Source organism: Serratia sp. J2 (genome assembly GCF_046269175.1).
Classification (GTDB): Bacteria; Pseudomonadota; Gammaproteobacteria; order Enterobacterales; family Enterobacteriaceae; genus Chania; species Chania fonticola_C.
This window is the reverse complement of the sequence record NZ_JBKABN010000017.1, coordinates 1-109,665: the sequence shown is the minus strand read 5'-3', so window position 1 is coordinate 109,665 and position 109,665 is coordinate 1. Positions and strand designations below refer to the sequence as shown.

The following is a 109,665-nucleotide window of genomic DNA, read 5'->3' as shown; positions in this document are numbered from 1 at the left end:
ACGCCGTCCACGCAGCTAAAAATACGCCAGCAGGCCAAAAGCTTTGCCGGGAAGCCCTACGACATGCAGTTTTCCTGGTCAGATGAGAGGTTATATTGCTCAGAGTTGGTGTGGAAGATTTACGATCGCGCACTAGGGATACAAATCGGCAAGCTGCAAAAAGTGCGTGAATTTAACTTTGGTGCTCCTGCCGTGCAGCAGAAACTGAAGGAGCGCTACGGAACGCAAATCCCGTGGGATGAGTCGGTTATTTCGCCGAAGGCGATGTTTGAATCACCGCTGTTGGTCACGGTGATCGCGAATTAATCTACGGTGACGTCCCCCATCCACATGGATGGGGGACAACATGTGCTACATATTAGCTCAGCACCAGACGCTAGCCCCCGCGTCCTTTGGGTACACAAAAAACAGGCTAGCTTGCGTCCTGCACCCGCAACTCCACCTCATGGGCTTCATCCGCCTGCGGGATCTCCAATTTACCCAGCATCCGCGCCATTGCCTCAGCAGGTACGCTGTATTCCCGCTCGGCATTCTGCCGCTGCCACTGGGCATACGGTACTTCCAGGTAAACAATCTTCACCCTTGCGCCATAGGCGGTAAACAACTCAACCAACTGGCTACGCAACTGCCTGGTAATATTGGTAGCATTCCAGACAAAAGGTTCACCCCGCCGTAGCAGCGTTTTTGCCTGCGACTTGGCCTGCTGCACGACCCAGCCGGTCGCGTTCTTGTCGGTAGGAGACAACCTGTGTTGCCGGCGGATGTTGTCCAGGCTGATAACCTCAAGCCCAGCCGCATGCTGCGCGATATAGCGATCTTTACCCATTCCTGGCAGCGCACACAGTAACGTCACCTCGCTCTGAAATTGCTCATAAGGAACAAAATCCACGCTAGCCTGCAGATGCGTCAAATAGTGGTAACGCTGGCTATCGCTAGCAAAAGGACGCGCTTGACCCCAGCATTGCTGCTCCTGACAAAACAGTTCGAACAGCTCGATGTTATCCAGCAGGCAGTTTTGGTCGTCACACTCGCGGCCCAGCACATCCGCCCGTGCCAACATCGCCAGCAACCGTGTATCCAACCTTAAAGCCGCTAATAACAGCGCCCGCTCTGGCGACGGCCGCCCCATGAGCCACAACGGCAAACCATGAAAACGTACCAAGGCGGCTACCTGTTCACGCAGTTGAAAAGGCGTAACGATATCCCGATAGAGGATCGAGCGCGTGGTCAGCTCACCGCGTTTAGCGTGATTGGGTGAGGTCACTGAACCATCGTCTGCAACCCGCGTGGTACTGCGCTTTTCAACATCGTGCAGCAGCGCGGCGGCCCAAACCAGCTCCTGCTGTTGTTCTGGCAACGCCAAAAACTGCGCCGACTCGGTCAGTGCCGCCAGCACACACTGGGTATGGATTGCCACATCCCCTTCCGCATGATGGCGGGGATCTTGTGGCACTTGATGCATGTCGGCCACCCAACGGAATTTATCCGCCAGCCTGCCCCACTGCTTGTCTTCACTTAAGCACCACATGGTTTATCCTCCTGCTGATACTCGTACGCCATACGCGCTCGTTGCCAATTCACTCTCCAGTGGCGATCGGTTTTCACATGGTTTTTACGCACGTACTTAAATACGTTATGGGAAAACTGCGCCACCGGGAATTCAGCCGCATTGCGGGTGACAATCCCTTCCATGGTGCATGGCAAGCCGGTATGTACGTCGTGCGGCGCAAAACTCCCCACGCCCCCCACTAGCTCCAGTATTGCCGAGCGGTATTCTTGTTCCGTCTGGCGCGGCATATCCTGTACCACTTCTGGCACACAGGCAAAATCAAATAATGCCGCGTAGAACTGCACTTCTTGCCAACTCAGCCACATGTCTTTACAGCGTACGGCGAATAGATAAAAGTCCTGTTGCAGGCCACGGTATTCGATTGAATGCGTGGCATACAGGTTCTCCCCAAACAGCTCGATATCGCCCAGGTCATTTTTAATCAGTTGCCAACGCTGGCGGATCTGGCGCGTCCAGGCAGAAACCGTCGGTGCCGCATGGGAGCGTGCAAATACGCCATACCGATTCAGGCAGTTATTCTCACCATCGAGCTTTTCCGTATGGATCAGTGAGGGAATTAACCGTATGTCTTGCCAATAATGTTTATTGATCCGATCGTCACTGGTGGTGCCCGGTGAGAATGGATAATGGTACGTCCGACCATATTTATGTGTTTCCATTTCTTTTCTTCTTATAGGGTTACCAGCCTGCCCCATCAGGCCGATATTGATTAAGCAAGCGGCGTAAAGCTGTCGCCTTTAAACACCCGAACCGGTGAACCGCGCACTATTTGATGGTGAAACATCCGTCGTTCAGCACGCTGTTCGTCCAGTTGCTGTTGCTCAAGCTGTTCCAAACGGTGAGCGATCAGTAAATACGCCAAACGTTTATTGGCATGTTGGCTGCGCTCGGTCTGCACTTTGACGCTAATGCCACTAGCGATATGGGTGGCGCGAATAGCCGATTCCGTTTTATTCACGTGCTGCCCACCTGGCCCGGAGGACTTCAACGTCTCAAAACGGATCTCACTCTCTTTTGGCACCGTTGCCGGAGAAAAACGCGCTGCACCAATAAACCAGTTCTTTCTGGAACGCCCAGTGCGCCACGGGCTTTCGCAAATCCACTGCAACGTCCCGCACCAGTTGGCGGCCAATGGCTCCGCCGCTTCGCCGTTAAGCGTCAATAGCACCGAACGCAATGTGCCGGGCAGGCGCCCCTCTTCCCGCTCAACCTCATGCAGTTCCACCTGCATGGCCTGAGCCTCTCTGTGGAACTGACGCAGTGCCAAACTCACCGCCAGGCAACATTCATCCGGCCCCTGGGCGGCAGAGATCTGTAATAAGATCATCACTGCCCCCCGCTGGTTTTGTAGGTCAACACTGGCTGCATACGCGCCACTAACGTGACCAATCCGGCCTGCTGCAAGGCTCCCACTACGCTATCAATCGGCTTGTAGGCTTCTGGCGCTTCCTGATAAATCAGTTGGCGATCGCGGCAAATCACTCGGCTGCCGAAGCGGGTTCTGGCCAACTGCTCGGTGCTGAAACGCGCTGATAAGCGATCTTTACACTCCGAGCGCATCCATTTGCGCCCCGCACCGTGCGCCAGCGAATACAAACTGCTGGCGGCAGGCAGCGGTTGGACGATATAGCTGTAATCACCGCGCGAACCGGGGATCACCACCAGACCGTCATCCGACGGCGTAGCCCCTTTACGGTGTAACCAGCCACTCACGCCCTCGATGGTGGCCGCCGCCAGCAGGTTATGATGGATATCCAGCAGGCAATCGCCAGCAGTGCGTAACCGCTGCAATATCCGCTGGGCAATGAGTTGACGGTTTAAGCCTGCAAAATCCAGCGCCTGTTGATGCTGTTGCAGATAATCGTTGGCCGCAACGGTATTTTCCAGTAGGCCATGATGCCCATGAGCACGCACATGCTGTTCCAGTATGAGCTGGCCCAAGCCACGCGAACCGCTGTGAACCAACAGCATCAGGCGTTTTTTATCGAGACCGGCCTGCGGCTGATATATTTCATCGATGCGTAACAGTTCAGCAAAATGATTACCGCCACCAATGGTGCCTAATGCACGAGAGTAATCGCGAAGCGCTGGCGGAATATCCCCCAACGCTTCTTCCTCTAGCGGGCCATCAATATTGCCCAGGTTTTTTTCCAGCTTATCCAGCGACTGTTTCATCGCCAGCAAATCTGTTTGCCATAGCGACATACCGCAACCGATATCATTACCGATTAACGCCGGGTAGAAGCGATGTTGTGAAAAGAAAGCGGCACCGACCGGGTAACCACGGCCGGGATGCAAATCTGGCATCCCGACCACGCGCACCATATCCGGCAGCTTGGCGGTAATTTCTAATTGTTGGATTGCATTTCCTTCAATCCAGGTGTGTTCCGACGCGATCAATGAAACTCGCGGCGTAACGGAGCCAATAGTATTGCTCATAACCAATCCTGATTAATATTTTATCTAATTTTTTGGATTTGGCGGGCGGTAGCCCTAGCAATACCTGGAGAACAGGAAATTATGCCTGAGGATACGACCCGCAAAGGGTAAACAGTGCTTGATAATTCATGATGTACCTCCTTTGCAAAGTGAATGAATGGGAAAACGCGGCGATAGTACATATAAACTCCAGCGTTAGCAATGCTTGTTAGCGTCAGCAACCAAAATTTAATTTTGGGCACTGAAAAGTTTGACCCAAGTCAACGTTGCATTTAATTGGCTGCTGGCCGGATAGACTCTACTGACGATTGTCAGTATATAAATGCAAATGGTAATCATTTTCAGTTAAACTATGACAGGTCTGAGTGGCTGCGCTTCCTTGCAGCCCTGTCTCCATCAGTTCTGCCCTATTGAAGGACCTTGAGTTGAAACATGACACTGAGCTGGATTTAACCCCGCATTTTGCACTGGCAGGCAATCAGCCTTTTACAGATCGTCGTGCCATGATGCCGCTGCGCGGCGCGATCCCCGTGGAAAAATCGCTGCTGGCACCCACCTGGCAAAACGTCATCGGCCAGTCCGCGCCTAGCCGCAAACGGCTGGTGTATCTACACATTCCGTTTTGTGCCACCCACTGCACCTTCTGCGGCTTTTACCAAAACCGTTTCGAGGAGGACAGGTGCACCCGCTACACCGATGCGCTGCTACGCGAGATCGAGATGGAAGCGGACAGCACACTTCATCAGTCTGCGCCAATCCATGCTGTCTATTTTGGCGGTGGAACGCCTTCGGCACTTGCCGCACAGGATCTGGCTAGCATCATCACCACACTACGCGAACGCCTGCCGCTGGCCCCAGACTGCGAAATCACCATCGAGGGCCGGGTGCTAAACTTTGACGATGAACGGATTGACGCCTGTCTGGATGCCGGAGCCAATCGCTTTTCGATTGGTATTCAGTCGTTTAATAGCAAAATCCGCAAAAAAATGGCCCGAACCTCCGACGGTGCAAGCGCCATTGCGTTTATGGAAGGGCTAGTTCGTCGCGACCGTGCTGCCGTAGTGTGCGATTTGCTATTTGGCTTACCCGGTCAGGATGCGAAACTTTGGGGCGAAGACCTGGCGATTGCCCGCGATATCGGCCTGGACGGTGTCGATCTCTACGCCCTTAATCTGCTGCCCAATACGCCTCTGGGTAAGGCTGTGGAAACTGGCCGCACCTCCGTTCCCTCACCTGCCGAGCGGCGCGATCTCTATTTGCAAGGCTGCGATTTCATGGATCAGGCAGGCTGGCGCTGTATCAGCAATAGCCACTGGGCGCGCACCACGCGAGAGCGCAATTTGTACAACCTGCTAATTAAGCAAGGTGCAGACTGTCTGGCCTTTGGCTCCGGCGCGGGGGGCTCGGTCAACGGCTATTCCTGGATGATTGAGCGCAACCTCACTAGCTGGCACGACGCTATCGCCGCGGGTCGCAAACCACTGATGATGATGATGCGTACCTCAGGTAACCGAAGCCAGTGGCGTCAACCGTTACAGGCTGGCGTGGAAAACGCGCGCATTCCGCTTGATGAACTGACGCCTCATGCGGAAAAGCTGAAGCCGCTGCTCGCACAGTGGCATCGGGCGGGATTAACCCGCGACGCCTCAACCTGCCTGCGCCTGACCAACGAAGGGCGCTTCTGGGCAAGCAATATTCTGCAGTCTCTTGATGAGCTGCTCCAACAACTGGATCTGCCGCGTATTACGGTAGCTACCCTCTAACAGGAGTGAACGATGAAACCATGGTTGATTTTTGGCGCTGGTGGCAAGGGGGTTGGCGCGCTAACCCTGGAACTTGCGCTGGCGGAACAGCATCCGGTGGTTGCGGTGGTACGTAATCCTGATGCCGCTGCTCGCCTGCGGGAGAAAGGCGTACAGGTTTATCTCGGTGACGCTTGTGATGCCATTGCGGTCACTCGCGCTTGCGAAGCTGCTGGTACCAGCGCAACGATCATCTCTTCAATGGGAGGCGCACAGGATTATCTGGCCCACCGGACAGTGATAGATACGGCGGAAAAGTGTGGGATATCGCGCATGATCCTCGTCACCTCGTTGGGCTGTGGCGACGGTTGGCCGTTTCTGTCACCACGCGCCAAAGCGGGGTTTGGCCAGGCGGTACGTGAAAAATCACTGGCGGAAAGTTGGTTACAGACCAGCGCGCTGGATCACGCCATCTTGCGCCCCGGCGGGCTGCTGAACGGCAATGCTACCGGCAAGGCAAAACGCTTTCAGGGGCAAGAAGTTCATGGATTTGTGATGCGGGCGGACGTTGCTGCACACGTCTATCAGTTGGCGAATAGCGCAACGCTCAACCAGCAGGTTTACAGCCTGGTCGAACCGGGTCTTAAACCGGCGTAATTCCTAACGCAAGTTGATGTCCCAGGGCATTAGGTGGCTAATTTTCCCCTCACCCCAACCCTCCCAAAGGGCGGGGGAGCTGGTACGGAGCCGTTTTCAGGTGCAAGAGTCGGCCTCTAGCCAAACTGATATTGAGGACGACTGCAATAGCCTTGATGTGACACGTTCAGTCCCCTCTCTTTTTGGGTGAGGGCAATAATTATAAATTGCTAACGCGCTTATCCTTTGGATATTTCACCGTATAAGACAGGGTGAACTTCTCGGACTGATTCGCAGGTAAATCCAGTGCCCACTGCACATTACCGGTGTCTTTATCGTAGCTGGCACCGTCGTACTTCAGCCCGTCGATAGTAATTGCCGAATCACGACTCAGCGGCATCTGTTCCATCACCACCAGCTTAATCGGCTCTTTACGGGTATTTTTCACGCTGGTGACAAAGGAGTACTGTTGGCTTACCGAATTGCCAAAAAACTCCGCCTTCGAGGTCAGCTGTTTGCCGTTTTCGCGGTTAACGATAACCTTTTTGTCCCGGCCTAATGAAAGATCCAGCGTCTCTTTGGCCTCGGCGATGTTGATATCCCCCTGGCCGACAAATGACCCCTCGAAGAAGATACTGGACTTGCCCGGTAACAAATTAAGCTGCTCCCAGTCTTTTAACTGTACCTGCAAGAAAGCATCCGGTTCGATTTTCGGCACCACCACGTAGCGATAGTCGCCCTGAACGTCCACATCCTTGATGGTGACCGAATGCCCTTTGCCATCGGAAGCAATGTTATAAGGCAGGGAAATGCTAAAGCGGATATTCACACCGCCAGCGTCGGTGACCACATAGTCAGAGAGGGAGCGTTTAGCTCTGGAGGCCATTGCGCCATCAAGCTCTTGAGCATTCGCGCCAGCGGCCATCTCCGCAACGGGAGCCGGTGCCGGTCTGGGTATCGACATTGCCATCTTGGAACTTGAGTAGTCCTGATAAAAATCGAGATACCAAGGTTGCAACTTCGGCGCCTGCGCCCCTTCGCTTGGGTTGCCGCTAGAAAGCGTCAGGTTGACCTTATCCCAATTGATGCCGCTGTTCTGAAACACATTGGCCTTGTAGCTCAGCTTGACCGGCTGGGTAATGCTGTTGACCCGCACATCGTAAGTCGGCACCCAGCCTGCATCCGGGATCACATAAGACAGCTTAACGTTGCTGGTCACCGCTTTCGCAGTGTAAAACTTCACCACCACCTGATTCACCGTTTGGCCTGTCTTCTGCTGAGCTTCGTCCAACTGGCTCTTCAGCTTTTCGATATTCTTGTCAATCGCGGCGATCTTCTCTTTAAGCTCGATATCCGCCAGCAGCACTTCACTCATGCGACGGCTGACCAGTTCAAGCATTTGATTAACCTGCTCAACGGAAGCGCCCTCTTTCTCCGAACCCAGCGCCCGGTTACTTTCCAGCACCGCCAACTGCGCCTGGATCACTTCCCGCTGCACGTTCAATTTGCTTTGCTCGCGTACCTCATCATCAATCTGCTTGGTTAATTGCTCCACTTCAGGTGACACATGCTCGGTAAGAAAATCGCGTTTTATGCTGAAAGATTGCACGACCACGCCGTTATCGGCATCAAGCATCAGGCTCTGTTCATTCAGCCCGCTGGCAATATTGGTAAAGACGACTTCGCTTTCCCCCGCTGGTAGCGTCACTTTGCTGCTGTTGAATAGCTCGGCACCACGAATAAAGACCGTCACATCGTTGAGCCTGACGTCTTGCGCCTGCGCCACACCGGAATAGGCTAACAGTACCGATGCCGCCAACAGCGTGGTTTTAAATCCTGGGAAAAGGGCCATCGTCATTTATCCTTAACAAAGAGGTTCCGTGCAGAATATCGACGAATTATAGCATGCAGCATGGTGGTAATATTTCCGAAAGATCATCACGTTCAAAGGCAAAGCCGCGATATTCGTTTCATTTAGAAACGTCGAGGGGAATTGATATTGAGAGAAAACCCATTCCACGCGGTTATCACGCAGAATGGGTTGTAGTGAGGTAATGGATAATTTACCGCAGGTTCGGCGCAGAACCACGGGCCGCGCGCTGTTGCTTTTCCAACTGCATGGCTTGCAGGTCTGCTGGCCGGATAAGGGTTAACGCCGCCGTTGGGCACACCTCAACACAGGCTGGCCCCGCTTCGCGCCCCTGACACAGATCGCATTTATTCGCCTGGGCCCGTTGGTACGCGACACCATTGCTGCCATAACCCTGATTGACCACCACCTCCATCGCGCCATAAGGGCAAGCCACCATGCAGGTCTTGCAGCCAATGCAGCGCGACTGGAGCACCTGCACGCTGCCATCCTGGTTATAGATGGCCTCGTTTGGGCAGGCGTTCAGGCAAGGGGCATTTTCACACTGGCGGCACAGCATCGGTACGCTGACGCTAAGCGTTTTCATCACCCGTAAGCGAGGATTGAAGTTTTCCGCCGTCATCGGCAACGGATTATCCCCCAGATGCGCCATCACGCAGGCAATCTCGCAGGTGCGGCAGCCAATGCACTGTTTCATATCGGCAATGACAAACTGATTCATACCGTCTCTCCTTGAGCTGCGCTATAGCACATTAAGGTAATAGCCGATGCTTTCCGCCGCCTTGCGCCCTTCGGCAATGGCGGTCACGATCAGATCGGCGCCGCGCACGATGTCACCACCGGCGAAAATCTTGCGGTTACTGGTTTGGTACGGATAACCCGCCACCGTTGGCGCCACCACGCGCCCTTGCCTATCCAGCATGACGTTATGTTCAGCCAACCAGCCCATACGATGCGGGCTAAAACCAAAGGCCATGATCACCGCATCCGCCGGTACGATATGCTCGGAACCCTCAACAGGTACCGCCTGCCGCCGGCCCTGGCTGTCTGGAGCCCCCATTTCGGTTCGCCGCATTTGAATGCCGCTGACCTTACCCTCCTCATCGATCACTATGCTTAGCGGTTGCAGGTTGAACATGAATTCTGCGCCCTCTTCCCGCGCATTTTTCACTTCCTTTTTCGAACCCGGCATACTCTTTTCATCACGCCGATAGGCACAAATCACCTGCTCAGCACCGTGACGTAATGAGGTTCGGACGCAGTCCATAGCGGTATCACCGCCCCCCAGTACGATCACCCGCTTGCCCGCCATATTGACGTAAGGGCTTTTCGGATTTTCGGCATAACCCATCAGCTGTTGGGTGTTGGCAATCAAGAATGGCAAGGCGTCATACACTCCCGGCGCACCTTCATTTTCCAGGCCGGAACGCATCGATTTATAGGTCCCCACGCCAAGGAACAGCGCGTCGTAATCATTGAGCAGGGTTTCCATCGAGATATCTTTGCCAATCTCGGTATTCAAGCGGAATTCCACCCCCATATCGCTGAAGATCTCACGCCTTCTGGCCATCACGTCCTTTTTCAGCTTGAACGCCGGAATGCCGAAGGTCAGCAACCCGCCAATTTCGGGATAGCGATCAAATACGACCGGTTTGATGCCATGGCGCACCAGGATATCGGCACAGCCCAGCCCAGCCGGACCCGCGCCAATAATGGCAACGCGCTTGCCGCTGTCTTTCACCGCCGACATATCGGGCCGCCAGCCCATCTCAAAGGCCGTTTCAGTGATGTAACGCTCAATGTTGCCGATGGTGACCGCTCCCCCGTGCTCATTGAGCGTACAGGATTGCTCGCACAGTCGGTCCTGTGGGCATACCCTGCCGCACACTTCCGGCAGGCTGCTGGTTTGGTGTGATAGCTCCGCCGCTTCCCAGATGCGCCCCTGGCTGGCCAGCTTGATCCACTGCGGGATCTGGTTATGCAGCGGGCAGGTCCAGGAGCAGATACTCTGCTTGCCGCAGCTCAGGCAGCGTTCGGCCTGCTGCTGGATCTGCTGCTCATTAAAGGGTTGGTAGATTTCGGCAAAGCTGGTTTTGCGCAGCTCTAGCGGGATTTTACTGGCTTCCAGACGAGGTGCCCGAGGCTGTTGCAGCAGATTACGGATCGGTGTTGATTTCTTCGGGGCTTTCGCTTCTGGGCTTTGATTAGCGGCACTGCCAAACAGTTGGCTATGGTGATCGCGCGCCGCAGCACGTAGCCGCTTTTCTCGCTGCTGGCCCAGCAACGTTTGGTTGTCCACCAGGCTTAGTGCATGAGTTGGGCAGGCGCGTATGCAAGCAGGCTCATGGTTCAGCTCGCTGCACAGGTCGCATTTCTGTGCCTCAACCTTCTGGTAGCTGTCTGCCAGGCGATGATTGGCGGGCTGCACCGTTTCGGTCACCACCGTCATCATGCCAAACGGACAAGCGACCGCGCAGGCTTTGCAGCCGATGCATTTCTCTTGGCTGACCTGAATGCTGCTATCACTCTGTTCAATGGCCCCGGTAGGACAAACATTGGCACAGGGCGCATCTTCACAATGGTGGCAGAACACGGCCGTATTACCGTGGGTGCCCTGAATGACCTTGACTCTTGGGGTAAAATATTCGCGCTTGCTTGGGTATGCCCCTTGATGATGCGCAGTCACGCAGGCGACCTCGCAACTCCGGCAGCCAATGCAGGCTTCTGATTCCGCAACGATAAATTGATTCATAGGTATCCTTTCCGAACAGGCTGACTGAAAAAACACGCTTTCGTTGACGTTATCTCCTTATCTTGGCTGGCGTAGGCAGGTGTCAGTAAGGTTATAACCATGTAAATATAGTGGTTATATTTGATCGGTTTCCATGACATTTCGCATAAAAATGGCGTAATGCGCCAATCCGCGATAAAGCCAGGCAGGACAACTCTGCGTTTTAATCACCCACTGTCGTATTGGATCACATTGACACAGCACCTTTGGTTGTTATTTCGCCATAAATACATTAATATTATTTATATATCTATGGATTTTTTGTTGTAATTGAATGGAATATATTCATGTAATAAATGAGGAAAGCGCGTGCTAGGGATGAGCAAGAAAGCCAGTGGACTGCGGTTTACGTTAAGTGTTGGCAAGCTGCCAGCAGACGCTTTTGTGGTGGTGGGATTTACGCTGCATGAGCAATTCTCCAGCCCGTTCACGCTAGAGCTTGAGGCGGCTAGCGCCAAGCCCAGCGTGGAGTTTCGCTCGCTCCTGGATAGTAATGCGACCCTGACGATTTGGCGTGAAACCGAGGTACAGCGAGTCGTCAATGGCATTGTCACCTCCATCGAACAAGGGGATGCCGGACTTCATCAAACGCGTTATCGATTTAGCATTCGTCCCTCGCTCTGGCGAGCCGGTTTGGGACACCGTTCACGTATTTTCCAGCAACAAAATTTTCTGGAAATCCTGGAAACCCTGTTAAAAGAAAGCAAGATCAGCGACTACGCCCACGCGTTGCGCTATCCCCATGCCGTACGTGAGTTTTGCGTCCAATATAATGAAAGCGATCTCGATTTTATTCATCGCCTGGCGGCAGAAGAAGGGATTTACTATTTCTTTGAGCACCAAAATGGCAAACATACGTTGGTGTTTTCCGATGATTGCGCCGCACTGCATGACGGGCCGATGCTCCCCTATTATCCCGACCAGTCATCTACCTCGTTGGATGAACCCTGCGTCACCACCTTTAAGCGCCGGGAAAGTTTACGCCTCTCCGAAGTGCTGTTGAAAGATTACACCTTTAAAGATCCCTTGTGGTTGGCAGAGTTCGGCGATGATGCCCGCGATACTGAGCATCAACCCGGTAGGTACTTTCATTACGATTTCCCAGGGCGCTTTAAAAGCACTGAGGTGGGTAAATCTTTTGCCCGCTGGCGCATCCAGGCGCTGCGTAACGATGCCCATCAGGGTGAAGGGGCAAGCAACTGCCCGACGCTGCAACCCGGCGTTCGCTTTACCTTGGAAAACCATCCTCTGGAGGCACTCAATACGCGTTGGCAAATCACCCAAGCCAACCATTCAGGGCAGCAACCCCAAGCGCTTGAAAGTAACACGGGTGGGACTGGAACTCTCGTGACCAGCCAGTTTGCGTTTATTCCCCACGATCAGACCTGGCGTCCTGCTTTACTGCCCAAGCCGCGGATTGATGGCGCACAAATCGCCATTGTCACGGGGCCAGCCACTGAAGAAATCTTTTGTGATGAGTTCGGCCGGGTGAAAGTCCGTTTTCTCTGGGATCGCTCGGGCAGAACCGACGACAGCAGTTCCTGTTGGATCCGGGTATCACACCCCTGGGCGGGACCACGTTGGGGCATGTCGGCCGTGCCGCGCGTTGGCCATGAGGTGATCGTCGAATTTTTGAATGGCGATCCCGATCAGCCCGTAATTATCGGCCGCACCTATCATGCCAGTAACCTGCCCCCGGGCAAGCTGCCGGGCACCAAAACCCAGATGTCGATCCGGTCGCAAACCCATAAGGGCGAAGGTTTTAATGAACTGCGTTTTGAAGATGAAAAAGGCCAGGAGGAGCTCTATCTGGATGCGCAAAAGAACATGACAGCCGAGGTGCTGCATGATAGTTCCACCCGTATCGATCACAACGAGCACCGGCGGATAGGCAACGATCGCAGACAACAAATTGTCCACAATGATTTTCTGCAGGTTAATGGCGAAAAGCGTGACCGGATAGAAAGCGATTATTCCCTGACCGTGAATAGCAATTTCCACATTAACGCCAGCAACGCCTTATTGACGGAGGTTGGGCAGGAAATTCACCTGAAGTCCGGCACTAAAATAGTGATAGAAACTGGCACGGAAATCACCTTAAAGGCCGGCTCCAGCTTTATAAAAATCGATCCCAGTGGCGTCACGATCGGCCCCACGCTCGATGTAGGTACCGGCAGCCCGGGCTCCGGCAGAGGATGGGGTGGCAGAATGCCCGATGTTATTCCCATCCCAACCAGCATCCCTGCCTTTGCGCTAAATCCTGCACAGGTTAGTGCGTTTAAACAACCGCGAGCATTTTGCGAAGAGTGTGAGCGATGTAAACAACAGGGTTGCGCGATTTAATCGGGACAGCTTGCCGGAGGAAACGAAGATATGGAGAGTCAACTACAGCAATGGCTGGCCAATTGCGCATCAGGACAACGGTTGTATGCGGTGTTGTCCAGCGTCAGCGATGCGCAGCCATTGAAACACTACTATCAACTGGATGGCTCCCGTGTTGCAGAAGGGATTTATCACTATACGGCCTACAAAGATTGGCACGAAGTGATGCCCTATTTGGTGGAGCTGTCGGTTAATAGCCCGTTTTTAGCGTGGGTGAGTCAAGCAGCCTCATCTGACTGGGGATGGCTGGCAGTCAGTGAACAGCCGCGTCAGCGCATTCTCGACCATTTACGGGGCCTGACGCAGATTCATTTGCCGGATGGGAAGACGGTATTTTTCCGCTATTGGGACGCCCAATTTCTACCGTTAATCCTGGCGGCCTCCACCGAGTCCCAGCAAAATCAGCTGATGGGGGTGTTCAGCTCGCTTTGGGTCCGGCAACAGATGATTGAATTACCTGCCCAGGCAGCTCCAATTCTGACAGGGATAGTAACGCTGGAAGAAGCGCAACTCGCCAAGTTAAAGCAGCAAAACCAGACCGAACAGGTTAACCAGCTACAGCGCTACTTTACCGATAAATATCCGAAGCGCGCCCGTCTGCTGGGCGATGAACAGGTCCAGCGGTTCATTACGCTTATCGCGGAAAAATGCCAAACGCACCGGCTGGAGCGTTTTAACGATCGTTGCCAATTCCTTGATTTAGCCTGCAGTTTAGGCTGTCATTTTGATACCGATCTCCAGCTTGAGCATATCGTCGCGCCCTATTTGACAACCGCAGCAGAGGAGCCAGGGCAGTTAGCCGTGTTAAATCAGCAGTTGGGGTTGGTTTTTATACGAAGCATGGGCGAGCGGTTAGAGAACTACCTGGCAGCGCTGGAAAGGCTAAAAACCCTGCAACTTAACCAGTTACCCTATATGTATGAAGAGCAGCACGTGGTGGATTATGTACGCTCACTTTACCCTGAGCGTGCGCAGTACGTTCCCATACATCAGATGTTTGGCCTATTAGCTCAGGATCAAAATTGGTTTCAGGAGCATGGGATCACCACGTTGCACGGACAGGCGGTTATCCTGGCATTACAGTTCTTCCTGGGCCATAAAGTCTTTGATGACCCACTCTACCCTTGGGTTAAGGCTCATTTTGCTGATAACCACATTAATCAGGAAGACGAACGGCTCGCTGAGTTGGTGGCCTACACTCAGCGACGCATCAGAAAGGAACTGTTGATGTTACGTAAGCATTTGGAGGCAAGATAATGTGCGCATCAGATGGAATTATTTTTCCGGGTTTTGATTATAAATACAAGAATAACGACCCGAGTGACTACATTATCTTACCTAGCGTAAAGGAGCAGCAAGGTAAGATCACCACCAATTGTTTAAAGACGTTGGTGGTGTTTGTTGGCGGCGCGATGGACGCAAGTTTTCAACCTTTGTTAAAGTTTGTTTTTGCTCCTTATGAGAAGAAAAATGGTAGAGATACCAAGGATAACACTCGCAAACAGGATGTGGCCTACTCCGAACATGGTGGTGGGAAAGTCGCACCGCTAATGAAAGAGTGGCATGCTGCCGGGCAGAAGATCGTGCTGGTCGGTCATAGCTGGGGTGGGGACCGGGCGATTTTATTGGCGAAGGAAAACCCCGATATTCCGATTGAACTATTGGTAACGCTTGATCCGGTATCCAGGAAAGGCAAAAGCCCCAAACCCGCCAATGTCAAACGCTGGGATAATATCTACATTGATTATTCGATTGCAGATGGAAGTTCCGCCAATCTAATCGCTCGAACGGGTGGCCCTTGGGAGAGTTGTCCAGGTGCGGATTATAATCAGGCACTAAATATGTTACCTCGTATGTCCTATACCGGACATGCTAACGCCGAAGAAATGTTTAAGCTGGAGTCAAATAAAGTTGAAAAAATATAACTACATGCTTTTTTTATTACTTTTCACCTCTGGGTGCAAAAGTAACTACATCTCTTATTTATATATTGACAATCTAACCGAAATGTCAAAAGCTTATTGTGAGAGTAACAAATTATCTGGGTGCGATAAATACCGTCTATGCATGAGTGAGCAATATGACACTGTTAAATCCAGAGCACCTTTAAACCTCGCCATGGGCAAGTCTATTATTGTTAGAGAAGTCTTAAATATCGGTTCAGAAGATGTTTTTACACACTTAATTCCAGAAAGCTATAGCCTTTTAGACCCCAAAACGCCCGATCTTAATGATTTAGGCCTAAGTGTTGGCGTAAGCTATTTTATTTACGCCCATAACGCCTGCGCCAGCATCACCGGGGATAAAACTTATAACATCGATAGCTACATGCCACTACTGAGGGAGAGGCTTGGTGTTAAGTAACAGCCTCAACGGTTCCAGGAACAACGTGCGCGCAACAAAAGTGCTGTCTTTGTCGCCGTTGTTTCATAAAGCTTTATTTTTTAATAACGCATTGGTTTATTTGGCTACGAAACAAAAAATTTCACTTTAAAATCAAACCAATAACTTATTGTGCATCCAATCAGATAATTCCCTGCTTGGTCTATAATTTAAAAAAGCTAAAAATTGGCATCCAAGGGTGGGCACCATGGCAGGAAAGATAACAGGTTTGAGAAGCCGCTATCCGCTGCATATCCAGATTGCCGCGCTGTTTACCTTGCTGATTGTCTCCATCGGCAGCGTGATCGTATTTTTCAGCCACAGCCAACTCACCAAACTGACCGAGGCCAGCACCAACCGGCAGTATCAAAAAACTGGCGAAGCCATTGCTGCGGAGCTGGACTCTGTCACCCGCAGCATGAAAATGTCGGTGAATATGCTGGCACGCATGCCAATAATAGAAGCCACCACGCTCGAACAACGCATGGCGTTTATCGGCCCGCTGGTCGAGATACTCAAGCAAAACGATTATGCCAACGCGGTATACAGCGCTTATCCCAACGGCGATTTCTTTATACTGCGTCGCCTCTCCCCTGCCAACCGAGCTTTATTTAATGCGCCGGAAGATGCCGAATGGCTAGCGCAAAGCTACCGCTTTTTAGAGACCTCACCCCAGGTTCAGAGTATCTTTTTGGACGGCAAACAGCAGGTTATGGCGATTAAAACCGTGCCGTATAACAATTATGATCCCCGGGAGCGTGCCTGGTATCAGTTGGCGATAAAAACTCAGCAACTGGCTTGGATGGCAAAGGCTATCCTTACCAGTTAACCCGCCAGCAGATGAGCATTCCGGTGCGCATGATGGCGATCGCCGACGTGTTTGAAGCCCTGACGGCGGCCGATCGGCCTTATAAACCGGGCAAGCTGTTATCTGAAGCACTCAATATCCTGGTCAGCATGGCGAATGAAAATCATCTGGACCGTGAGTTGATGATCCTGTTCCTGGAGTCTGGTATTTGGCATGACTATGCGCTGAGCTATCTGCAAGCCGATAAAATAGACACCGTCGATATTCCCGCGCTGTTACGCAAACTCGAAATACCCGATTGCCAACCGACGAACTGATACCCAGCAGTTTCACAACATAGGGGCGCAGCGGCGCCCCCACCGTCAAACATCTAGCTATTTTTTCTGCCGTTGCGCCTCAAACCACACGCCGCATTGGGAGAAGATCAGCGTATTACGATCTTTCACCAACACGTTATCACCGGGGACGCCTTCAGTCCCCTGATCGGTGATCCCCGGTACGGTGACATCCTGATGCTGAATGATGACTCGCTGCACCGAAGGCGTACTGATACCCAAAATCGGGAAATCGACGTACGAATTATCTCCCGAGTTGTCTTCCACAAACTCTTGCGCCTCTACCGTGGTGGTAGTCGCCCCCTGATTGCTCAGTTTCTGCTCATGCCAGGTAAAACCGTCTGCTTTATAGTTGATACTATTACCGACCAACTGCTGTGCCTGCTTTTCATCCCAGCAGCCCACGGTCTGGGTGGGAATGACCTTGGTCACGCTCCAGTTGCCGATTAACGCCGATGGGATCGGGGCTGGGGCGTTTTGTGCTGCCCAAGCTGTGGGCAACGACAGCACCAGCAGCGCAGCCAATGGCACGATTCTTTTACTCAGGGCGGGGAATTGCATGGTACGGCTCCTTAGAGTGCTGCAAGTCTATCAATTACAGTGACCAATCTGGCTATGACTTTACCTAAGCCATTGGCCTTTCAGCAAGCGGTGTTAACGCGGAATTAGCGGCCACCAGCGTTGTTCATCATCCCGCTGCTGCCACTGCGTCTCTCCACTGAGTGCCAAACGCCGATCGTCCAGGTAACGATATTCGCGGCGAGCCGCTTCCAACAGGCTAAAATCCAGCTCTGCCTGCACTATTCCTGGCTCACGTCCCAGACTGGCCACCTCGCGCCCCAGGGGGTCAACAACCAGGCTTTCACCAGCAAACTGCATCCCACATCCATGCCCGGCGCGGTTGGCCATCGCCACAAACATCTGATTATCCTGAGCGCGAGCCAGCAAAGCGTTACGATGCACGTGACCATAGGGATCCATATTGCCATCGGTAACCAGCAACAAATCACACCCCATCAGGGCCAACGCTCTTGATGCCTCTGGGAATTCGATGTCATAGCAGATCAGTAAACCAATACGCCGCCCACGCCACAGCCCGCAGACCAGGCGATCGCCCGCTTGCGCTTCAACGCGTTCGTTGGTCCATAAATGGCTTTTGCGATAATGCAGATAGACGCCCTGCTCCGGCGTGATCAACACCGAACTGTTGAACAACTGCGCGCCATCCTGCTCAAGAAAACCCACGGCGACGGCAATCCCCGTACGCTGGCTTGCCGCCACCACTTGCGCGAGCTCCGGGCCTTGCAGTTGCAGCGCATAGTCCGTATTACCGTCAGGATGGGTAAAGCCGGTAAGCTGCGTTTCTGGCAACACCAACAGGTCGGTTTGGCCGCTGCAACGTTCAATCTGCGCCAGCACGGCGGCCAGGTTATGGGCAATGTCCCCTTCACGGCAGGTAAATTGGGCCAAGGTTATCCGCATTGATTACTCCTTTTATGTCGAACAGTGTTTTTACCTGTTATCGCCACTGGCTGGCAAGCCACTGTTAACGGAGATCATCAATAAACGGCAGCATTATTCCTCCGGATGATAGCCATTGAAGTAAAGATTCAGCAGCACCGCCGCCACTGAAGAGAGCAAAATGCCGCTATGCAGCAATGGTTGCAGGCTCGCTGGCATCTGGGTAAAGAAATCAGCCGCTACAATCGGGATCATGCCAAGCCCCAGGCTGATGGCGACAATATAGGCGTTATAGCGATTGGTATTGAAGTTGACCCTGGTCAGGATCTTGATGCCGGTAGACAGCACCATGCCAAACATCACGATACCCGCGCCCCCCAAGACAAACTGCGGGATCGAGGCTACCAGAATAGACATTTTGGGGATCAGGCCGAACAGCACCAGGATCAAACCTGCCATCACGCACACCCAGCGGCTGGACACCTGAGTAACGCTGACCAAGCCAATATTCTGGGAGAACGAGGTATGCGGGAACGTATTGAAAATACCGCCGATAATGGTTCCCAGGCCATCAACCCGCAACCCACGGACCACATCTTGCTTGGTGGTTGGGCGACCGACAATTTCCCCCAGCGCCATAAACATGCCCATCGATTCAATAAATACGATCAGCATGACGATCGTCAGGGTGATAATCGAAGCCGGATCAAAGGTCGGCCAACCGAAGGCAAAGGGGCGCACGATGGCAAACCAGGCAGCATCATCCAGGCCAGAAAAGCTGACCTCTCCCATCAGCAGTGCCACCACAAAACCGAAGCCAATCCCCAACAGCACGGAAATATTGGAGATAAAGCCTTTACTAAACCGGGTGATTAGCAAAATAAAAATCAGCACCAGCAGCGAGACGCCAATATAGGCCGGATTACCGTAGTTGGCATTACCCCTGCCCCCGGCGGCCCAATCTATCCCGACCCGCACAATGCTAAGGCCGATAGAGGTGATCACAATCCCCGTCACCAGGGTTGGGAACAGCGGCATCAAACGGCCTACCAACGGCACCAGCAACGTGGTGATAACTCCAGCCGCAATAGTGGCACCAAAGATACCGGTCAGGCCGATTTCGGGGTTGGCTCCGATGGCCAGCATCGGCGTGACGGCTGCGAAGGTGACAGACATGATGACGGGCAACCGAATACCCGCAAAGCGGCCAATCCCGATGCATTGCAATAGTGTCACCACGCCACAGCAAAACAGATCGGAGCTGATCAGATAGGCAATCTGCAGCTTATCCAGCCCCAGGCTGCCACCGATCATCAATGGCACGGCAACCGCCCCCGCATACATCACCAGGACATGCTGAAGCCCCAGGGTAAAAAGATGGGCTATGGGCAATATCTCTTCAACTTTATCAATTGGTTTTTCAGTCGTCTGCGCCTTTTCGCCGGGCAAAATAGTATTCAAATTGGTCATGGAACCTCACTCCTGTACGGCCTTGATCAGATTGTCACTCCTGATGGCTACGATTCGAGGGCACAGCCTGATAACCCCCCTGATAATGGATGTACGGCACGAGGTCGGGGCATGCATATTGTGTGCAGAGTGGGCCGTTCGCGGGTGGTATTGTGCAGGGGATAGTTTTAAATGCGAAAACCATCACAGATGAGGCTTAATTTGTTTTGATTTAATTAACATTAAATTAGATAAAAAATAACATTCACCACCGACGAAAATGGCGCGATTGATAAAATTACCAATATGATTCGTCTCAATTTGAGATCCCACTACCATCCCCAGCCGATAAACCGACAGCAGCAACATGTTGTAATTTTGGTTGGCAAAATCTGCCACCGGTAACTAATCCCTTGATTGCCCGTCATTCCTGGGTTTCCACAGCCAACCAGAGGCACGCTATCAAAAGTAACAAGCCGATAACCGCATAGTTACGGTTAATAATTAGCCTGATTTTGGTTTATTTTTGAGCAACAACTGTGTATATTACCATCATTCACAGGGAATGAGTCAGGCGATCCGGCCACTCCATTACAGGGATAGACGTTCAGTTGCTCTTTCAGAAATCTTTTATGCTTAAATTTTTTGCCGTATTTCTCACTTGCTCAGCTTTTTGCATGAGCTTTTCCGCTTCAGCCAGTTCCGGCCACAATAATACTCAGGAGCTAAAAAAAATCCTGTCGCATTATGACCGATGGGAAGGAGTTCGATACAAATTCGGGGGTAACTCGCGCAAAGGCATCGACTGTTCAGCCTATATGCAGCGCGTGTTTCAAGATGAGTTTGCCGTCAGTTTGCCACGCAGCACCGGTGAACAAATGAAGCTGGGCTCGCGAGTAGCTAAAAGTGAATTAAACACTGGCGATTTGGTGTTTTTCAAAACCTCATCCCGTCAGCGCCACGTCGGCGTTTATATCGGAGAGGGTGAGTTTGTTCACGCCTCTACCAGTATGGGCGTCACCGTTTCCAGCCTGGATAACCAATATTGGGGCGAGCGTTACGAACTGGCCCGGCGTATCAATGGCAGCGATGCATAAACCTGCCCACCTGGCCAAACCGCCGGTCACCACACCGGCGGCCAAGGCGAGGATCACAGCTTCTTGCGGTTACGGCGCATATCGATAGCCACGGCGGCCACGATGATCATGCCTTTGATAATGTCCTGAATGTAGGAATCTACGCCAATAAAGGTAAAGCCACTTTTGATCAGGCCGAGGATCACCGCGCCGATCAGTGTGCCGGTAATGCGCCCCACGCCGCCCATCAGGCTGCTGCCACCGATGACCGCTGCAGCAATGGCGTCCAACTCATAAGACACCCCCATGCTCGACTGCCCGCTACTGACTCGTGCCGCCAGTACCACGCCCGCTAATCCTGCCAACCCACCCGCAATGGTGTAGACCGTCACCAGGTATTTATTGACGTTGATCCCTGAGACCCTGGCCGAGGTCATGTTGCCGCCGATGGCATACACGTATTTGCCATAACGGGTGTGTTTCAGGGCGATATGGAAAATCACCGCCACCACCAGGAAGATAATCACCGGCATGGCACCTTGGCCAATCGAGGTGAAGCCATCCGACAGGAAACTGACCGGGTTACCTTTGGTGTAATACTGTGCCAAACCACGGGCAGAAACCATCATCCCCAAGGTGGCGATAAACGGTGGAATACCGGTGCGGGTGATCAAGAACCCGTTGATAAACCCGCAAATAATACCCACCCCAATCCCAGCCCCGATGGGGATCGCAGCAGGCAAATCCAGCAGGCCCGGATACATGGGCGAAATGCTTTCGGAGGTTTGCGCCAGGCTGGCCGCCACCACCGCCGTCAGGGCAATCAACGAGCCAGAAGAGAGATCGATACCGGTGGTAATGATGACCTGGGTGACGCCAACGGCGATGATGCCGATGATTGCCACCTGCAAGACGATCAGCAGCAGGCGGTTCGGGTTAAGCAGGAACGACTGATCGCGCACGTACCAGCCCAGCATTTCAAAAATCAGCGCAATGCCAATCATGACAATAAAGATGCCGGTATCTTTCGGCAGCTTGCCGCTGAAACCGGCAAACAGCGAGGCTTTGACCGGCTGAGTTTCCACTTTGACGTTATTCATTGTGTTTTACCTTTGCGTTATTCCGAGGCCAACGCCATGATTTTTTCCTGGTCTGCTTCATCTTTATCCAGGATCCCCGTAATGCGTCCGGCGTGCATCACCATGACGCGATCGCTCATGCCGAGTATTTCCGGCAGTTCAGACGAAACCAAAATAATGGCGACGCCACGGTGCGCCAATTCGCTGATCAGGCGATAAATTTCCGCCTTGGCACCCACGTCGATACCGCGCGTGGGTTCATCCAGGATCAGGATCTTCGGCTGCGCCAATAGCCAGCGGGCAATCAAGACCTTCTGCTGATTGCCGCCGCTGAGGTTATTGATAATCTGATCCATCGTCGGGGTTTTAATATTGAGCTTGCTAATTTGCTCCATGCAGTCTTTCGCCATTTGCGTCTGGCTGACAAACCCGTTTTTGCTGGTATAGGCGGAAAGGTTGACGATGCTCATGTTCTCCACCACCGACAGCACCAGAAACAGCCCAGACTTTTTACGGTCTTCGGTCAGGAATGCCAGCCCCTGCTCGATGGCTTTGGAGGGGGAGTCTATTTTTACCGGCAAGCCTTCGATATAAATCTCGCCCCCCTCGGCCGGGTGCATACCAAACAGGCTCTCCATCACTTCGCTGCGCCCTGCGCCCACCAACCCGGCAACTCCGAGGATTTCTCCGCGCTTAACCGCAAAGGAGATATCGTGAAACCAGCCGCTGCGCCGCAACCCAGCCACACGCAACACCTCTTCACCGATGTTGTTATTGAATTTGGGGAACATCTGGGTCAGCTCGCGGCCCACCATCATGGTGATCAGCGACTGTTTGGTCAGGTTCTCGGTTTTATCACTGGCGATCGAGGTGCCATCGCGGAAGATGCTGACCTCGTCGGTGATGGCAAAGATCTCATCCATTTTGTGGCTGATATAGATAATGCCTTTGCCCTGCTGCTTCAGTTCACGAATGATCGCAAACAGATGTACCACTTCTCCTTCCGTTAATGCCGAAGTGGGCTCATCCATGATCAATACGTCGGCGTTATAAGATACCGCCTTGGCAATCTCAACCATCTGTTGGTTGGCGATGCTCAGCGTGCCTAGTTGAGTTTCCGGGTCTAATTTAATCTTGAGATGCGCCAACAGTTCGCGGGTTTTACGGTTCAATTCCTCGTGATTCACAAAACCCAGCTTGGCGGGTTCACGCCCCAGCCAGATATTTTCTGCCACCGTCATATGCGGCACCAGGTTCAGTTCCTGGTGGATCATGGAGATGCCCGAGTGCAAGGCTGCCAGCGTATCGTTAAACGTCACCGGTTGCCCTTTGACCTTGATAGTGCCTGCATCGGGACGATAAATACCGATTAAGCACTTCATCAGCGTTGATTTACCGGCTCCGTTTTCCCCCATTAACGCATGCACGCTGCCCGGTTTGATCTTGAGCGACACGTTATCCAACGCCTTAACGCCCGGGAACTGTTTGCTGATGCCTTCCGCCTCCAGCACATAAGGATACATACTGATAACCTCCGCCGTTATCCTGCCGATCGCTGTGAACGATGTCCCTCACCGTTTGGAAAGGGGCCGGTTGGTAATTACTTTTTATTCTTGTCGGCAAAGTCTTGGTAATTGGCTTTGGTGATCAGTTGGTAAGGGATCATGACGCTGCTTTCAACCTTCTCACCCTTAACCAGTTGAATGGCGGTTTGTACTGCGCCTTCCCCCTGGCCTTTGGCATCCTGGAAGATACTGAGGCTCAAATCCCCCTTCTTGATAAACTCCAGGGCATCTGGCGTGCCGTCGACACCCGCTACCAGCACACCGGTTTTCTTCGCCTGTTTCAGCGCCAGAATGGCACCGATCGCCATCTCATCGTTGTTGGAAGCGATAGCATCAATCTGCTGACCGGAGAGGATCCAGTCGGTCGTCACGTCAACCGCCTCTTTGCGGAAAAACTTGGCGGTTTGCTTATCGATGATATGAATATTCGGATATTGGGCCACCACTTCCTCAACGCCGCGGGTCCGGTCACGGGTGGCTTCACTGGAAAGCTCACCGAGCAGGATCATCACGTTACCCTTGCCGTTCATCAGCTTGGCCAGTTCCTCCATCTGCAGCTTGCCCGCCAGTTTGGAATCTGAACCTACGTAGGCCATACCGGCTGGCAGCGTGGCTTCTGGCCGACGGTTGACGAACACCAGTGGAATACGGGCGTTCTCCGCCAGCTTGATCATTGGCTTGACGCCCTGGGTATCCACCGGGTTAAGGATGATGGCATCGACCCCTTGGCTGACGAAGTTCTCTATCTGCTGGATCTGCTGTGCGATATCGCCTTTGGCATCTTCAAACTGGCCGCTGACGTTACCTTCCTGCTTCATTTTGTTCTGCATGGACTGGCGCAGGATGGTCAGGAAGTTGTCATCAAAGTAGGCCATCGACACGCCGATCTTGATATCTTTGGCTAACACCGAGGCTGGCAGCATGCACATCAGTAGCGAGGTGACGATCAATTTATTCAGCTTCATGTTCTGTACCCTTTAATCGTTAGAGTGAAGAGGCCTGTTGATTTGACGGCTAATGAAAAATATTTTTTACATTCAAACAACAACCCGCTCGTTATTATCGCCTTAAAGCCCTGTTCCACGCGGTATTTCATCAGTTAATACTGGTTGCGAGATACTTGGAGGTAATTAAAAAAAACATTTAAAACAATGTATTGAAATGAGTTCTTGATGTAATTGTTAAACACCTCATTCACTTGTCAAACGTTTGTTTCAAAATTGAGACTAATGAAATTTTTTAACCCAAACAAGCGAAACGTGCGTTTTGGAATGAGCAAATAACAAAAACATGACAGGGATCTAACAAATGGACGCAAAGTGACCGTCGGTCCGTCTGGTTTAGCGGCCTTTGCTCGAAGGGATTACGGCTGGGGTTAGCGGGGCGGGCGCAGCATGTGGCGCCCTACATGAGGAATTAGCGAACCGCTGGAAGCTTTTGCCGGAGCTAGTTTTGTTCTGAGACCAGCACGGCCAGCGTATCCGGCTCCAGGGCGCGGAAGATATGCGGCCGGTCGGCTGGGTAGCAAATATAATCCCCGGCATTCAGCTCAGCGGGCTCCTCCACCAGCCCGACCAAGGCGCGCCCCTGGGTGATGACGATGTGTTCCACCGAGCCTAACGGATGTGGATGAGAAAGGCGGTCTGCTCCCGGCTGGGTCGTCAGCAGATAGATATCCCGCCGTGCGCCAGGCGGGCAGGTTGCCAACAGCACTGCCGTATAGTTAGCCACTTCCGACACCACCGCAGCCCCTTCCCCACGCCGGATCACCTGCGTTTTACTCTGCTGCGGCTCCATCAAACGCGCAAAGGGGATATCCAGCGCGACGCAGAGTGCCCACAGCGTTTCCAGGCTCGGATTGCCATTCCCCGCTTCGAGTTGTGACAGCGTGGATTTGGCAATTCCTGCCCGGCGGGCAATTTCTGCCAGTGAGAGGCCCGTGCGCTGGCGTTCGCGCACCAAGGCTTCAGCAATGATATTGATGGGTTGTTTCATAGGCCGCGTAACTCACCTTATAACGAACGATCGTTCGACTTGTAAATCGAGATTGAAGTGTTCATTATAATAGAACAACCGTTCGTTTTGAGAAAGGCAGTGAGAAAAATAGTATGGCTAAAAACTTTTTCCCCTCGATCGATAAAGGGGTGATCAAAGGGATCGCGCTGGTCTGCCTGGCAGACGGCATCGTAGGGATCTCCTATGGTTCGCTGGCGACCGGCCTGGGTTTCGAGCTGTGGGTCCCGCTGATGCTGTCGTTACTGGTGTTGGCGGGTGCCTCTGAATTTCTGTTTATCGGCATCGTAGCCAGCGGTGGTAGCCCCTTTGCGGCAGCGGCAGCCGGGCTACTGGTGAATGCACGCCACCTGCCGTTCGGTATGGCAGTGAAAGAGGTGATCGAACGCAGCCGCTTTAAGTTATTGGGTTGCCATATCATGAACGATGAAAGCGTGGTGTTCGGCATTTCGCAACCAACGTTGACCAAAAAACGGGCAGCCTACTGGCTCTGTGGGCTGGGGATCGCCGCCTGCTGGCCGTTGGGCGTGTTGATTGGCGGCACCATTGGCAGCTTTATTCCCGATATCAATGCCATCGGGCTGGACGCCGTGTTCCCCACCATTTTGCTGGCCTTGATTGTTGGTTCGTTGAAAAATCTGCGCACCAGTATTTCCGCCTGCTCCGGCACCCTGATTGCCCTGGCTAGCGTACCCTTGGTACCGATTGGCATGCCGGTGCTGTTTTCACTGTTGGGTTTACTGATCAGAAAGCGAGAAAAATAATGGATAACCAAACACTCATCATTGGCATTCTGATCCTGGCCAGCGGTACCTTTGCGTTTCGCTTTGCCGGTTTCCTGCTGGGCCGCAGCCTGAGCTTTTCTGACCGGGTTCAGGCCTTGCTCGCCGACTCCGCCACCACGTTGCTACTGGCCGTAGCGGTGATCGCGACGTTGTTCGAAGGGCAACACTTTGCCGGTTATGCTCGCTTGGGTGGCGTGGCCGTGGGAGCATTATTAGCCTGGAGGAAAACGCCGTTAATCGTGGTATTGCTGGCTGCAGCGGCAGTGACGGCGCTGTTGCGGGTAGCCGGTGTGGCATAACTCACCGCTGGCCGGGTATGATGGCAGCCGGCAGGTATGCTGCCTCACCGGAGATGGGATAGAAATGGAGAAGCTCGCCACGTTAGCCGTAGTTGGAATAGTGCTGCTTGCGCCTTGGACAGCGCTACAGGCTGTGACGCCAGTGGGCCCAGGTTTTACCCCCGAGCGGCCAGCTTCGCTGTTTGACTGCCAGACCCCGTTGGTCAAGCTGTTAGCCAGCAGCAATCAGGCGTTGATCCGGGCGGAGAAAGTGCCAGCGGACAAGCTGGAAATTAATATTGAACCACGAGCTAACGGCATACAGGCCATTGAGTTGTTCGATCGCCGCAGGCCAGCCTCACCTGATTCGCCAGGGGCCGGACATCTTGGTTGGGTCATGTACGATCCGCAAACCGGACAGCTACTGGATAACAGTGCCGACGAACAGCATCCGCTGCAACTCACCTTTAATCCACAGTACGGCAAACAATATCAGCAATGCCTACAGAAGGAGCAGCGCTGTGCGACCATTTTGGACCAGATGAAATTAGGCCCAATCATTGCCGATTCCCCTAAATATGTGGTGCGTGGTAAAGGCCGGGCTTATTTTCACGCCGCCCCCACTGAGCAGTGCGTCAATGAATCTCAATTTGTGATCCCGAATGACAAGGTGCAAGTGGTGGGTTATGCCGCGCTTGAGCCCGTCGAAGGTGAGAAAAATGGCTATCTGTTAGTCGGTTATGGCAATGCCTCCGGCTGGATAAACGTTGACCGCCTGGCCCCGCTCGACGAGATTTGCCAAGATGCCCAGGCCGGCGCCGAAGCTGCAATAAGCAAGGCGGCCTCACCTACGGCGAAGTATCTGGTGAAGAGCAAAAAACTCTATTTTTACGACTCGCCGGATAAGCTCTGCCAAGATGAAGGCGGGAAGTTTGTCGTCAATGGCGATAGCGTTACCGCCACGCACGGGCAGCCTTATAAGGACTTTTTGTTTGTAAGCTATATTCACCCCAAAGCCGGCGATAAAACCACGGGCTGGGTGAAGGCTGATGGTTTGGCTGGGCAATAAATCCAGGCCCGAGTGGCTCCCTCGCCCTTTGAGAGAGGGGAAGCACTCTAAAACCCACCGAGCGGTGGGTTAAATAGCGTGATTGATCAATCAGGCCGCCAGCTCAAATAAGTAGAGCGTGTAATCAACCTTGCTCGCCACATTACCCGGCGTTGCGCGGCCGGTACTGCAGAAGTTTGCGGCGAAGGAGGCATAAACCTCACCATTCATCACCGGGAAAAACGCCGAACTCACCATCTGAGCATTACTGCCCGCCTGCACAATATTGTTTTGCTGGTCACGCAGCTGAATTTGTACGTTACCTGCCTCCGCCATATTAATCAGGCCGCCGGTGACAGCATCAACCGTGGCGCCCCCCTCAAAAAACACCAAGGCGTGAGTATATTGCTCCGGGATACCTGCAACGCAGATGTCGAAGCGGGTTGCCTGTGCCTGGGCACCTGAGTTTGCCAGCTGTACTTCGCTTACTGCCCCAAGCTGCACATAGCCATTTTGGGTTTCGCTGCCGTTAACGCTGACGGTGAGGCCAGCACTGCGTGGCCGCTGTACAATAATGCCACCCTCTTCAATCCCCATGGTTTGGGCAACGATTTGTCCAGCAAAATTGATGGTTCCATTGACGGTATTATTCATTGTAAATATCCTTATTCTAATAAGAGAGCACAGTGAAACTGATGTTCCACCCGATTTAATTCGCAGTGTTTGTTCTGCTTAACTAAATATTACCCACTTAATGATAAGGGTTCCTTTTGTTACCGTTGTGCTGTCAATGGCAGGACGGGGATAGTGTCAACCACCGCGAATAGTGCCACGCCATATAAAATCGGCATGATACATCCGCATTTCTCCTGGACTATCCAGCCCCTGCTCAGACTCCAGGTTTTCTTCCTTCTCTTCCTCTGCCATCAGCCATGCCACCGCATCCTGGGCAAACTGTTCCACTGGCTGGGTAAACGTGGTGAGGTTGTAGGAGGACCATGCCGCCTGCGGAATATCATCGAAGCCAGCAACACAAAGATCCTCTGGAATGCGTAGAGCAAAGCGATAGCGCGCCTCATCCATAAAGCCACAGGCCAGCAGATCGGTCACACAGAACACCGCATCAGGACGTTCCCGCCGGGTTAACAAGCGGTGCGCCAGGATCTGCCCACTCTCATAGGAGGTGGTGCCAAAACGTTCGACGGTGACCGCCAGCCCCGCCGCTTGCGCCGCCTGGATAAAACCACGTTCACGCGCCATCAGGCTTGGCGTGCCCGCCAAAGAGTTGGCAAACGCGATCCGCTGGCAACCCGCACGGGCAAACGCCATCACGATCCGCCCCGCCGCCTCTTCGTTATCCTGGTTGATACTGAGTGAACCCGGCAACGCGTCGTTACGGTTAATCAACACCAGCCGCTGGCCGTGCTTGTGGCACAGGCGAGCGATCGCACTGTCCGGCATGCCGGACAGGACAAAAGAGGCATCCGCACGGAAGTTAATGGCCTGCTGCAACGCCTGCGATACGCTGTCATCGGGACGATCGGTGTTGATCAGCATGGTAATTTTCCCCGCTTCCTGCAAATGCTGGGTCAGTAATCTTACCAGGCTGGCCCGATAAGGCGTCGCCAGTTCTGACACGATCAGGCACACAATGCCGCTGCGATTACGCACCAACCCCCGCGCCAGATGATTAACGTGATAGCCCAGCTCTTCAGCGGCCCGCATCACCCTTGCACGGGTTACCGCCGACACGCTGGCACCGGGCGTATAGGTGCGAGAAACTGCCGAACGGGAGACCCCCGCCAGCTCCGCCACGTCTTTCGCACTGATCATCATTTTGTCTACCGCCATCTTTACACCCATCCATCGCGCGTTGGTGAAAATTTTGCCGCACTTTGCAAAGCTGTGCAAATTTTTATTGGCATGATTGTTCCATTTTTGTGACGAAGAGGTTGAATTATTTCGCAGCGCAATTGACAGTGCGATTTTTATCCTCTAGTTATTTGCACACACGTGCAAAGAAATGGCGACAACGTATCGCCACCCTACACCAACCAGGAGAACACCATGCATCGAGTCAATCTGATGGCGGCCATCGTCGCTGGCACCGCGCTCTCAGCCTTCTCTGTCCACGCTGCCGAGCAGTTGAATATGATCTGTTCCGCTGACGTCGTGGTCTGTGAGCAAATGACCAACTTGTTTGAGCAACAGCATCCGGATATCAAAGTCAGTATGGTGCGCCTCTCCGCCGGGGAAGCCTATGCCCGTATTCGCACCGAAGCTCGCAACCCGCGCACCGATATCTGGTGGGCAGGCACTGGCGATCCGCATATGCAAGCGGCCAATGAAGGGTTAACCCAGGCCTACCAGTCACCGCTACTGGATCAACAGCAAGATTGGGCGCGTAAGCAGGCAGAAAGCGCCAACTACCGCACCGTGGGTATCTACGCCGGGGCGCTGGGCTGGGGTTACAACACCCAGCTACTGGAGCAGAAAAAAATCAAAGCCCCGACCTGCTGGAGCGATCTGCTAGACACGGCTTACAAGGGCGAGATCCAGATGGCTAACCCGAACTCTTCCGGCACCGCTTACAACACACTCGCCACTCTGGTTCAACTGATGGGCGAGGAGAAAGCCTTCGACTACCTGAAAAAACTCAACGCCAATATCTCGCAGTACACCAAGTCGGGTTCAGCACCGGTTAAAGCGGCGGCGCGCGGTGAAACCACCATCGGCATCGTCTTTATGCATGATGCCGTCGCCATGCAGGTGGATGGCTTCCCGGTCAAGGCCGTTGCCCCCTGTGAAGGCACCGGATTTGAAATTGGCTCCATGTCGATTGTCAAAGGTGCTCGTAACCTCGCTAGCGCCAAGGTGTGGTACGACTGGGCGCTGAGTGCCGAGGCTCAGTCACACATGAAAGACGCCAAATCTTACCAACTGCCGTCAAACCGTAACGCAGCGATCTCCGAATACTCTCCGCGCTTCGAAAACATCAAGCTGATTGATTACGACTTTAAAACCTATGGCGATACGGCAAAACGTAAAGAGTTGCTCAGCCGCTGGGATAAAGAGATCGGTGCCAGCGCTCAATAATCATCACGTCATCCTCCTCCGCGCCGATGCGTTTGCTAAGGCGCTAACAGGAATCATGCATGTTTGAGGTCACAATGAATGCTCAAAACCGCCGATTGGATGGGGCTTTGGTGCTGGGAGCGCTGGCAGTGTTGCTGCTGCCCTGGTATAGCCAGGAAGCCGGATTCTTCGGCTTTGGCTGGCTGAATACGCTCTGGCAGGATCGGCAGAATGCCCCGGCCTTATGGCAGATACTGGCGTTTCAACGCCCCTGGCTGGCGATTGCCCTGTTACTGCTGTTAACGGGTGCGCTAGGTCGGCTGCTACAGGTGGGCCGGTTACGCTCCCAATTACTGATATATGCCAGTGCCGTGGGCATTTTGTTCCTGCTGTTTGAAGGCCATGCCATCGGCTACAACGGTTGGAACTGGCAATGGAGCGAACAGCTGTTTGGTGCGCTCGGTGACGGCCAACCCGCTTTTGGGGCTGGCGCGATCCTGCTTCTCACCACCTTTTTGCTGTTGTTCTCTTTTGGGCTTGCCGAACGTGGCGTGCTGAAGGGCGATGCCTTTGTCGTCAGCTCGATTGTACTGCTAGTGGCGCTGGTCAGCACCTTCGTGCTCTATCCCGTACTGAGCATGTTCGTCGCCTCGGTACAGGACGTGGATGGCTCGTTTAAGCCAGATGGCCTGCTCACCAATATGCGCGATCCGGCGATCTGGAGCCTCAGTTGTTTAAGCGGTGGCACTTGCGGCACCGCCTGGCGCACTCTGTGGCTGGCACTGATGACCGCCAGCGGTTCTACGCTGCTTGGCCTGGCCTTTGCGCTGGCCGCCACCCGCACGCCGCTGCCATTCAAGAAAGGGTTGCGCATGCTGTCCGTGCTGCCGATCATCACGCCGCCCTTCGTGATTGGCCTGGCGTTGATGCTGCTGTTTGGCCGTTCTGGTGTGGTGACCGAACTATTATTCACCCTGTTCGGCATTGAGCCTGGCCGCTGGCTGTATGGTTTGACCGGGATCTGGATCGCTCAGGTGCTCTCCTTCACGCCGATCGCTTTTCTGGTGTTGATTGGCGTGGTGGAAGGCGTTAGCCCTTCGCTGGAGGAAGCCTCGCAAACCATGCGCGCCAATCGCTGGCGTACCTTCCGCTATGTTTCATTGCCGTTGATGGCACCTGGGCTGGCGAATGCCTTTCTGATCGGTTTTATCGAAAGCATGGCGGATTTCGGTAACCCAATGGTGCTTGGCGGCAGCCACGGGGTACTGTCGACCGAGATCTTCTTCTCGGTGGTCGGGGCGCAGAACGATCCGAGCCGCGCGGCGGTGCTGGCGATCATCCTGCTGTGCTTTACGCTCAGCGCCTTTGTTTTGCAGCGTCTGTGGCTGGCAGGGAAGAGCTTTGCCACCGTCACCGGCAAAGGGGATGCAGGTACGCACTGCGGGCTACCGCGCGGGTTGCGCTATGGCGTGTATCTGCTGGTGATCCCTTGGGGCCTGTTCACGCTGGTCGTCTACGGCATGATCCTGATCGGCGGGTTTGTCCAGTCCTGGGGACTAGACAGCAGTCTGACGTTAGCTCATTACGCCCGTGCCTTCGGTTTTCACTGGAACGATGGCCAGATCGTCTGGACCGGCGTGGCTTGGAACTCGTTCTGGACCACCATGGAGATCTCGCTGATTGCCGCACCGCTCACGGCCATCGTCGGCATGCTGACCGCCTGGCTGATCGTGCGGCAAAAGTTTGTTGGCCGCCAGGCCTTCGAGTTTATGTTGATGCTCAGCTTTGCCATCCCCGGCACGGTGATCGGCGTCAGTTACATCATGGCCTATAACCTGCCACCGTTAGAGATCACCGGTACGGCTCTGATCCTCGTTGCCTGCTTTGTGTTCCGCAATATGCCGGTTGGCGTACGCGGTGGCATCGCCGCCATGAGTCAGTTGGATCGCAGTCTGGACGAGGCTTCGCTCACGCTACGCGCCAGCAGTTTCCGCACCCTGCGCAAGGTGATCCTGCCACTGTTGAAACCTGCTATCAGCGCGGCCCTGGTCTATGCCTTTGTGCGGGCGATCACTTCCATCAGCGCGGTGATCTTCCTCGTCAGTGCCCAGTACAACATGGCCACCTCCTACATCGTTGGGTTGGTTGAAAACGGAGAATACGGCGTGGCTATCGCCTACTCCTCAGTGCTGATCGTGGTGATGATGGCCGTGATCCTGACCTTCCAACTGCTGGTCGGCGAACGCCGCCTGCGCCGCGTATCCCGCATTGCCACACCGCCGGCGATCCCTCCGGCAACCTTACAACAGGAGAATGCCGTATGACTGCCATTCGTTCCGGTTCGGTGGTGTTTGAAAACGTCACCAAACAGTTTGCCGATTTTGTCGCCCTGCCCGGCCTTTCTCTTACCGTCGAGCCAGGGACGCTAGTGACGCTGCTCGGTCCTTCCGGCTGCGGAAAGACCACCACGCTGCGTCTGCTGGCTGGCTTGGAGCACCCAACTTCGGGGCGCATCCTAATTGGCGGCAAAGACGTAACACATCTGCCCGCCAACGAGCGTGACATCGCGATGGTTTTCCAATCCTACGCCCTGTTCCCGCATATGAACGCGTTGGACAACGTGATGTACGGCCTGCTCGCCAGCAAGCTATCGCGTAAAGAGGCGCAGGATCGGGCACGTGAGGTGCTGAAGTTGGTTGGCCTGGAAAGCATGGGCCAACGTCTGCCCTCCGAGCTGTCTGGTGGACAGCAGCAGCGCATCGCCGTGGCGCGTGCGCTGGTGTTAGAACCGCAGGTGTTGTTGCTCGACGAACCCCTCTCCAACCTTGACGAACGCCTGCGCCGCCGCGTGCGTACCGAGATCCGCGATTTGCAACAGCGCCTCGGCTTTACGGCGGTGTACGTCACCCACGATCAGGAAGAAGCGTTGGCGGTTTCCGATAAGATTATTGTCATGAAAGACGGGCATATTGCCCAACAAGGGGCACCGCAGGAACTCTATCACTCCCCCGCTTCGGTGTTTATCGCCGACTTTATGGGCGAGGCGAATATCCTGCCCTGCGCGATTGAACGGGTGGAGGGGAATGAGGCGCTGATCAGCCTGGGCAACCGTCAATATCGGATACCGGGAGCCAAAGCCCGCCCCGGTGCCGCCCAACTTTCGGTACGCCCGCAGTTTATTACCCTGCATGCGGACCAGGCTGGCGCGTTGAACGGAGAAGTGACCCACAGCATCTGGCTCGGCGACCACATCGAATATGAAGTGAAAACCGACCTCGGCGCACTGTTTATCGTCGACGTGCAGATGGAGCGCCAACTGACGCCGATGACCCGCGTGGCCATTGATTTTAAACCTCAGGGGCTGGCACTGATTGCCCAGTGAGCCCAAATTTAAGGACTTGATATGAATGAGCAGATTTCCCAACGCCTGGCGTTGGCCGAGCAGGTCGCACGTGAGGCGGGAACCAGGGCGCTGGACTATTTCAACCGCCGCGAAAGCCTGGTGATTGAAACCAAGCGTGATGCGCAGGACGTGGTTTCCATCGCCGATCGCGAAGTTGAATTGTTGATCCGCGAGCGTATTGCACAGCAGTTCCCAGACGACGGTTTTCTCGGTGAAGAGTTTGGCCTGCAATCCGGCAGTTCGGGCTACACCTGGGTGGTCGATCCGATCGACGGCACCAGCCCCTTCGTCAACGGCATGCCGAACTGGTGCGTTTCCGTTGCCGTCATTCACCATGGCGATCCGGTGATTGGCGTGATTATGGCGCCTTGCCAGCAGGAGTGTTTTGTCGCGGCACGTGGCGCAGGCGCAACGCTTAATGGCAAGCCGCTACACGTCGATCCGGCGCGCACGCTGCAAAATCACATCACCGGCTTTGGTGCCAACAGCTATGTGGCCCCCGAACGCGTTGGTGAGATCGTCGCTGAGATCACGGCGGTTGGCGGCAATTTTTTCCGCAACGGTTCCGGGGCCATGATGTTGGCCTGGGTTGCCGCAGGCCGGCTGGTCGGTTACTACGAACCTTATATGCACGCCTGGGATTGTCTGGCGGGTTACTGCCTGGTGAACGAGGCTGGTGGCTGGACGCATCCATTTAATACTGGGGAAAACCACCTGCTGCACGGCGGGCCGGTGCTGGCCGTTGCCCCCGGAGCCAAGGATGAGCTGTTACGGATCGCACGGCTGTAACCCGTGTTCTCTCTGTTTGGGGCCGGACCATTGTCGACCCCGACGGATTAACAGGTTGAGCTTGTTTACTCAACCTGTTGTTCTTCAATATCATATTTTACCACCACATCGTTCAGATATAGCCGTTCGGACTGTAATACCACCGAGTCCTGCCCTTTGGTGGAGATATCACGCCAGATTTCATTCTGCCGGTAAATGCGCTGTTGCCGACGGATAAATCGGTGGGATTTCTGGTAGACATGATACTTAACCGTGCGGGGAGCCGAGCACAGCAGCTCACCTTCCAACTGATGCTCTGCAACGTTGAACACCAGTTGAAAGCTATCCTGAGTCGGGTTATACAGCACCAGATCGATATAGTTGTAGAAAATGGCGGCTCCCGAGCCAAAAGGCAATATACGGCCTTCGTCCGGGAAAGGATCAAAACTGTGATTTGCCCGTTCGGCCACCACCAACGGTGAGTGGATCGCCATCCAGTGGATTAAATTGCTGAGCTGGCAAATGCCGCCGCCAATACCACTGCGCGCTTCGCCAAACGACAGCTCCATCCCTTCAACAAAACCACGCGCGCGAGTCGGTTTCCCCACCAGCTTACAAAATGAGAAATACTCACCCGGCTTGATAATAATTCCACTGGTTGCCGCAACCGCCAGCCGCAGATTAATCACTTTATTGTGCTGCAAGCCTATATCGCTATTGCCCAGCTTGCGGATCAGCTTCGAGGTGTGCTTGATAAAACGGTGATCCAGCCGCTGCCCCGGCGTTTTCTCACTGGCGTACCGGCGCGATGACCATTGCCACGCAAGATGGCGCAAAACTCGCTTTTGCCGAACTCGCAGCCAATAAAGCAGTGGATGATAGGATGATAAAGGCCTGCGCATAGCGTTAATCCATTAACCAGTAACTTAATGATAAATTAGGAGAAAACCCATTAACCACCACGTTATGGCATAGTGGTCAAGGAACAGCACCGTTCAGTATACCCGAGCACGGGGTAAATCACTCAGCCTGGTGGTATAAGCCGGTGACAACAGTTCACGCTTCATCGACCACACCTGCTGCGTACCCTGGCCAGCAAACCACAGCTTGGCCCGGCCCGAGTTATTGATATGATCCATCACCTGCATCAGCTTTTCGCTACCGGGCCTTGGTTGATAGTCGTCAAACAGTTCGAGCTGGGCGATACCCCGGCTGAAAAAATCCTGCAGCATCACGCCGCCCTTATCGAAACGATGACCGGGTTGCCAAATGGCATCCAGGCAGCGCATCGCAGCAGCAATAATATCGCGGGTATCTTGCGTTGGCGTGTTCAATTTGACGCTGGCCGAATTACCGTAATAGGCCTCGTGAGTGGCGAACGGACTGGTTTTGATCCAGGCGCTGACGTGCCGACAATATTGCCGTTCCGCCCTGAGCTTTTCTGCCGCCCGCGTGGCGTATAAGCAGATCGCCTGATGCATATGTTCATACTCGGTGATGCGCTCACCAAAGCTACGGCTGCTGATAATCTGCTGCTTGGTTGGCGCGAACTCTTCCAGTTCCAGGCAAGGCTCGCCACACAGTTCCCGCACAGTACGTTCGACTACCACGCTGAAACGTTTACGTATCATGGTGGTGCTGGCATCAGCCAGTTGCAGCGCACTTTCTATCCCCATCGCGTTCAGCTTTTTTGCTATCCGCCGCCCAATGCCCCAGACCTCTTCTACTGGCACTTTATGCATTAGCTTACGCTGCCGCTCCAGGCTGGAAAGGTCGACCACGCCGTCGGTTTGTTTCACCCATCTTTTGGCAGCAAAATTTGCCAGCTTGGCCAGCGTTTTAGTTTGTGCGATCCCGACCCCGATCTTCAGCCTCGTATCGCTCCGCACTTTGTCCCGGATCTGCCGCCCAAACAGTTCCAGATTCCCGCAATTAGGTACCGAGGAGAGATCGAGAAAGCTTTCATCGATAGAATAGATCTCAACGCGGGGGACTAACTCTTCCAGTGCCGTCATCACCCGAGCTGACATATCGGCATACAGCTCATAGTTACTACTGAAAGCGACACCACCCGCACGTTCCAACTGCTGCTTGACCTTGAAATACGGCCCGGTCATCGTCATCCCCAATTTTTTGGCCTCTTGGTTACGGGCCACTACGCAGCCATCATTGTTTGATAACACCACCACCGGGCGGCCACGCAGATCGGGCCGCCATAGCATTTCACAGCTGGCATAAAAGCTGTTCACATCGGCCAGCGCGTACATTATTTCAGCCTCGTAATAGTCGACACCACGACGCCAACGATATCTAAATCTTCAGCTCCATCATGTAGCGGGATTGGCTGGTAGTTGGGGTTCATCGGTTCAAGCTGTACGACTGGCCGTAGACATAACCGCTTTACCGTGAACTCCCCACCAACGCTGGCGATCACGATATCGCCATGTTCGGCCCCAATGCTGCAATCGACCACCAGCATCGAGCCATCGGTAATACCCGCCTCCAGCATGCTTTCACCGGAGGCATAAAGAAAGTAAGTGGCGTTCGGGTGGCTAATGCAGTATTCGTTGAGATCGATCCTGGCATGGACGTAGTCCTGCGCCGGGCTTGGGAAGCCAGCAGGCACCCGATCGGAAAACAGTGGCAGGTACAATTTCTCTGGGGTTGGTGTTGGAACAAAGTGTTTCATAGGGGTATGTCTCTATACTGTGTTTTTATACAGTATGGTTGTGCTGAATGGCTGACGGAAGAGAGATTTTCAAGGTGAATGATATGGGTATGATCGGTAAGGAAAGAAAGTCAGGTTAGGCTGCGACCAGTGTAGGGGCGCTGCATGCTACGCACGTGCGGCAGAGAGTTAAAGAATTACGAACTCCAATTTCCCTTATAGAACCTAAAATTGGTTACTCAATATCTGACCCCGGCGTAAAGCAAACGCCTTGACAGATTTCTATAAGTTGATTAACTCAGTCTTAGGACATGTTTTAGTACTTAGCTAACCCGGTAGGCTTATGAAAATTATTGCAGGTACCCTTTTAATCATCCTGTTGGCTGGGTGTTCTACGGTCAGCGTTTCTGGCTCTGGCGGGAGTTCGGGGCGTTCAACGGCCACCATTGGCATCGGTTCTGGCGTCCGTCTTTGATAACGACATCCGCGCAGGTCTTCTGGCTGGCGCGAAGCCGTTAACTCAGGTTTTTTCGAAGAGATCGATAATCTCGTACTCTCCACCGATCACGGGTTTGCATAAGATTTTATAACCATCGCTATCAAAGCCCGGCGCCGCAATCATTAACTCCCCCGCTTCATCCAGGCTATCTACTGCACCCAGCCATAACCAGTGGTGAATAATATGGTACTGCGCCATATCAGCCCCCTGCTCTCGCAAGGCTATCGGGCCACGCCACGGCCAGCACACCACTCGGCTTTGCTCGAGCGCTGAGGCCAAGCGCTGCTGATGATCGGCCAGGCTTTCTTTACCGCAGCAAGCTCCGGTACAACGCTTCAATGCCGAACGGAAACAAGGGCGGCCTTTGCTTAATGGCTCAAGCCCCAACAGCCCATAACACAGCTGGTGCTGTTCGGCGATAGACTGCAGCGCTTGTAGTGCCGCGCGCCGGTTGGCAAAAAGGCCAAACAGCCCAGCGTGCCGGGCAAAATCGACCTCTTTGGCATACACCACCGTGGGTTTGTCATCATTGAGTTGCAACGCGCAGAGCTGCCTGTTGCGGCGCAGGCGTTTATTGAACAGCGGTTGCTGCTGTTTAATCAGTTGCGCTTCCAGCAACAACGCCCCTATTTCACCCGCTGTTCTGATAAAGGTGATACGCCTGGCCTGGCGCAGCATGGCTGCTTCGTCTGGGGTACGCAAATGTGCAAGCACCCGGCTGCGAAGGTTCACGCTTTTACCGATGTAGAGCGGCATGGTTTCGCACTCGCCGTGGAACAGGTATACCCCAGGTAGAGCAGGCAAGCCTTCCAGCCATTGGCGTAGGTGTTCCGGGTACTGGTAAATGGCTTCTGCTTCAAACTCGAGCCTTGGTGCGGCAGAACGTCTGGTCAATGACAAACTCCATACTGATTTTTTATACAGTATAGCGGGTTGAGTGGGGGTTTGAAGGAGTTTGTGGTCAAGCTATTCCTCTCACCCTATCCCTGTAGAGGCACTCATGATACCTACGATTTGTTCGGGGAGAAGAGGAGCTTTCTCCCAAAGAGGGTTAAATAAATATTTAAAATCAATATGATAAAAAAAGACCGAGTACGATTCCTTTATGTGCCAATTTATCAATAAAGCATTTAAATTCAAAGTGATAAGCTAAAAATCCAGCAGAAACAACCTCTCATTACCTTCGTTTTCCATCCTTTAGTTTCAAATACCTATCAGATTTCTCGTTTCAATTCGGGAATATTTCGGCACCAAAAACCGCGAAATTCGATATCAATATTATGACCGGTCACCATTACCTCTAACCAATGCAGCCGCATCCCGCAGGACGCCTTTGTGAAGCGTGTTGCCCACAGCCCTACGTTTCGATTCCAGCGCATTTACGATAGCCATGCGATCAACCAACTGGCCACGCCCGATCAGTTCAACAACCACAACTCCGATCTCTGAGGCGATCAGCCCACATCTTTCTTCGTCCAGAATCATAGCAACCTCCGGTTAATTTCCATTCAATGTAGCATGGCGATGGCGAGCAGAGAAAAATTCACCCTGATGTTACAATTTTCGGATTGATAGCGATCGGGAACCGCACATGCGCAAGTTAACAGTCATCCGGATCGCTCATGCACATGTCGTTCAGCGCATATGTGAGCACGCTTAACAAAGCAGGTTCCTGTTGCCGTACTAATCCGTCCTTTCCTTGCACATGATTCCGCCAACAGAATATCCACTCCCATAATTTATAATATAGGCTGAGCCTGGGCTAACTACGTAAGATTTATAACCAGATTCATCCAACCCAGTTTTTGAACCATTAGAATTAAGTGTAACCACCCCAGATTTAAAATGCTCTGCATTCTTAGTGAAGACCTCAAATCTATTTCCATAATCTGATATCAGCACCAAACGTCCATCGCGAACATCCTTGCATTCATAGCGTTCAACATTGATACTATTTTCTTTGCCATTTGAAACTTGTGGTGATTGTTTTTCAAAATTTGTTTTTATTACCGTGTCATAGACTACAAATGCTGTGTCATACCAGCGCTCTACACACTCATGTGTAGAGCACTCTTCACGTGAGTTCCATAACTCCCTAGTTAAGTTAGAGAAGCCTTTTTTGTTTTGAACTACATTTTTTGCTCTATCGTACACCTTGCTTAAAACATCATCATAATTTGATAACTCCTTATCAGAACAAATGGTTTTTTCCGCGAAACTTTTCGCCTTAGTGCAATCGAACGATGCCGCGCTTGTTTGATATGAAAAACCAATAATTATTAGCGATAAAATTGAAAGGTTAGTGATTTTCATTTTCTATTCCTACCATGGACAGTTAAGCGCAGTGTACACGATCAACACTGCGTTTAAAATGCACCAACACAACGCGCGCTTAGGGTGCGTCAGGCCATGTGATGTCAGGCGCTTTAGATACGTCAACACGACTGAGCATAACGCTATATCGCTCCCAGGCATCTAGTTTAGCCCCTTCCTCCTGAGTTGCCATGCCAAGCTTAACTGCGCGTGCTAATGGCGTTATAGCGCCTTCAGCATCATCAATGAGTTGTTGCTTTTTCATGGTAGCAATAAGAATCGCATCCTCTTTGCCCACCTCGACAGCGACCCATGCGGGCTTGCCACTTTTAGAACCCAGCCCCATACCAGGCGGCGGTGTAGAAAGGTATTTTTTATATTCTGCTTCACTGATTTCAGTTGCATCAGCGGGCCAGCTTCCTTGCTCTTCATACCGCTCTTTTTCTATGATATCTGTTGGATAAAATCCTTTCTTTGTTGCGCTGAAGTAAATCATTTTATGCTCCTATTGCCATCCAACTAGCCGCTGTTTCACTGCTTCTCATGATCAGTGTGCAACCTGTAAGTGATCTTGATGAAACAATGATATTCTCTGTCGATAACCCTGATTGGGCGATCTGAGTAATAAAGACAGCAGAACATGTGCCCGGAAATGCAACAGGGAATGTAACGTTTGTCGTATCCCCACTTCTATTAATAATACCTCCCTGCACAATCATGCCCGAGCGATTATTTCTGCTAATCCAGTTACCAGACACATCCGTAAAACTTGATTGCGACGGCGGCGGATTATTTGGACTGTATACTCGCTGCCCCGACTCGAGTAACTGTGAGCCGATGTACGTTGTTAGATGCCCATTATTATCAATTGAAAATCCTTTCCCGGTTAGTAACGAAGTAAAAGTAACGCTACCATCAAGTTTTGCAGCCAGTTCAAATAAACGAACACCATCTACATCGTTAATTAATATTGCGCCATTTTGCGCAGACAGGTTACCAATTGCTGTCGCGTTCCCGTTTATATACCCCCCACTAGCCGGATAGGCCCCTATATCCGATGGTGTGGGTTTGTTTTCTGTACTGTAATAAGACTGGAACGGCCCCCACACTCCACCAGGTGATGAGCGATATCTGACATAGGTTTTCGTAGAGGATGCACCAGCCTGCCAAAATAATTGTTTTGCCGATCCACCGTCATATTTGATACACAACATTTCCCATGACGCTGTTGCAATCGGGGTATTGATGGAATTATTGGCTTCCAGCGAATAAAAACCGTTTTTATCCGCAGCATTCGCATCCGTGATTTTTATGCCATAAGTACCCAGTCCCCATGCGCCGTTCTGCATCAACCTTCCCGCAGTTGCATCAGTGACGGAGGTCTGCGCATCACGAAACGCAGCCGTCCCCAGCCCGGCATAGATTGCTCCAGGGTTAGCCACGTTGAAGAAGGTCCTGGTGTTGTCCATCAGGCACACCAGAGCCACGTCCTTCAGGATATCGTTGGCAACCAACGCGGCTTTATTCCCTTTATACAGAGGGAAAGTCCCAAGAACCCGCCCACCCATTGTAAGATGCAGCGTACTGGCACCGGTGTTGTTCTGTGTGGGATAGACGATAACCGGCGATCTCAGCACCCAGTCAGTCGAACCGTTCAGGAAATACGTTGCCGGTAGCTCTAGCGTCAGTGCATTTGCAGTACCACCAGCCACCGCGGCAGTGTAATGTCCACTCTGAAGTTGTTCGATTTGCACGAACTGGTTCTCTGAACCGCGCGTCGCAAAGTTGGCGATCACATCGTTCAGGGACCAGCCTTTAGCCGCGGTACCCTCCTGGCCACGCACAACTGTCAGCATATCGTTGTTGACGGCAGTAAGGTGGCAAACTTCGAACACGGTTTCTTTCGCATCCGTCAACGTGATTTTCGCGTAGGTCTTGAGGAGGTTTGAGTCGTTGGCGTAGTCGTAAGTAAGCAGACCTGCAAAACGTGCCCCCGCGCCAGGCATCACCTGTATCGTGGTCTGGGTCGCCGTAATATCTGCTGCCAACGACGACACGACGTTGTTTCCAAATCCAATAATCATGGTTCAACCACCGTTACAGAGTAGGTATAAACAAAGGGGAGCTTGACCAGAGACTGGCTGATCGCATCTTTCAGGAAATAGCCAACGCCATCGCCATAATCGGGGATCGTGATAGTGAACACGCCGTTATTGACCGTTACGCTGATATCGAAGGTGCTTTGCAACGGCGGATCGATGCCATTCGTGCCATGAATAAATCGCGCCAGGCGGCGCTTGAGCCAGTCGATACAAAAGTGCGATCCGTCACCTTTGTAAAAATTCCAGGTCAGGATCCGTTTGAAATAATCATCGGGTACGTATGACGCCGAGCCAGGTACGTAATTTTTCAGTCCGGCATAAGGGATCGCGTTGTACTCGATGGTGTTGTAGGCACCACGGGCGATCGCATCTTCCGATATTTGCAGTAATGGCCGCCCTTCCCCGTAAATACCCAGCGCGATCCAATCCAACAGTTCACCCGTGATGGATGGAGAGGTCCAGCACGGCAAATTCAACGCATTGAGCTCGTCAAGATACCCTTGAGCAAGCGAGTTATAAGCCGTAAAAAAGGCGACGATGTTGGGGTCACTGTTGTATTGCGTATACGGATAAGCGGGAATGATTTTCTCAATTAGAGCTTGCATATTGCTTCACCTGAATTTGTCCTGCCGAGGTGGAGAAATAGGCGTAGGTGTCGCCATAAACCAGACTGGTATCTGCTTCGGGTGGTTTAATTACGCCATTAATGCCAATCTGAACCTGGATCATGGAAACCAGCGAGGAAGCTACCAGCCCTTCAACGGACTTAAGGAAAATTTCTTGTATCTGGAAAATGTTTATCGGCTGACCAACGGCGATTGCGTTAACATAATCGGCAATATTCTGTTGCACCGCACTTTCTATTCCGGCCGGATCTATGTACGTCGTGGACGCCGAATTCCACGTTATCAGAACCGTCGCGTTCTGCGATGACGGTACGACAAACGGCACTCGGTAAACATCTGGATAAACTGTGATCGGTATTGTTTTTTTCTCCACTTCAGCACCTGAGGGATTTGAGACCTCATTGGTCAGAATGGAAATATCCGGCACGGCTTTATAGATCGCGTAAGCAACTTCGTAAGGATCCCCACCACCGACAACCGCCACCCATTTACCGAGCGATGCCTGGCGATACGAAATCAGGTTTTCCTGAACGCCGGCTACTTTATTCAAAGCTGACCGTAAACAATCCGGAGTTCCCTGTACGCCGAACATGCCAGCCTGCATAACCTGCGACCGATAAGACGCGTAGCCTTGTTTCTCGGCGCCCGGTAAACCCGCCGTCAAGTTGGTACAGGTCACCTGGTACGTTTCAGGTACAGAGGTTTTCACCTGGTTAACCGTCCCTGCGGGTACCGGCCATGTCCCCTCGGTTGTAGCCACACAATACAAGGGTTCCGTCTGACCACTAGCGGGGATAGCCGCGTCACGTCTTACGGTATAAAAATAGGTGCCATCTCCGACGGTAAACCCTTTCGGAATGCCAAACCCCGGCGGCCCTGAAAATACGACATATACAGATGTATTCGTGCCCTCACCTTGCTGCACACCATATATAGCCCCAAGCTGCATAAGAAGATGAATGTTCGCAGCGTAGGGGCTGCATGAGTTGATAAGATCAACTCGAGCCTGATCACAGACCAATAATGCCCCTGTACTGGTACTGACCATGTCCTCGATCAATGAGCCGGGCAAATCGGTTGTGATCCCGGGCGAGAGCTGAACCGCTGTAGCAATAACCTGTTGTCTCAGCTCATCTGCTGTTTTCGGCACAGGGCCGGAAATATCATAAATAACGGGTAAATCACTCATACATACACCTGCGCCACTATTTTCGAGCCTGAGTTGGTGATTGCCGAGATGTTGTAAACTGGCGGGTCAACCTCGGTAAGTGCAATCTGGAGAGAGGAAAAATATCCACTGAACTGCTGTTGCAGCCTGTTCACGTAAAACGTGGGAATAATTTGCTGGATCACCGAACCGCTTGCCGGAATACCGTGGTTTGCAAAAAAGGGTGACTCCTGCGGTGCTAGTTTGAGGTTCTGAACCAGCGTGGTGAGATAAACTGCGTCATTGAAACCGTTCGCGTCGGTGGTGATCATTACCCATTTTCCGGTTTCATCTTGCCCGTATGTTCTCATTTGGTAATGCTCCCGTCGAATTGTGTCGTTGGCCCCCCAGTATCTTGCCCATCGTTTCCATTACTGTGCTGATGGGAGTTCACCCAGGTAAGCAACTGCTGCCAGCCTTTATGCATGATTTCGGGGCTGGTGCTGGCTTGGGCGTCTGCAAGCGTACCGCTCTGGCCAGTCAGCGACCACGAGCCGTTTGTCAGCGTCAATACGGTACTGCCAACCGTAACCTTAAACTGATCCGGTGTTGCAATCGTGATGCTCTCGGGCGTCAGCAGGAACGTCGTGTTACTGCCAGCATCGCGAATCGTGACGCCTTCCGGGCCATACAGCGTGAGCACTTGCGGGTCAACGCCCTCCCATTCCGTATGACTGATAGGCAAAAATACCAGCGCACTGAGATTGGCCGGAGGAGTAAGATCGGCGGTACCCCCGCCCAGCCCGCTTGCGCCACCCAGGTAGGTATCCGCGGGGATGACGATCCCCCGGTCACCCGGCTGCATGGGGTAGCGGATATACTGCGGGCCGAACAAAGGGATAGTGATCTGCGGCAACACATACGGTATATCGCGAAGCAGGAACGACAGCGTGACCATGTTACCTGATCGGCTCACTACAGATGCAGGCAGCACCTTGCCAGCCATCTGCATGGCGTCCGCAATTTTTTGGTCAACGAACCGATGCATGTTGCCGCCAAAATTCAGCTTTTTATCAATGCTCACGACGCCCCCAATTTCACGTCCGGGTGAGCTTCAATGACGGTCACCCAACTATTAGCGTCCGGTTGCCGACTGTTGCCTAGCAGACGCACGGAGGACACCAGAAAATCACCGGTAAATGCAGCATCATCACGAAACTGGGAATATGAAGATGCCTGTATCATCGGCCGAGAATCCTTAGGCATTCGGATATAATCTCCCACCTGAATGTCGCTGCGCATGACGCAGGGAATGCTGACCGTGCCAAACTGCACCCACGTCGGTTGACCGACCAGATCAGTAAATGCTATTTGTGTCGGATTTTGGTTGCGGTAACTGGCGCTTTTATTCGACTCCTTGTCGATATGGTTTTCAAAATCATTATCGAAAACACGGATCTCCTTACCATTCACCACCGTTATTTCAACACCGGAATATTTATCATCCTTTATAATATTTCTGCTCAACGCTTTTAATTTCGTCGCCAGCTCTGAAAGGCTTCCACAAAACATGTCGCTGTCGTAATTATTCACTAGGCGATCACTGATACTTATCGAGTAACGATAGGCTCCGCCCATATTCTGAAAACACCGCGTCAGCGCGACGGACAGTTTGATCCCCTTATTCCACGGTAGCGTTAAATTTATGGGTGCCAGCGGCGCTGGATTAACCGCAGATACCGCCCCCGCCGTAACAATGAGGTCTGTTCTTAGTTCGGTACCTTGCCAGTTACCCAGAACTTGCCAAATTGTCCCCTCCAGCACCAGTCCTTGCTGTGCAGGCTTCGCCAGCGGTAACCCCTTCGACATGCCTACCCACATTTTTATCGCCATGCCAAACATATTCTGTCTGGCCTGCTGCATATCCTTAGGACCTATCCCCCAAATGGTGATGCAGCTTTGCCCCATCGGCGTAGATTCACCAAAGCGTTGAATATCAAACTCGATCATTAAATTTCCAGGATTGAATACACCATTTTTCAGACTGGAATATTGCTTAAAGAGTTTTCCGGGGTTACCGTTTTTATCAGGTGGGGTAAATATCTGAATATCATAAAAGCGCATCAGTTGATTACCTCTATTTGCCCCGATGAATGTCGCCACACCATTTTCGTTGCTGCGAATGCACCGACAAGTAGATTAATATCGTATCCAATCGGTGATTCTATCATTGGCGTGGTTAACAGGCGATTTCCTGAGTTATCCGTAACATTCAGATACCAGCGCTGCGAAGCAAGATTCCATTTTGTCTGGCAGTTATATACCTCACCATCAAGCATAGGAGTAAAAATCATGCTCTTCTGCTCATTCCCGGAAAATGGATAAAGTGTTGTGCTCATAAATTAAACGCCCCACTTAATTTACCGATAAGCCCGGTAACTGCATCTGAAACGCTGCTGCCCAGTGACGTATTCCCGAGCGCGGATACCGTATTGGTCCATGCGCTCTCTGTGGTTTTATCGCCGTTATCAATCTTGCTTAAATAGCTGTTGATCGCCTGCTCAGCTCCGCTTTCGGTGATCAGCGGCTGTTCAAAATCCCACAACCACTGGCGCTGAGGCAGCGGTTCGTTTGTTCCGGTTACATCGCGAACTGTGCGAAGTATGCACCCGCTGTAAATCAACCCCGGCGTGGCCACCACGAACGTGCCGCCGAGATTGGCATGCGCCTGCAATACCGCCTGTAAAGCACTGAGCGTGACGAGTTTTGTCAGGGCGCCGGTATTATCATTCACTGGCGCATCCATCAACATGGGAATACGCAACGGCTGAGCCAGCAACGCATTGGCAGCGACGGCCTGATTAGCGAAGGGGTACCGACCGATATCGTAATCGATCATGGTACCCCCCTGAGCAGCGCGCCAGTGGCAAAAATATTTATCCAGGTCGGTCAGATTCATCGACCCGCCGATCAGGCTGCTGACATAACTGGCACTTTGCGTTAACGCGACGATTGGCAGCATCCCCCCTGGGATACTCTGCGCAATACCGTCACAAAGAATGACAGGGGAGATTTCAAACCCTAATTTGTAGAGCTCGCGGGTAAATGCCATTAACCAAATCCTCCGAGTTGCGTGCTCGAGACAATCGCGCTACCGCCAGTATTGTTGTACACCACAACACCCGAACTGCCGCCCCTGCGCTGGTTATCCAAGATTTGCTGTAATATCTGATCGGTTTTATTGGAAGATTGCTGAGTGAGTTGCTGCTGAGGATTGCTTTGGGTAGATCCCGGCGCGCCTGGTCCATAAAGTTTTAAGAATTGCTCTTTCACTCGTCCGGGGTATTCGCGATTCTCCTTGCTGCCGCGATTTCTACCGCCGTTATACCAACGCAGCATTTCCTCAATATCACCGCCAGCCTGGTTTTTAGCCCACTTCATTACCCTGGCACCGGCCATAATGTTGTCGCGAGGGTTGTAGGGATCCTCACCGGTTTTAAAGTTGAAGGGCATCACCTGCATCAATCCCATGGCCCCAGCCTTGCTGACCGCTTTAGGGTTCCAGTCGGATTCAGCACCAGTCACGGCCTTCAGCAGTCTTGGGTCTAAGCCATATTTATCCGCAGCCTCAAAAAAGTAATTGTCGTAATCAGATGTGGCGGCTCCTGAGGCACGCTTTTTCCCTGATTGGGCGTGTTGCTCTGGTTGATTCCATTTGTTATTTAAAATCCCATCATTGCCAGCGTGTAATTTCCACCAAGGGTCTTTATCATCACCGGCAGATTGCCCACTTTCACTGGAAAAGAAACCCTTAACCCCCTTTAACCATCCCCATACTCGCGGGTCATCATCGGTGCCTGGCGTGTAGTTCTGTCCGGTCTGAGGATCTGTCCGCTTCTCGTCACTGAGCATGGAAGAGTTGGCTCTCACATCATCCAGCGTGATCTTGGTTTTTCCGGTAATCCAGTCAATCACCTTGCCAATAACCCGCGCCAACCGCTCAACGCCGGTCATAAACGACACAACATCATTTTTGAAATCAGGTGATACCAGGTAATTACCGAACTTGCGGATCCCATCCGCCAGCCCATCTATCCACCTACCCAACTCCGGCGATTTAAGTACCGTCTCCACCGCCTCGGAGAAGGCATCAGACAATCTCCCCAGTTCAGGTGCCAACGGAGCCAGCCCACGAATAAAGGTGTTCTCGATGCTAATCTTGCTGCGATCCAGCTGAATATTTAAATCCTGCCATTGCTTTAATTGCTGGTCGCTAAGTTGCAGGCGCTGCGTATCCTTCTGCGCCTGCTTGGTCATCGCATCGATTTCGGCATCGCTCATATTTTTAAAGCGATTCAGATCGTCGAGCGTGAAATAGTTGGTCAGGCCGTAAGCTTCGGCCCCCTGCTGCGAACTTCCGTTACGAGTAAAAATATCACGGGCGCTTTTAATCATTTGCGGCAATAACGCAGCCGGGTCCTGATCGGGGTTATCGATCCCCATTGCCTTAAACTGCCAGCGTTTGCTCAGATCCAATTGACCATCACGAATGGCACCCAGCGTCCCTACGGGATTTCCAAGTACCTTCTGGTAATTCACCGCACTCGAATTAAGGCCACCAGCTGTTGTTCCCAACCCCATGGCAGTGAAACGCTGCGACGATGCAGAACCAGCCAGGCGGCTCATTCCCCACAAGCCCCCCGCCCCCGCAAGACCGGAAAACAATCCCAGTACGGCACCCCATGAAAGCAGGCTGGTCGTGGCATTTTTAATGTGACCGGCCAACTCTTTGGCATCCTTGCTGGCCTTGTTCAGAAATTTTCCGGCACCGCTGGTTTTTTTGTTAAATTCAGATTGTGTTTTATTGGCTCTCTCAAGGTTTCCATTCAGTCGATCAAGACCATCATTGATCGAGGCAATGGCGGCAACGCCATCAGTGAAAGACCGGGCGATCGCCTCCGTGCTGCCCAGTACCTTGTCAGTCTGCTTGGCCGAGTCGCCGATCCCCTGAGCCGCTCCCCGCCATTGTTCAGGTAAGTCATCGAGCGCCTTCTGGTACTCATTGAATTTTTCGAGGAACGCCTGAAATTTCTCGTCCTGAACATCAATTTCAACAACGGATTTAGCTGCCATTGAAATAGCCCTTCTGTCTTATTTCTTCCAGAATGAACCGCTGCCGGAAATGGAGCGGGCTTTTGTATTCGCCGCACTCCAGCTCCCGACAGAGTTCGCTGAACCCTTCACAGGAGGCCCAGGTCAGGAGGGAATGAACGACAGTTCCTGCGGGGCTGGCGGGATCGGGGTATCGGTATCCGTCTTCGACGTCGGTAAAGAATCGCGAAACGCCGTAGCGTTCAATGAGACGAGTTGCCCATTGTACATTTCGAGCGCTCTCCCCACTGTCGGGCCGATTAAGTTGGCTTTCTGAATGGCAGAGGAGACCATAAAAAACACCACTTCACCCTCAACCTCGCGGTATTCGTCTGGAGAAATGATCGCCTGCTTGAACGCCACCTCCAGCGGGATAGAGCGCCATACGCCGTTATCGCTGAAAATCACCGTGGTCAGGCGTTGGATATCATCGACAAGGGTCGGCGTGGGCGGCGTACCCGTCTGGGCACCTTCGACATCTTGTCGCGATTTGAGAATATTTCGCAACATCATCGCGGCCACACGTGGGGCACCGGTCATTCCCACCGACGTGAAGAAGTTGTGGAACATATTCCCCAGCAGCACGCAGTTTTCCTGCACCACCTCGTAGGGAAACGGCACAACGTGCAGGTAGACCAGCGAGCCATCGTCGCGCGTGATCGTGCTGACGAAATTCAGTTTTTTATCAATTTTCATACCCATCAATCCCACATCTTGTCGTTGGTGGTGAGGTAGCCGGAAATTGTCGCAACAAAGCCCGCATCCGTACCGTTGAGGGTGATTTCGTTAAAATTCACCAAGTAGCAGTTAAGAATGGTGTAGTTGCCAAAAGGGGTCGCGTCAGGCGTGACCACGATCTCGCCAAGTGCCGTATCAGAGGCAAACTGCCGCTGATAGCTGGCAGCTAGCCCCTGCGTTTTCAGCAGGTGCACCGTCAAGGTCACTTGCTGGTAAGGTGCCTGGCTGCCAACGGTACCCGTCATGGTTTGGATGATGTCTGTAGCGGCGGAATCCGGCCGCATGCTGATCCCCTCTTTTCCCAGGAATGACGCGGTGACGTTAAGTGCCGGGTTGTCGGTAATGCTAACCGCGCCCCTGACGCGGTTAAGGAACCCCTGCGGTACTAATGGATTTGGCATTTATTACGCCCCCACAAAGTTGGTTACGTTCAGATTGAAGGTGATGGACTCAAAACCACGTTTCGGCGTGACAATCGCACTCAGACCGCTGTATTTCCCCTCTGCGTAATCAGACGGGTTCAGGCTGGTGTAGTTGGCGAACGGCACAGCGTTGATGACTGCGCTGCCAGCATAGGCGCCTTTTTTGTATTGTTCGTTAAAGGCATCTTGATTGAGCTGCGTATCAATAACCTGGCCGAGGATGAGCCCGTAACTGATGCCTGAACGAAGCGTTTTAAGTGCGCGTCGTTGCAAACGACCGATGCCTTGCGGCTCGTAATAAAGAGGGTTAACGGTGGTATTGGAGCCGTTGATGACCTCATTCGCCAGGTCCAACTCCAGGTTGATGGCGCACCAGGCTACTGCATACCAGTAGTTAAATGGATTTCCATCCAGCATATGGCCAGCCACCAACATCTTGTTGCTCAAGCCACCTTCCGCCGCCGTGCCGATGTAGTTGATATTGTTGTCCTGGAGGGCTTTCAGCAGTTTTCCATTCCCGGATGGAGGATAATCCGTGACGCCATACATGAAGCGGTACGCCATTGGCGGCACCATGTTAGACGAACCTGGATCGTTGGCCAGAGACGACTGGAACGGCGCAGCCATGGAGAACTCGGTATCGCCAATCCCTGGAGCCTCAACCCCCGCGAAAACGTTAGGATATTTCCCTGGCACCCACGCTTCATAGGTGGCAATCGTGGTGGTGACAAAAAACTTCACCAGCGATCCCGGCGAGGTGTAGTTGTTCACCAGCGTCTTGAACGAGGCCTCGGCGTCCCATTCGCGGGGGATCAGGTAGGAGAAGAAATTTTGATAGGTGTTACCCAGTGAAATATCTTCGTCGATAAACGCGCTCAACGCCGTGACAGCAGCGGACGCACTCAGCTCACCCAGCTCCAGCACAAAAACCGCGCGGCTGGTTCCCTGCGCCCAGTAGGTCGTATTCATCTGCTGGATTTCAAGTGCCGCCACCGAAAGCACGGTGCCCATCGTTGTTGCGGTACCCGGATCTGCGCTCAGCGCATAAGTAAACGCCTTGTCGCTAGTCACCGTTGCCGTATGGGCGCCGTTGTACCCTGCGGGCAAAACGCCGGAAATCAACACAGGGACCGTGTCCCCGTTAGCCCAGCCATGCGCCTCGGATAACGTCACCGTCACAGTATTCGTCGCCCAGGCGATAGCCGAGATTGATTTAGCTGGCGCGGCAATCGTTTTTAAATCGTCTTTTGACGTCAGCAGCTCATAGCTGCCTGGTACCAGAGTCGTCCCCCCAACAGAGACCAGCGCACCGGATTTCAGCAACTGGCTCGGTTTCGGTGGGTTGGTGACCGATACATTAATATTCACAATGGCCATTTAATTATTTCTCCACATAAATGGACGGGATGGCAGACGTGATCAACTGGCGGGCGACATTCCTCATCCGCTGCTGATAGTAATTGACTCGAAATTTAATCTTCTTGCGCATGGCGATGATGTTGAGCTCGTTTTGAGTCACGCGCTCGTCCTGCACCACCGGAATGTTCATTACGCCCATTTCAGCATCATCGCTGAGCGTGTATTGCTGAACGTAGCGGAGAAAATCCTCTACGGATGCATTGCGCAGACCAGTGACCGAAATCGTCACATCCTCGGAAACCAGTTGGTACTGATTGGATTTTTCATCCAGATAAAAAGCACCGGCGACCGGTACCGGATCGCTGCATTTCACCGTGGCATACGGCGGGGCCAGGTTTTGCAACGACAGCATTGCCGGAAACATCGGCATGTACTGGTTCAAAGACAGCCAGATCGGCAGCGAACTGGAGACCACCACATCCGCCAGATCGATATCGTCCGGCGAATTGATGATCTGTGACATCATGTGCGGGTAAATGGCGTGTCCGGTATAGTGGTAAATATTGGCGGGTTCGTTCAACCCGGAACGACGGGAAAACGCAAACCGGATGCCGTAGAACTCGCCGATGTAGAGCACCTCGGATCCAATGTCATTGAAGGGGTCAATATCGGCCTGCGCGGTAAACGTCACCACGTTTTTGTCGTAGAGCTGCTCCTCATCCTGAATGCTTTCCGTTGTCAGGTGCAGGTAGCCTTTTACGTTTTTGGTATCAGGTTCACTGCCCGGATCGTCGGCAATAATCGACGCTTTTACCCAAAACACGAAGCCATCCAGCGGAAGCACCTTGCGGATGTATTTCGTGAAGGTGACTACCTGAAAGCGGCTAAGATCGTCAAGACCCTGTGTCAGCGTGGCGTTAAGCTCGGTTTTCGCATTCTGCTGCAGTTCACTCAGGGAAGGCATTTAACACCCCACTTACCCAGGCGCGCATGGCTGCCTGATAATTTCCTGTATCGATAAATGATTCTCGCGGACCACCTTTCTTATTTTTGAATCGCTTTGATATGCCAAGCAAAGCGCGTCGGGTTGGTACACCCGGCATTCCGTTCATCTCTCCGTTATCCAGAAAGGCCACAAACAAATCGTGGATCCGCGACATAGATTCTGCGAACGGGTCCCTTGGTGGTGGTGCGCCAGCCAACATATTTTCGAGATTTGCGGCGAGGTCTTTACTCATCAGATCGGCAATGTCATTGCCATACCGATCGAAGAAGGTCTGCATAATCTGGTATTTTCCTTCCAGATATTCAGCAACGTTGCCGGTGGTGGTGTTCTCATCCCCGTAAGGAATATCGATAACACCTAGATGGAAGGTGATCATGACAACCCCCACAAGCTGCCAAACTGCTGGGCAATCATCAGATAGCGACGCCCCCACGGGTCCTGAAGCATCTGAAGGTCAGCAAGAGACAACTCCTTGAAGAAGTCAGGAACCAGACGCTGCGCACTGGTTGCGTTGTCCCCGGCTCCGGTTATCACGCCAGCCTTGAAATCATTAAGCCCAAAATCTTTCCTGAATTCAGCAAGCACTGACTCAGTGCCGTAGTTGATCAGGAACGATGCCCCGAGGTTGTAAACAGCCACGGTATAGAGGTTCGGCATGACACGCGCGATATCCTGGTTAACCCATTCAATCGAGCCGCCATAAGCCAGGGAAAATGACGGCGAGTCGTCGGGAACCTGATCAGCGGTTACCTTCATGTCAGTTCGAACGAATTCAATAAATCCCGACAGGCTCGTTATCATTTTTTCTTGCTCCCGGATTTTTCAGTCACGATGGTTTCGTTAACCATGTCCGCCTCTGAGTTGTCATCGCGGCCCTTTGCCTGCTCTGCGCTGACTTCCATTTCACCGGAATAGCCGGTGCCGCTTTCGCGCAACGAGCTGTCAAGCGCAGCCACGGACGCCTGGCGACGGTTGTGCGCGCCACGTGTCAGGTGGATATCGTTATCGCGGATAGTCTTTTCGATAACCGATGCTGAAACTGGTTTATTGATGTTGTAGCAAAGGCCGACAAATGCGTGGCTCTGGTCGATTTTCGTCGAGTCGATCAGCCCATACATTTCGTGGTGCTGAATGACTGACTTCAATTCTTCAGTGGAACCGTCGAGCACCATCATCTGATCACCGTGGTTAATTGGGATCTGGACAAGCCGGCCGGTCTCAATTTTGCGGTAAGCAAAGATTTGGCGTTGTTTGGTGGTATTAGCGATAAAGAGTTTCATTGGTTACCTCATAAAAAAAGCCCCTGCAGAGTTTCCCCGGCAGAGGCTTAACAACGACAGGAACGGATCAGTCGGTGTACTTCATGGACAGGATGGTGATGGCTTCCGGACGTACTGCCCAGCCTGCGGTAGAACGCATTTCAGACAGAACATCAATCGCACCACCAGCAATCGGTGTCGGGATTTCGCGAGGCGCGGCCATGTCGCAGAACATCAGGGCATTCGCAGCAAGAGACGGGGTCAACTTGGCGAATTCGTTGGTGTTAATGGTCGGGTTAACCATTGGCACCTCAACCTCTGGGATAGTGATAACCACCGCATCGGTACCACCTGCGCCCGCACCGATCAGGGTGTCGTCATACACCCAGTCAACCTGGATGTTTGCACCCTTCAGCACTTCTTTCACAGTGCCGCCGACGGTATCAGTACCGCCGCCAGGTCGCTGGTAAGACGTCAGTTGGACGATTTGCTGGATCTCCATTGCACCCAAGATACGCTGAGGACCAAGGATAACCACACGCTGCTGGCGACCCAGCTGCATGGTGCGGGTCAGGGCAGCCTGAACATGGCCCAGCAGATACACAGCCATCTGACCGTGATCATAGGTCAGTACGGTGGTGTTATTGTTGCTGTCCGGCGGCAGAGACTCGGTAGTCGCACCCGCGGTGTTCAGCAGACCCTCACCACCCGCCGGGTTCATGCCGTACAGCAGAGCAGAGCGGAGTTGCTGGAAGATGCCTTGACGCATACCCAGGCGCTGGGCCTCTGGGAGTGCGAAATTCCAGTTACCGGCAGCCGCCATATCGTGGTGGTCGTAAATACCACGGCAACGGAACAGGTAGGTAGGGGTGGAGATCATCTTCGCGTCCATCGCGACGCTCGGCAACTGGTTGCCGTTACCTGACTGGCTGGAGGTTACCTGGGTACGAATATCTAGACGACGCATATAGACGTACTGGTCGCCAACGCCGAGTCGAACTTGTGGGTTACCGCTGGCGATGGTTTCAAACGCACCTGACGCCTGCTGGTAACCGATGATCATCTCCGGCGCAATATACGACGGATTGACGATGGTGTAGCTGGGGGTAATTGCAGCCATTTAATTCAGCTCCCGATTAAAGTAAGACCAGCGCGCAGCTGTCGGTGTTATTCCAGGTCAGGAAGCCCGTCGTGCTGTCATAGCTGACAGTCTTGGAGTTTCCTGATTCGATGGCGATCACCTTTACCGGCAGCGTGATGTCGGAAAGTGTTACTGCGCCGATGTTGCCTTGCGTGGTGGCTGCGCCGCCTGGTGCAGTCGCCGGGGCGTAGGTGAAAGTGGTTGAGCTTGGAACGGAAAGCACAACAACGGTACCGTTGTATGCGGCAGGCGTTACGCCGCTGATTTTCACATACTGGCCAGCGCTCAGGCCGTGAGCTGTTGCGGTCGTTGCCGTTGCCACGCCAGAAGCAAAATTCACTGCGGTAGTCGCAATATCAGCACCCGCAAAACCGGCCACAGCCGCAGTGGTGATCTGGTTGTTCACGAAGTCCCAGGCCAGCGCCGTTTTCACGGATGCCCCGGCAGTGCCCAGGGCAACAACCTGCGCAGAGGCTTTCAGTGGAACGCGCATGTTGGAACCGAGGCGATAATACGAAACGCTCATGCCTGATGCATACAGCGGTACTGGTGACTGCGGGGTGGTCAGGCCATTATGCGCCTGGTTAAACACGGTGAAACCTTCCAACTCCGCCACGGACACAGCCCGGCGGATATATGAACCACGCGGACTAGACTGCGTGCCTGACAGAAGTTCAGCCACCGGCAGGCCGCCCCACAGAGGTTTGATTTCCGTTGCCGCCACGGTACCCGCGGCCAGATTAAAGCGGTTAGCCGGGTCATCCAGAGCAATGCCCTGGATATAACCGTCGGATTGCACACCGAAGGAACCCAGCGCGTTCGTGGTTGCCATCGGGTTAAGAGATAAATTAGCCATGCTTTAGAGCTCCCATTAAGCCTGGTTGTTGAAACTGGTGACCTGACGCTTACCTGACTGGAACGGAGCCCAGGTAGCAGCAGGATCGCCTTCGAAGGTGCTGATCTGGCGACCGGTCGCATCAGCGCGTTTGATTTCACGCAGCATGCCAGGGCCGACAGACAAGCTTGCCGATTTTTGCGCGTCGGCATAAATCTGCTTTTCAGCAAACCCTAGGAGCGCGGGATCAGCGATTGATGACAGGTCAACGGTTTTGAAGTCCGGTGAATGCTCCTGCAATTGGATCATCAGACGGCGCCGGTATGCCAGCGGCTTTTCGCCTGACAGCGGGACCGGGGCGCGTTTCCCAAAGCTGGAGAATACGCTGTCCGCCTTCACCTGCGCGTCAGCAACGTCGTTGCGTTCTTCGTCGCTCAGATCGGTTGGGATGCGCGTTTTAAGATCAGCAATCTGCTGACGAAGTTCAGAGTCTGCTTTTTCTTTTGCCGCCTTCTCTTCTGCTGCTTCAGCATCAGCTTTTTCCTTGGCAGCCTTCTCTTCCGCGTCTGCTTTGGCTTTCGCTTCTTCTGCCGCTGCCGACTCTGCATCAGCCTTTTCTTTCTTGGCCGCCTCTTCGGCATCCGATTTTTCCTTGGCCTCTTTTGCCTCGGAATCAGCTTTTGCCATGCGGGCATCGATCGCTTTGTTGATAAGCGCTACGATTTTTTCCTCGTCCATCTTTTCTGCCTCATTTGGTATGGAATCAGATTTAACACCAGTAGGGGCAAGGAGTTTGTCCCATACGCCCTGTTCACAAATTGCAACGTGGTCGAGCAATACCGGGGAACCTTCCACCAATAGAGGCTGACCGTCGATTTTGATGATTGAGTCCTGCATTTCGCTGTACGTGACGGTTGGTGAGGTGCTTAACTGCCTGGTCGCCATAATTCCGGCGGCTTCGGCGTCGTACACTCGGGCAATTGCCCACACCTCACCATTATCAGCAACCCAACTGTTCGTCAGGGTGCCGATAACACGCTTCGCAAATTCATCGCTATCGAGCTTGTTTTTCTCCGGGTGTAGCCAGATAAGCGGTACACCGGCAACGCGCTGGAGAAACTCAGGTGTGAGATAGTCATCCGGGTTACGGAATGCCATCTGTTGATCTGCAGAGCGCCAGGTAACCCCCGTTCCGGTCACCCGGATGGCGAACATCCACATGTTGATAAAGTATTGCGGGCTGCTTAATGTCCCATCAGCGATAAGCGCGGCCACGTCGGTTTCATTGAGCGCCTGCTGCGCCAGCATCTCAGCAAAAGGCTGATGAAGCGGCTTTGGCAGATCGTCAATATGGAACCACCCGGCGGCCAGCGATTCGTCGTTTAGCTTCGCTTCGAACTGCTCTGGTACCTCAGCGCGAAACGTCAGGTAATCACCGTAGACGCTGTGCGGAGTCAGTGGGCCATCGAACTGATACCCCACCTCCTCAAGCACTTCGCGGCGCGCAGCGTCAATGGCGAGTTCGCCCGGTTCGACCGTGCCGCCAGGTTGACACCACGTTCCATCATCAGAGCGCTGGATCAGGAAGACGAACTTACCCTGACGGAACATTATCCCGCTGCCAAAAATAGCCACGTTTTAATGCTCCTATGCTGCTTTCATTGACTCCATGAACTTATGCCCCTTTTGGGTCAGCATGTATTCAGGAATGCTGCGGATGTTGTAGATGTAGGTCACATAGCACTGGCAAAAAACCTCCTCCCCAGGCTGAGTGATTTCATCGAGATACCCAGCAGGCCCGGCTTTTACATAGCCGTTTTTTTGCGCCCAGTTACCGCGGATCAGGTAGAACAGTTGATCGCGCTCCTTGTGGTCCTCGCGGTAGTCATACCCAGCCCTGCGCCAGTGGCTGTGCCAAATCGCTGCAATCGCGTTGTTGCTCGTTGCGATCACGTTGTCAATGTTGGCTATCAGTTTATGGTTCTGGTCGATCATGACCCTGCGCGCTTCATAGTCCACCTTCTCGGCGGCCTTCTGAATGTGCGCAGCCGTCTCCCGCATCGTTCCCTGAATGCCGGTCAGCGCGATGCTGTCAGCGGAAGGAATGCTGCTGGCCCAGCCGCTAAAACGCGACAACGTTGTATCGATGGCTTTCTTGCGGTTGAGCTGGATAAGGTCGGCGCTGGCCAGGATCCGCCTGTCGAGTTCAGTCCTCAGTTTCGGCTCAAGGTAGTTGAGCGTAAACCGGGATATCCCCTGGTGACGTTTCAGCGCGCCAGCGCGACCAACCTGCAGGTCGTAGGCGTGCGTAAGGTTGCGGGAAACCATCGCCATGTAGTCGTTAGCGGTTTCGCTTTCCGCCGCCTGCCTGATGATGCTCTGCCAGCGCTCAAGCTCCTCGCGAGACGTGTAGCCATTGCGAAGAAAGAACCTCACCGCCTCTCTCACGGTTCGCGTGAACGTGTTCATAGCATCATCCCTCCGCCCGGTTCTTCAGCCTTTGGAGGCTCTGGCGGCGGATTTTCTTTTAGCGAGATGTAATCGAGGTTAAGCCGCTGAGGGAAGAGGTTCTCGTTGGCGTTAGCGTTTTCACAGGCCCACTCGATCAGCGTTGCGCGGTTTTCTGGGTCTGCTGTCAGTTGCGGCAGAACCACTTCCAGCATGCTGACGATGGCCTTAAACCGAGTCTCATCTACCTTCACCTTCTCGCTCTCCGGCTCCTTGAGGGAGGACGGCCAACGGTACTCGAAGTTATTTATCCACATCGAGAAATACAGGCTGTAGGTGTTTTTCAGCTCAGGGAAGTCGGCGCGCAGCGACTGGAAGAACTCAATGCTCCACGCCCTGTACTGGCATACGCGAATAAAGAATGCATAAAGCTGATCAAGCCATTCGCGGATGTTGTCGATGTACACGGCAACCGACCTCGCATCCTCTGTACCCTCACCAAACCCCTGAGCAAACGTTTCTGAGTTCAGGATGATTGCTGGCATGTCAGCGGCGGCAGCTACGTTCTCCAGAATGTGCTTGCGGGCAGAATCTAGCGGTTTTTCCAGGTTGCTCAAGTCGATTGACTCGATACTATCTTTGTCACCTATTTGCAGAACCTCTCCCGTCTTCCCCCTTTTCAGCATCATGCGCTTTATGCCGCTCAGCTTCTGAATCATGTTGTTGACTACCGAGCTGGGCCCCTGAATTTTTGTCACCAGCAGTCCGCCCTTCACAGCCACCATGTCGTCGGTGCGCATGGTCTGAATGAAGGATTTCAGCGGGTACAGGGCGCGCTGGTAAACGCTGCGCCCGGAAAAACCGAACGCCGCGGGGTTGTACGCTAGATAAATCGGATCCTCGTTCTGCACAACGACACAGCGCGATTTGTGATACGGCTTGCCAGCAACCCGGATGCCATCGACTTTCTGGAAGTCCTGGGCATTAGGATCTTGGTTTAAAACGATGCTGCCCGCTGTGTTGAGCGGGTCGAGAATATTGAAGCTGATGTTGTGTTTATAGAGCGTACGGTAATCCAGTGACTCATTGGGCGCTTGGTTATCCACCAGCATAGCCACCGCCGACACACCGTAAATTCGGGCAATGCGGGCAGCGTTAGCAATATGCTGGTTTGCTCCAAGCGCCTTCCATTCGCGCTCGAACGCATCCCGCAGGCGCTGCTCAAGGCCATAAGACTGAGCAATATGCACGGTACGCGGTTCGTTCATCGCCATCTTAATGGGGCGATCCACCATTTTGCCGCCCAGCGGGTGGTAGAGGTAGACCGTTTTGCAGGTCTGATAGCCCGCCGAGGATCCTGGCTGGATATCATCGCTGTCCAGCAATGCTATCAACTCTGAATGAGAGCAGCTGCCGATTTCGAAATCATCTTCGTTCATTGGTTCTCTCGTCAGATTGCATCGCCGCTACCGAATGCGATGATCAGCCCGTAGGTGTAATCATCGAGCAAATCATCGGCGCGCTTGTGCGCTTTCTTGTCGGCAAGGTGGAATCGGGATACCTGCTTGTGCAGATGGTTGGCTGCTTCGCCTTTGAAAACAGCAGTCTTCTCGTAGGCGTATCGGGATATTTTCGCCAACCCGCGGTAGTGATAACCGGAGGCCATGATGGCGCGTTCGTCCTTACCTTTGCTGGTTAGGGCTGATTCAATTTTGTTGACTGGCCATCCTAGGCTCTCCCCTTTTTGTAGCAGGATGCTGCCCATGCTGGCGTCTTCGATAAACACGCCAAGGTTGCCATTTACGGCTACGCACTGGCCGGACAATTCATTAAGTCGCTCGAAAACCGACGGCATCCACGTTTCCAGTAATGCACCGTCAATCTGCACAACGTCCCAGTCGAGAATGGTCAGTCGCTGGCGCCCTGGGCGCGTATCGACGGCGTAATAAATCACCGCCGTGCCATCGTGCTCAACACCACCTTTTACGGCGGTATCCATAACCGCAAATACGGCCTCACACATCTCCGGGTAATCAACAGGCTGATCCTGATTTTCACCTTCGAACCATTTGCGTATATCGAACAGAGAGGCCGCTGACCAGTCAACGAACTCAGCCAGAAATTCTTGGCGGAATACCCGAGGGTCGTTGTTCTCTCTCTCCTTTTCCAGCTCTTCCGGCGGAACAAACGGGTTGGAGGATGTCGGTGCGTGGTGCTCAATAAAGCCCAGTCTTTTGTTATTGCAGATGGCGTAAAAAAAGTTCTCTTCGTCCACGCCATCTGGTGTTGAAAATACGTAGGCGCGCCCCTTAGTCGTCAGCAGCGTTGGCTTTATCGACTTCGGCCAAATCTCCTTCAACATCTCAGGGGACTTGGTAAAGGAAGCCTCGTCTATCAGGACGATTTCGTACTCACGTCCACGCCCAGCCAGTTTGTTGTCGTTGGTAACCCAGAAGTCAATCTTGCCGCCATTCTTCAGCAGTAGACGCTTTTCCTGACGGCTAAAGCTTTTCTTCAGGGGCAGCAGGATTTCTTCTAGCTTGTCGTAGATCTCCTGATACTGACGATATTCAGCAGTGAAGATCCCTACCCGTCCGCCAAGCTCAATGTCCATGCCTGGGCGCTTAAACTGCGCTGTGGCGTAAGTCACTGCTGCACTGGAAAGCATGAAGGTTTTTCCCCAGCGGCGACCACACCTGACTGCGTGCAGTTGCTCATTCCATGAGTCAGACCAAACCTTTAGCTGCCCGTCGTGGAGCGTCGGTAGGTAAATGTCAGCCATATCATCTTCCAGGTATCGGTAGGGTGTTATGCACGACGATCGCGTTGTCGCTGTCACCGTCTTTCATAATGTCGATTTCCATCCCCATTTTTTCCGTGGCCACGATTCGATATTCGGTATTGGCGTAAATCTTCCCGACTGTGGCAATCGTTCCGGTAATCGACTCGATGCGGACTGTATTGCGCATCATGGCTTTCTCAGCGGCGCTGATATTTTCTAGCAGCACTTTGCGCTGCTGCGGTTCTTCAGTATCTTCAAGCTTTGTCAGCCAGCGCCCAATGTTTTCAGCTGCTACCAGATTGCTGGCACGCAGGCGGAATAACTCATCATCCAGGCTCAGCGCCTTGGCATCCTCTATCACCTCGTCGCTCAGCAGCAGGCGGCGGGCATAGCCACCATGTTTAAGTGCGTGCTGATTGCCTGGCTGGAATGGTGGATGATTCTTTACGCGCCCGCGTCTTTCGGGTTTCGTATCTGACGGTGAGTCGTTCGGCCTTGGTGCGTACTTTTCATCATCACCAGACGCAGCGGGCTTTGACGTGGTACGCACCGTTTTTTTTTGCGTACCTCCTTTGCGTACCTGCGTACCTTTTTGCGTACCTGATTTCTCAGCGCGTACCCAGTTGTTTTTTTTGGCGCGCTTTCTTATCGCCCCCTCACTGATACCGTATATCTCTGCCATGTCGCGGAGAGAAAGTTGACCAGCACAGTAGTCGCGCTTGAGGCCTCCCTCATCCGGCTTTGTCATAGCGATCTCCGTAAAATAAAAAAGCCATTAGCAACCGTGGCCAGGGTAGCCGGTAGGTGTTGCTGATGGCTTTGCTTGCGCATTACACAGCAGCCTCTGAAAGCTGCTCTGTGATGTTATATAGTAGTGCAAACACTTTGCTGTTTGTTTCAAAATCATCCACCCGCGTTGATAATGCCCGTGTGGTTACGCACTGTGATCTACATACTCAAAAAAAGGAATTAACATGTTGGAAAATTCAGAACAAAAAATCATCGACCTATACACTGAAGTAGCTGCTCTAAAATCGCTAGTAGTACAATTGCTTCTCGATAAGTCGGACGATGATATTCAGCGGTATGTTAAGGCTGTTTCTTTACGCCCAACACTGTATATGGCATCCCCCTCACCAGATAAAGAATTGATTATTCAAGCAAAGGCAAAAGAAGTTGCTAGAAAGGTTGTTGTGGAAATACGTGAATCACGAAAATAACGCTGCAATCTGAGAGCCCTTATGGGCTCTTTTCGCTATCCCATCGAGTTATGAGAGCTGGATCGAGAAGCTGCTTTGTGATGCATAAAAAAACCGCCCGTATGCGCTTCCACAATTGGTATGATGCAACCCTTGCTTGCTGCTCCACTAAAATTTCACAATGGGAAGGGTTATGACTGAGTTCACGCTGCGCCCACACTTTCAGTTGGGTTTTACGAAATTTAATGATTTTTTCGCTATGAGTTTTTCTGGGGAAAACTCACCAAAAAACGTGGGAAGCGTTTTAGGTACCGAAGCATCTTACTTTTTAAGTCAACTCAAAAAGCTTACCCAATTGACTGATGACGAAGAAACCCGTTTTCTTGACTATCTTAAGTCTAAAGGTTTTTAGCTGCTTTCATGGGTGGCACTCGGTGAATGCCACCTGTAATGCCGTCAGTCCTTCAAATATTCTTCTGTTTGAAATGACTTTTCACCGGAATACAGCACAGCGCTGGTGTTGTCTACGACCGCTGTAGAATGCGGATTGACGTTTTCAGCCATCCACTTGATCAATGGCCTTGCGGCCTCTTCGAAGCCTTTCTGGCACTGTGCATTCTCATCGCTGACCGCACACTCGCCCAAGCATGGCCCTTGGTCAGCAAAGCAGTTGGTGCAGGCGTGATCGTGTTTTCCTTGCTGCTGGAATGTTTCATGGATACCGCCTCCCATGTTGTACCACTGCCAGCATTTACCGTATTCGCGATTCAGGGAATGATCATCCAGTAACTCAATTACCACTAGGTCACGTATCGCTGCTTTATGTTCTGGCTGATAGCCTTCTCCAATGGCGGCCTTTATATAATCAACCATTTCCTCGCGCGCTGTGGCTAAGGTTACAACTTGAACACCAGGGATTTTCCCCGTAGCGATAGCGTCATACAGTGCGCCGATAGCGTCCCAATCGCGGCCACCATTTGGAAAGTAGTCCTGCATCGCCGATAACGCATCACTCTTAATTTTTTCTGTTACCTTGTTCATTGAGTTTTTCCTGTGTTTTCACGTTGCCACTTAATCAGCCCCTCAATCCGAGAGGCGCATATATCAAGCTCGTTCTGCGCCATCTGCAACGCTACGACCGCATCGCCGAACGTTGAGCCAGTGAACGGGGTTTTCTCGCATAGCTGCGTATATACCGCTGGCGGGTACACGTAGATAATCTGCGGGGCCGGTGGCGGCTTAGGCTTTTCTGCGCAGGATGTCGATAACATCATCAGGCAAAGGCTGATTGCCACAGTCGCTCGACTCCAAAGCGTCGCGTAACTTTCTGTTTTCAGCATCGGCCTTGGCCCTCTTCTGCTGCTCAATTTTCAGTTGTTCCTCGGTGGCTCGCCGGTCAGCGCCAATTGACCCTTTCAGCTCGGTGATCGTTTCATCACGATCCGCCACCGCTGTATTGAGCTTTTCATTCGCATCGCTTAGCGTCTTGTTTGCGTCATTGGCGTTATCAAGCCTATGTGTCTGCACTGCAGTAATGCCGCCAAGCGCAATAGCCACCAGCAGTAGGCCAATCAGGCCATATTTGCTTAGTTCTGCCATGATGCCCGCCTATCTAAAATTATGCCTATGTATCCAGCACCCCAGCGCGTATAAAACCAAATCCTGCGGCCCGTTGATGGACGCTGAATATCTTGGCGAATAACGCCAATTGAAAATAAGCGCCACCACGGCCATTTTTGCGGCCCATGTGACGGCTTCATGTTTGCGGCAAAATGGTCCGTTGATAGCTCAAATCTTATTTTCATGCGGGGATCTCTACATGCGGCGCATCCAAGAAGCGTGCGGGCTTATCGTGCGGGTTACCCGTCCAAGTGATACCGAAGCGCAACTTAACGCCCAACTCGGCACCTGCCTGGTGCATAGCATCTAGTACCGGCAACCAGCACTTATAATCATTCCAGTCACCACCAACGGGGAACAGATCTACCGCGTGGCCAGTTAGGTGTCGGCTGTCCAAAGTCTTACTTGCTCCCGCAGCCTTCAGTGCCTTTTGCCGTTCTAAGGTGCGGAACCCCTCGATAACAATAAAATCGACGGTGGTGATCTCCAGCGCGCGACGAGCCACTCTGACCAGGGCTGGATTTACGCCCTTAAGGTTGCCCTCACTGCGCTGACTGAATCTGAAATTACTTGCCATCTTCTTTTCCTTCATCCAGCGGCTTACCTGTGACCTTCCACTTAAAAATGCTGGATAGATAATCAGTGCCGAGATACCCGATAATTACGCTCGATATGTATGCGAGATCAGTTGTTAAACCCGCAAAGCCGAGCAAGTCGCGCACTGCAAATGCAATCGCAGCGCACATCAGTGAATCAAAAAAGCAACGACGGAATGGCTTTTCGTTATAGCGCCCACGCAGCCACGCGATAGTAGCTGCGATACCGGCGTATCCCATTTCGGAGCGATGCTCAGACAGCCACCTCGTGATCAGATCAAGCAGATCGGGGTTGTTATTCATTTTCATAGTCTCCCCCTCCCTGCACGGGCTGGGCGTCAGAAATAAAAAAGGCCACGCAACAGCGCAGCCCTATCTTTTTTGATTTACATCAATTAACAATGCCTTCAGCATTGCTTTGAAACATAAGAATTGTTAATCATATTTATCACCAGCATGCTCAAGCAGCTAATCCATCTTATGTAGTGCCGGTTCCCTGGTGTTGGTCATATTGACTCCCACAGCCCTAACGGAGGGTGGTGGTTTTTTTTGCCTTAACATTGTAATAACACGACCTTGAACTATCCTCATCAGATGATGGTGGTGTGCCGTCTAATAAAACCATCACGCCCTCTGAATGCCCTCGCCCTGAGTTCACCCACTTGCTCGGGGCATTTTTTAATGCAAAAAAGCCATGCATTAGCAACCCAGTGATAAGCCAATACCTAAATTAGGTCATGGGGTTAACAAAGTGAACCGTTGTGCTAACAACAACACTCCAGAACAAAATGCAAGAGCCAATGATAGCCCACCATACAACATGTCGTTTCCAGTTCATTCCTATGCCCTCGCAAGAGATACAATTAAATGATAGGAAAATTCTCGATAAAGTCACAGCAAAACACAAAAGATAACTCTTAGCCTGAAGTAATTTTCCTCGTGTCGCTCTCCTTGGCACGCACAACCGAACCGAGATACTGGCTTTGCCCGTTCAGGTAGCGGTTGGATCGGGTGTGCGCCGTATGTCCACACAGAGGGCAATGCATCATTTTTCATTTCCCCTAAAGCGAAAACCACGCAGTAGCGCAGCCCTGTTCAGTTTTAAGATATTTCTTGTTTGTTTTTAGTTGGATTTATCTACTACACTTTTTTATATCGGTTTGTGCCGGTGTAGAAAAATGACATCCCATTATGAGTTCTCTTGCCCTGCCTCTCCGTTCAGGGCTTTTTTTTGCCGTTAGACATGGCTTGACTGATTGTGGTTAACGTGGCGTTGTGGCCCTATCACAGTTGTGCCGACCACCATCCCGATACGTTTCGCGGCTGTGACCGCTACTACCGATTACTTTAAGGCTCGGTAACCACAATGATAAACCCACCGTTTCACAACGCGAGCGATGGACTTACCATTGTGAGCCAGCTATCACACCCGCTTTTGGTCTTCGAATTTTTCGCTCAACTCTAGACTGCTTGGTAGCATTGCCCAGGCAACGTAAAAATCGTGCGGTGTCATTTCATCCATCATGAAAGTGTAAATACCGACGTGATAAACCTCGCCGTTTTCCTCCCATGCATGAATCTCCCCTTCGTGCCATCCGTCGCATGGATTAAGGACCAATACGTCTCTTCCATCAAGGTCTGCTGTTGGTAATTCGCTGGCAGGTCTGAAAGTGAGTTGTTCGATAACGTGCTGTGTCATAGGCATGCTCCAGAAATGCAAAAACCCGCTCATTGGCGGGTTATTACAACTTTGGCGACATATCAAAAGTAGGTTTAAATATGACATAAAGTGTCAGGTTTTACAATATCAATCCTCTGCGTAATGGCTACCAACTCTTCCCTGGGCTTCAATCAATGCCCCTTCGTCCAGGCTAGAAGCAATCCCTTTTAAAGCCTGCCATGGGGCTGCATAAGTTTGATACCAAGTTTCGCGGGATATCGACATCAAGTTAGCTAACGCCGTGGCCGCATACTCAGTGTATTGATCATTCCAGTTTTTGGCGGCTACGTCTTGCACTGCCAACCAAACCAGTGAGATCAATCGCAACTTAACCCGCTTCTGAATCCTGGTACTCACCAATTGCTTTTCGTAGGTTTCCCAGACATGTTGGCAAATGAGGGTTTGTAGCTTAAAGCTTAGATCCCAACCATAGCAGTATTTGAGCCAAGCTTGCTGATGTTCGTCAAGCTGGAGAACAGCGCGGCGCCATGCGCAATGTGCGTAAGCAAATTCTTTCATCGGCGGTAGAGGCTGCCGGCGGCTTCGTGTTTCCATTACATAAACAGCGGAATTGTCAGAATATACTTGCCGCCCCCCTTCCAATTCTACTTTATGCATGCGATGACGAGTGTAACCGTTCTTATCTGCCGGAGGATGTTCACTGAATGCTTCCAGTTGCCCTTTTGTTCCGCCCGAATCATCCAGAAGCGCCGAGCGCAACCGTATACGGATATATTCAAGTTGCTGTGCGTTCATCCGATTAAGCCCTCTTTTTTCCAGATTTCGAGCGTGCGAAATACCCCCTCGGCATGCATTAACTTGAGTTCGTCGCGGGTGTATTGGGTTTTAATTCGACCATCCACGGCATCGTGGCAACTGCTACAGCCTATCGCTGCTACATAATCATTGGGTTTCATACCCATACCACATATCCCCGCTAAGCGGTAATGAGCCAGTACCGAGGTGTAAGGGTTATAATTACATACGTTTGGTATGCGGATCTGGCAATCTCGACCCTCGGCCGCTTTGCGAAGGTTCACCATCATGCGTACTCCAGCAACTGCAAAGCCACGTTCTCAGCTTCTTGCCTATTGCGGAAACTGCGTGACAGGATGAAATTCCATAGAACGTTGAAAACGGACTTGTACAGGCCTTGGAATGTGTCTTCATCCATTTTGGAAAACGATATCGATTTGGGTACCCGTTGGCGCAGTCCATTGGGCAGGATCACCTCATCGTAATAGCCAGCTTCAACCGTGGCCCATGCTCGGTAAGGCTCAAAGGACTTGATCACCGCAATTTCTTTGGCGCGCAACTTTCCTACATTAAACAGGTAGTCATCAGCAACTGAGCTGATGATTGCTCCATGCTGGCCGGACATATCAATGAGATATTCGACAAACCCATCAATGAGTTGCCGTTCGGGCAGCGTCAATGTGCCGCCGGTTGGTGTCCAGTAATCGAATCCAAATTGCAGGAGTTTGAAAAAACGCTTGTGAAATTGATAGTTACGGACGCGGCGGAACTCGGCCTGGATCCATTCTCCAAGCTTTACACGTTGCAAAAAATCGCTGGCCTCGATCGTTGCCGGGGTCAGGATAGTTGGTGCGGATTTTACTAACTGTAGTAACTGCGCCATTGGTTGCTCTCCAGTAGCGCAGCAGGTGATCAGCTGTTCAGGCTGATGATGTATTATACATTACTTTCGTTTGACGATGTAACCAGCCATCCTCAGTATTATGACCATCATATCCATATCAACGACAACCTGATCAGGTTGAAGTGGCATTACTGCCTTTATCTTCCCCTCTTCCGTATAAATAATTGATCGCCCTAAAAATGGTAGCTCAACTGGAAGTTCATATAAAAAATGACCATTCACGGGTTACATCTCCCTAAATTATGGGAGATTAGAAAAAATGCAACTTCCAATGTTTTTAACATACAAATCACCCAGAAATATTAATGGAGTATTGACTGTGCATTCCTATGCGGCGGCAATACATTAAAATCCCTGGTGAAAAAAGTTTTAATCTTAACCGCTTTATTTTGTGTGGATATGTTGCGGTTTTAGATTAATTTGCACCAGTCAACTATTATTATCAATACCACTAAAAGTGGTGGGTCATTGAGTGACCCGGCGGGAAAATAGCCGCAAATAACATGGATAATGCAGACCATTGATAATTAATGGTTATATTATGCAAGAGATTGAGCTGGAACTTAAGAACACCATCAGGAAATTACTTATAAAACAGAAGTATAGTAGAAAATGGTTGGCCGGAGCTACAGGTATAGATTATGAGCGTGTAAAGCGGTTACTCAATGACCGAAGCAATCAGAGGTTATCTGTGGCTGACGCTGATTTAATGCTAACTGCGCTCGGGAGTGACCTGCGCCGGGCACTAATAAGCCCACTATTGAAAAAACTTCGCGCTGAAATTGATGAGTATGAGTAATGAAAAGGGGGTTGCCCCCCTTTTTTTTATCTTGACTTTCGACTGATGCCGTCCTTGAACATTACTTCTCCCATAGCATCACTAACTCTCGATCTTGATATGAAAACGAGGTTCGCCGTCTTTCGGCTCCGGCCACTTCCGTGCTTTAAGGATTGGCAGCTTTCTCTCCATCGCTTCAATCATCTGATCATCAGTGATACCGGCGCGGCGTTGGGCATCCCATAGCAAGAATTGCATATCAGCCCACTCTAAGAGATCGTCAGGCGCAGCAGCTGCTTCGCGTGCCTCTTTCGCAAGGTGCTTTAACGGACCGACAGGCCCAACATTCCCGAATGTGGCGTTCGACCATTCAGCATGTTGCTGCCGGATAGGATGCTGTAGTCGCTGCTCTGCGGCCTCTGCACGTTGGCTTTCAGATTCGGCCAAGCCGTGGAAATCCCACATGTGCCGTTCGTAGTATGCTGATTGCTCTTGTTCCAACTTTAACGCTGTCAGCAGTGCGGTTACGTACTCTTGCGAGTAGAGCGCAATCTCATCCGGTTGCTTCATGGGTGAAAGAAACATCCAGCCTAGGCCACCATTTGCGTCGTTTAATTCTTCTTGCGTTGTCCAACCTACAGGCTGGCTAAGTGCTTCTAATTTATCGCTCATCAGTCACCTCACCCTGAACCCGTTGCAATTGCGGAGAAACTCTGTGATGTAGCCCTTCATCTGGGCGTGCCATTCTTTATCGTTGCCGTTACACCATCCATCGGGCGGAGTCCATGCATCCACTAAATCAGCCATCTTCTTCGCCTTTGCTGGCGTAGCTGTTGCCGTGTCGCAGTGGTGCCGAACATCGACAAGGTTTTCCATGCCTGGAATATCAAGCACGCAAAACCATGTGTAATTTGGCATCTCGACATCGGGTATTTTTTGGCTTTTCCGCCGCTTATCCACCATGCATACGCTCATGCTTTCTGCTCCTGCATCATGAGATAGACGTTCATCGCTGCACGGAGTGGGTTCGAAGAGTCGGCATCAATGTGAATATGGTCTGGAGCAACTGCCTCCCATTTGTGTGGCATTGAGTGCTTAGCCCATATCACGCTTATTTTGCTTCCAACAATGATCGGCCATGCCTGATCGGGGCGGTTGCAAGGGTCGTACTGCGTGCCGGATGATCGGTAAACAGCATTGAATGCAGGCTCGCAGGAACCGTAATTGCCGGTTAATTTCGCCACACGCTGGTTAATCTCAAAATCTGATAGTTCGCTGTAGTTCATGGCTTTGCTTCCTCCTGGGCGTCACCGATCGCCAATTGATAGACCGTGGTCGAGCATTGGCTTTCCGTTAGAAATTAAAATTCCGCTAACTTCAATGTATCCACCGCAGCTATTTACCCAGCGAACGCAGTAGAAACGCTCATTAACTGGCTTGTCGCCGTCGCTGGTGTGAACATCTACGCTCCAATTGACCACAGCGTCATGGAACCCCGTGTCTTTCAGTGCAGCTAAGGCGTAGCGGTGCAACCGCTGAGCCAGCCTTGTTGATATTTTTTTCTCAGTGAGAGAAAGGAATACAGGTAGCGCTTTACCGGTCATGTCAAAGCGCTGCTCCTGGCGAACGTACACCTCAGTTTTCAATCTCTCTCCCCCTGTGTGTGCTGCCCCGATGGCTTTGGAAATCCGTCATATACTTCCGACAAATGGCCGCGTATTTGCAGACGGCGCAGGGCGCTATACATCAAATCGCATTCAGCCTGTTTGTTAGCCTGGAAGGGTTTATCCGAGTACCATACCGCGTTACCCGGCCAGCCATGAGCCTTGTAAACTCGACTCCCTTTCGCATACAGCAAGCCCCAGCCTTCCGGCAAATCTTCGGGATTGATAATCCCAGGCTCACAGATGAAGAAGCGCCAATCCCCCATGCCTAACTCGGAATGAATACGAAACCGTTTTTTACGGTCAGCGAGGAAGTCTGCGCGGCTCGCCTTGGCTTCGATAAGGCATGACGACCCGTTACGAAAGCCGATTGCGTCCGGCTGCTCTCCGGTCGATACAGAAGCAACAAAGCGATCATGGAATGCCACTTTGAAGCCGTTATTTCTGAGGAACCGCTCGGCAATCAGGCAAAGTTCATCATGCGTTAGCTGCTTACTCTTCATGATGGGCCTCTGTCATCTTGGCGAACGCTGAATTAACGGCGTTTTTCATCCGTTCGATATCCTCATCCATATCGCGGAACTCAACGCCTTTGCGGCTGCGCTGCAAGGTGTAGCCACAGCGGGCCATGTACCAAAGGAACGTATCGACAACGTAGATGTGGCCATCACGGGCGTTACCGTTTTCATCGGCGTTTGTGATGGTGAAATGCATGGCCTTGAAAATGTCTTTCTGGTCATGGAAGTCGCGCATGAATGCGGGAAGGTATTCGCCGCTTTTCAGCCATTTGGCAAGCATCCGATCACTATCGCTATTAGTTGCCATCACGCCCCCTCCAGCCCGTCAAATTTAAGAGTGGCCGCAAACATGTCGCTTGGGTCCCTGAAGTATTCAACCTTCTTCACAGCCAGGCGCATGACAGGCCCCTCTGTTGAAGATATGAGGATGAAGTCACCTTTCTTAATGCGTGGGCAGAAAAGACCGCCTATGGGGCCGTGGCCGGTAACTTTCATTTGTTTCTTTGTGCTCCAGTTGTCTGTTAAACCCTGGATTGCGTGGCCCCAGTGCATGCGCGTGTAGTTGTGCTTTACCGGTATGTGCTTTGGTTTTCTGCGGAAAATATCAAATAGGCTCATCACCGGCCCTCCCAAGACACGCCAGCTTTTACCAACTGGCGACAATGCCGAATTATTACCGAGCGGGTAATTTGCCCGCCCATGCGCCATGGTGAATAGTATGGGGACTCATCAACGCGTCTAACCTCTTCCGTCGCCGCATCGTGAGCGCGCATGATGCCTTTCCAATCTGTGGTCTGGTTAATTAGATCGCGATGCAGTAAGTAAAATGCATCGTAGCTGTCAGCCTCACCCCAGTAATCAACAGTGGTCACTGCCCATTCGTCGTAATGAAGGCGATTGCTGTAACCGCAATCCAAATCGAAAGCATCAGCGGGGTACTGGCGAGGCATGAGAGCCATCAGTAACCGCATTGCTTCAGTGCTGAATTTCTTTTCAATGCGGGCCTTGCGATTGTCGTAGCGACGCTTTCTCATACCCGGCCCTCCCGCAGCTCGACCAGATACCCGCGAACATATTTTGAAAACGCCTCTCTCCGCTCTACCTGGCCGTAGAAGAATGGGCCTTCCATGATTTTTGCTGTTTCAGCGTCCCAAGCATCGGCGAGCTTCTCAACGCCTCTAGCCTCGATCCGGGTCAGTGCGGCATCGGTGGCAGGAAAGCTCAATTCCTCAGCGCACGGGATTACCTCGCCGTAGATGCGTTCCATCGCCTGCTGCCAGCCATATTCCATCGCGTCGTAACGGTCAGTGATGCCACGGTCTTCCAAGCCGCACCCCATGCCTTCAGGGTGATACTGGGGTTCGTTATCTAAATCGGTAACGGCGTCAATGATGGCCTTCTGCTCTGCACACTCAGCAACAACAGCATCCAGCTGCGCCTTGAGCTGCTCGTAATCTTCAAACTTTATGTAACTACCAGCCGTATTTACGTACATTTCTGGTGCGCCAGTAACGAAGCCGACATCCGGTTCATAACGTGTTGGTGATTTAGTCATTGTCCTGCTCCTCTGGCTGGTCGTCGTCTTCGGCAAAACAATCAAAAACGATGCATAAAACCCATACAATAACGATGGCTGTGACAGCCCAGACCGCTCCGCCCGGCTCTTTTATCAGTTCCCAGAACTCAACCATTGGCGTTACCCCGCACAGACGCCAGCGCCTGATCGAACATTTTGTGCAAATGGCAGAACTGCAGTTCAACAGAGTTGAAATGCCAGAGTCTTTTATCGGTGGGATTGTATTGAGAACTAGCGCGATGATTGATCTCCGCTCGTACCATAAACCTTTCGCTGGCATGGATCAGGGTGTAACGCGCCTGATTACCCTGGCCTACTACGACGATCTCGGCATTCGGTGATCTGACCATATTCCTCAGCCTAGTTACGATTGAGGCGCGGGTTAAGTCATTGCCGGGGTAAGCCTGGTGCGCCAGCTTGTAAATTTCGCTGGTGCTCAGTTCTTTGCACTGGATCAGATCTACAAACTGCTTGGTTGTAATTCTGAATTTTTGGCTTGTTTTATTGGTCATTGGTTTATGTCTCGGTTATTTAACGATTTTACTTTTTGCGTCGGCGCGAATTTTCGCCAACAGTTCCATGCCTTTTTTCTTGTAAGCCCCATCGGCGTCGGCGATCTGTGATTCGCCTGGTGGCCGATACTCCAGCGCCTTGGTTTTTCGGATCGGCGGGATTGAAAAGCCCATTTCGACCTGCTTGGCCCATTTCGCCAACTGACGCCCGGCCAACGCCGCCAGCTCGGCCTGTCCTAGTTTTCGCTCAACGCCAGCCCTGCGCAGTTCGGTGCAGATCTGGAACAACACTGGGTGTTTCCAAGGGAAGCTTTCCGACGATTCATAGCGCCATGACTCGTTGCGCCAACGCTTGTATTCCGCCATGACATCCTCGGTTGTGAGTCCAAACGGGTTGGCCGTGCACTCGCCGACAATCGCCGTGAACTCGGCAAAGTCTGGTGGCCAGTGGTTGCCCGCGCTGCAGCGTTCCATGCACCGCTTCGCCGCGAACGCCAGTTGTTCATTCGAGAACCGCGAAATCGCTTGGACCCAAATCATGGAGGGCGCCACTCCGTTCTTGGTCACCCAGCGGTTCGCATAAATCCCCGCCATCGTCTCCCAGAGGATCCAGCCCCTGTCTTTCCCGCTCTGCGTTTCGTGCAGCCCTGACCTGCTGCTGAGCGGTAACGCCTGCTGTTGCTCTTGTCGCATTTGAACCTCCCGTTGATGCTGGTTTTCTTACCGCCGCCCGTTGCCGTTCGTACAGCACGTGATCGGCAAATTTCTGTTCCCACTGGGTTTGATTTAATACCCTTCCCTCGGCCTGCCAGAACGAAATAAAACTGGCCAGCTCAGTGGCTTCGTACCCTGGTGCTGGGCCTGTGATAATCCGGCCCCACAGTGCCGCCTGCCGTTGAAACTGTTCCGACGGTACCCAATTGCCAGCCATGGCGAATTTACCGAATGGCGTTTGCAGGTCGTCGCCCCATGGTTCCGGTTCCTGTAGTTCCCCTGGTTTTTTATCAGGGGGTAAATCATCAGATTTTTGCTGGCCCCCTAGAGAGAGGGTTTTATCTTTTAGATCTACTTCTTCCTCTACTTCTGGTAACGCATTTGGATCCGCTGGTGTAACGCCTTGTGCGTTACCTTTGGCGTTACCACTAGCGTTACTATTGCGTTTCACTTGTCTTGATTTTGTAACGCGGTTATTTGTAAGTGCCCGTTTTTTCGATGAATTCCCGTTGTGCCTGTCAAAGTTCGGGAATACCAACGTTTCGCCCTCGTTAGCCAGCCAACCGACATGAATCAGTGCATCCGAAAAACCGGTAACGAAAGTGATGCGATCAATTGCATTTTTAGTAACGCTGGTAGCGTTACACTTTGCGTTACCGTCGATGGTCTGCTGATCAGCCCAAGCCCAAAGGCGAACCAATTTCCCTAACACCGCGTCAGGATCCAGTTTCAAAATTTCCGACAATTGGAACACCTCCGGTTTATCTGGAGTGATTACCTCTACCTTGATCCAACTTGCCGCCATAATTGCCTCTACTATCAGTATTCTGTAACGCTGAGTGCGTTACGTTTTGCACACACAAGGGTTAACGTCGTGCAGAAGCCATGGCGCTGCTTTTGGTCGGTTTCCCCTTTACTCGCCTGCTATGCTTCGCATGCGTTTTGGCCCATGCCAGCAGTTCAGGCAATTTCATGCGTGGGTTGCTGCGCTGGTGATCGACAGCAGCCATGGCCGACGACACTGCGACAGCCTCCTCGTATTTCGCCTCACGCAGCTGCGCGGCGATCTGCTTTTGCAGGAAATCATCATGTGTGGTCATTGGTTTATGTCTCGGTCAGTGCAGTGCGCAATATGCGCGCCGTAGTTCATGGAAGCTCCGTTCCGCCTCGTCACACTCTCGCTCGAAGTCTGCCGGGGATGCGTTAAGCAACGCCGCAGCGATCGCCTCCTGGTGCTCTTTCAGCGAACGGATGGCCAGATATTCGATGCTCTTGCCTGCAACCAGTCGGGCGCGCAGTTCTGCCGGTAATGCGGCCAGGATCGCAGGCTGCAGCATTTCGATTTTCCGACGGGCGCCAGCAGTGTCGCTGTCCAGCCAACGGAAGATCTGCTGCTTGTTGTTGTGCCATGCAGCAAAATCCACGGTGCCGTCGGCACGTTCGATCTGGTCCAGGTGTGGCAGGTCCAGATTCATGTCGAAGTAAGCCCGAGTGATTTCGGCTGCGACTGTGCGCTGAGTGGCCTCCGTGGCCCATCCGCGCAGCGCGTCGCGGATCAACTCGTGTTTGATTTCCATATATCAGTCCTTAAGGGGCGACGCAGGTATCCTGCTGCTGTGGTAATCCATCGGTTGGATTTGGGTAAAGGTCAGGCCGCAACTCATGGGGAGTCACACCGGTTGCTTGGTAAACAGCGAGAACGCGGGAAGAAGGCACTGACCCGGCGTATTTTGTCTTCCACCGACTAATAGCCATCCCTGTTACCCCTATGGAACTCGCCAACTTGCGGGCCGAACCTGCCGATTTAATTGCCATATCGAGAGCTGTCATTGGTTTCTCCTGTAAATAACCCAGTTAATAAACCATGGATTTACACAAAAAACAACTCATGAATTATTGAGAGTATAAACTAATGATTTACAATGTGGGTATGAGAAAAATACAAAATGTTAATCTCGAGATGGTCTCACGCCTGACTGAGCTCAACTCCCGAGGGATCAGCAAAGCTGAAATGTCACGCATAGCCGGGGTAACTCCTCAAGCCGTGAATAATTGGTTTAAGAAGGGCAGTCTGAGTAAAGAGTCCGCCATGGCTATTGCAGATGCTGCTGGCGTTTCTGTTGCGTGGCTTCTTGGGGAGAACGTGGAGGAAGCTAGCGGCCTTACGTCTGATGAAATGGAATTGTTGAAACTTTACAGACAGTTACCTGATATCGAACAGAGGAATATGATTGCGGCCTTCGGTTCAAGATTGAAGGAACTTGATGAATTAGTTGAAATTTATGCTCGCAGAAGACTAAAAGAAGATCCAAAGCCAAGCAACTAAACGCCCCCCTCCCCATTAAATTTCCAGTATCCCAATGATAGTAAATAGGTTGGGCTTTTTTTTCTAAACCCGCTGATCAAATCAACCGCTCCTAAGGGCGGTTTTTTTTCGACCAAAGGAATCATGAGTTGACACATACATAAACCAATGGTTTAATTAAATCCAAGCAGCAGGTGAAAACGTTCTGACAGCCGGAAAGACGGCAGAGACATAACCAATGTTCAATAAGTGATCGGAGAGGCAATCATGAAAGGTAATACAAAAAAAACGGATATGACCGGATTTGGCGCTTACTGGGTTCGACAGGTTGTTACCACGCAGAAGCCATTGCAGCTTCCAAGTTCACGCAAGGACGGCGGGAAGTGGTTCAACAGCAAAGAAGAAAAGCACCAACGTCACCTCCGCCGGAAGTTGAATCAGACAGGCGGGACACCTCGCGGACGAGTTGCCTCAAAGATGTCACGCCTTGGCTGGAAAAGTGAAAGCCTTAAAGACCTTACTCGAGTGACTCAATAGGGCGCGGGTTGGCTGGCCAAAGGTCAGCAGGGAAAAACGTTTCTGAAACGATTCTCTTCAATTTTTTAACTGTTTCAGGGGATGGGCTTGCAGTGATCAAATCATTAACTGATTCGGAAAGTGAGAACCAACCATCATCTTCACAAGTATAAACATGAGCAGGGATTACTTGACCCGAACGCTCGGAAAGTAATTTGTGCTGAGAAACAATAGCGTCTGCGCCACAGATTGGACATTTAACTTTTTGGGCAATCATTTTATTTCCTTCTTGGTTGTAGGGGCTAAGAGGATACCACTGCCGCCTGAGGTGGAGAAGTAAAGCAGGCTGACCACCGGGAAAGGCCGGTAGAGACATAAACCTGACAGCCGGGAAAGACCGGCACCTAAAATCACGGAGACATAACCAATGAATACCATCGTTCCTAATAGCGGCAAAGCGGTAACCCTCCGCAATAAGCGCACCGGCGCGCCTTGGGTTGCCTCGTTCGACCACACGCGCAGCGTCTACCGGTTTGAACCAACAGGCAACTTGCGCGCCATCAAGGCACCGTTCGAAGCACCCGGCATCCCGGCGGAGTTCGAACCAGCTGGTACCCACTGAGGGTATAAACCATGACCATTCGGCGACATGTTTGGAAGGACATAATCATCGGTTGTTCTTTGTTCTGGGCGTTTGTGTTCTTTCTAATTTTTGCACTTTCTAATTAAAAAATAACCGGCACCTGACGGGCAATTACTTTGCCCACGGGATCCCCACGCCTGAAAGGCACCAAATCGCAATTATTTAACGAGGTGTAGATGTGAAAACTTTTAACTCGGAAGTGGCCCGGCAAGCGCAGGCCAAATATTGCAAAGAAAAGCAATATCCACATTTCGCGCCACTTGATGGAATTTGTTATCGCTGCAAGCGGGACATTTATCAGCAACAAACCGCATCCGCGCGCCCTACTGGCATTTCAGTTCAAGAGGCTGGCAGCAAGCTGATCTGCTTCTGCCCTCACTGCAACCGGAGCTATGACGATTAGACGTAAAAAAGCCCGCACTAGGCGGGCCATCTTACCCATTTTACATCTGGGTGATGGGTAGCCGGGGAACCACCCCCAGCAACCGAGACATAACCAATGACCACTATCGCAGTCAATGATCGACTGCATTCTACCTAAATTCAGGAGAATTGCATAATGCAAAACATGTATGCCTATTATCTCAAGGCAAAACAGAAATCCGGCAAACCTTCCCTTTTCATTTATTTTGAAGCGAAGAACGACGCCCGGGCGCTGCGTGATCTGGAAAACAAAATTGAAGATGCCGAGCTGGATCCGAAAGAGTATTTCAAACCAGTTCGCACAAACTTCCCGGTGGTCGACGACCTGCCTATCGAAGGTGTATTCAGCGAACCTTGGTGTGACCGTTATTGCTTAGGTGATGATGGTTTGACGTGGGAGCTGATCGTTACCGAACCCGCGCAACAGCTGCCGCCGGTAACCGCAAAACAGCCAGCAAAAGACGAGACCACATATTCCGCAATAGACCTCGACAAGCATACTGTGATTGCCGCCGCGTGGCTGTTTGGCCGTGACTGCATGAAAATGACAGGGGAGCAGTTGAAAGCAACAGCCAGGCTTATGATGGATGACTCGCAGCGGTACCCGCAAAACGTCATCATGGCCCTCTCCAATCTTAAGGGGTTCGATTACGTTTACCCGGACATGCCGATAGTGGCCATTGCAGCCATAAAGGCTATCTGGCCACCATTCGATAAAGCGCCAGAGCTAGGCAAAATTAGTCAGTTCGCAACCGAATACCTGAATGCGAAAGTAGATGATCGCCAGTCTGTCATTTCCAAGTGGCAGACGTCGCCCGGTGCCGCAAATAACTCACAGGTAGAATTGCCGCGCACGTCGTCCAGCGCACTGGCCGGCACAGGCAAGAAACCAGCCTACGGCACACCAATAGCGTCCTTTAGCGAATTGGAAACAGTTACCTACCTTGCTCACTACCCATCTGATTTTGATATCAGCAGGCCGCCAATCGGCATTGTTAATGCAGTAAAAGAGATGAAAACGCGCAAAGAAAAGTCCCCATTAGCATGGTATGGACAGTTGTCCGAAACCCCCGGCATTCTGGACTTTTCCCGTGAGGCCGTTGGTACGCTTATCCGCAATGCGCCGGAAACCCTACACCTAACACCTGGCCCACTACGCGACTATATCAATGCGAACCTGATCGAGATTGACGACAAAACAGCGAAGGTAAAAACCCATGCTCAAACCCAATCGCTGCCGCAGGGCGAGGCAGGCTCACTGGCTGATGAACAGCTTGAGAATGAAACGCTGGCAGGCGCAGCAGCAGGTGTTGGCAGCACGGCGCTGGCGGGCGAACTAGTCAGCATGGGAAGTGGTCAGTTCGATGTGTCCGCACTCTTTGAGGCTTCCCCACTTCAGAACGTGCCTGTAGAACCTGCGCCGGAAATCGCCTCAAATGAAGGCGAAAAAGAAGAAGTGGACGCCGCTAAGGATCTTGACCCAACAACGCGCAGCGCGTGGCTGCGGCGCGAAATCATGTTCGCCCTGGACGGTAAAACGTCAGTGATGAGTAAGGATGATGTCGAGGAGCTTCTCACAAAAGCTGGCGATTTTAATCACGTATATCTCGCCAGGCTGCTGGCCAAAGAGATAGAGCCTTGTGATCCCTTCAAGCAACTGGTCGAGGATGATATTTATCACCTCACCTGCGATGTACTCGAGGGTTGGCTTGATGATAAATCCCACCGGATTGATCTGATCAACGAACGCATTGAATCTTATCTGCGCGAAGGTAGCGCAGAGCCTCAAAGCGTCACCCTCGAAAACAAAGAAGTTGTGGAGGTATCCACTCCAGTGAGCGAAACCGCTCCAGAGGAGATCGCCAACGAAGAGGCAGAACCTGCCGTAACTTTCCCGGCCTATTTCGAGCCTGGTCGTTACCACGATATCCCGAACGACGTTTACCACGCGGCGAACGGCATCAGTAGCACCCAGGTGAAGGATGCACGGATCAGCCTGATGTACTTCCATGGCCGCCACGTCATTAAGTCCATTGCACGTGAACGTAGCGATTCCCTGACATTCGGCTCGCTCGTCCACACGATGGCGTTGGAGCCGGAAAAGCTGGCCAACGATTTCAACATCGAGCCAATCATTCCTGAGGGTGCATTCACCGGCGTAGCATCGATGCGCGCATTCATCGAGAAGCACAACGCCACACTGCCAAAAATGACGGACTCGGACACGTTGCGTTCAATCCTTGATGAGCACAACGCCAAGTTGCCTACACCTTACGCGCTGGGCGGGAACGCTGATGAAATCGGCCGGATTTACACCTTGCTACCGCAGGAGTTCCAGAGTATCGCCGAGGGGCAGAAATTCACTGCCACGGCAATGAAAGCCTGCATCAAAGAGTACAACGCCACACTGCCCGAAATGCTGAAAACTACCGGCGGCCGTGATGCTCTGCTCGAGCAATTGGCAACCATTGATCTGGAATTCGCCACGCGTGAAAAAGCCATCCCTGCGCCGCTGCCGATCAGCGGGACAAAAGAGGACATGGCAGCCCGGATCAAAACGATTCTGCCTGAAGCCATTTTTGCGGATGAAATCCTTGATGCGTGGACGTCGTCAGATGACGGCCGCCAACTGGTGACCCAGCAACAGTTGCAGGCGGCGAAAGCCATTCAGCGCGCCCTGTTCACTCACCCGTCTGCTGGCCCTCTGCTGCAACACCAGAACCGCGCTGTTGAGGTGAGTTACTTCGGGATCGACGAAGACACAGGCCTCGAGGTGCGTGTCCGCCCTGACCTTGAAATCGACCTTGATGGTGTTCGCCTGGGTGTGGATCTCAAGTCGACCAGCATGGGCCGCGTGAAACAGGATTTTTTACGTGCCAAATTGCACCGGGAAATCATCGACCGCGATTACCACCTCAGCGCGGCCATGTACTGCGACGTTGCCGCCTTCGATCAGTTCTTCTGGATTTTCGTGAACAAGGACGAGGGCTATCACTGGGTGGCCATCGTTGAGGCCTCGCCTGATCTGTTGGATCTGGGACGACTGGAATACAAAAAAGCGATGCGCGATATCAAGCAAGCTTTCGACACCGAAACATGGCCGGCACCGATCACGGAAGAAGTGATCGACGACCTGAACGATTTTGACCAACGCCGCCTTGAAGCGCTGCGCATTGCATAAGGGGAACGAAAAAATGAGCAATATCACTTTGGCAGAAGAAAAAACGAACTCGGTTACCGACTCCAACATTGCCCTGTTCAATCCTCAATACCTGACAGCCATCAGCAACTTTGCGCAGGTGATGGCCAGCGGCGTGGCCACGGTTCCCAAGCATCTACAGGGCAACCCTGCCGACTGTATGGCAATCGCGATGCAGGCAGCACAGTGGCAGATGAACCCCTTTGCAGTAGCGCAGAAGACCTACACGGTGAGCGGGATCCTCGGCTATGAGGCACAGCTCGTCAACGCGGTGATTTCCACGCGCGGGCCGTTGGTTGACCGTATCAACTACGACTGGTTTGGGCCATGGGATAAGGTCATCGGTAAATTTGAAGTCAAGAAAGGAGACAGAGGGGAATACCGCGTTCCTGGCTGGCAGATGGCGGACGAAGAAGGGATCGGCATAAAGGTATGGGCCACTCTCAAGGGGGAGGCTGAGCCTCGAGAACTTACCCTGCTGCTGGCGCAGGCCAGAACCCGCAACTCTACGCTGTGGGCCGATGACCCACGCCAGCAGTTGGCCTACCTGGCCGTTAAGCGTTGGGCGCGCCTGTATTGCCCTGAGGTCATTCTCGGCGTGTACACGATCGATGAGCTCGAGCAGCGGAACGAGAAAGAAATCAATCCGGGAGCCCCTGCTTCACGGGTAAGCGTCAGTCAGTTGACTGAACCAGTTGCGGCAGCGCAGCAACAAAGCAGCGCCCCACCGGTGGACAGCGACGGCATTGCGGCAGATATCCGGGCGGCGATCGAACAGGCGAAGGCTCCCGAACAAACCACGGCGATCCGCGCGCAGGTTGAGGAGTTAAAACAGAAGTTGGGCATCACGGATTACACCGAGCTGAAAAACAAAGTGGTCAAGCGTCACCGGCAGATCACCACGGCCACAACCGTAAATGCGCAGCTTAAAGCCTGCAAAACGCAAGAGGAATTTTCCGCAGCGGAAGCTTTGGTTCGCCGTTCTGAGCGTGACCTCTGTGCCGATGATCTGGAGCGTTTCCAGATCGCACTGGATGACATGCGTTCTGAGTTTAAGGAGTGATGCATGCTAATCGGATTCGTTCTGTTAGTTAGCGCCTGTGGTCACAATTTCTGTGATGCGCTGCCGGTATCCGAGCGGGTGTACTCGACCAAAGCTGAATGCGAGCAGGTGAAAGAAGCGATCCAGTTGCGCCGGCCACACGCTGTTCTTTTTTGTGGCGAAGCCTACCGACCTGAAAACTGATTTCCAAAAACCAAACCACTCCGGCCATCGCGTTTACCATGGTGGCCGGTTGTGTGCTCGAGGCATAACCATGACCAAATTACTGACATTAGAAGAATGGGCAGATGAAGTTTATACGGACAAGTCCAAGCCTACCGTACCGACGCTCCAGCGGTGGGCAAGGAACGGGAATATCTACCCGACACCGGATAAACAAGGCAGGCAATACCTCGTTAAGCCTGGCGCAATCTATATCAACCCAAACGACTTGAATCTCGGAAAGAAAATAAGAGACGCCCAAAGCGCCGAGCCCGCACGGGCCGCGTTTATGGAGAAGGTAGTCAATGGCACGGCGAAAGGACGGGTATGATATGAAGCTACCCAAGAATTTAACTTATCGTCGGAAAGGTAAATCTTTCTATTGGCGCAATCCTGTGACCAAAAAAGAAATATCGCTAGGGCCTATCGCGCGCAGGGATGCTATTTCACAAGCGATCGAGGCCAATCACTACATTGAGCAGAACTACTCCCCCGTCCTCTTGCTGGACAAAATAAAAGGGACGCAAGAATACACGCTGAATTCTTGGCTTGAGCGATACGATGTCATTTTCAAACGCCGTAAGCTTTCCGAGAGCACTTACAAAGCTCGCAAGGGACAAATAACCATCATCAGCGAGAAGATGGGCGCAATGGTGTTGTCAAAAATCACGACACGCCATATCGCCGAATTTCTAGAATTCTGGGTGGTTCAAGAAAAGCATACTATGGCCACCACCATGCGATCAGTGCTGTCTGACATTTTCCGCGAAGCGATTGTCGAGGGCCACATTGATACCAATCCGGTGACACCAACGCGAGCAGCCACAGCCACTGTAAAGCGTGAACGCCTGGAGCTAGACCAATACATTGCCATTCGTGAAGCGGCAGCAGCACTGCCCGCATGGTTTGGCCTTTCGATGGATCTTGCACTGATAACCGGCCAGCGCCGGGAAGACGTGGCACTCATCCGTTTCGAGCATATTGTTGATGGCCGGTTGCAGATCACCCAGGGTAAAACTGGGGCCATGATCTCCCTGCCTCTGGATTTAGAGTTGCGCGTGTTGGGGCTCAAACTGGAAACGGTTATTGAACGATGCAGGCAGGCCAGCACCACAGGCTTTATGGTCAGTTCCGGGATCAGGAAAAACAGCAAAGATGGATCGCTTAATCCGGATAGTTTGACCAAGAAATTTGTAGCGGCCAGGAAGCTGGCAGGAATAGTTCTTGAGGATTCGCCGCCGACGTTCCATGAGATCCGAAGCTTGGCCGGGCGACTTTATGAGAAGGAAAAAGGGAAGGAGTTTGCGATGAAATTGCTGGGGCATAAGTCGGTAAAAATGACGGACAAATACCTCGATACAAGGGGGAAAGAATACGTGATGCTGTAAAAGACCGAGTATAGAAATTCGAGTAAAATTCGAGTAAATTCGAGTTACACAAAATTAATAGTTATAAATCAATAAGATAAAAAAAGACCGAGTACGATTCCTATACTCGGTCTAGGGAAAGGGCTCTTGGGAGAGAGCCGTGCGCTAAAAGTTGGCATTTATGCAAGGTTTGTTCAACCGTGCATTCTAAGAATAGTCCAAGGTGCAAGTTTTGCCAGCCCAGCGCACACAAGTGATAGTTACAAACAGAAATTAATTACGTACATCTCGTCACCACCCGTAAACTTTTGCATAAGTATCGGGTGGTTAGCTGATTAGTCAGCACACAATTTTTCTGCTCTTTCGCGGAAAGGTTGCACGCTCATTTTCTGACCAGGGTGGTTGGCGTCATCCAGCAGGATCACATCCAGCGATTGGGCACGCTGCTGCCCCGCTTTCACCTGTGCTTCTGCTGCTTCATTGAGTGGATACTGCATCAGGGTGCTGTTGTTAAGCACAAACAAGGCGGCCCCTTTGCGACATTGCAGCGTGACTTCCTCTTTGGTGAACGCCCACTGTTTGCCGTACTCCAGCTTAGTGACGTTAACCAGCTTATCTGCCGCCAGCGCGCTCGACGCCGTTGCCAGCAGCGCAATACCAAGAATTACAGATTTCATGTTTTTGGCCTTAAGTTGCGATTTAAATCGATTTTCCCGCAGTTTGAGGGCATCCGGCAAGGCGCAATGTCATACCGGCGCATAGGTTGCAAATAAACTCACCAACAGCAGCACCGCAGCCCCCAACGCCACCTCAAGCCAGCAGGCGATCACCACCCCGCGCTGTGCCAGATTGGGGGTGGTACGCATTGCGGGGACGATAACGTAACGGTTGGCCAATGCCACCATTACCATCAGTGCCACCAGCCCGGCTTTCACTAACAACAAACGTTGATAGGCGGAGCCGAGATCGACTGGCCAGCGGCCAAGGATGATCAGGCTGTTGATTATGCCCGTGACGATCACCAGCACTACGGCAACATGACCCCAGCGGGAGAAACAGATCAAGGTGGAGATCGCATCACTACGCCACTGCGGTTGTGGCAAGTAGCGCAGGCAAAACAACAACGGCAACAGGCTGCCGAACCAGTAGCCTGCGGCCAACAGGTGCAAGGCGTGGTTAACTCGGTGTGCTATGCCCAATATGCCCGCATGCATCGCCGCATGGCCGATAAACGCCATGTTGATCAGTAGCAGTGCCGAGCACAGCGTCAACGCTTGTCCCCGCTTTGCCGCAGGCAGCAGCAAGGCTAACAAGGCCAGCAGGGAAAAACCCAGATGCCAGCGCCAGGCCTCACCAAAGGTGGTGCCCAACACCGCCCACCAAATGCTCAATTGCCAGGTATCCGCCCAGCCATCACCCATCAATCCGGCCTGAATAGCCAGCATCAGCAAGGCGGTTAGTGCGGAGATCCAGGTCGAGGCGAGCAGCAGCGGGCGCACATCGCGGGTGATTATCGGGGAAAGGCGCTGTGGCGACAGGACGGCGGTGAACAGGCTGACGCCAAACATCAGCATCACCGCCGTAAAGTGCACAAAGCGACACAGCACAAACAGGGTCGCCAGAGTCATAGCTTAGTTAACGGTAAAGCTGTACTGACCTTTGGTTTTATGACCGTCAACGGAAACCACGTGCCAGCTGACCTGGTATTTCCCCGCAGCCAGATCACTTTCAATCGGTACGTTAATCTGGGTGTTGTTGCTTGGATCCAGATCCAGCTTGCCGGTTTTAACCACGGCGTTATCTGGGCCGGTCACTTTGACACCGCTGAAGTTAGGCTCGATGCCTTCGGAGAAATTCAGCGTCAACACTTTTGGCGCAGAGCTTACGGTGGCGTCTGCCGCCGGAGTCTGTACTTTCAGGTGGGCATGCGCCAACGCCTGCTGAGAAGACAAGCCGACAAACAGTACAAAAATGGTGGAAAGCAGGCGATAGGATGAACGAATTTTAGCGATCACGGAGGAGTCCTTTATCAATTATGTAGGTGATAAGGGCCAAGACCGGTTACGCGGAGCGATGTTTCCGCAGCCTCAACCCACCACTGTGATTGCGCCACGGGTAAACAGCAGAAGGAGTGGGTAACTCACTGTTATAACTCTCTACCTCCCGGTAGCGTATCGCGTTAAATCATAACGACGGTGAATCGGCAAGTCGAGCACATCACTGATATTTTGCGATCTGGCAGCACGTATCGCTATAGCCGCCCGATAAACACAGGGCAAAAAAAACCGCGTACGGTGAAAAGTACGCGGTTTTCAGATTGATGACAAAAGCGGGTTATCAGGCCTGGCCGTTACCGCTTACTGCCTCGGCACCCATTCTCTTCAGATCTTTATCAATGAAGAACAGTGCCTTGCCGCTGTTGCCTACCAGCGCCAACTTGTCCAACACGGATTTGAACAGCTTCTCTTCTTCGTGCTGCTCGGCAACGTACCATTGCAGGAAGTTGAAGGTTGAGTAGTCTTGTGTGGTCATTGCCACGTGCGCCAGTTCATTGATTTGACGAGTGATCAGTTGCTCATGCTCGTAAGTCTGCTGGAAAACGTCCGCCAGTGATTCAAACTCTACCGGCGGTGCAGAAATGCTGCCGATCAGTGGCAAAGCACCAGTATCACTGAGGTAGTCGAACAGACGCTGCATGTGCTGCATCTCTTCACGTGAATGTTCTTTAAGGAATGCTGCAGCCCCTTCGAAGCCTTTATCGCTGCACCAGGCGCTCATTTGCAAATACAGATTGGCGGAATAGAATTCCAGATTCAGTTGCTCATTCAGTTTCGTGGTCATTGCTTGCGTTAGCATGAGGATCCCTATTATTTTTGCAGGTCATAAACTTAATTGACTACATTATGCCTTGATTAACACAAAATAAAAACACTTGATTTACATTCATTAATTTAAGATTAAATTTACCTGTAAATTCAATTGGTTATAAAATAACTTATTTTAACATTAAATTATTATGATAATCATTTTCATCTTTATATTTACAGTAAGACGAATCATTCTTATTTAACAAAATAAACCAGCGACATTAGGCTTAAACATTATATCACCCTGCTTTTTGTAATGGCTCTACGCCCAGAGTCTGAAGATGATAGGGATATGTTGGCTTGAGAAGCTTGCCAAGCGCGGCACGGTAGATTACCTTCTGCGCTGAGTTGCCGTTACACACTAGAAGGAAAATAGCATGGGCTACAATCTGGCAGAACTTTCCAAAGACGAGATGGACAAGGTGAACGTTGATCTGGCCGCGTCTGGAGTAGCATTCAAGGAACGCTACAATATGCCGGTGATCCCTGAGATGGTGGAACGTGAGCAGCCAAAGCATCTGCAGGACTACTTCCGCGAGCGTGTGATGCACTATCGCGTCGAATCACACAAATTCTCTCGCCTGCCTTACGAACCTAAAATGAAGTAATGGCCCCTCACCCTAACCCTCTCCCACAGGGAGAGGGAACCGATCGAGTGTGTTTGAAATTTCTCGGGACTCACCTTGGATGAGGAGGTGATCGATTTTGCCAAAGTTACCGATTTACCTCCAAATGAGCAGGGGCTAACAGCTCCCTCTCCCTATGGGAGAGGGTTGGAGTGAGGGGGCAGCAAAACGGTCGGTAGCCAGCATCAGCTGGTGCAAAATACCCGGTTCATCCGTGGAGTGCCCTGCCCCTTCGACAATATGAAGTTCAGCCTCAGGCCAGGCTTTGGCCAGATCCCACGCGTTTTGTACCTGACAGGCCATATCGTAACGGCCATGAACGATCACCGCCGGAATATGACGGATCAACGGAACGTTGCTCAGCAGTTGGTCATCGCTGTCGAGAAAGCCCTGATGGCTAAAGTAGTGGTTCTCAATACGGGCAAAGGCCAGCGCGAAATCATCTTCGCCAAAGGAGGCGGAGGCACCGCTTGGTAACAGCGTTACCGTTTCCCCTTCCCACACGCTCCACAGTTTGGCAGCCTCAAGCTGCACTTGCAGATCCGGTGACGTCAGGCGTTGACGGTAGGCAGCAATCACGTCCTTGCGTTCTTCCTCCGAAAGGATAGACAGCACCCGCTCCCATTTATCCGGAAAGAAGCGGGAAGCGCCGTCTTGATAATACCAACTCAGCTCCTGCTTACGCAGCGTGAAGATCCCCCGCAGCACCATCTCGCTGACGCGTTGCGGATGCGTCTGTGCATAGGCCAACGCCAGCGTGGACCCCCAGGAGCCACCAAAGACCAGCCACTGATCCACTCCGGCCATGACACGCAATCTTTCAAGATCGTCAACCAGATGCCAGGTGGTGTTATTGTCCAGGCTGGCATGCGGTTTGGAACGGCCACAGCCGCGTTGATCGAACAACAAAACCTTATAGCGCTGCGGGTCGAACAACTGGCGATGATAAGGTGCGCTACCACCGCCAGGCCCACCGTGGATAAATACCGCAGGCTTACCGTTTGGATTGCCACTCAGCTCCCAGTAGATCCGGTGCCCATCTCCAGTATCCAGCCAACCGCTGTCATAGGCGGATAATGGCGGGTACAAACCTCGTAATTGTTCCATGGCGCGTACGTCTCTCTGTGAGTGATACCCTCATCAAAGCCGAAGCCGCTCATCAGGTCAACGGTAAAACGCTAAAACCTCCACCTATACCAACATGTTAGTGTGCGTTTGCTCAAAATGAAGTCGACTTGCTTTTACGCATATGGGGTTCGCGCATTTCTTGTGCGGTTTTGGCTTCAATACTCAGCTCTGCCGTGGGGCGTAATAACAGGCGTGGCAGGCCGATAGGCTCACCCGTTTCAAGACAATAACCGAAATCACCGGTTTCCAGGCGCTGCAGGGCGGCGGCCATCTTCGGCAGCAGGCGGGTTTCCCGATCCAATTGGCGGAACAGCAGGCGCAGATCTTCTTCGCGCGCGGCTTTATCCGCTTCGTCACCGCTAATATCGCCGCTGTCGATATCACGTTTCAACACGTCGATGTGCTGCCAGAGTTTTTGTTGCTCGTCCAATAGGCGTTGGCGGAAAAACGCCCGCTGCTCCGTATTCATGTAATCAGATTCTGGCATCGCCAGCAGTTGTTGCTCGCTTAATAATGTCATGACTGTCATGGCACACTCCGTGTACATAAGTTTGTTACATTATAACATTTTTAACACATAAAGGTTAATAATAAATAATCATTGGATAAACAAGGCGTTGACGTTTCCATACCCTTTGCTGCTTGCATATGATGGCCGCTAGGGGGTTAATGGTTCAGCAAGCCACCCAACCATAGGTTAACCAAGAGGCCATCATGAGTAAGGGAATGGACAGCAAGAAAAATGCGAAGAAGAAACCGTTGAAAACCCCAGCCGAGAAAAAAGCGGAGAAACGTTCCAAGAAAGGACAGTCGTCTACATCTGGTGAGTAAATCAGTTTCTGACCGTAGTTAAACCCGCCGAGGCGGGTTTTTTGTTACCTGCGAAAAGACAGGTTGGCATCCCAACCTCATATCGTTAAGCTAGGGAGTAGACTTTAGCTGGGAACATCATGATGTTACGTGTAATCGATACTGAAACCTGTGGGCTAGACGGCGGCGTAGTGGAAGTCGCTTCCGTTGACGTGATCGACGGGCAAATCACTAATCCGATGAGCGACCTGATCAGCCCAGATCGGCCTATCGGCCTGGACGCCATGGCCATTCACCACATCACCGAGCAGATGGTTGAGGGCAAGCCGCGTATCGCTGTCGCTATTGGGCGTTACCAGGGCAGCCAATATTATGTTGCGCATAACGCCGCCTTTGATCGGGCCATGCTGCCAGAAATGAACGGTGCCTGGATTTGTACCCTCAAGCTGGCACGTACGCTGTATCCAGACATTAAATATGGTAATCAATACCTGCGTTATGCGCTGAATCTGGATGTGCAACTGCCGCAGGACTCCGCGCTTTATCCACACCGTGCACTGTACGACTGCTACGTAACCGCCGCACTGCTACAACGCATTGTGCAGGACTCCGGTTGGACGCCAGAACAGATGCTGGAAATCACCGAGCAGCCGGTATTATTGAAAAAATTCAAGTTCGGCAAATATCGTGGGCAATCTATTGAGCAGGTGGCGCTGGAAGATCCTGGCTATCTGCGTTGGATGCTGAAATCAATCGACGATCTCAGCCCGGATATGAAACACACGTTGAAATACTACCTGTTGGGTTAATCAAGCGGGCAGTCTCCTGCCCGCGATGATTTATTCCGCCAGCGCCAGAATAAACGCATATTCCAGTGCAATATCTTCGTAGGCCTTAAAGCGCCCAGACTTGCCGCCGTGGCCGGCATCCATATCGGTATACAGCAGCAGTTGGCGATCGTCGGTTTTCAACTCACGCAGTTTCGCCACCCACTTGGCAGGCTCCCAGTATTGCACCTGCGAATCATGCAGCCCGGTGGTGACCAGCATATGCGGATAATCCTGCGCTTTCACCTGGTCGTAGGGGCTGTACTGCAAGATGTAATCGTAATACGCCTTGTCGTTTGGGTTGCCCCACTCGTCATATTCACCGGTGGTTAGCGGGATGGACTCATCCAGCATGGTGGTTACCACGTCCACAAACGGCACCTGAGCCACTACGCCATTGAACAGCTCAGGAGCCTGGTTGACTACCGCGCCCATCAGCAAGCCACCGGCACTGCCGCCCATGGCGAATACTCGGTCAACATCGCCATAGCCCTGCTCTACCAGTGTCTTGGTGACGTCGATAAAGTCGTTAAAGGTGTTTTGTTTGTTGAACAGCTTGCCGTCTTCATACCAGAGCTGCCCCAGTTCGGCACCGCCGCGAATATGCGCCAGCGCGAAGACAAAGCCGCGATCCAGTAAGCTTAGGCGGCTGGCACTGAATGCCGGATCCATGCTGCTGCCATAGGAGCCGTAGGCATACACCATCAGCGGGTTCGCCCCATGTGCAAAGCGGTCAGCACGGTAAACCAAAGATACCGGCACCTCAACGCCGTCACGGGCTTTCACCCACACGCGCTCGCTACGATAATCTTCCGCCGTGAAGTTTTTCACTTCCTGCTGCTTGAGCAACTCCCGCTCGCCACTGTCCAGATTCAGCTCATACAGCGTGGTTGGCGTGGTCATGGAGGAATAGCCGTAACGCAGCACCTCGGTTTCCGGGTCCGGATTATAGGCCAGCCAGGTGACGTAGGTCGGATCGTCAAAAGCGATGCTCTTGTCTTCACCGCTCTGCCAGTGGATTTGGCGCAGCTGGGTCAGCCCGGCGATGCGCTCCTCCACCACCAGCCAGTCACGGAACAGGCTGAACCCTTCGAGCATGACATCGGTGCGCGGGGCAATCAGTTCCTGCCATTGGCTTTCCTCAGCCTGCTCGCTCTGGTACAAGCCAAAGTTCTTGCCGTTTCTGTTAGAGCGAATGTAGAAATGCTCACGGTAGTGATCGAGGGCATATTCGTGATCTTTACGGCGCGGCGCAAACATCTGCGGCTTACTGTCTGCACTGTCCGCATCCAGCAACAGGATCTCTGAGGTGGTGGTGCTGCTGAGGTGGATCAGGATAAAACGCTCGGAGGTAGTTTTTTCCAGGCTGACGTAGAAAGTGTCATCCTGTTCCTCGTAGATCAGCACGTCCTGCTGCGGATCGCTGCCCACCACGTGGCGATAGACCTGATACGGGAGCAGTGTCTTGGCATGTTTACGCACGTAGTAGACGGTGGCGGAATCATTCGCCCACTCGAAGTTGCCAGAAGTGTTTTCCAGCACCTCGTCGGCCCAGCTATCGTCGCCTAGGTTCTTGAAACGGATATCGTATTGGCGGCGCGACAGGAAGTCCTCCGCCACGGCCAGGCGCTGGTTGTCCGGGCTGACGTCCAACCCGCCCAGCGTATAGAACTCGTGCCCTTCCGCACGCTGATTGCCATCGAGCAAGGTGTCCCAAAGCTCGGTAGCCGCTGCGGGTTGCCGCACATACAGCGCATATTCATTACCCGGCTCATAGCGGGTCTGATAGCGGAAACCACGCCTGACGTAAGGCACGGAATGTTCCTGCTGTGGGATACGCGCGACCATCTCCTGATACAGAGTTTCGCGCAGCGCCTGTTGCGGCTTTAGCTGCGCGTCGGTGTAGGCATTTTCAGCCCGCAAATAGTCCAATACCTGGGGGTCGGTACGTTCGTCATCGCGCAGCCAGTAGTAGTCGTCCACACGCGTGTCACCATGGATGGTAATTGGGAAAGGCCGTTTTTCTGCCTTGGGAGGTGTCATCATTGCTAAATCATCCGCTTACTTTGATTAAGGCAAGAGTGACACGAATTTCACCAGCTTAACAAGCCGCGTAGCTATTTTTTCAATGGGAGTGTCGGAACAGACAAGAGGGAGGATTTCCCCCACAACATCGCTCCAGTTCCCACAAAAGTGGCTGGGGCGATGCGGAGGATTAAGTGGCGAACCGAGGCTAACGTTTGGTAAACGCGATGACAAACAGCTCATCCAGCCCTGGGTAGATATCCTGGATCACCTGCTTGAGTTCGCTGAGCGTCATATTCTCCTGCTGCGCATGTTCATGCGTTAGCTCATCCAGGCGCACCGGCGTTACCGACTTTACCTCGATATAACAGAAAAATACGCCGTCTTCGTTGCGGCTGACACGCAGCACCTCATTCGGCTGGAAATGAGCTTCGCTGGCATCCCGAATGGTGATGGTTTTGCGCCCGGCCAGAATATCTTGCTCAAAACGGCTGAAGAAGGTTATCTCACGGGACATACTGGATCCTTGGTTATGGTCATGTTGCTGTATCACTGCTTAGGCGGCCTGCTGCTCTTCTGACGCAGCGCCTTCTTCCGGGGCGGCGGCAGGTTTCTCACCTTTGGCTTTAGCGGGCTTTTTGGCTACTTCTTGCGGGGCACCACCACGCAGGATCTGCGCCAGCACATCTTTGTGTTCCGCCAGGAAGAAGCTCAACCCTTCACGCTGTTCTTCTTCCAGCGTGACTGGCGCTTGCTGCAACCATTCACCGAGGCTATCGGCCAGATCCAACATTTTGTCGTAGGCATCGGCTTCTTTCTTATTTGCGAAAGTCATTTTTTCCTCACCGTTTCTCACTACTACATATTTCACTTCAACAGCCATGAGCATCTTCCTCAAAGGTTATGATACTGTATTTTTATACAGTATAGAGTGATTTCGGGCAGGGCTGCAAGCGCCCTGCCGTTTATTATTTCAACAGCCGCACTTTGCAGCTCTTGCCTTTGATCTTACCTTGCTGAAGCTGTTGCAGTGCCTTACGGGCACTGGCCTTACGGATAGCCACATAGGCATGCACAGGGAACATGTCGATCTTGCCGACTTCTGCCGCCGTTAGCCCGGCATCACCGGTCAATGCCCCCAGAATATCGCCAGGGCGAATTTTAGCCTTACGGCCGCCGTCAATGCACAGGGTGACCATTTCCGCTTCCAGCGGCGTGTTAGGCGCCCCGCTCAGCTCAGACACGGGTGACCATTTTGCGCGCATGGACAGATACTCTTCGAGAGCATGGACTCGCACCATTTCCTGCGGCGTACACAAGCTGATCGCCAGCCCGCTCAGACCGGCACGACCAGTACGGCCAATGCGGTGGACGTGAACCTCAGGGTCAAACGACAGTTCGTAGTTGACCACCAGTTCCAATTCTTTGATATCCAGGCCACGCGCGGCCACGTCGGTCGCTACCAGTACACGGCAGCTGCGGTTGGCAAAGCGAACCAGCACCTGGTCACGATCGCGTTGTTCGAGATCGCCATGCAGCGCCATACAACTGATACCACGGGCTTCCAGCGCTTCATACACGCTCTGGCAATCACGCTTGGTGTTACAGAACACCACGCAGGACGCTGGCTGATAATGGCGGATGGCGCTCACCAGCACCGCAGGACGCTGATCGCGAGTGGTTTCATAGAAACGTTGTTCGATAGAGGCTTGCTCATCGCCATCTTCGACCTCCACATTCAGTGGCTGGCGTTGCACACGGGCGCTAATACGTTCAATGCCCGCCGGATAGGTGGCGGAAAACAGCAGGGTCTGGCGCTGTGGCGGCGTGTAGCTGATCACATCATCGATATCATCGGCAAAGCCCATGTCCAACATGCGGTCGGCCTCATCCAGCACCAACACGGTCATCTCGTCCAGCACCAGGGTTTTCTTGCGCAGATGCTCCTGCACACGGCCCGGTGTACCCACCACAATGTGCGGCGCATGCACCAGGGAGTCGAGTTGTGGCCCCACCGGCTGGCCACCACACAGGGTCAGTATCTTGATGTTCTGGGTAAAGCGGGCCAGGCGACGCAGCTCTTTGCTCACCTGGTCGGCCAGCTCACGCGTCGGGCACAGAATAAGCGCCTGGGTTGCCACTTTGGCAACGTTGATTTTATCCAGCAGGCCGATGCCAAATGCCGCCGTCTTACCGCTACCGGTTTTCGCTTTGGCACGTACGTCCTGCCCGTTCAGGATGGCAGGCAGTGCTGCGGCCTGTACCGGCGTCATTTCGGCATACCCCAGTTCGTTGAGGTTGGCCAACTGTTCAGCTGGCAGCGGCAGGGAAGAAAAAGAAACTGTGCTCACGGCAATAACTCTTATATAGCAAGTGGAAAGGCGGCGCTGCGCTTGGCTGGCACCGGATCAGGCGCAGATGATAACAGAGTTGGTGGGGTTTCCGGATTTCAGCGTTAAAAAAAGCGGTTAATATGCACCGCTGGTCGTACGCAATCGTTTTCGTATATACTGCGCGCTCAGTGTCAGACCCGTGAATTCATTCAGATCCAGGTATCAGACTATGTTAACTATTGGAACCGCCCTGCGTCCTGCCGCCACCCGCGTTATGCTACTCGGCTCAGGCGAGCTGGGCAAAGAAGTGGCCATCGAATGCCAGCGTTTAGGCTTGGAAGTGATTGCCGTTGACCGTTATGCCGATGCCCCAGCCATGCATGTGGCACACCGTAGCCACGTCATCAATATGCTGGATGGTGCGGCGCTCAAAGCGTTGATCGAACAGGAACGCCCCGATTTTATCGTGCCGGAAATAGAGGCTATTGCCACCAGCATGCTGGTTGAGTTGGAGCAACAGGGCCATCACGTCGTCCCCTGTGCCGAAGCCACACGTCTGACCATGAACCGTGAAGGTATTCGCCGTCTGGCCGCTGAAACGCTGGAGCTGCCCACCTCCAGCTACCGCTTTGCCGATAACGAGCAAAGCTTCCGCCAAGCGGTGGCCGAAATCGGTTACCCGTGCATCGTCAAGCCAGTGATGAGCTCATCCGGCAAAGGGCAAAGCCTGATCCGTGAAGAGCAGCAACTGGGCGCCGCCTGGGATTACGCACAGCTTGGTGGCCGCGCTGGCGGAGGCCGGGTCATTGTTGAAGGTCTGGTCAAGTTTGATTTCGAGATCACTCTGCTGACCATCAACGCCGTCGATGGCGTACATTTCTGTGAGCCGATCGGCCACCGTCAGGAAGATGGAGATTACCGCGAGTCCTGGCAACCGCAACGGATGTCAGAGCTGGCATTAAGCCGTGCTCAGGCGATCGCCGCAAAAGTGGTTAACGCACTGGGTGGATTTGGCCTGTTCGGCGTTGAGCTGTTCGTCTGCGGTGATGAGGTGATTTTCAGCGAGGTCTCCCCACGCCCGCACGACACCGGCATGGTCACGCTGATTTCGCAGGATCTGTCAGAGTTTGCGCTGCATGTGCGCGCTTTCCTTGGGCTGCCGATTAACGCGATACGCCAGTTCGGGCCGGCCGCCTCTGCGGTGATCCTGCCAGAACTAAGCAGCGACAACGTGCGTTTCAGCGGGTTGGAGACGGCACTAAGTGGTTATAATCAGGTGCGGCTATTCGGTAAACCGAACATCGAGGGCAAACGCCGGATGGGCGTTGCACTGGCCGTTGCACCAGAAGTAGGGCAAGCTGTAGAGCTGGCCAAACAGGCCGCTGCTGCGGTGGCAGTGCAAGGGTAAAGCGGTTGGGGGTTCGGGGATACCGGCCCCCGCTAACGTCAGTAGTTTTCGTCGTGTTCGCTGTCTTCGTCCAGATATTCGGTCGGTTCTTCCTGCTGCTGTTCTTCTTCATCGTCGAACATCACGCTAACCTGATCGCCCTGATGTTTTTCGCGGATTTCCTGCGCCACAGTGGCGATGGCCTCTCCGCTGCTCATGCCCTGCCCCATCAGCAGATGGATACGTTCAGCAGCTTCCTGCTGTTCTTGATGACTCAGTGACGGCATACCTGCAAGCATGTCTTTCTCCCCGGTAAAATAGGCGTGAATTATACGCGCTAACGCCGCGGATCCCTACACCTGTTATTCGCTGGCCCGCAAGGGAGAGGCATTCTCACTGCGCCACTGTTTTAAGCGATGCAGCCACAACATCACATGCCATGTCTGCTTGATCCCCCGCATATTGTCGATCATCATCCGCTGAATGCCACGCCGGGAGAAATCTTCAGCGATCTGTTGTTGCGCCTGCAGTTCGGGCTCACGGCGAATACTATGGCAAATCCCCAGCGCCTCACGCGCGATTTGCCAGTGGAAGGCAGCGCAAATCGGAATCTTGCTGCTGTAACGCTGATTCAGTGCCACCAGCATCTCGACGATTTTCATATAGTGGCGCTGATACTCGACGTTCGCCTGCCCGATACGGCGACGGTTGCTGATCGAGCGATCGTGTACCCGTTGGCGATATAGCGGTTTGCTCAGGTATTTAACTCGTTGAGCATTGAACATCACCTCGGTGGTCCATGGGATATCCTGGTGGTGTAAACCAGGTTCGAAATAGAGTTGGTGCTGCTTGATAAAATCCAGGCGATACACGGCTAACCACACCACATGAATAAAGCGTCTTGATTTCAACGCTTTTTCCAACCACTGTACGCCAGAAATAACCGCCGTATCTTTCAGGCGCGTAGCAGGAATAATGTGTTGCAAATCACCATTGCTTGCAAAATAGCGTTCGCCGTTACATTGCATCACGTCTAATTGATGTTCTTCGGCTACTGTAAGCAGCGTTGAATACATTTTCGGATCCAATAAATCATCGGCATCGGGGAAGGCGACATATTTACCACGGGCCACGGCCAGCCCGGCATTGCGAGCATTGGAGACCCCTGAGTTGGGCTGATCGATGACCTTGATATGTGGATGCTGCGCGGCGTAGCGGTGCGCGATCTCTCCTGAGCCGTCGGTGGAACCATCGTTAACAATGATCACCTCCAACTGCTGCTCATGTTGCGCCAGCAATGAATTCAAGAAAGGAATAAATAGCTCCCCAACATTGTGCAAAGGAACAATAACGCTTAATTTTAATGACATTGCTGCCCTCACCTGCGGGGTAATTAGAATAATTATCGGGTAAAACAAGATACATTTATTATTTTACTTATTAAAATATTCACTGAGTAAATTTCTTTCGGCGAATATATAATGGCATTTTACATTTTATATAATGGCAGACGTGGCAAAAAATGCTCCATTTACGCTTGGTTTACTTTTCATCCGGCTAATCTGTAAGCAGCACCCTATGGCGTAATGTGGCAGAATGGCTGCCAACACCGCTGTTTACGTGAATCAGGTTGATTGAACCCTATGAATGCCACCGCCCCAAATCTCAAATCATTACCCTATACGCGCGAAGCCGTATTAACGCTGTTCGCTCCATTGGCACAGCAACCTTGGGCTATGCTGCTGCATTCAGGCTTTGCCGAGCACCCGCATAACCGGTTTGATATTCTGGTGGCAGAACCTCGCACCACGCTGACGACTTGCGGTGCCAGCACTGAGATCCAACAGGGAGAGACTCGCAGTAACTCACCTGAAGATCCCTTTGTGCTGTTACAGCAACAGCTAGATGCTCTCAACCTGCATCCGCCACTGAACGGCGAACTTCCCTTTCAAGGGGGAGCGCTAGGGCTATTTGGCTATGACTTGGGACGACGTATCGAAGCGTTGCCGCAGTTGGCACAGGCCGATATCAAGCTGCCGGATATGGCAGTGGGCATTTATGACTGGGCACTGATCGCCGATCATCATCAGCAAAAACTGACGCTGCTCAGCTATGGGGATGTAGAACAGCGCTGGCAATGGCTTAACCAACAGCGGGTTGTGCCACAGCCCCCCTTCGCCCTGACAGGCAACTGGCAGGCCAACATGACGCGCCAACAATATGGCGAGAAATTCCGGCGTATCCAGGACTATCTGCGCAGTGGCGATTGCTATCAGATCAATTTGGCTCAGCGTTTTTCCGCCCCTTATCAAGGGGACGAATGGCAGGCATTCCAGCAGTTAAGCGCCAGCAACCGTGCGCCGTTCTCCGCGTTCCTGCGCCTGCCCGCCAACGCGGTGTTGAGCGTTTCACCAGAACGTTTCCTGTGGTTGGCCGATCGGCAGATCCAGACCAGGCCCATCAAAGGTACGCTACCCCGCCTTGCCGATGCCGCGCTGGATGCAGAACAGGCGCAAAAGTTGGCCAATTCCCCCAAGGACCGGGCCGAAAATCTGATGATTGTCGATCTGCTGCGTAATGACATTGGCCGTGTAGCAGAGCCTGGCAGCGTGAGGGTACCGGAACTGTTCGTGGTTGAGCCATTCCCGGCGGTCCATCATCTGGTCAGTACCATTACTGCCACCCTGCCCGCTAACCGCTCGGCTAGCGAGCTGTTGCGCGCCTGTTTTCCCGGCGGATCGATTACCGGCGCGCCCAAAGTGCGGGCAATGGAAATCATCGAGGAACTGGAGCCGCAGCGCCGTAATGCCTATTGCGGTAGCATTGGCTATCTCAGCGTTTGCGGTACCATGGACACCAATATCACCATCCGCACCCTGATTGCCGAAAACGGGCGCATCAACTGTTCTGCCGGTGGTGGCATCGTTGCCGATAGTCAGGAACAGGCGGAGTATCAGGAAACCTTTGATAAAGTAGGCCGTATCTTGCCACAGCTGGGGGAGTTTACCGTTTCGTGAGCCATCAGGACTATCCGGCCTCATTGGCCGATTTTATCAGCCGCTTTCAGTTGCAGCAGCCGCAGGCGATGCAGATCTCTCACAATTCGCGCCCAGCCGCCGTGCTGATCCCGATCGTTTGTCGGCCAGAACCGAGCCTGCTGCTCACCCGCCGCGCCGATTCACTGCGTAAACACGCAGGTCAAGTGGCCTTCCCCGGCGGTAAAACCGATGCTGAAGACGGTTCCCCCATCATTACCGCACTGCGTGAAGCGCAGGAAGAAGTAGCGATCCCGCCGCAGCGGGTGCATATCCTCGGCCAGTTGGCCCCGCTCGACAGCAGCACCGGTTTTCAGGTGACGCCGGTGGTGGGCCTGATCCCGGCAGATGTCGCGTTTCATGCCAACGAAGATGAGGTCGCCGAGGTGTTCGAAATCCCGCTGCACGAAGCACTGCGGCTCTCACGCTATTATCCGCTGGATATTCATCGCGGTGGTCACGCACATCGAGTCTATCTTTCCTGGTATCAGAGCCAGTTCGTTTGGGGCCTGACGGCCGCGATTATTCGCCGCCTGGCACAGCAAGTCAGCATTTGAACTCGGCATTTTTTGCGACATACGTCACGTTAAAGCCGGGATTACCTGTCGTTTTGAGTATAAAGCGATCGCTATCACTCCAGCAGCCTGTTTTATCAACTACCGTTACCGCTATCGATGTTTTAAAAAAACTGTAAACTCTCTCTTCAACCTTACGAAATACCTGTAAAATAGCCACGACCGGAATAAACCACTAATATTATAAGGATTACCCCGGTCGCGTTTTAAGGCGTTAACAGCAATACCAAGGATTACTTTATTTCATGCGAAAAGGGCCGCAAAACCCGTACGGCCCTTTTACACTATCGCCGTTCCCTGCACGGTTTTTAACCGCAGCAGCCATAACAATATGCCTCTTTAAGGAGTTTTAGCGTGATTAGCGTTTTCGACATGTTTAAGATCGGCATCGGCCCGTCCAGCTCTCATACGGTTGGACCGATGAAAGCCGGCAAACAGTTTGTCGACGATCTGGTAAACGAAGGCTTGATGCCTTCCGTCACGCGTGTTGCCGTCGATGTTTACGGCTCACTCTCATTGACCGGTAAAGGTCACCATACCGATATCGCCATCATTCTCGGCCTGGCGGGCAATATGCCTGATACCGTCGATATCGATGGTATCCCGGGCTTTATTCGCGATGTTGAGCAACGTCAACGCCTGATGCTGGCCAGTGGCCTGCACGAAGTCGATTTCCCCCGCGACGGCGGCATGGTATTCCGTAGCGACAATATGCCGCTGCACGAAAACGCCATGCAGATCCATGCCTTCGCTGGCGACAAACAGATTTACAGCAAAACCTATTACTCTATCGGTGGTGGGTTTATCGTTGACGAAGAACATTTCGGCAAAGCCGAAAGTAACGAAATCTCGGTTCCCTATCCGTTCCACTCGGCAAGCGAAATGTTGGCTCACTGCCATGCCACCGGCCTGTCTCTCTCAGGGATGGTCATGCAAAACGAACTGGCATTGCATAGCAAGCAGGAGATCGAAGCCTATTTCGGCAACGTTTGGCAAACCATGCGCGCCTGTATCGATCGCGGCCTGAACACCGAAGGCGTACTGCCTGGCCCGCTGCGGGTTCCGCGCCGTGCCTCAGCCCTGCGCCGCTTGCTGGTTTCCTCAGACAAACTGTCCAGTGACCCAATGAACGTGATCGACTGGGTCAACATGTTTGCGCTGGCGGTGAACGAAGAGAACGCCGCCGGTGGCCGCGTGGTGACTGCCCCAACCAATGGAGCCTGCGGGATCGTCCCAGCGGTGCTGGCTTACTACGATCATTTTATCGAATCCGTCAGCCCGGAAACCTATGTCCGCTACTTTATGGCGTCCGGTGCCATTGGCACGCTGTATAAAATGAACGCCTCGATTTCCGGTGCCGAAGTGGGCTGCCAGGGCGAAGTCGGCGTGGCCTGTTCGATGGCCGCTGCAGGCCTGGCCGAGTTGCTTGGCGGCAGCCCTGAGCAGGTTTGCATCGCCGCCGAAATCGGCATGGAGCATAATCTGGGCTTGACCTGCGATCCCGTTGCAGGCCAGGTACAGGTTCCTTGCATCGAACGCAACGCCATTGCCTCAGTGAAGGCGATCAACTCGGCGCGGATGGCACTGCGCCGCACCAGCGAGCCACGCGTGTCGCTGGATAAGGTGATCGAGACCATGTATGAAACCGGTAAAGACATGAACGCCAAGTATCGTGAGACCTCCCGTGGCGGTCTGGCGATCAAGGTTCAGTGTGACTGATTAAGACCGTCCCCCTCGTCATCACCGGCGAGGGGGAACGGCTTACGAAACCTGAACTGGCTACGCAGCACGTAGGGGCACCACATGCTTCGCCTGCTTAGATAATCAATAGATTAACCAGAGGAACCCCTCTTCGCCCCGTACAAATTCAGCAATACCGCTAATCTGAGCGCCTTTTGCCCATCCGCCGGTTAACCCCCAAATCTCCCCTTTGATCGCGCGAATCGAAATAATTTGTTGAGTTACCATCAATTTTCCATGCGAACAGGCTAGAATTAGCCAAGCATAGTATTACTGAAATTACGCCTGGAAGTGGCGTCAGGCAGCTAGACTGAACAAGGACTTACCGGATGTTGATGACCCAACTTGCCGCATCGAAATACCGCTATTACCGTTGGCTTCTCGCCGGCGCGGTTGGGTTGGCTATTTTGTTGATTTCGCTGTATACCCGCTACTATCAGGAAGTCCGTAATACCGAGCAGAACCAGCGCGTCCTGGCCAGCCGGGTGATCAGCAAACTCAATACGTTGCTGCTGCCCGCAGAACAACAGGCACTCAGCACCATGACGCTTGTCGGGCAACCCTGCGACTCGGTGATATCGACGCTACGCTTTCGTGCCGCACAGAATCAGGCACTGCGCTCGTTGCTGCTGGTCAAGGACGGCAAGATTTATTGCTCCAGCCTGTTTGGCGAACGCCACTATGTGTTTACCACCCTTTTCCCGACCATGACCAAAGGCGGCATGCAACTGGCACTGCGCCCTTCCATCATGGTAGCAAAAGGAACGCCAACGCTGGTGCTATGGACTCCGTTGCCCGATCAGAGCACCAGCGGAGTGTTGCACGTTTTCAATATCGATCTGTTGTCCAACTTCCTGCTGGAACCGCAAGAGCCTTATGCTCACCGGGTAGCCCTGAACGTGGGGGCCTATAGACTGGAATATGGTCAACAGGAAATTACACTGAGCGATAGCAAAGCCGAAGACCTGCAATACACCGCCAAATCTGCCAAGTATCCTTTTTCCATCTCCCTGTTTGGCCCCGATGCCCGTTCTCTGGCGCTGGCCGCGTTACCCCGCCATATTCCTCTGGCGCTGATGCTGAGCCTGCTGGCGGCCTACGTGGTCTATCTGATCACCGCCAACCGCATGAGCCTGTCTTACCATATTGGCCACGCCATTGCGCATCGAGAATTTCGCGTTTATTGCCAGCCGATTATCAACAGCGATAATGGGCGCTGTGTCGGTGTTGAAACCTTGATGCGCTGGAAGAACAAGCGACAAGGCTGGATTTCGCCAGACGTGTTTATCCCGCTGGCCGAACAGCACGCCCTGATCATTCCCCTAACGCGTTATCTGATGACCACGGTGGTAGAAAACCTCAACCTGTTCCCTCCTCGCCCCTCTTTCTATATCAGCATCAACGTCGCAGCCGAGCATTTCAATACCGTCAGCATTATTGATGACATCCGCAGGATCTGGCTGCCCGCCCATCCGATGCCTTCATTGATGCTGGAGCTGACGGAGCGAACCGCCCTGTCGGAGATTCAGTATGAGCAGATTAAAACGCTCAAAGAAATGGGCATCATGCTGGCGATAGACGACTTTGGCACCGGCCACAGCTCGCTCAGTTACCTGAAAAAACTCAGCCCGGACGTGTTGAAGATCGATCGTGGCTTTACCGCCGCCATTGGCACCGACGCGGTCAATGCCACCGTGACCGACACCATCATTACGTTGGCACAGCGCCTGAAATTAAAACTGGTGGCCGAAGGGGTTGAGACTGAGGAACAGGCGGAGTATCTGCGCTCGCAGGGTGTAAATGCCTTACAGGGGTATTATTTTGCCAAGCCGATGCCGATCAACGTGTTTCCACTGTGGCTGCAACAGTATGAAACCCGCCAACGCGTGCTGCATCAACAGCCGAAAACAAAAAAAACCCGAGAGAATTGCTCTAATCACCGTACCCCCTCACCCTAACCCTCTCCCACAGGGAGAGGGAACGGATCGAGTTAGCCTGAAAGTACAGTATTCAGCATGAGCTTTGACTGACTCACTTTGGATGAAGGAATGGCCGAGGTTGCTGAGATTATCTCCTCTCGCCCAACAGAGCTGGGGCTATCAGCTCCCTCTCCCTGTGGGAGAGGGTTGGGGTGAGGGGAAGACCACTTACTCGTCTTGCTCGTGCAGCGGTTTCACCTTGGTGATACTGACCAGCTCGATGCGATAATCCGAGATCTCAAGGATTTCAAAGCGCAGATCGTGAAGTTCGACTACGTCGCCTACCGTTGGCATCTGGCCCGAGTGAGAGAGCAGGAAGCCCGCCAGCGAGGCGTAATCCTCGGTGGGGCTAACCAGATGGTCACAGTCCAACGCCTGCTCCAACGAGTGGAGATCCGCCCCGCCTTTCACCAGCCAGCGGTCGCCATCCTCGATAATATCCGGCGTTTCATCTTCGTCCGGGAACTCACCGGCAATCGCTTCCAGCACGTCTAATGGCGTGACCAGCCCCTGCACCACGCCAAACTCATTGGTCACCATCACCAGACGGCCCTTGGCCCGGCGCAATACCGCCAGCAGCTTGATCACGTCCATGGTTTCCGGCACCACGATCGGTGGAGTACGCGCAGCAAACTCGGCGATATCCACGCCCTGATCCAACGCGACCAGCAGATCCTTGGCACGCACCACGCCGATAAACTCGTCCAACTCATAGCGGCAAACCGGGAACAGGCTATGCGGGGTATCCAGCAACTGTTCGCGCACCTCATCACGGGAACGTTCACAATCCACCCATGAAATCTCGGTGCGAGGCGTCATTACGCTGCGCAAGGTACGGGAAGCCAACGTCAGCACACCGCTGATCATGTAGCGTTCCTCCTGCGCAAAGGTTTCTTTCACCTTACGCAGGCTGTCTTCATCCACCTGCTGCTGGGTACGCTGTTGCCCCATCAGGCGCATAATCGCTTCAGCCGTGCGTTCGCGCATCGGGCGGCGAGATTCGTGCTTGATGAAGTTGCGCCGTGCAATCTGGTTAAACATCTCAATGAGGATCGAGAAGCCAATCGCCGCATACAGATAGCCTTTCGGTATGTGCACGCCAAAGCCTTCGGCAATCAAGCTCAGGCCGATCATCAGCAGGAAGCTCAAACAGAGCACCACGATGGTCGGATGGGCGTTCACGAAGTTGGTCAAAGGTTTCGAGGCCAGCAACATCACCGCCATCGCAATCACTACCGCAGCCATCATGACCGGCAGATCGTTGACCATCCCCACCGCCGTGATCACCGCGTCAAGCGAGAACACCGCATCAAGGATGACAATCTGCACCACCACCGCCCAGAATTTGGCGTAGCCACGGTTGGCACCTTCCTGATGGGTACTGCCCTCCAGCCGTTCATGCAACTCCATCGTGGCTTTGAACAACAGGAATACCCCACCAAACAGCAGGATCAGATCGCGGCCAGAGAAAGCGAATTCCCCCACGCTGAACAACGGTTTGGTCAGCGTCACCATCCAAGAAATCACCGACAGCAATCCAAGACGCATCACCAAGGCTAATGAAAGACCGATAATGCGCGCTTTATCACGCTGCTTGGGCGGCAGTTTGTCGGCAAGAATGGCGATGAATACCAGGTTGTCGATACCCAGCACGATTTCCAAGACCACCAGGGTCAATAACCCGGCCCAAATCGAGGGGTCCATTAATATTTCCATATCAGACTCCAGAAGAAAGACAGGTTGGCAGAGCGGCGCTCAGACGTAGGGAGGCAAACGCAGATGTGGCGTTGGCGATGACAGAGAGAAAACGGGATGGCACTAACAGGAAGCAGCCATAAGGCCGAGCGAACGTTATTGCACCAGCAGGTGGTGGGTGAAACCTTGTAAAACAGTAACTTCGGTGACAGTCCATAGGGAGGGCTGAGGCCCTTCACTCCTTGGTTATGAAAGAAGAATGCACTCTAGCAGGAAATTTTTCGCCAGAAAAGTGGCTTCGTTCAGTTTACGTCTCATTTTGTAACAGCTTTGCTGTTTAATTCCGCAAACTAACTATTCGGCTTAATCGATCCACTAATAGCAGAGCAATGTCACAAAATTTATTTTTTCACGCACTAAAATAAATGGCGTTAACGGGAATTAACGGCCACAGGTTTTTGAAACTGCGTGATAAATGTTAAGTGTGAGTTTCTTTTTTTCTACCATAATGTATTTGAACCAACGTATCTGAACCGCGGAAGTGACTGCCAGGATGGTGATGAGTCAAGACACGATCCGTGCCTTAAGTTCAACGAGGAGGTAGCGAGTGGCAATAGCTATTATCATCGGCACACACGGGACTGCAGCGGAACAACTGCTGAAAACAGCAGAAATGCTATTAGGTGAGCAAGCCAACGTCGCCTACATAGATTTCGTTCCCGGTGAGAATGCTGAAACGTTAATTGAGAAATACAATGGGAGAATCAGTGAACTCGATACCAGCGATGGCGTCCTGTTTCTGGTTGATACCTGGGGCGGCAGCCCGTTTAACGCGGCCAGCCGTATCGCAGTAGACAAACCACACTATGAGGTTATCACCGGGGTTAACATTCCCATGCTGGTGGAAACATTCATGGCTCGTGATGACAACCCAAGCTTTGACGAACTGGTCGCGCTGGCGTTGGAAACCGGCCGTGAGGGCGTGAAAGCGCTGAAGAAACCGGTGGAAGAGAGTGTTAAGCCCGTCGCGCCACAAAGTGCCCCTGCCCCAAAAGCCGCCGCGCCACAAGCGCCTCTCGGCCCCAATGACCATATGAAAATCTGCCTGGCACGTATCGACGACCGGTTGATCCACGGCCAGGTTGCTACCCGCTGGACCAAAGAGACCAACGTCAGCCGCATCATCGTAGTCAGTGATGAAGTGGCCGCCGACCACGTCCGTAAAACCTTGTTAACTCAGGTTGCCCCTCCAGGCGTTACCGCTCACGTTGTTGACGTGGCAAAGGCGATCCGCGTCTGGAACAACCCGAAATATGCGGGTGAGCGCGTGATGCTGCTATTCACCAACCCAACTGACGTTTGGCGTCTGGTGGAGGAAGGTGTGGATATCAAATCGGTGAATATCGGTGGTATGGCGTTCCGCCAGGGCAAAACCCAGGTGAATAACGCGGTGTCCGTCGATGAGAAAGACATCGAGGCGTTTAAGAAGTTAAACGAACGCGGGATTGAACTTGAAGTCCGTAAGGTCTCTTCCGACAGTCAGCTAAAAATGATGGACCTGATTAACAAACTCAATTAACGGCAACGTCGTTAATTTTTTACTCAGAGCTGTTTGGTCATATAGGAGAAGTGCAATGGAGATCACCACTCTTCAGATTGTACTGATATTTATCGTTGCCTGTATCGCCGGGATGGGTTCCGTCCTGGATGAGTTTCAATTCCACCGCCCGTTAGTGGCCTGTACGCTGATTGGCTTCGTTCTCGGTGACATCAAAACCGGTATCATCATCGGCGGTACGCTGGAAATGATCGCACTGGGTTGGATGAACATCGGGGCTGCGGTTGCGCCCGATGCGGCGTTAGCGTCGATTATTTCCACCATTCTGGTTATCGCCGGTGGGCAAAACATCGGTGCCGGTATTGCCCTGGCGATCCCGCTGGCAGCAGCAGGCCAGGTACTGACCATTATCGTGCGTACCATCACCGTGGCCTTCCAGCATGCGGCGGACAAAGCGGCAGAACGGGGTAACCTGAACGGTATTACCGTGATCCACATCGCGGCCCTGTTGGTACAGGCAATGCGTGTCGCTATTCCTGCGGTGATCGTTGCGGTCTCTGTCGGCACAGCTGGCGTCCACGCCCTGCTTAACTCAATTCCGGAAGTGGTCACAGGCGGTCTGAACATCGCCGGTGGCATGATCGTAGTAGTCGGTTACGCGATGGTCATCAACATGATGCGTGCCGGTTATCTGATGCCATTCTTCTACCTGGGCTTTGTTACCGCAGCCTTCACCAACTTTAACCTGGTCGCACTCGGTGTGATCGGCGTGGTGATGGCAGTGCTCTACATCCAGCTCAGCCCTAAATACAACAAGTCTCAGGTGGTTCAGGCCAACCCTGCCGGTGCCAACGACCTCGATAACGAATTGGACTAGGAATAGGTGAAAGAAATGGTTGATACAACGACTCAAAAGAAACTGACACCTGCCGATATTCGAGGCGTATTCGTACGCTCCAACCTGTTCCAGGGTTCATGGAACTTCGAACGTATGCAGGCGCTAGGTTTTTGCTTCTCCATGGTGCCGGTGATCCGTCGCCTGTACCCAGACAATAACGACGAACGCAAGCAGGCAATCAAACGCCATCTTGAGTTCTTCAATACGCAACCGTTCGTCGCAGCGCCAATCCTTGGCGTTACCATGGCGATGGAAGAACAGCGTGCCAACGGCGCACCGATCGACGATGCGGCCATCAACGGCATCAAAGTAGGTCTGATGGGGCCACTGGCCGGCGTAGGTGACCCGATATTCTGGGGTACCGTTCGCCCGGTATTTGCCGCATTGGGTGCGGGTATTGCCATGAGTGGCAGCCTGCTCGGCCCACTATTGTTCTTCGTGATGTTTAACCTGGTGCGCCTGTTGGTTCGTTACTACGGTGTCGCCTACGGCTATCGCAAAGGGGTCGATATCGTTAGCGATATGGGCGGTGGTTTCCTGCAAAAACTGACGGAAGGGGCGTCCATCCTCGGCCTGTTTGTCATGGGGGCCCTGGTTAACAAGTGGACGCACGTCAATATCCCGCTGGTGGTGTCGAAAATTACCGACCAAACCGGGCAAACCCACGTAACCACGGTACAAACCATCCTTGATCAGCTGATGCCTGGCTTGGTACCGCTGCTGCTGACCTTCGGTTGTATGTGGTTGCTGCGCCGGAAGGTCAACGCACTGTGGATCATCATCGGCTTCTTCGCCATCGGTATCTTCGGTTATTGGATTGGTCTGTTAGGTCTGTAATAGCAATTGATAGCCGGGGGGCAACCCCCGGTTTTTTTATTTATGGAGTGGTGAGATGTCGCTGACCGATGGCGTAATACTGATTTTTATTCTGCTGATGCTGGCGTATGCGCTGTATGACGAGTTCGGCATGAACCTGCTGAAAGGCAAAACGCTGTTAAAGGTGCAGCTCAAGCGGAGTAACCGTCTGGACTGCCTGATTTTCGTCGGTCTGATTGCTATTCTGCTCTACCGCAACCTGGTCGAGCAGGGAGCGCCGATAACCACCTACCTGCTAATTTCCCTGGCGTTGATTGCGGTATATATCTCCTATATCCGTTGGCCCAAGATGTTGTTTAAAGCCACCGGCTTCTTCTATGCAAATGCGTTTATTGACTATCGACGCATCAAATCCATGAATTTATCCGAAGATGGCATTCTGGTTATCGACTTAGAACAGCGTCGGTTATTAATCCAGGTTACGCACCTGGATGACCTGGAAAAAATCTATAATTTTTTCCTTGAAAATAAATGAGTTAAACAACCCCCGCTCCATACTGATTAATTGACAATAATTTTTTTGGGTAATTAATCAGCATGGCGGGTGTTTTTTCTGCTTATTATTTCCACACCTTTGATGCAACTATCGCCATTATTCCCCTCAATAAACACGCTAATGAAAATAAGTCTCAATTTCACCCAATACCCAGTGAAATTAAACGTTGTCCGCAGCAAAAATATTATGGTATGGTTGCGCCGTCATTGGGGAGTAGCCGGTTTCTGGGGGAGTCATAACCAGAAACGCCCGTATCAACATACTCGTTTCGTCAGCGAAACGTGGTGCGGGCAGCCAGGTAGGTTGGCGAGACCATAGGCACGTAACTCCGTCGTAAGGTTGGGGGTGGGTTACGTGTATATGGAGCCACCCGGCCGAGACTATTTCAATGAACCTTTCCGCAACTCTTATCCTGGCTTTTGGCATGTCTATGGACGCGTTTGCCGCGTCGATCGGCAAAGGTGCCACTCTGCATCAACCGCGTTTTCGCGAAGCTATCCGTACCGGTCTGATCTTTGGCATCATTGAAGCCATTACCCCGCTGATCGGCTGGGGCATCGGTCTGTTTGCCAGCCAATACATCATGGAATGGGATCACTGGGTCGCCTTTAGCCTGCTGTTTATCCTTGGCGCACGCATGATCGTTGAAGGGGTGAAAAACAAACCGGAAGAAGAGAAAGTCAATCGTCATGGTTTTTGGGTGCTGGTTGCTACGGCCATTGCCACCAGTCTGGATGCGATGGCAATCGGCGTAGGTCTGGCATTCCTGCAGGTTAATATCCTGCATACCGCGATGGCGATAGGTATGGCGACCATGATCATGGCCACGCTGGGGATGATGGTTGGCCGGTTTATCGGCCCGCTGCTGGGCAAGCGCGCGGAAATTCTTGGCGGCGTGGTGCTGATCGGGATTGGCTTTAATATCCTGCTGGAGCACTTGGGCTACCTGGCTTAATCTCTGGCGACGAAGCCTACTCCCTCACCCTCTCCCCAAGGAGAGGGAACCGATCGAGTTCGTTGATCTTTTTGCGTAATACCTCAACTTTCTTGCTTTTACACCCTAGTTTTCGAAGCTACTCTGGCCA

At 52.6% G+C, this 109,665-nt stretch carries 125 protein-coding genes, 4 pseudogenes and 1 riboswitch (1 of these 130 only partly in view); of the genes and pseudogenes, 41 read left to right on the top strand and 88 right to left on the bottom strand.

Annotated features, from left to right (window positions below; translation table 11 throughout):
• A protein-coding gene (locus ACKWMY_RS18010; RefSeq protein WP_409486765.1) for a YiiX family permuted papain-like enzyme crosses the window boundary here: on the top strand, positions 1-306 show its 3' portion. 273 nt of this gene lie to the left of the window's left edge; the window shows 306 of its 579 coding nt (coding positions 274-579); its start codon lies off the left edge, out of view; it ends in the stop codon at positions 304-306.
• Positions 307-412: 106 nt separating this feature from the next.
• Here the strand turns inward: ACKWMY_RS18010 and ACKWMY_RS18005 are convergent, their stop codons facing one another.
• From ACKWMY_RS18005 to ACKWMY_RS17990, 4 genes are read right to left on the bottom strand one after another with little or no spacing between them, the layout of a single operon-like run.
• Entirely contained in the window at positions 413-1,528 is a 1,116-nt protein-coding gene (locus ACKWMY_RS18005) for an AAA family ATPase (protein ID WP_409486752.1), read from the bottom strand.
• Entirely contained in the window at positions 1,516-2,229 is a 714-nt protein-coding gene (locus ACKWMY_RS18000) for an RNA ligase family protein (RefSeq protein ID WP_199062949.1), read from the bottom strand. The genes ACKWMY_RS18005 and ACKWMY_RS18000 overlap by 13 nt, the downstream gene beginning before the upstream one ends.
• A gap of 50 nt (positions 2,230-2,279) precedes the next feature.
• Entirely contained in the window at positions 2,280-2,897 is a 618-nt protein-coding gene (gene prfH, locus ACKWMY_RS17995; RefSeq protein ID WP_409486751.1) for a peptide chain release factor H, read from the bottom strand.
• A complete protein-coding gene (locus ACKWMY_RS17990) occupies positions 2,897-4,009 on the bottom strand; it encodes an RNA ligase RtcB family protein (protein ID WP_199062951.1) in 1,113 nt (370 codons plus the stop codon). Before ACKWMY_RS17990 ends, prfH begins: the two co-directional genes overlap by 1 nt.
• Positions 4,010-4,434: 425 nt before the next feature.
• On the opposite strand from ACKWMY_RS17990, the gene hutW reads away from it, so the two are divergent.
• Together hutW and chuY are read left to right on the top strand one after the other, a co-directional pair.
• Positions 4,435-5,772, top strand: a complete 1,338-nt coding sequence (gene hutW / locus ACKWMY_RS17985; protein WP_409486750.1) for a heme anaerobic degradation radical SAM methyltransferase ChuW/HutW — start codon at positions 4,435-4,437, stop codon at positions 5,770-5,772.
• Between the two features lie 12 nt (positions 5,773-5,784).
• On the top strand, positions 5,785-6,408 hold the full coding sequence (chuY, locus tag ACKWMY_RS17980; RefSeq protein ID WP_024528828.1) for an anaerobilin reductase: 624 nt from the start codon (positions 5,785-5,787) through the stop codon (positions 6,406-6,408).
• Positions 6,409-6,607: 199 nt separating this feature from the next.
• Here chuY and ACKWMY_RS17975 read toward each other — a convergent pair whose 3' ends face one another.
• The 3 genes from ACKWMY_RS17975 to aegA all read right to left on the bottom strand — a co-directional run bounded on the left by ACKWMY_RS17975 (position 6,608) and on the right by aegA (position 11,009).
• Positions 6,608-8,239, bottom strand: a complete 1,632-nt coding sequence (locus tag ACKWMY_RS17975; protein ID WP_409486749.1) for a mucoidy inhibitor MuiA family protein — start codon at positions 8,237-8,239, stop codon at positions 6,608-6,610.
• A 211-nt stretch (positions 8,240-8,450) separates the two neighbouring features.
• Positions 8,451-8,978, bottom strand: coding sequence for a 4Fe-4S dicluster domain-containing protein (locus ACKWMY_RS17970; protein ID WP_173409161.1), 528 nt, complete (start codon positions 8,976-8,978; stop codon positions 8,451-8,453).
• Between the two features lie 21 nt (positions 8,979-8,999).
• Entirely contained in the window at positions 9,000-11,009 is a 2,010-nt protein-coding gene (aegA, locus tag ACKWMY_RS17965) for a formate-dependent uric acid utilization protein AegA (protein ID WP_024528825.1), read from the bottom strand.
• A 357-nt stretch (positions 11,010-11,366) separates the two neighbouring features.
• On the opposite strand from aegA, the gene ACKWMY_RS17960 reads away from it, so the two are divergent.
• From ACKWMY_RS17960 to ACKWMY_RS17935, 6 genes and pseudogenes are all read left to right on the top strand, one after another.
• Positions 11,367-13,391, top strand: a complete 2,025-nt coding sequence (locus ACKWMY_RS17960) for a type VI secretion system Vgr family protein (protein WP_409486748.1) — start codon at positions 11,367-11,369, stop codon at positions 13,389-13,391.
• A 30-nt stretch (positions 13,392-13,421) separates the two neighbouring features.
• A complete protein-coding gene (locus ACKWMY_RS17955; RefSeq protein WP_308870500.1) occupies positions 13,422-14,687 on the top strand; it encodes a DUF4123 domain-containing protein in 1,266 nt (421 codons plus the stop codon).
• A complete protein-coding gene (locus ACKWMY_RS17950; protein WP_308870501.1) occupies positions 14,687-15,355 on the top strand; it encodes an alpha/beta hydrolase in 669 nt (222 codons plus the stop codon). Before ACKWMY_RS17955 ends, ACKWMY_RS17950 begins: the two co-directional genes overlap by 1 nt.
• On the top strand, positions 15,342-15,794 hold the full coding sequence (locus tag ACKWMY_RS17945; protein ID WP_152529926.1) for a hypothetical protein: 453 nt from the start codon (positions 15,342-15,344) through the stop codon (positions 15,792-15,794). The genes ACKWMY_RS17950 and ACKWMY_RS17945 overlap by 14 nt, the downstream gene beginning before the upstream one ends.
• 226 nt (positions 15,795-16,020) lie before the next feature.
• Positions 16,021-16,608, top strand: a pseudogene (locus ACKWMY_RS17940) (metal-dependent phosphohydrolase); the annotation flags it as partial.
• A gap of 2 nt (positions 16,609-16,610) precedes the next feature.
• The gene (locus tag ACKWMY_RS17935; RefSeq protein ID WP_409486747.1) at positions 16,611-16,937 is read left to right on the top strand and encodes an HD-GYP domain-containing protein; all 327 of its coding nucleotides are present in this window, start codon (positions 16,611-16,613) and stop codon (positions 16,935-16,937) included.
• A gap of 57 nt (positions 16,938-16,994) precedes the next feature.
• On the opposite strand, the gene ACKWMY_RS17930 is transcribed toward ACKWMY_RS17935, so the two are convergent.
• The 4 genes and pseudogenes from ACKWMY_RS17930 to ACKWMY_RS17915 form a co-directional block, all read right to left on the bottom strand.
• Positions 16,995-17,516, bottom strand: a complete 522-nt coding sequence (locus ACKWMY_RS17930; protein ID WP_024528819.1) for a hypothetical protein — start codon at positions 17,514-17,516, stop codon at positions 16,995-16,997.
• Positions 17,517-17,609: 93 nt separating this feature from the next.
• Positions 17,610-18,437: a carbon-nitrogen hydrolase family protein gene (locus ACKWMY_RS17925; protein ID WP_409486746.1), complete on the bottom strand. Its 828-nt coding sequence runs from the start codon at positions 18,435-18,437 to the stop codon at positions 17,610-17,612.
• Between the two features lie 108 nt (positions 18,438-18,545).
• Positions 18,546-19,886 (bottom strand): annotated as a pseudogene (locus ACKWMY_RS17920) (nucleobase:cation symporter-2 family protein); the annotation flags it as partial.
• A gap of 183 nt (positions 19,887-20,069) precedes the next feature.
• Entirely contained in the window at positions 20,070-20,264 is a 195-nt protein-coding gene (locus tag ACKWMY_RS17915; protein ID WP_409486745.1) for a hypothetical protein, read from the bottom strand.
• Between the two features lie 212 nt (positions 20,265-20,476).
• On the opposite strand from ACKWMY_RS17915, the gene ACKWMY_RS17910 reads away from it, so the two are divergent.
• Positions 20,477-20,962, top strand: a complete 486-nt coding sequence (locus ACKWMY_RS17910) for an NlpC/P60 family protein (protein WP_235163269.1) — start codon at positions 20,477-20,479, stop codon at positions 20,960-20,962.
• A 53-nt stretch (positions 20,963-21,015) separates the two neighbouring features.
• On the opposite strand, the gene ACKWMY_RS17905 is transcribed toward ACKWMY_RS17910, so the two are convergent.
• The 4 genes from ACKWMY_RS17905 to ACKWMY_RS17890 all read right to left on the bottom strand — a co-directional run bounded on the left by ACKWMY_RS17905 (position 21,016) and on the right by ACKWMY_RS17890 (position 25,580).
• Complete coding sequence (locus ACKWMY_RS17905; protein ID WP_024485369.1) at positions 21,016-22,041, bottom strand: ABC transporter permease; 1,026 nt, start codon at positions 22,039-22,041, stop codon at positions 21,016-21,018.
• A gap of 17 nt (positions 22,042-22,058) precedes the next feature.
• Positions 22,059-23,543 (bottom strand): sugar ABC transporter ATP-binding protein, encoded by a 1,485-nt coding sequence (locus tag ACKWMY_RS17900; RefSeq protein WP_024528816.1) that lies wholly within the window; start codon positions 23,541-23,543, stop codon positions 22,059-22,061.
• A gap of 77 nt (positions 23,544-23,620) precedes the next feature.
• The gene (locus ACKWMY_RS17895) at positions 23,621-24,550 is read right to left on the bottom strand and encodes a sugar ABC transporter substrate-binding protein (RefSeq protein WP_211135971.1); all 930 of its coding nucleotides are present in this window, start codon (positions 24,548-24,550) and stop codon (positions 23,621-23,623) included.
• Positions 24,551-25,031: 481 nt separating this feature from the next.
• Positions 25,032-25,580, bottom strand: a complete 549-nt coding sequence (locus ACKWMY_RS17890; RefSeq protein ID WP_021181074.1) for a helix-turn-helix domain-containing protein — start codon at positions 25,578-25,580, stop codon at positions 25,032-25,034.
• Between the two features lie 113 nt (positions 25,581-25,693).
• On the opposite strand from ACKWMY_RS17890, the gene ACKWMY_RS17885 reads away from it, so the two are divergent.
• From ACKWMY_RS17885 to ACKWMY_RS17875, 3 genes are all read left to right on the top strand, one after another.
• Positions 25,694-26,362 carry an AzlC family ABC transporter permease gene (locus ACKWMY_RS17885; RefSeq protein ID WP_409486744.1) on the top strand — a complete coding sequence of 223 codons (669 nt, stop codon included), beginning with the start codon at positions 25,694-25,696 and terminating at the stop codon, positions 26,360-26,362.
• On the top strand, positions 26,362-26,682 hold the full coding sequence (locus tag ACKWMY_RS17880; protein WP_024528813.1) for an AzlD domain-containing protein: 321 nt from the start codon (positions 26,362-26,364) through the stop codon (positions 26,680-26,682). Before ACKWMY_RS17885 ends, ACKWMY_RS17880 begins: the two co-directional genes overlap by 1 nt.
• Positions 26,683-26,746: 64 nt before the next feature.
• Positions 26,747-27,730 (top strand): hypothetical protein, encoded by a 984-nt coding sequence (locus ACKWMY_RS17875; protein ID WP_409486743.1) that lies wholly within the window; start codon positions 26,747-26,749, stop codon positions 27,728-27,730.
• 90 nt (positions 27,731-27,820) lie between these two features.
• Here ACKWMY_RS17875 and ACKWMY_RS17870 read toward each other — a convergent pair whose 3' ends face one another.
• Together ACKWMY_RS17870 and ACKWMY_RS17865 are read right to left on the bottom strand one after the other, a co-directional pair.
• Positions 27,821-28,363, bottom strand: coding sequence for a fimbrial protein (locus ACKWMY_RS17870; RefSeq protein ID WP_409486742.1), 543 nt, complete (start codon positions 28,361-28,363; stop codon positions 27,821-27,823).
• 156 nt (positions 28,364-28,519) lie between these two features.
• Positions 28,520-29,560: a LacI family DNA-binding transcriptional regulator gene (locus ACKWMY_RS17865; protein ID WP_409486741.1), complete on the bottom strand. Its 1,041-nt coding sequence runs from the start codon at positions 29,558-29,560 to the stop codon at positions 28,520-28,522.
• A 216-nt stretch (positions 29,561-29,776) separates the two neighbouring features.
• Here ACKWMY_RS17865 and ACKWMY_RS17860 point away from each other — a divergent pair, with 216 nt between their 5' ends.
• The 4 genes from ACKWMY_RS17860 (at position 29,777) to ACKWMY_RS17845 (ending at position 34,976) form a co-directional block, all read left to right on the top strand.
• Positions 29,777-30,805: an ABC transporter substrate-binding protein gene (locus ACKWMY_RS17860; RefSeq protein ID WP_024528809.1), complete on the top strand. Its 1,029-nt coding sequence runs from the start codon at positions 29,777-29,779 to the stop codon at positions 30,803-30,805.
• Positions 30,806-30,879: 74 nt separating this feature from the next.
• Positions 30,880-33,108 carry an ABC transporter permease gene (locus tag ACKWMY_RS17855; protein WP_024528808.1) on the top strand — a complete coding sequence of 743 codons (2,229 nt, stop codon included), beginning with the start codon at positions 30,880-30,882 and terminating at the stop codon, positions 33,106-33,108.
• Positions 33,105-34,166 (top strand): ABC transporter ATP-binding protein, encoded by a 1,062-nt coding sequence (locus ACKWMY_RS17850; protein WP_021181066.1) that lies wholly within the window; start codon positions 33,105-33,107, stop codon positions 34,164-34,166. Before ACKWMY_RS17855 ends, ACKWMY_RS17850 begins: the two co-directional genes overlap by 4 nt.
• Before the next feature lie 21 nt (positions 34,167-34,187).
• Positions 34,188-34,976, top strand: a complete 789-nt coding sequence (locus ACKWMY_RS17845; RefSeq protein ID WP_074028626.1) for an inositol monophosphatase family protein — start codon at positions 34,188-34,190, stop codon at positions 34,974-34,976.
• A gap of 65 nt (positions 34,977-35,041) precedes the next feature.
• On the opposite strand, the gene ACKWMY_RS17840 is transcribed toward ACKWMY_RS17845, so the two are convergent.
• From ACKWMY_RS17840 to umuD, 3 genes are all read right to left on the bottom strand, one after another.
• Positions 35,042-35,857 carry a VanW family protein gene (locus ACKWMY_RS17840; RefSeq protein ID WP_211135968.1) on the bottom strand — a complete coding sequence of 272 codons (816 nt, stop codon included), beginning with the start codon at positions 35,855-35,857 and terminating at the stop codon, positions 35,042-35,044.
• 93 nt (positions 35,858-35,950) lie between these two features.
• Complete coding sequence (gene umuC, locus ACKWMY_RS17835) at positions 35,951-37,222, bottom strand: translesion error-prone DNA polymerase V subunit UmuC (protein WP_409486740.1); 1,272 nt, start codon at positions 37,220-37,222, stop codon at positions 35,951-35,953.
• The gene (umuD, locus tag ACKWMY_RS17830) at positions 37,222-37,644 is read right to left on the bottom strand and encodes a translesion error-prone DNA polymerase V autoproteolytic subunit (protein WP_024528804.1); all 423 of its coding nucleotides are present in this window, start codon (positions 37,642-37,644) and stop codon (positions 37,222-37,224) included. The genes umuC and umuD overlap by 1 nt, the downstream gene beginning before the upstream one ends.
• Positions 37,645-37,966: 322 nt before the next feature.
• Here umuD and ACKWMY_RS17825 point away from each other — a divergent pair, with 322 nt between their 5' ends.
• The gene (locus ACKWMY_RS17825) at positions 37,967-38,098 is read left to right on the top strand and encodes a hypothetical protein (RefSeq protein ID WP_255519147.1); all 132 of its coding nucleotides are present in this window, start codon (positions 37,967-37,969) and stop codon (positions 38,096-38,098) included.
• Positions 38,099-38,143: 45 nt separating this feature from the next.
• Here the strand turns inward: ACKWMY_RS17825 and cho are convergent, their stop codons facing one another.
• The 27 genes from cho to ACKWMY_RS17690 form a co-directional block, all read right to left on the bottom strand.
• Complete coding sequence (cho, locus tag ACKWMY_RS17820; RefSeq protein ID WP_409486739.1) at positions 38,144-39,016, bottom strand: excinuclease Cho; 873 nt, start codon at positions 39,014-39,016, stop codon at positions 38,144-38,146.
• A gap of 384 nt (positions 39,017-39,400) precedes the next feature.
• Positions 39,401-39,607: a hypothetical protein gene (locus ACKWMY_RS17815; protein WP_409486738.1), complete on the bottom strand. Its 207-nt coding sequence runs from the start codon at positions 39,605-39,607 to the stop codon at positions 39,401-39,403.
• A gap of 198 nt (positions 39,608-39,805) precedes the next feature.
• Positions 39,806-40,435, bottom strand: coding sequence for a lysozyme inhibitor LprI family protein (locus ACKWMY_RS17810; RefSeq protein ID WP_409486737.1), 630 nt, complete (start codon positions 40,433-40,435; stop codon positions 39,806-39,808).
• A 79-nt stretch (positions 40,436-40,514) separates the two neighbouring features.
• Entirely contained in the window at positions 40,515-40,931 is a 417-nt protein-coding gene (locus ACKWMY_RS17805) for a tail fiber assembly protein (RefSeq protein WP_409486736.1), read from the bottom strand.
• Between the two features lies 1 nt (position 40,932).
• Positions 40,933-42,519 (bottom strand): hypothetical protein, encoded by a 1,587-nt coding sequence (locus tag ACKWMY_RS17800; protein WP_409486735.1) that lies wholly within the window; start codon positions 42,517-42,519, stop codon positions 40,933-40,935.
• The gene (locus ACKWMY_RS17795) at positions 42,516-43,142 is read right to left on the bottom strand and encodes a hypothetical protein (RefSeq protein ID WP_409486734.1); all 627 of its coding nucleotides are present in this window, start codon (positions 43,140-43,142) and stop codon (positions 42,516-42,518) included. Before ACKWMY_RS17795 ends, ACKWMY_RS17800 begins: the two co-directional genes overlap by 4 nt.
• A complete protein-coding gene (locus tag ACKWMY_RS17790; RefSeq protein WP_409486733.1) occupies positions 43,126-44,352 on the bottom strand; it encodes a baseplate J/gp47 family protein in 1,227 nt (408 codons plus the stop codon). Before ACKWMY_RS17790 ends, ACKWMY_RS17795 begins: the two co-directional genes overlap by 17 nt.
• Positions 44,349-44,681 (bottom strand): hypothetical protein, encoded by a 333-nt coding sequence (locus tag ACKWMY_RS17785; RefSeq protein ID WP_074031913.1) that lies wholly within the window; start codon positions 44,679-44,681, stop codon positions 44,349-44,351. The genes ACKWMY_RS17790 and ACKWMY_RS17785 overlap by 4 nt, the downstream gene beginning before the upstream one ends.
• Positions 44,678-45,394 carry a hypothetical protein gene (locus ACKWMY_RS17780; RefSeq protein ID WP_409486732.1) on the bottom strand — a complete coding sequence of 239 codons (717 nt, stop codon included), beginning with the start codon at positions 45,392-45,394 and terminating at the stop codon, positions 44,678-44,680. The genes ACKWMY_RS17785 and ACKWMY_RS17780 overlap by 4 nt, the downstream gene beginning before the upstream one ends.
• Positions 45,391-46,434, bottom strand: coding sequence for a hypothetical protein (locus ACKWMY_RS17775; protein WP_409486764.1), 1,044 nt, complete (start codon positions 46,432-46,434; stop codon positions 45,391-45,393). Before ACKWMY_RS17775 ends, ACKWMY_RS17780 begins: the two co-directional genes overlap by 4 nt.
• The gene (locus tag ACKWMY_RS17770) at positions 46,434-46,709 is read right to left on the bottom strand and encodes a hypothetical protein (RefSeq protein ID WP_409486731.1); all 276 of its coding nucleotides are present in this window, start codon (positions 46,707-46,709) and stop codon (positions 46,434-46,436) included. Before ACKWMY_RS17770 ends, ACKWMY_RS17775 begins: the two co-directional genes overlap by 1 nt.
• On the bottom strand, positions 46,706-47,422 hold the full coding sequence (locus tag ACKWMY_RS17765) for a hypothetical protein (RefSeq protein WP_409486730.1): 717 nt from the start codon (positions 47,420-47,422) through the stop codon (positions 46,706-46,708). Before ACKWMY_RS17765 ends, ACKWMY_RS17770 begins: the two co-directional genes overlap by 4 nt.
• Positions 47,422-49,443 carry a lytic transglycosylase domain-containing protein gene (locus ACKWMY_RS17760; RefSeq protein ID WP_409486729.1) on the bottom strand — a complete coding sequence of 674 codons (2,022 nt, stop codon included), beginning with the start codon at positions 49,441-49,443 and terminating at the stop codon, positions 47,422-47,424. Before ACKWMY_RS17760 ends, ACKWMY_RS17765 begins: the two co-directional genes overlap by 1 nt.
• Before the next feature lie 123 nt (positions 49,444-49,566).
• Positions 49,567-50,163, bottom strand: coding sequence for a hypothetical protein (locus ACKWMY_RS17755; RefSeq protein ID WP_409486728.1), 597 nt, complete (start codon positions 50,161-50,163; stop codon positions 49,567-49,569).
• On the bottom strand, positions 50,163-50,600 hold the full coding sequence (locus ACKWMY_RS17750; RefSeq protein WP_337050064.1) for a hypothetical protein: 438 nt from the start codon (positions 50,598-50,600) through the stop codon (positions 50,163-50,165). The genes ACKWMY_RS17755 and ACKWMY_RS17750 overlap by 1 nt, the downstream gene beginning before the upstream one ends.
• Positions 50,601-50,603: 3 nt before the next feature.
• Positions 50,604-51,998, bottom strand: a complete 1,395-nt coding sequence (locus ACKWMY_RS17745; protein ID WP_409486727.1) for a hypothetical protein — start codon at positions 51,996-51,998, stop codon at positions 50,604-50,606.
• A gap of 4 nt (positions 51,999-52,002) precedes the next feature.
• Positions 52,003-52,944: a hypothetical protein gene (locus ACKWMY_RS17740; protein WP_074031904.1), complete on the bottom strand. Its 942-nt coding sequence runs from the start codon at positions 52,942-52,944 to the stop codon at positions 52,003-52,005.
• Positions 52,928-53,362, bottom strand: coding sequence for a hypothetical protein (locus ACKWMY_RS17735; protein WP_074031903.1), 435 nt, complete (start codon positions 53,360-53,362; stop codon positions 52,928-52,930). Before ACKWMY_RS17735 ends, ACKWMY_RS17740 begins: the two co-directional genes overlap by 17 nt.
• Positions 53,359-53,787, bottom strand: a complete 429-nt coding sequence (locus tag ACKWMY_RS17730; RefSeq protein WP_409486726.1) for a hypothetical protein — start codon at positions 53,785-53,787, stop codon at positions 53,359-53,361. Before ACKWMY_RS17730 ends, ACKWMY_RS17735 begins: the two co-directional genes overlap by 4 nt.
• Positions 53,784-54,266, bottom strand: a complete 483-nt coding sequence (locus ACKWMY_RS17725; RefSeq protein ID WP_409486725.1) for a hypothetical protein — start codon at positions 54,264-54,266, stop codon at positions 53,784-53,786. The genes ACKWMY_RS17730 and ACKWMY_RS17725 overlap by 4 nt, the downstream gene beginning before the upstream one ends.
• A 67-nt stretch (positions 54,267-54,333) precedes the next feature.
• A complete protein-coding gene (locus tag ACKWMY_RS17720) occupies positions 54,334-55,365 on the bottom strand; it encodes a DUF2184 domain-containing protein (protein WP_409486724.1) in 1,032 nt (343 codons plus the stop codon).
• A 16-nt stretch (positions 55,366-55,381) separates the two neighbouring features.
• On the bottom strand, positions 55,382-56,242 hold the full coding sequence (locus ACKWMY_RS17715) for a hypothetical protein (protein WP_409486723.1): 861 nt from the start codon (positions 56,240-56,242) through the stop codon (positions 55,382-55,384).
• Positions 56,243-56,257: 15 nt separating this feature from the next.
• On the bottom strand, positions 56,258-57,856 hold the full coding sequence (locus tag ACKWMY_RS17710; protein WP_409486722.1) for an NUDIX hydrolase: 1,599 nt from the start codon (positions 57,854-57,856) through the stop codon (positions 56,258-56,260).
• A gap of 12 nt (positions 57,857-57,868) precedes the next feature.
• Complete coding sequence (locus tag ACKWMY_RS17705; protein WP_409486721.1) at positions 57,869-58,690, bottom strand: hypothetical protein; 822 nt, start codon at positions 58,688-58,690, stop codon at positions 57,869-57,871.
• The gene (locus ACKWMY_RS17700; protein WP_409486720.1) at positions 58,687-60,108 is read right to left on the bottom strand and encodes an anti-CBASS protein Acb1 family protein; all 1,422 of its coding nucleotides are present in this window, start codon (positions 60,106-60,108) and stop codon (positions 58,687-58,689) included. Before ACKWMY_RS17700 ends, ACKWMY_RS17705 begins: the two co-directional genes overlap by 4 nt.
• Before the next feature lie 11 nt (positions 60,109-60,119).
• Positions 60,120-61,451 carry a terminase large subunit domain-containing protein gene (locus ACKWMY_RS17695; RefSeq protein ID WP_409486719.1) on the bottom strand — a complete coding sequence of 444 codons (1,332 nt, stop codon included), beginning with the start codon at positions 61,449-61,451 and terminating at the stop codon, positions 60,120-60,122.
• Position 61,452: 1 nt separating this feature from the next.
• On the bottom strand, positions 61,453-62,199 hold the full coding sequence (locus ACKWMY_RS17690) for a hypothetical protein (protein WP_409486718.1): 747 nt from the start codon (positions 62,197-62,199) through the stop codon (positions 61,453-61,455).
• Between the two features lie 226 nt (positions 62,200-62,425).
• Between ACKWMY_RS17690 and ACKWMY_RS17685 the strand changes: the two genes are divergently transcribed.
• Both ACKWMY_RS17685 and ACKWMY_RS17680 read left to right on the top strand, forming a co-directional pair.
• A complete protein-coding gene (locus ACKWMY_RS17685) occupies positions 62,426-62,671 on the top strand; it encodes a hypothetical protein (RefSeq protein ID WP_409486717.1) in 246 nt (81 codons plus the stop codon).
• A 172-nt stretch (positions 62,672-62,843) separates the two neighbouring features.
• Positions 62,844-63,062 carry a hypothetical protein gene (locus ACKWMY_RS17680; protein WP_409486716.1) on the top strand — a complete coding sequence of 73 codons (219 nt, stop codon included), beginning with the start codon at positions 62,844-62,846 and terminating at the stop codon, positions 63,060-63,062.
• Between the two features lie 44 nt (positions 63,063-63,106).
• On the opposite strand, the gene ACKWMY_RS17675 is transcribed toward ACKWMY_RS17680, so the two are convergent.
• The 9 genes from ACKWMY_RS17675 to ACKWMY_RS17635 all read right to left on the bottom strand — a co-directional run bounded on the left by ACKWMY_RS17675 (position 63,107) and on the right by ACKWMY_RS17635 (position 68,225).
• Positions 63,107-63,691 (bottom strand): hypothetical protein, encoded by a 585-nt coding sequence (locus tag ACKWMY_RS17675; RefSeq protein WP_409486715.1) that lies wholly within the window; start codon positions 63,689-63,691, stop codon positions 63,107-63,109.
• Entirely contained in the window at positions 63,688-63,921 is a 234-nt protein-coding gene (locus ACKWMY_RS17670; RefSeq protein ID WP_409486763.1) for a hypothetical protein, read from the bottom strand. Before ACKWMY_RS17670 ends, ACKWMY_RS17675 begins: the two co-directional genes overlap by 4 nt.
• Positions 63,890-64,249, bottom strand: a complete 360-nt coding sequence (locus ACKWMY_RS17665; RefSeq protein WP_409486714.1) for a hypothetical protein — start codon at positions 64,247-64,249, stop codon at positions 63,890-63,892. The genes ACKWMY_RS17670 and ACKWMY_RS17665 overlap by 32 nt, the downstream gene beginning before the upstream one ends.
• Before the next feature lie 202 nt (positions 64,250-64,451).
• Positions 64,452-64,862, bottom strand: a complete 411-nt coding sequence (locus ACKWMY_RS17660; RefSeq protein ID WP_409486713.1) for a M15 family metallopeptidase — start codon at positions 64,860-64,862, stop codon at positions 64,452-64,454.
• Positions 64,837-65,175 (bottom strand): phage holin, lambda family, encoded by a 339-nt coding sequence (locus ACKWMY_RS17655; protein WP_409486712.1) that lies wholly within the window; start codon positions 65,173-65,175, stop codon positions 64,837-64,839. Before ACKWMY_RS17655 ends, ACKWMY_RS17660 begins: the two co-directional genes overlap by 26 nt.
• 1,114 nt (positions 65,176-66,289) lie before the next feature.
• Positions 66,290-66,565 (bottom strand): hypothetical protein, encoded by a 276-nt coding sequence (locus ACKWMY_RS17650; protein WP_409486711.1) that lies wholly within the window; start codon positions 66,563-66,565, stop codon positions 66,290-66,292.
• A 108-nt stretch (positions 66,566-66,673) separates the two neighbouring features.
• Positions 66,674-67,342 carry a bacteriophage antitermination protein Q gene (locus ACKWMY_RS17645; RefSeq protein ID WP_409486710.1) on the bottom strand — a complete coding sequence of 223 codons (669 nt, stop codon included), beginning with the start codon at positions 67,340-67,342 and terminating at the stop codon, positions 66,674-66,676.
• The gene (locus tag ACKWMY_RS17640; protein WP_409486762.1) at positions 67,339-67,629 is read right to left on the bottom strand and encodes a DUF1364 domain-containing protein; all 291 of its coding nucleotides are present in this window, start codon (positions 67,627-67,629) and stop codon (positions 67,339-67,341) included. The genes ACKWMY_RS17645 and ACKWMY_RS17640 overlap by 4 nt, the downstream gene beginning before the upstream one ends.
• A complete protein-coding gene (locus ACKWMY_RS17635; protein ID WP_409486709.1) occupies positions 67,629-68,225 on the bottom strand; it encodes a DUF1367 family protein in 597 nt (198 codons plus the stop codon). Before ACKWMY_RS17635 ends, ACKWMY_RS17640 begins: the two co-directional genes overlap by 1 nt.
• A gap of 562 nt (positions 68,226-68,787) precedes the next feature.
• Between ACKWMY_RS17635 and ACKWMY_RS17630 the strand changes: the two genes are divergently transcribed.
• Positions 68,788-69,045, top strand: coding sequence for a hypothetical protein (locus ACKWMY_RS17630; RefSeq protein WP_074032435.1), 258 nt, complete (start codon positions 68,788-68,790; stop codon positions 69,043-69,045).
• Positions 69,046-69,138: 93 nt separating this feature from the next.
• Here the strand turns inward: ACKWMY_RS17630 and ACKWMY_RS17625 are convergent.
• From ACKWMY_RS17625 to ACKWMY_RS17545, 17 genes and pseudogenes are all read right to left on the bottom strand, one after another.
• Positions 69,139-69,414 (bottom strand): annotated as a pseudogene (locus tag ACKWMY_RS17625) (dATP/dGTP pyrophosphohydrolase domain-containing protein); the annotation flags it as partial.
• Positions 69,415-69,699: 285 nt separating this feature from the next.
• The gene (locus ACKWMY_RS17620; RefSeq protein ID WP_409486708.1) at positions 69,700-69,999 is read right to left on the bottom strand and encodes a hypothetical protein; all 300 of its coding nucleotides are present in this window, start codon (positions 69,997-69,999) and stop codon (positions 69,700-69,702) included.
• Positions 69,996-70,310, bottom strand: coding sequence for a phage protein NinX family protein (locus ACKWMY_RS17615; RefSeq protein WP_409486707.1), 315 nt, complete (start codon positions 70,308-70,310; stop codon positions 69,996-69,998). Before ACKWMY_RS17615 ends, ACKWMY_RS17620 begins: the two co-directional genes overlap by 4 nt.
• Positions 70,311-70,331: 21 nt before the next feature.
• Positions 70,332-70,628 (bottom strand): hypothetical protein, encoded by a 297-nt coding sequence (locus ACKWMY_RS17610; protein WP_409486706.1) that lies wholly within the window; start codon positions 70,626-70,628, stop codon positions 70,332-70,334.
• Positions 70,629-70,666: 38 nt separating this feature from the next.
• On the bottom strand, positions 70,667-71,191 hold the full coding sequence (locus ACKWMY_RS17605; protein WP_409486705.1) for a hypothetical protein: 525 nt from the start codon (positions 71,189-71,191) through the stop codon (positions 70,667-70,669).
• Positions 71,181-71,513: a hypothetical protein gene (locus tag ACKWMY_RS17600; RefSeq protein WP_409486704.1), complete on the bottom strand. Its 333-nt coding sequence runs from the start codon at positions 71,511-71,513 to the stop codon at positions 71,181-71,183. Before ACKWMY_RS17600 ends, ACKWMY_RS17605 begins: the two co-directional genes overlap by 11 nt.
• A complete protein-coding gene (locus ACKWMY_RS17595) occupies positions 71,513-71,824 on the bottom strand; it encodes a hypothetical protein (RefSeq protein ID WP_409486703.1) in 312 nt (103 codons plus the stop codon). Before ACKWMY_RS17595 ends, ACKWMY_RS17600 begins: the two co-directional genes overlap by 1 nt.
• Entirely contained in the window at positions 71,824-72,240 is a 417-nt protein-coding gene (locus ACKWMY_RS17590; RefSeq protein ID WP_409486702.1) for a hypothetical protein, read from the bottom strand. The genes ACKWMY_RS17595 and ACKWMY_RS17590 overlap by 1 nt, the downstream gene beginning before the upstream one ends.
• Complete coding sequence (locus ACKWMY_RS17585; protein ID WP_409486701.1) at positions 72,237-72,761, bottom strand: hypothetical protein; 525 nt, start codon at positions 72,759-72,761, stop codon at positions 72,237-72,239. The genes ACKWMY_RS17590 and ACKWMY_RS17585 overlap by 4 nt, the downstream gene beginning before the upstream one ends.
• The gene (locus tag ACKWMY_RS17580) at positions 72,754-72,897 is read right to left on the bottom strand and encodes a hypothetical protein (RefSeq protein ID WP_409486700.1); all 144 of its coding nucleotides are present in this window, start codon (positions 72,895-72,897) and stop codon (positions 72,754-72,756) included. The genes ACKWMY_RS17585 and ACKWMY_RS17580 overlap by 8 nt, the downstream gene beginning before the upstream one ends.
• Complete coding sequence (locus ACKWMY_RS17575; protein WP_409486699.1) at positions 72,890-73,294, bottom strand: hypothetical protein; 405 nt, start codon at positions 73,292-73,294, stop codon at positions 72,890-72,892. The genes ACKWMY_RS17580 and ACKWMY_RS17575 overlap by 8 nt, the downstream gene beginning before the upstream one ends.
• A 15-nt stretch (positions 73,295-73,309) precedes the next feature.
• Entirely contained in the window at positions 73,310-73,768 is a 459-nt protein-coding gene (locus ACKWMY_RS17570; RefSeq protein ID WP_409486698.1) for a replication protein P, read from the bottom strand.
• Between the two features lie 28 nt (positions 73,769-73,796).
• Positions 73,797-74,225 carry a DnaT-like ssDNA-binding domain-containing protein gene (locus ACKWMY_RS17565; protein ID WP_409486761.1) on the bottom strand — a complete coding sequence of 143 codons (429 nt, stop codon included), beginning with the start codon at positions 74,223-74,225 and terminating at the stop codon, positions 73,797-73,799.
• Positions 74,226-74,354: 129 nt separating this feature from the next.
• A pseudogene (locus ACKWMY_RS17560) lies at positions 74,355-74,813 on the bottom strand (hypothetical protein); the annotation flags it as partial.
• Positions 74,814-74,874: 61 nt separating this feature from the next.
• Entirely contained in the window at positions 74,875-75,108 is a 234-nt protein-coding gene (locus ACKWMY_RS17555; RefSeq protein WP_253083480.1) for a hypothetical protein, read from the bottom strand.
• 15 nt (positions 75,109-75,123) lie between these two features.
• Positions 75,124-75,483 (bottom strand): toxin YdaT domain-containing protein, encoded by a 360-nt coding sequence (locus ACKWMY_RS17550; protein WP_261458177.1) that lies wholly within the window; start codon positions 75,481-75,483, stop codon positions 75,124-75,126.
• 112 nt (positions 75,484-75,595) lie between these two features.
• The gene (locus tag ACKWMY_RS17545; RefSeq protein WP_409486697.1) at positions 75,596-75,838 is read right to left on the bottom strand and encodes a transcriptional regulator; all 243 of its coding nucleotides are present in this window, start codon (positions 75,836-75,838) and stop codon (positions 75,596-75,598) included.
• An 82-nt stretch (positions 75,839-75,920) separates the two neighbouring features.
• On the opposite strand from ACKWMY_RS17545, the gene ACKWMY_RS17540 reads away from it, so the two are divergent.
• Entirely contained in the window at positions 75,921-76,334 is a 414-nt protein-coding gene (locus ACKWMY_RS17540) for a helix-turn-helix domain-containing protein (RefSeq protein ID WP_409486696.1), read from the top strand.
• A 496-nt stretch (positions 76,335-76,830) separates the two neighbouring features.
• Here ACKWMY_RS17540 and ACKWMY_RS17535 read toward each other — a convergent pair whose 3' ends face one another.
• Complete coding sequence (locus tag ACKWMY_RS17535; protein WP_409486695.1) at positions 76,831-77,106, bottom strand: hypothetical protein; 276 nt, start codon at positions 77,104-77,106, stop codon at positions 76,831-76,833.
• A 150-nt stretch (positions 77,107-77,256) separates the two neighbouring features.
• Between ACKWMY_RS17535 and ACKWMY_RS17530 the strand changes: the two genes are divergently transcribed.
• From ACKWMY_RS17530 to ACKWMY_RS17500, 7 genes are all read left to right on the top strand, one after another.
• Positions 77,257-77,451, top strand: coding sequence for a hypothetical protein (locus tag ACKWMY_RS17530; RefSeq protein WP_209526789.1), 195 nt, complete (start codon positions 77,257-77,259; stop codon positions 77,449-77,451).
• Positions 77,452-77,650: 199 nt separating this feature from the next.
• Positions 77,651-77,875: a hypothetical protein gene (locus ACKWMY_RS17525; RefSeq protein ID WP_173409103.1), complete on the top strand. Its 225-nt coding sequence runs from the start codon at positions 77,651-77,653 to the stop codon at positions 77,873-77,875.
• Between the two features lie 156 nt (positions 77,876-78,031).
• The gene (locus ACKWMY_RS17520; RefSeq protein WP_409486694.1) at positions 78,032-81,076 is read left to right on the top strand and encodes a RecE family exodeoxyribonuclease; all 3,045 of its coding nucleotides are present in this window, start codon (positions 78,032-78,034) and stop codon (positions 81,074-81,076) included.
• A 13-nt stretch (positions 81,077-81,089) separates the two neighbouring features.
• Complete coding sequence (locus tag ACKWMY_RS17515; RefSeq protein WP_409486693.1) at positions 81,090-82,157, top strand: RecT family recombinase; 1,068 nt, start codon at positions 81,090-81,092, stop codon at positions 82,155-82,157.
• A gap of 3 nt (positions 82,158-82,160) precedes the next feature.
• The gene (locus tag ACKWMY_RS17510; RefSeq protein WP_173409101.1) at positions 82,161-82,340 is read left to right on the top strand and encodes a hypothetical protein; all 180 of its coding nucleotides are present in this window, start codon (positions 82,161-82,163) and stop codon (positions 82,338-82,340) included.
• A 70-nt stretch (positions 82,341-82,410) separates the two neighbouring features.
• Positions 82,411-82,689, top strand: a complete 279-nt coding sequence (locus ACKWMY_RS17505) for an excisionase (RefSeq protein ID WP_173409100.1) — start codon at positions 82,411-82,413, stop codon at positions 82,687-82,689.
• Complete coding sequence (locus tag ACKWMY_RS17500; protein WP_409486692.1) at positions 82,664-83,746, top strand: tyrosine-type recombinase/integrase; 1,083 nt, start codon at positions 82,664-82,666, stop codon at positions 83,744-83,746. The genes ACKWMY_RS17505 and ACKWMY_RS17500 overlap by 26 nt, the downstream gene beginning before the upstream one ends.
• A 314-nt stretch (positions 83,747-84,060) precedes the next feature.
• Here the strand turns inward: ACKWMY_RS17500 and ACKWMY_RS17495 are convergent, their stop codons facing one another.
• The 4 genes from ACKWMY_RS17495 to ftnA form a co-directional block, all read right to left on the bottom strand.
• Positions 84,061-84,402, bottom strand: a complete 342-nt coding sequence (locus tag ACKWMY_RS17495) for a YebY family protein (RefSeq protein WP_021806756.1) — start codon at positions 84,400-84,402, stop codon at positions 84,061-84,063.
• Between the two features lie 69 nt (positions 84,403-84,471).
• Positions 84,472-85,353 carry a copper homeostasis membrane protein CopD gene (gene copD, locus ACKWMY_RS17490; protein ID WP_409486691.1) on the bottom strand — a complete coding sequence of 294 codons (882 nt, stop codon included), beginning with the start codon at positions 85,351-85,353 and terminating at the stop codon, positions 84,472-84,474.
• A 3-nt stretch (positions 85,354-85,356) separates the two neighbouring features.
• Complete coding sequence (gene yobA, locus ACKWMY_RS17485; protein WP_024530221.1) at positions 85,357-85,740, bottom strand: CopC domain-containing protein YobA; 384 nt, start codon at positions 85,738-85,740, stop codon at positions 85,357-85,359.
• A gap of 322 nt (positions 85,741-86,062) precedes the next feature.
• A complete protein-coding gene (ftnA, locus tag ACKWMY_RS17480; RefSeq protein ID WP_021806759.1) occupies positions 86,063-86,581 on the bottom strand; it encodes a non-heme ferritin in 519 nt (172 codons plus the stop codon).
• A gap of 388 nt (positions 86,582-86,969) precedes the next feature.
• Here ftnA and ACKWMY_RS17475 point away from each other — a divergent pair, with 388 nt between their 5' ends.
• Positions 86,970-87,200, top strand: a complete 231-nt coding sequence (locus tag ACKWMY_RS17475) for a DNA polymerase III subunit theta (protein ID WP_021181054.1) — start codon at positions 86,970-86,972, stop codon at positions 87,198-87,200.
• A gap of 135 nt (positions 87,201-87,335) precedes the next feature.
• Here ACKWMY_RS17475 and pip read toward each other — a convergent pair whose 3' ends face one another.
• On the bottom strand, positions 87,336-88,325 hold the full coding sequence (gene pip, locus ACKWMY_RS17470; protein WP_074028610.1) for a prolyl aminopeptidase: 990 nt from the start codon (positions 88,323-88,325) through the stop codon (positions 87,336-87,338).
• Positions 88,326-88,437: 112 nt separating this feature from the next.
• A complete protein-coding gene (locus tag ACKWMY_RS17465; protein WP_021806760.1) occupies positions 88,438-88,875 on the bottom strand; it encodes a TraR/DksA C4-type zinc finger protein in 438 nt (145 codons plus the stop codon).
• A gap of 421 nt (positions 88,876-89,296) precedes the next feature.
• Here ACKWMY_RS17465 and exoX point away from each other — a divergent pair, with 421 nt between their 5' ends.
• Positions 89,297-89,965: an exodeoxyribonuclease X gene (exoX, locus tag ACKWMY_RS17460; RefSeq protein WP_024530219.1), complete on the top strand. Its 669-nt coding sequence runs from the start codon at positions 89,297-89,299 to the stop codon at positions 89,963-89,965.
• 30 nt (positions 89,966-89,995) lie between these two features.
• On the opposite strand, the gene ACKWMY_RS17455 is transcribed toward exoX, so the two are convergent.
• The 4 genes from ACKWMY_RS17455 to dbpA form a co-directional block, all read right to left on the bottom strand.
• Entirely contained in the window at positions 89,996-92,029 is a 2,034-nt protein-coding gene (locus tag ACKWMY_RS17455) for a S9 family peptidase (RefSeq protein ID WP_409486690.1), read from the bottom strand.
• Between the two features lie 187 nt (positions 92,030-92,216).
• Positions 92,217-92,525 (bottom strand): N(4)-acetylcytidine aminohydrolase, encoded by a 309-nt coding sequence (yqfB, locus tag ACKWMY_RS17450; protein WP_024530217.1) that lies wholly within the window; start codon positions 92,523-92,525, stop codon positions 92,217-92,219.
• A gap of 39 nt (positions 92,526-92,564) precedes the next feature.
• Complete coding sequence (locus ACKWMY_RS17445) at positions 92,565-92,891, bottom strand: YebG family protein (RefSeq protein WP_024530216.1); 327 nt, start codon at positions 92,889-92,891, stop codon at positions 92,565-92,567.
• An 85-nt stretch (positions 92,892-92,976) separates the two neighbouring features.
• A complete protein-coding gene (gene dbpA / locus ACKWMY_RS17440) occupies positions 92,977-94,359 on the bottom strand; it encodes an ATP-dependent RNA helicase DbpA (protein ID WP_024530215.1) in 1,383 nt (460 codons plus the stop codon).
• 211 nt (positions 94,360-94,570) lie between these two features.
• On the opposite strand from dbpA, the gene purT reads away from it, so the two are divergent.
• A complete protein-coding gene (gene purT, locus ACKWMY_RS17435) occupies positions 94,571-95,749 on the top strand; it encodes a formate-dependent phosphoribosylglycinamide formyltransferase (RefSeq protein ID WP_074028608.1) in 1,179 nt (392 codons plus the stop codon).
• 38 nt (positions 95,750-95,787) lie between these two features.
• Here the strand turns inward: purT and ACKWMY_RS17430 are convergent, their stop codons facing one another.
• Together ACKWMY_RS17430 and ACKWMY_RS17425 are read right to left on the bottom strand one after the other, a co-directional pair.
• A complete protein-coding gene (locus ACKWMY_RS17430; RefSeq protein ID WP_199061672.1) occupies positions 95,788-96,027 on the bottom strand; it encodes a YoaH family protein in 240 nt (79 codons plus the stop codon).
• Positions 96,028-96,090: 63 nt separating this feature from the next.
• Complete coding sequence (locus tag ACKWMY_RS17425; protein WP_409486689.1) at positions 96,091-97,098, bottom strand: glycosyltransferase; 1,008 nt, start codon at positions 97,096-97,098, stop codon at positions 96,091-96,093.
• Between the two features lie 273 nt (positions 97,099-97,371).
• Here ACKWMY_RS17425 and pabB point away from each other — a divergent pair, with 273 nt between their 5' ends.
• From pabB to sdaA, 3 genes are all read left to right on the top strand, one after another.
• The gene (gene pabB, locus ACKWMY_RS17420) at positions 97,372-98,745 is read left to right on the top strand and encodes an aminodeoxychorismate synthase component 1 (RefSeq protein ID WP_074028605.1); all 1,374 of its coding nucleotides are present in this window, start codon (positions 97,372-97,374) and stop codon (positions 98,743-98,745) included.
• Complete coding sequence (locus tag ACKWMY_RS17415) at positions 98,742-99,320, top strand: CoA pyrophosphatase (protein WP_409486688.1); 579 nt, start codon at positions 98,742-98,744, stop codon at positions 99,318-99,320. The genes pabB and ACKWMY_RS17415 overlap by 4 nt, the downstream gene beginning before the upstream one ends.
• A gap of 372 nt (positions 99,321-99,692) precedes the next feature.
• On the top strand, positions 99,693-101,057 hold the full coding sequence (sdaA, locus tag ACKWMY_RS17410) for an L-serine ammonia-lyase (RefSeq protein ID WP_024486973.1): 1,365 nt from the start codon (positions 99,693-99,695) through the stop codon (positions 101,055-101,057).
• Between the two features lie 105 nt (positions 101,058-101,162).
• Here sdaA and ACKWMY_RS17405 read toward each other — a convergent pair whose 3' ends face one another.
• Positions 101,163-101,306: a hypothetical protein gene (locus ACKWMY_RS17405; protein ID WP_161629502.1), complete on the bottom strand. Its 144-nt coding sequence runs from the start codon at positions 101,304-101,306 to the stop codon at positions 101,163-101,165.
• A 101-nt stretch (positions 101,307-101,407) separates the two neighbouring features.
• On the opposite strand from ACKWMY_RS17405, the gene ACKWMY_RS17400 reads away from it, so the two are divergent.
• On the top strand, positions 101,408-103,036 hold the full coding sequence (locus ACKWMY_RS17400; RefSeq protein WP_409486687.1) for an EAL domain-containing protein: 1,629 nt from the start codon (positions 101,408-101,410) through the stop codon (positions 103,034-103,036).
• Positions 103,037-103,225: 189 nt separating this feature from the next.
• Here the strand turns inward: ACKWMY_RS17400 and ACKWMY_RS17395 are convergent, their stop codons facing one another.
• Entirely contained in the window at positions 103,226-104,773 is a 1,548-nt protein-coding gene (locus ACKWMY_RS17395) for a TerC family protein (protein WP_024531229.1), read from the bottom strand.
• A 586-nt stretch (positions 104,774-105,359) separates the two neighbouring features.
• Here ACKWMY_RS17395 and manX point away from each other — a divergent pair.
• From manX to mntP, 5 genes are all read left to right on the top strand, one after another.
• A complete protein-coding gene (gene manX / locus ACKWMY_RS17390) occupies positions 105,360-106,331 on the top strand; it encodes a PTS mannose transporter subunit IIAB (RefSeq protein ID WP_074028595.1) in 972 nt (323 codons plus the stop codon).
• 55 nt (positions 106,332-106,386) lie between these two features.
• A complete protein-coding gene (locus tag ACKWMY_RS17385) occupies positions 106,387-107,187 on the top strand; it encodes a PTS mannose/fructose/sorbose transporter subunit IIC (protein WP_021181036.1) in 801 nt (266 codons plus the stop codon).
• 15 nt (positions 107,188-107,202) lie between these two features.
• Complete coding sequence (locus ACKWMY_RS17380) at positions 107,203-108,045, top strand: PTS mannose transporter subunit IID (RefSeq protein ID WP_024531227.1); 843 nt, start codon at positions 107,203-107,205, stop codon at positions 108,043-108,045.
• A 55-nt stretch (positions 108,046-108,100) separates the two neighbouring features.
• Positions 108,101-108,559: a DUF986 family protein gene (locus ACKWMY_RS17375; RefSeq protein WP_261159995.1), complete on the top strand. Its 459-nt coding sequence runs from the start codon at positions 108,101-108,103 to the stop codon at positions 108,557-108,559.
• A gap of 217 nt (positions 108,560-108,776) precedes the next feature.
• Positions 108,777-108,958: riboswitch (yybP-ykoY riboswitch) on the top strand.
• A 10-nt stretch (positions 108,959-108,968) separates the two neighbouring features.
• The gene (gene mntP / locus ACKWMY_RS17370; protein ID WP_024487163.1) at positions 108,969-109,535 is read left to right on the top strand and encodes a manganese efflux pump MntP; all 567 of its coding nucleotides are present in this window, start codon (positions 108,969-108,971) and stop codon (positions 109,533-109,535) included.
• The last annotated feature ends 130 nt before the right edge of the window (positions 109,536-109,665 follow it).

What these genes read in the sequence shown, in the direction of transcription:
- ACKWMY_RS18005 (WP_409486752.1), bottom strand. Translation starts at nt 1,528, where the DNA reads ATGTGGTGCTTAAGTGAAGACAAGCAGTGGGGCAGGCTGGCGGATAAA.
- ACKWMY_RS18000 (WP_199062949.1), bottom strand. Translation starts at nt 2,229, where the DNA reads ATGGAAACACATAAATATGGTCGGACGTACCATTATCCATTCTCACCG.
- prfH (WP_409486751.1), bottom strand. Translation starts at nt 2,897, where the DNA reads ATGATCTTATTACAGATCTCTGCCGCCCAGGGGCCGGATGAATGTTGC.
- ACKWMY_RS17990 (WP_199062951.1), bottom strand. Translation starts at nt 4,009, where the DNA reads ATGAGCAATACTATTGGCTCCGTTACGCCGCGAGTTTCATTGATCGCG.
- chuY (WP_024528828.1), top strand. Translation starts at nt 5,785, where the DNA reads ATGAAACCATGGTTGATTTTTGGCGCTGGTGGCAAGGGGGTTGGCGCG.
- ACKWMY_RS17975 (WP_409486749.1), bottom strand. Translation starts at nt 8,239, where the DNA reads ATGGCCCTTTTCCCAGGATTTAAAACCACGCTGTTGGCGGCATCGGTA.
- ACKWMY_RS17970 (WP_173409161.1), bottom strand. Translation starts at nt 8,978, where the DNA reads ATGAATCAGTTTGTCATTGCCGATATGAAACAGTGCATTGGCTGCCGC.
- aegA (WP_024528825.1), bottom strand. Translation starts at nt 11,009, where the DNA reads ATGAATCAATTTATCGTTGCGGAATCAGAAGCCTGCATTGGCTGCCGG.
- ACKWMY_RS17960 (WP_409486748.1), top strand. Translation starts at nt 11,367, where the DNA reads ATGAGCAAGAAAGCCAGTGGACTGCGGTTTACGTTAAGTGTTGGCAAG.
- ACKWMY_RS17955 (WP_308870500.1), top strand. Translation starts at nt 13,422, where the DNA reads ATGGAGAGTCAACTACAGCAATGGCTGGCCAATTGCGCATCAGGACAA.
- ACKWMY_RS17950 (WP_308870501.1), top strand. Translation starts at nt 14,687, where the DNA reads ATGTGCGCATCAGATGGAATTATTTTTCCGGGTTTTGATTATAAATAC.
- ACKWMY_RS17930 (WP_024528819.1), bottom strand. Translation starts at nt 17,516, where the DNA reads ATGCAATTCCCCGCCCTGAGTAAAAGAATCGTGCCATTGGCTGCGCTG.
- ACKWMY_RS17925 (WP_409486746.1), bottom strand. Translation starts at nt 18,437, where the DNA reads ATGCGGATAACCTTGGCCCAATTTACCTGCCGTGAAGGGGACATTGCC.
- ACKWMY_RS17905 (WP_024485369.1), bottom strand. Translation starts at nt 22,041, where the DNA reads ATGAATAACGTCAAAGTGGAAACTCAGCCGGTCAAAGCCTCGCTGTTT.
- ACKWMY_RS17900 (WP_024528816.1), bottom strand. Translation starts at nt 23,543, where the DNA reads ATGTATCCTTATGTGCTGGAGGCGGAAGGCATCAGCAAACAGTTCCCG.
- ACKWMY_RS17895 (WP_211135971.1), bottom strand. Translation starts at nt 24,550, where the DNA reads ATGAAGCTGAATAAATTGATCGTCACCTCGCTACTGATGTGCATGCTG.
- ACKWMY_RS17890 (WP_021181074.1), bottom strand. Translation starts at nt 25,580, where the DNA reads ATGAAACAACCCATCAATATCATTGCTGAAGCCTTGGTGCGCGAACGC.
- ACKWMY_RS17885 (WP_409486744.1), top strand. Translation starts at nt 25,694, where the DNA reads ATGGCTAAAAACTTTTTCCCCTCGATCGATAAAGGGGTGATCAAAGGG.
- ACKWMY_RS17880 (WP_024528813.1), top strand. Translation starts at nt 26,362, where the DNA reads ATGGATAACCAAACACTCATCATTGGCATTCTGATCCTGGCCAGCGGT.
- ACKWMY_RS17875 (WP_409486743.1), top strand. Translation starts at nt 26,747, where the DNA reads ATGGAGAAGCTCGCCACGTTAGCCGTAGTTGGAATAGTGCTGCTTGCG.
- ACKWMY_RS17870 (WP_409486742.1), bottom strand. Translation starts at nt 28,363, where the DNA reads ATGAATAATACCGTCAATGGAACCATCAATTTTGCTGGACAAATCGTT.
- ACKWMY_RS17865 (WP_409486741.1), bottom strand. Translation starts at nt 29,560, where the DNA reads ATGGCGGTAGACAAAATGATGATCAGTGCGAAAGACGTGGCGGAGCTG.
- ACKWMY_RS17860 (WP_024528809.1), top strand. Translation starts at nt 29,777, where the DNA reads ATGCATCGAGTCAATCTGATGGCGGCCATCGTCGCTGGCACCGCGCTC.
- ACKWMY_RS17855 (WP_024528808.1), top strand. Translation starts at nt 30,880, where the DNA reads ATGAATGCTCAAAACCGCCGATTGGATGGGGCTTTGGTGCTGGGAGCG.
- ACKWMY_RS17850 (WP_021181066.1), top strand. Translation starts at nt 33,105, where the DNA reads ATGACTGCCATTCGTTCCGGTTCGGTGGTGTTTGAAAACGTCACCAAA.
- ACKWMY_RS17845 (WP_074028626.1), top strand. Translation starts at nt 34,188, where the DNA reads ATGAATGAGCAGATTTCCCAACGCCTGGCGTTGGCCGAGCAGGTCGCA.
- ACKWMY_RS17840 (WP_211135968.1), bottom strand. Translation starts at nt 35,857, where the DNA reads ATGCGCAGGCCTTTATCATCCTATCATCCACTGCTTTATTGGCTGCGA.
- umuC (WP_409486740.1), bottom strand. Translation starts at nt 37,222, where the DNA reads ATGTACGCGCTGGCCGATGTGAACAGCTTTTATGCCAGCTGTGAAATG.
- umuD (WP_024528804.1), bottom strand. Translation starts at nt 37,644, where the DNA reads ATGAAACACTTTGTTCCAACACCAACCCCAGAGAAATTGTACCTGCCA.
- ACKWMY_RS17825 (WP_255519147.1), top strand. Translation starts at nt 37,967, where the DNA reads ATGAAAATTATTGCAGGTACCCTTTTAATCATCCTGTTGGCTGGGTGT.
- ACKWMY_RS17815 (WP_409486738.1), bottom strand. Translation starts at nt 39,607, where the DNA reads ATGATTCTGGACGAAGAAAGATGTGGGCTGATCGCCTCAGAGATCGGA.
- ACKWMY_RS17810 (WP_409486737.1), bottom strand. Translation starts at nt 40,435, where the DNA reads ATGAAAATCACTAACCTTTCAATTTTATCGCTAATAATTATTGGTTTT.
- ACKWMY_RS17805 (WP_409486736.1), bottom strand. Translation starts at nt 40,931, where the DNA reads ATGATTTACTTCAGCGCAACAAAGAAAGGATTTTATCCAACAGATATC.
- ACKWMY_RS17800 (WP_409486735.1), bottom strand. Translation starts at nt 42,519, where the DNA reads ATGATTATTGGATTTGGAAACAACGTCGTGTCGTCGTTGGCAGCAGAT.
- ACKWMY_RS17795 (WP_409486734.1), bottom strand. Translation starts at nt 43,142, where the DNA reads ATGCAAGCTCTAATTGAGAAAATCATTCCCGCTTATCCGTATACGCAA.
- ACKWMY_RS17790 (WP_409486733.1), bottom strand. Translation starts at nt 44,352, where the DNA reads ATGAGTGATTTACCCGTTATTTATGATATTTCCGGCCCTGTGCCGAAA.
- ACKWMY_RS17785 (WP_074031913.1), bottom strand. Translation starts at nt 44,681, where the DNA reads ATGAGAACATACGGGCAAGATGAAACCGGAAAATGGGTAATGATCACC.
- ACKWMY_RS17775 (WP_409486764.1), bottom strand. Translation starts at nt 46,434, where the DNA reads ATGCGCTTTTATGATATTCAGATATTTACCCCACCTGATAAAAACGGT.
- ACKWMY_RS17770 (WP_409486731.1), bottom strand. Translation starts at nt 46,709, where the DNA reads ATGAGCACAACACTTTATCCATTTTCCGGGAATGAGCAGAAGAGCATG.
- ACKWMY_RS17765 (WP_409486730.1), bottom strand. Translation starts at nt 47,422, where the DNA reads ATGGCATTTACCCGCGAGCTCTACAAATTAGGGTTTGAAATCTCCCCT.
- ACKWMY_RS17760 (WP_409486729.1), bottom strand. Translation starts at nt 49,443, where the DNA reads ATGGCAGCTAAATCCGTTGTTGAAATTGATGTTCAGGACGAGAAATTT.
- ACKWMY_RS17755 (WP_409486728.1), bottom strand. Translation starts at nt 50,163, where the DNA reads ATGGGTATGAAAATTGATAAAAAACTGAATTTCGTCAGCACGATCACG.
- ACKWMY_RS17750 (WP_337050064.1), bottom strand. Translation starts at nt 50,600, where the DNA reads ATGCCAAATCCATTAGTACCGCAGGGGTTCCTTAACCGCGTCAGGGGC.
- ACKWMY_RS17745 (WP_409486727.1), bottom strand. Translation starts at nt 51,998, where the DNA reads ATGGCCATTGTGAATATTAATGTATCGGTCACCAACCCACCGAAACCG.
- ACKWMY_RS17740 (WP_074031904.1), bottom strand. Translation starts at nt 52,944, where the DNA reads ATGCCTTCCCTGAGTGAACTGCAGCAGAATGCGAAAACCGAGCTTAAC.
- ACKWMY_RS17735 (WP_074031903.1), bottom strand. Translation starts at nt 53,362, where the DNA reads ATGATCACCTTCCATCTAGGTGTTATCGATATTCCTTACGGGGATGAG.
- ACKWMY_RS17730 (WP_409486726.1), bottom strand. Translation starts at nt 53,787, where the DNA reads ATGATAACGAGCCTGTCGGGATTTATTGAATTCGTTCGAACTGACATG.
- ACKWMY_RS17725 (WP_409486725.1), bottom strand. Translation starts at nt 54,266, where the DNA reads ATGAAACTCTTTATCGCTAATACCACCAAACAACGCCAAATCTTTGCT.
- ACKWMY_RS17720 (WP_409486724.1), bottom strand. Translation starts at nt 55,365, where the DNA reads ATGGCTGCAATTACCCCCAGCTACACCATCGTCAATCCGTCGTATATT.
- ACKWMY_RS17715 (WP_409486723.1), bottom strand. Translation starts at nt 56,242, where the DNA reads ATGGCTAATTTATCTCTTAACCCGATGGCAACCACGAACGCGCTGGGT.
- ACKWMY_RS17705 (WP_409486721.1), bottom strand. Translation starts at nt 58,690, where the DNA reads ATGAACACGTTCACGCGAACCGTGAGAGAGGCGGTGAGGTTCTTTCTT.
- ACKWMY_RS17700 (WP_409486720.1), bottom strand. Translation starts at nt 60,108, where the DNA reads ATGAACGAAGATGATTTCGAAATCGGCAGCTGCTCTCATTCAGAGTTG.
- ACKWMY_RS17695 (WP_409486719.1), bottom strand. Translation starts at nt 61,451, where the DNA reads ATGGCTGACATTTACCTACCGACGCTCCACGACGGGCAGCTAAAGGTT.
- ACKWMY_RS17690 (WP_409486718.1), bottom strand. Translation starts at nt 62,199, where the DNA reads ATGACAAAGCCGGATGAGGGAGGCCTCAAGCGCGACTACTGTGCTGGT.
- ACKWMY_RS17685 (WP_409486717.1), top strand. Translation starts at nt 62,426, where the DNA reads ATGTTGGAAAATTCAGAACAAAAAATCATCGACCTATACACTGAAGTA.
- ACKWMY_RS17680 (WP_409486716.1), top strand. Translation starts at nt 62,844, where the DNA reads ATGACTGAGTTCACGCTGCGCCCACACTTTCAGTTGGGTTTTACGAAA.
- ACKWMY_RS17675 (WP_409486715.1), bottom strand. Translation starts at nt 63,691, where the DNA reads ATGAACAAGGTAACAGAAAAAATTAAGAGTGATGCGTTATCGGCGATG.
- ACKWMY_RS17670 (WP_409486763.1), bottom strand. Translation starts at nt 63,921, where the DNA reads ATGTTATCGACATCCTGCGCAGAAAAGCCTAAGCCGCCACCGGCCCCG.
- ACKWMY_RS17665 (WP_409486714.1), bottom strand. Translation starts at nt 64,249, where the DNA reads ATGGCAGAACTAAGCAAATATGGCCTGATTGGCCTACTGCTGGTGGCT.
- ACKWMY_RS17660 (WP_409486713.1), bottom strand. Translation starts at nt 64,862, where the DNA reads ATGAAGGAAAAGAAGATGGCAAGTAATTTCAGATTCAGTCAGCGCAGT.
- ACKWMY_RS17655 (WP_409486712.1), bottom strand. Translation starts at nt 65,175, where the DNA reads ATGAAAATGAATAACAACCCCGATCTGCTTGATCTGATCACGAGGTGG.
- ACKWMY_RS17650 (WP_409486711.1), bottom strand. Translation starts at nt 66,565, where the DNA reads ATGACACAGCACGTTATCGAACAACTCACTTTCAGACCTGCCAGCGAA.
- ACKWMY_RS17645 (WP_409486710.1), bottom strand. Translation starts at nt 67,342, where the DNA reads ATGAACGCACAGCAACTTGAATATATCCGTATACGGTTGCGCTCGGCG.
- ACKWMY_RS17640 (WP_409486762.1), bottom strand. Translation starts at nt 67,629, where the DNA reads ATGGTGAACCTTCGCAAAGCGGCCGAGGGTCGAGATTGCCAGATCCGC.
- ACKWMY_RS17635 (WP_409486709.1), bottom strand. Translation starts at nt 68,225, where the DNA reads ATGGCGCAGTTACTACAGTTAGTAAAATCCGCACCAACTATCCTGACC.
- ACKWMY_RS17630 (WP_074032435.1), top strand. Translation starts at nt 68,788, where the DNA reads ATGCAAGAGATTGAGCTGGAACTTAAGAACACCATCAGGAAATTACTT.
- ACKWMY_RS17620 (WP_409486708.1), bottom strand. Translation starts at nt 69,999, where the DNA reads ATGAGCGTATGCATGGTGGATAAGCGGCGGAAAAGCCAAAAAATACCC.
- ACKWMY_RS17615 (WP_409486707.1), bottom strand. Translation starts at nt 70,310, where the DNA reads ATGAACTACAGCGAACTATCAGATTTTGAGATTAACCAGCGTGTGGCG.
- ACKWMY_RS17610 (WP_409486706.1), bottom strand. Translation starts at nt 70,628, where the DNA reads ATGACCGGTAAAGCGCTACCTGTATTCCTTTCTCTCACTGAGAAAAAA.
- ACKWMY_RS17605 (WP_409486705.1), bottom strand. Translation starts at nt 71,191, where the DNA reads ATGAAGAGTAAGCAGCTAACGCATGATGAACTTTGCCTGATTGCCGAG.
- ACKWMY_RS17600 (WP_409486704.1), bottom strand. Translation starts at nt 71,513, where the DNA reads ATGGCAACTAATAGCGATAGTGATCGGATGCTTGCCAAATGGCTGAAA.
- ACKWMY_RS17595 (WP_409486703.1), bottom strand. Translation starts at nt 71,824, where the DNA reads ATGAGCCTATTTGATATTTTCCGCAGAAAACCAAAGCACATACCGGTA.
- ACKWMY_RS17590 (WP_409486702.1), bottom strand. Translation starts at nt 72,240, where the DNA reads ATGAGAAAGCGTCGCTACGACAATCGCAAGGCCCGCATTGAAAAGAAA.
- ACKWMY_RS17585 (WP_409486701.1), bottom strand. Translation starts at nt 72,761, where the DNA reads ATGACTAAATCACCAACACGTTATGAACCGGATGTCGGCTTCGTTACT.
- ACKWMY_RS17580 (WP_409486700.1), bottom strand. Translation starts at nt 72,897, where the DNA reads ATGGTTGAGTTCTGGGAACTGATAAAAGAGCCGGGCGGAGCGGTCTGG.
- ACKWMY_RS17575 (WP_409486699.1), bottom strand. Translation starts at nt 73,294, where the DNA reads ATGACCAATAAAACAAGCCAAAAATTCAGAATTACAACCAAGCAGTTT.
- ACKWMY_RS17570 (WP_409486698.1), bottom strand. Translation starts at nt 73,768, where the DNA reads ATGGAACGCTGCAGCGCGGGCAACCACTGGCCACCAGACTTTGCCGAG.
- ACKWMY_RS17565 (WP_409486761.1), bottom strand. Translation starts at nt 74,225, where the DNA reads ATGGCTGGCAATTGGGTACCGTCGGAACAGTTTCAACGGCAGGCGGCA.
- ACKWMY_RS17555 (WP_253083480.1), bottom strand. Translation starts at nt 75,108, where the DNA reads ATGACCACACATGATGATTTCCTGCAAAAGCAGATCGCCGCGCAGCTG.
- ACKWMY_RS17550 (WP_261458177.1), bottom strand. Translation starts at nt 75,483, where the DNA reads ATGAATCTGGACCTGCCACACCTGGACCAGATCGAACGTGCCGACGGC.
- ACKWMY_RS17545 (WP_409486697.1), bottom strand. Translation starts at nt 75,838, where the DNA reads ATGACAGCTCTCGATATGGCAATTAAATCGGCAGGTTCGGCCCGCAAG.
- ACKWMY_RS17540 (WP_409486696.1), top strand. Translation starts at nt 75,921, where the DNA reads ATGATTTACAATGTGGGTATGAGAAAAATACAAAATGTTAATCTCGAG.
- ACKWMY_RS17535 (WP_409486695.1), bottom strand. Translation starts at nt 77,106, where the DNA reads ATGATTGCCCAAAAAGTTAAATGTCCAATCTGTGGCGCAGACGCTATT.
- ACKWMY_RS17530 (WP_209526789.1), top strand. Translation starts at nt 77,257, where the DNA reads ATGAATACCATCGTTCCTAATAGCGGCAAAGCGGTAACCCTCCGCAAT.
- ACKWMY_RS17520 (WP_409486694.1), top strand. Translation starts at nt 78,032, where the DNA reads ATGCAAAACATGTATGCCTATTATCTCAAGGCAAAACAGAAATCCGGC.
- ACKWMY_RS17515 (WP_409486693.1), top strand. Translation starts at nt 81,090, where the DNA reads ATGAGCAATATCACTTTGGCAGAAGAAAAAACGAACTCGGTTACCGAC.
- ACKWMY_RS17510 (WP_173409101.1), top strand. Translation starts at nt 82,161, where the DNA reads ATGCTAATCGGATTCGTTCTGTTAGTTAGCGCCTGTGGTCACAATTTC.
- ACKWMY_RS17505 (WP_173409100.1), top strand. Translation starts at nt 82,411, where the DNA reads ATGACCAAATTACTGACATTAGAAGAATGGGCAGATGAAGTTTATACG.
- ACKWMY_RS17500 (WP_409486692.1), top strand. Translation starts at nt 82,664, where the DNA reads ATGGCACGGCGAAAGGACGGGTATGATATGAAGCTACCCAAGAATTTA.
- ACKWMY_RS17495 (WP_021806756.1), bottom strand. Translation starts at nt 84,402, where the DNA reads ATGAAATCTGTAATTCTTGGTATTGCGCTGCTGGCAACGGCGTCGAGC.
- copD (WP_409486691.1), bottom strand. Translation starts at nt 85,353, where the DNA reads ATGACTCTGGCGACCCTGTTTGTGCTGTGTCGCTTTGTGCACTTTACG.
- ftnA (WP_021806759.1), bottom strand. Translation starts at nt 86,581, where the DNA reads ATGCTAACGCAAGCAATGACCACGAAACTGAATGAGCAACTGAATCTG.
- ACKWMY_RS17475 (WP_021181054.1), top strand. Translation starts at nt 86,970, where the DNA reads ATGGGCTACAATCTGGCAGAACTTTCCAAAGACGAGATGGACAAGGTG.
- pip (WP_074028610.1), bottom strand. Translation starts at nt 88,325, where the DNA reads ATGGAACAATTACGAGGTTTGTACCCGCCATTATCCGCCTATGACAGC.
- ACKWMY_RS17465 (WP_021806760.1), bottom strand. Translation starts at nt 88,875, where the DNA reads ATGACAGTCATGACATTATTAAGCGAGCAACAACTGCTGGCGATGCCA.
- exoX (WP_024530219.1), top strand. Translation starts at nt 89,297, where the DNA reads ATGATGTTACGTGTAATCGATACTGAAACCTGTGGGCTAGACGGCGGC.
- ACKWMY_RS17455 (WP_409486690.1), bottom strand. Translation starts at nt 92,029, where the DNA reads ATGATGACACCTCCCAAGGCAGAAAAACGGCCTTTCCCAATTACCATC.
- yqfB (WP_024530217.1), bottom strand. Translation starts at nt 92,525, where the DNA reads ATGTCCCGTGAGATAACCTTCTTCAGCCGTTTTGAGCAAGATATTCTG.
- ACKWMY_RS17445 (WP_024530216.1), bottom strand. Translation starts at nt 92,891, where the DNA reads ATGGCTGTTGAAGTGAAATATGTAGTAGTGAGAAACGGTGAGGAAAAA.
- purT (WP_074028608.1), top strand. Translation starts at nt 94,571, where the DNA reads ATGTTAACTATTGGAACCGCCCTGCGTCCTGCCGCCACCCGCGTTATG.
- ACKWMY_RS17430 (WP_199061672.1), bottom strand. Translation starts at nt 96,027, where the DNA reads ATGCTTGCAGGTATGCCGTCACTGAGTCATCAAGAACAGCAGGAAGCT.
- ACKWMY_RS17425 (WP_409486689.1), bottom strand. Translation starts at nt 97,098, where the DNA reads ATGTCATTAAAATTAAGCGTTATTGTTCCTTTGCACAATGTTGGGGAG.
- pabB (WP_074028605.1), top strand. Translation starts at nt 97,372, where the DNA reads ATGAATGCCACCGCCCCAAATCTCAAATCATTACCCTATACGCGCGAA.
- ACKWMY_RS17405 (WP_161629502.1), bottom strand. Translation starts at nt 101,306, where the DNA reads ATGGTAACTCAACAAATTATTTCGATTCGCGCGATCAAAGGGGAGATT.
- ACKWMY_RS17400 (WP_409486687.1), top strand. Translation starts at nt 101,408, where the DNA reads ATGTTGATGACCCAACTTGCCGCATCGAAATACCGCTATTACCGTTGG.
- ACKWMY_RS17395 (WP_024531229.1), bottom strand. Translation starts at nt 104,773, where the DNA reads ATGGAAATATTAATGGACCCCTCGATTTGGGCCGGGTTATTGACCCTG.
- ACKWMY_RS17385 (WP_021181036.1), top strand. Translation starts at nt 106,387, where the DNA reads ATGGAGATCACCACTCTTCAGATTGTACTGATATTTATCGTTGCCTGT.
- ACKWMY_RS17380 (WP_024531227.1), top strand. Translation starts at nt 107,203, where the DNA reads ATGGTTGATACAACGACTCAAAAGAAACTGACACCTGCCGATATTCGA.
- ACKWMY_RS17375 (WP_261159995.1), top strand. Translation starts at nt 108,101, where the DNA reads ATGTCGCTGACCGATGGCGTAATACTGATTTTTATTCTGCTGATGCTG.
- mntP (WP_024487163.1), top strand. Translation starts at nt 108,969, where the DNA reads ATGAACCTTTCCGCAACTCTTATCCTGGCTTTTGGCATGTCTATGGAC.